The organism is Sulfitobacter sp. M39 (assembly GCF_021735935.1).
In the GTDB taxonomy this organism is placed as follows: Bacteria; Pseudomonadota; Alphaproteobacteria; order Rhodobacterales; family Rhodobacteraceae; genus Sulfitobacter.
Window position 1 is genome coordinate 1,648,603 of record NZ_WMDZ01000001.1, and the last position, 109,291, is coordinate 1,757,893.

Below are 109,291 nucleotides of genomic sequence, written 5' to 3' on the forward strand. Positions count from 1 at the left end.
GCAAGACCACGCTACTGCGCTGCATCGCGGGGCTGCAACCGCCCTTGTCGGGGCAGATCGACGGGGCAGAGGAAACCATCGCCTACGCCGGGCACGCCGACGGGCTGAAAGCGATGCTGAGCGTGCGCGAAAACCTCACATTCTGGGCACAGGTCTTCGGGCAACGCGATATCACCGAGGCATTGGCCGCCTATGACCTTAAGCCGCTGCAAGACCGGCTGGCGGGCACCTTGTCGGCGGGGCAAAAGCGGCGCTTGGGGCTGGCGCGGTTGATGGTCACGGGGCGGCCCATCTGGGTGCTGGACGAGCCGACCGTGTCGCTGGACGCCGCCGCCGTCAGGCTTTTCGCCGCGGCGGTGACGGCGCATCTGGGGGCAGGCGGCACGGCGCTGATCGCGACCCATATCGAGCTTGGCCTGAATGCGCATAGCTTTGACATCACCCCGTTTCGCGCCAAACCATCACTGCGCAGCGGTGCCAGTGACGAGGCTTTCCTGTGATCGCCCTGCTGCGCCGTGACCTGATGCTTGCCTTTCGGGCGGGCGGGGGCTTTGGTCTCGGGCTGGCGTTCTTCCTGATTGTGACCGTGCTGGTGCCCTTCTCGGTCGGACCGCAACCCGATCTGTTGGGGACCATTGCGCCCGGTGTGCTTTGGCTGGGCGCGCTGCTGGCCTGCCTGCTCTCGCTCGACCGGCTGCTTGCGCTGGATTTTGAGGATGGCACGCTGGACCTGCTGGCCACGGCACCGCTGCCGCTTGAGGCTGCGTTGAGCGTCAAGGCGCTGTCCCACTGGGTGACGACAGGGCTGCCGCTGGTGCTGGCGGCACCTGTGTTGGGGGTGATGCTGAACCTCGCGCCTTCGGGATATCTGTGGCTGGTGGCCTCGCTGGGTCTGGGCACGCCCGCGCTGTCGGTGATCGGCACCTTTGGCGCGGCGCTGACCGTGGGCATCAAACGCGGCGGGCTGCTGATGTCGCTGCTGGTGCTGCCGCTGTACGTTCCGACGCTGATCTTCGGGGCAGAGGCCGCGCGCCGCGGCGCGATGGGGCTGGATGCCACGACCCCGCTGACCCTGCTGGCTGGCATCACTTTTGGCACCATCGCGCTAATGCCCTTTGCTTCTGCCGCGGTGCTGCGGATGACCTTAAGGTGAGTGCGCGCTTTTGACCATTGAGTGCCAAGAAACGGAGCGATAGAACCCCGCCATGTCTTTATGGGAATACGCCAATCCGGTGAAATTTTTAGGCCTCTCGGCGCGCGTGCAACCCTATGTCTGGGGGGGGGCGGCGCTGTGTCTGATCGTCGGTCTGGGCTGGGGCTTTTTCGGCACGCCGGATGATTACCGTCAGGGATCGACGGTCAAGATTATCTACCTACATGTGCCCGCGGCGCTGATGGCGATCAACGCATGGTTCATGATGCTGGTGGCCTCGCTGGTCTGGCTGATCCGCCGGCATCACGTCAGCGCCCTTGCGGCCAAGGCGGCGGCCCCTGTGGGCGTCACCATGACAGTGATCGCGCTGATCACCGGTGCGATCTGGGGGCAGCCTATGTGGGGCACCTGGTGGGCATGGGATCCGCGGCTGACGTCCTTTCTGATCCTGTTCCTTTTCTACCTTGGCTATATCGCCCTGTGGGAAGCGGTCGAGGACCCCGATACCGCAGCAGACCTGACCTCGGTCCTGTGTCTGGTGGGCTCGGTCTTTGCGGTACTGTCGCGCTATGCGGTCAAGTTCTGGAATCAGGGTCTGCATCAAGGTACCTCTGTCCCGCTGGCCACCGGTGGGCGTACCGTGTCGGATGTGTTTTTCTACCCGCTGCTGATCAGTATGGTCGGCTTTGGCCTGCTGTTTCTGGCGCTGGTCCTGTACCGCACAGGGACCGAAATCCGCCTGCGCCGCGCCCGCGCGCTGCTGGCGCGCAGCGAAAGGGGCACATGATGCCGGAGCTTGGGAAATACGCCGCCGAGGTGCTGGCCGCCTATGGGGTGTCGCTGCTGCTGCTGGCGGGGCTGGTGGGGCTGAGCCTGAACAAAGGGCGCAAGGCCCGCGCCACACTTGCTGATATAGAGGCCCGTAAAGATGGCTAAAATCTCTCCGCTCATGATCGCGCCACCGCTGGTCTTCGCCGGTTTCGTGGCACTTGCCGCCTTTGGCATGTTCCGCCCCGATCCCGAAGGGCTGCCCTCGACGCTGGTGGGGCAGATGGCCCCCGCGCTGCCGGAAAAACCGCTGGAAGGGTTTCCCGCCGCGGCACCGGATGTGCTGACCAATGGCGAGGTGACGCTGGTCAACTTTTGGGCCAGCTGGTGCCCGCCCTGCCGCGCCGAACATCCGCAACTGCTTGATATGCAGGCGCAGGGGCTGTCGATCATCGGGGTCAACTTTAAAGACACGATCGGCCCCGCAACCAGCTACCTGACCAATGATGGCAACCCCTTCGAAGGCGTCGCCTTTGACCCTCAGGGACGCACGGCCATCAACTGGGGCGTCACCGCCCCGCCAGAGACATTCATCATCGCGGGCGACGGCACGGTGCTGTTCCGCTACGCCGGTCCACTGGTCGGCAGTGACTACGAACAACGCTTTCTGCCGGCGCTGCAAGACGCTCTGAAGAACTGACACCCGCTTCCAAATGGCCCTAAATCCTCGCCGAAGGCATGGCCCGTAGCAGGCTGCGCCCCGACAGCGGGCCTATGCGCCGCGCCGCCGGTTTCGCCTCCGGCTGGCCCTCATCCGCTCATCTGAAAGGAAAGCCCATGCCCGTGATATTGCAAACCAGACTACCGGACGCGCAAACCGGCACGCCCGGATTGCCGGGCACGGGGCCTTGCGGGGCGGATGACTGGTTGCTGATGGACGAAGCCTACGCGCCGCAGATGGTCTACCGCGAAGCGCTGCTGGCGGAACGACCCAAGGCTGTTTTCTACCAAAGCGAGGCCGCCAGACCCGCCGCGGCAGAGCTGCTGTCAGAGGCGCTGACCCTTCTGCCGCGTTTCGGTTTCACCCTCGGGGCTGATGCGGTGGTTTGTCCTGACGGGCGCAAGGTCACGCTGGACCGGTCGCAACCGCTGTGGACGTTGGCGCATCTGGTGCAAGAAGACCTCTGCATCCTGCAAAAGCGTGGCGATGAACATGTGCTGACCGCTGCGGCACTGTGCTTTCCGGCGAACTGGCGGCTGGCGGATAAGATAGAGCAACCCCTGACGGGCATTCACACTCCGGTCGAGGAATATGACGCCGACATCGCGCGGCGTGTGCAACGTCTGTTTGACGGCGTGCGGGCAGGGCGGCCCCTGTGGCGGTTCAACAAGCTGCGCTATGCGGATGCGGATCTGCACCAGCCGCGACGGCGCGAAACAGGCAGCGACATGCCCTTTATCCGGTCAGAGCGGCAATGCATCCTGCGTCTGCCCGAAAGCGATGCGGTGGTCTTTACGATCCACACCTATGTGGTGCGCGACGGAGATGCGCCTGCCTGAGCGGACACAGGCAGGCGCGATAGTTAGAGTTTAATGGCGCTAGGTCAGAACCAGATGCGGATGCCCGTCGGAGGTCTTGCGCGGGGAGATCCCTTGCGCATCGACCACCGCGTTGATCTGCCGCCGCATATTGCTGAACAGGGGCGATGTCACGACGTCAATCGCCGTGTCAAAGCGCAGGGTCAGCGACCACATGCCACTGCCCGATAGCCGCGCCGCCTTGACCACGCCGGTAAAGGGATGCCCCAGATAGCGGCCTTGCACGCGGTCGCCGGGCGTCCAGCCCTGCGCAGGGGCCGCGGCCTGTGCGTTCAGCGTATTCCAGTCGCGCGCGCCCCATTGGTGGGCCACCATTTCCAGCGTCGCCGCATGGGACACCGCTGTGCCTTGGGCCGCAAGATCCGCGCGCAGCCGTTTAGCCTGGGATTTCAGCACATCAGCCGAAGGTACGGCGGTGGGATGGTTTTGGGTTGTCATCATAACACTCCTGCTCTCGCAAAAGTCGAAGGGGGTCCGCGTTGCCCGTCAATCCGCGAGATTGAAGGTGTGTTCTTGATCAAGGACTTCACCGATATGCGGACGGCAGGGGCCTTTCCCTATGGGTGCTATATGACGCTTGGGGGCTTCAATTGCAATGGGGCGGTGCGGGTGGCACGGGGCAGATGCCTTCGGCGAGGATTTTCAGCCATTTGGAAGCAAAACACGCGCGCCGCAGGACCGGCGCGCGCGTGGCGGTTGCTTTTACTATTGAGGGGATTAGCCGTCGATGCGGGCGGCCATGATGGCGATGGCTTTCTGGTACACGCCGGCAGCGTTCCACTGTTTGATCACGTTGAAGTTGGTTTGCCCTTCCTGATAGCCGGCACCGGGTTGCCAGCCTTTCTGACGTAGGAAGTTCGCGGTCGAGGCCAGCGCGTCGGTCTGGTTGTAGAAATCAACGCGACCGTCGCCGTTCCCGTCCACCCCATAGCGCAGGGCGTTGCCGGGCAGGAATTGGGTGTGGCCAAGCTCGCCATGTTTTGCGCCTTTGGTGCCACCGTTGATCGCGCCGGTATCAACTAGTTTCAGCGCGCCGATGGCGTGAGGGGCAAAGAAATCGGAGCGGCGGCAGTCATAGGTCAGCGTTGTGATTGCAGAGACCACCGAGGTATCGCCCATGAAGCCACCAAAGGCGGTTTCCATCCCGTGGATCGCGATGATCACCCCCGCTGGCACGCCGTAGCGCGCTTCGAGTGACTGGTAGAAGCTTGCATTGCGGGCTTTGCGCTTGCGGCCTTGGGCGACGATCGTATCGGCACCGCGCACCTGCATGAATTTATCAAGCGAATAGTTGAAGGATTTCTGGTTGCGGTCGGCGGCGATGGTGCTGCTGGCATAACGTGCGTTGGCCAGTGCATCGAGCCCCCGTTGACCGACACCCGCGGCGGCGGCCTCTTTCGCGAAGGCGGGTTTCCAGGCGTCGAAGCCTCCCGCGTTGTTGCCACATTGGGCCGCTGCGACCGGGGCGGCGAAGCCCAAAGAAAGCATAAGTGCCGTGGCAAGACGTTTGGTGGGGCGCATGAAATAACCTCTGACTATATGAAACTTCGGCTGACTTTAGCTCAGCTGTTTCGAACTTCAAATAGCAAGACGCATTCCAAGCGAAAGGGCGCCCCGATAGGGACGCCCTTTGCTGTTGGTCTGGCCACCCGTGAGGGTGGAGGCCGCCGTTTAGCAGCTGTAGTACATGCCGAATTCAACAGGGTGGGGTGTGTGCTCGTATTTGTGCACTTCTTCCATCTTGAGTTCGATGTAGCCTTCGATCTGGTCTTTGGTGAAGACGTCACCGGCCAGCAGATAATCCATATCCGACTGCAGCTCTTCCAGCGCTTCGCGCAGGGAACCGGAAACGGTTGGGATATCGGCCAGTTCTTCAGCGGGCAGATCATAGAGGTTCTTGTCCATGGCTTCGCCCGGATCGATCTTGTTCTTGATCCCGTCAAGGCCGGCCATCAGCAGTGCTGCAAAGCACAGGTAGGGGTTTGCCGCCGGATCGGGGAAGCGGGCCTCTACGCGTTTTGCCTTCGGGGATTCGGTCCATGGGATACGGACACAGCCCGAGCGGTTGCGTGCGGAATAGGCGCGCAGAACGGGGGCTTCAAAACCAGGGATCAGACGCTTGTAGCTGTTGGTCGCCGGGTTGGTGAAGGCGTTCAGCGATTTCGCGTGGGACAGGATGCCGCCGATGAAATACAGCGCTTCCTGGCTCAGGTCGGCGTATTTGTCGCCTGCGAACAGGGGCTTGCCGTCTTTCCAGATCGACATGTTCACGTGCATGCCGGAGCCGTTGTCGCCATAGATCGGCTTGGGCATGAAGGTTGCGGATTTACCGTAAGCGTGGGCCACGTTGTGGATCACGTATTTGTATTTCTGCAGCTCGTCCGCCTGTTCGGTCAGCGACCCAAAGATCAGGCCCAGTTCGTGCTGGCAGGACGCCACTTCGTGGTGGTGTTTGTCGACCTTCATGCCCAGACGTTTCATCGTCGACAGCATTTCGGCGCGCAGGTCCTGTGCTTCATCCGTGGGGTTCACGGGGAAGTAGCCGCCCTTGAGGCCCGGGCGGTGGCCCATGTTGCCCATTTCATAGTCGGTGTCGGTGTTCCAGGATGCGTCAGACGCATCAACTTCGTAGGATACCTTGTTGATCGAGTTCGAGAATTTGACGTTGTCGAACAGGAAGAATTCGGCTTCCGGACCCATATAGGCCACATCACCGATGCCGGAGGATTTCAGATAGGCTTCGGCTTTTTGCGCGGTGCCGCGGGGGTCACGCTCATAGGCTTCGCCTGTGTCGGGCTCTACCACAGAGCAGTGCACGCAGATGGTTTTTTCAGCATAGAACGGATCAACATAGGCGGTGTCCGTGTCGAGCATCAGCTTCATGTCGGAAGCTTCGATGCTTTTCCAACCCGCGATGGAGGAGCCGTCAAACATGAACCCTTCTTCGACAAAATCTTCGTCAACAAGATCGGAGACGATTGTCACGTGCTGCAGTTTACCGCGTGTATCGGTGAAACGTACATCAACGTATTCGATGTCCTCGTCCTTGATCTTCTTCAGGAAGTCCTTGGTGCTCATTGGATGATATCCTTTTCTTGAATCTCGTAAATTCGATTAAAGCGCGTCTGACCCGGTCTCGCCGGTACGGATGCGGATTGTTTGTTCGATGGGGCTGACGAAGATTTTGCCGTCGCCGATCTTCTCGGTCTTAGCGGCCGATACGATGGCCTCGATGGCGGCGTCTACCTGATCGTCGTCCAACACGATTTCGATTTTTACCTTGGGCAGAAAATCCACGACATATTCAGCGCCACGGTACAATTCTGTATGGCCCTTTTGACGCCCGAAGCCTTTGACTTCGATAACGCTAAGGCCCTGAACGCCAACCTCTTGGAGCGCCTCCTTGACTTCATCAAGCTTGAACGGCTTGATTACAGCTTCGATCTTTTTCATCTGAGGCCTCCCTGCCAGACGGGTGATTTTCGGTCTACATCGGTGTCATCTCACCGTGCGGGCCGACGGTCTACCAGACGCGCGATGGAGTCCACCGAAAGAGGCGAAAATTTGTGCGCATCGGCTGTTTTATGTGCGTTGCGATTAAAATCTGTGCAGTTTGAAAATCCATGTGCTGGCAGGCTTGGCTATCGCTTGGGCAGGTGGTTTATCTTTGGGCAAAAGACGGACCGGAAAGGGGCTGCCATGCAACCGACTGCCATCACCGCAGACACGCTGGACTTTGATCAATTGACCAAGGGGCAGGGGCATAAGTTCGATCACGGGCATGCGATTGTCGTAACCGGTGGGGCCGGGCGCACGGGGGCGGCGCGACTGTCTGGGCGTGCGGCGTTGCGGATGGGGGCGGGGCTGGTCACGCTGGCCGTACCGCCCGCCGCGCAGATGGAGGTGGCGATGCAGATCATCGCTCTGATGCTGTCGCGCGTTACAGGCCCCGAGGATCTGGCAGAGCTTGCCGGTGACAAACGCGTGCGGGCGCTGTGCATCGGGCCGGGCTTGGGGCTGAAACCGTCCCATGTGGCGCTGGTGCGTGCAGTGCTTGAATGCGGCAAGCCCTGCGTGTTGGACGCCGACGCGCTGACCCTGATCGCACAGGAGCCCACCCTGTGGGAGCGCCTTGGCCCGCACTGCGTGCTGACCCCGCATGGCGGAGAGTTCGCACGTCTTTTCAAGGAGATATCAGAGAGTGATGCCGATAAGGCGCAGGCCTGTCTGATGGCGGCGCAAAAGGCGGGGGCGGTTGTTCTGTACAAGGGGGAGACCACCCTGATCGCGCATCCCGACGGCCGCGTTGCCGCGCATCACGGCACAGGCGATCGCGCGGCCCCGTGGCTTGCCACCGCAGGCGCGGGGGATGTGCTGTCGGGCATGATCACCGGTCTGCTGGCCCGCGGCATCGCGCCCTTCGAGGCGGCGCAATATGCCACGTGGCTGCATGTAGAGGCCGCGCGTCAGTTCGGACCGGGGTTGATCGCCGAAGATCTGGTCGAAGAAATCCCACGCGTCTTCAAGGCGCTGGACCTCTAGCGGCCGTCGGGCGCAGGCACGCGTGGCAGGTGATAAAAACTATACGTCATGCGCGTTTTTCCCCCTCGCCACTGGGAAATTTCTTTGATAGTGAACGCGCAATGCGGGTGTGGCGGAATTGGTAGACGCACCAGATTTAGGTTCTGGCGCCTATGGCGTGGGGGTTCGAGTCCCTTCACCCGCACCACTTCAACTTATTGATAACTAACAATACCCTTGCAAATAAGGCCGGAAGTCCGTTCAACGGTTACAGTTTTGGTTACAAACGGGTTTACCATGGCTGGCAAGATCAGGCATCTCATCAACCGGTCCGGGCGGTATCACGCACGCCTTGTTGTCCCTAAAGACCTTCGCGGTATCGTCGGTAAGACCGAGCTTCGCAGCCCGCTAGGGGCGGACTACAGGCAAGCCCTCAAGCTGCTGCCCGGGGCCGTGGCGCAGCTACAGCACCAGATCGCGCTGGCTGAGCGCGAAGGATCGCAAGGGAGGCAGAAGCCGGTCCAAGCTCGGTATCCTCTGGCACCGGACCAAATTGCTCTGAGCCACTACAATCAGCGTTTGGCGTTCGACGACCTTCTGCGGAATGATTCACGATACGCTAACACCGGCATTGATGATCTCTACGTTTATCAACTGCGCCAAGCAGTAGCAGGCCGCTGCAGTGATGATGAGCTGCAGTCGGTCATCGGTGATCAGCTCGAAAGATTCAGGGCAGCTGGGAATATCGATGCGGTGCAGGGCAGCGATGAATGGCGGGTGATCGCTCGTGCCTTGTGCAGCGCAGAGCTAGAAGCGCTGGCGCGCGTCGCTGAGCGTGATGAAGGTGATTACACCGGCACGCCCGCGGCACCGATAATTAAGGACGCCGCGCAGGCTGAAAAAGCGCCTGCGCCAGTCAGCTTGTCCGGCCTTTGGACAGATTATTTGAACAGTCGCATGCAGGCCGGTTTCATGCGCGACAAGGGGCAGCGCCAGCGCCCGGTGATCGACAACCTGCGCAAGTTTCTCAAGCACAACGACGCTGGTCGCGTGACGAAGAAAGACGTGCTGGCTTGGCGAGACTACCTTATGAAAACGCTATCGCCAAAGACAGTGAACGATATCTACCTCTCAGCTCTGAAATCAGTGCTGGCATGGGCTGTGGAAAATGACCGTCTGCCCGAGAATGTAGCAGCAACGGTGCGACAGCCTAAACCGCGCAAAGTGTATGGGCGTGAACGTGGATACACCGACGACGAAGCCAAGAAGGTATTGAAGGCCTCTCGCACTTATCAATCGACACCGGACGAGTTCGGGCGGGTGCGTGAATCCATGCAGATGGCAAACGTGAAGCGGTGGGTGCCGATCATCTGTGCGTTTACCGGTGCGCGGGTTTCAGAGATCATTCAGTTGCGGAAAGAGGACGTGACCAAGGTGGGCGAACATTGGGTCGCTCGGATCACACCAGATGCTGGCACTGTCAAATCTGGTGGCTACCGAGACGTGCCGTTACATTCGCAAATACTAGACCAAGGTTTTTTGAAATTCGTCGATGATGCCGTCGAAGGCCCACTGTTCCACAATGCGACCAAGCCCGAGAGGTTCAGAAAGGCGGCTGTGATCGTATCGAACAAGTTGTCAGACTGGCTGCGCAAGGATGGGCTGGTCCCAGATGGTATTCAGCCGAACCATGGGTGGCGTCACAGGTTCAAAACGCAGTGCCGAGAACTAGGTATCTCTGATCGTGTTGCTGATGCCATTCAAGGCCATGCGGGGAGGACCGCTGCCGACCACTATGGTGATGTGACGATCAAGACTAAGGCTGATGCTCTCCGGCAGCTGCCTTTCTACAGTATGTAGAGCAAGTTAGGTTCATTATTTCACTACTCTGATATATGGTGGAAGACGATTGCCATTATATATTTGCGCGGGTGGCTGATTTAGAAAATGTTCTCTCGCGCCATCCACGATCTCAGATAGCCCCGCAAGGTAACGCTCGCAGAGCTCCAGAGCAGTTTTGTCGCATTTGCCAAGATATTTTTCCGCTAGGTCGCCTGCAAATGTCTGCTCAACAACTGCAACATCGCTCGGCATATCTACGTAGAATTTTATCGTCTCGCCATTTGGCAGCGGAACTTCCCATCCTGACCCGCCTAGTTGGTCGCCGATGAAGAAACCTGTAGCTCCCGGTGGTTTTTCTGCCGAGAGAGCGTTCATTTCAGCGTCACCAAATCGTTTAATCTGCGCAGAAGTTGAGACCTCCAAGCGACCCTGCTTTTCCAGATTGTTCCGCGCGTCTCTGAAGAAACTAAACACCGGATCGGACTTCAGCTTATCTTGGTGAGGTTTATACCATTCTTCGAATACTTCACTTTTGCTGCTTAAATTTTGAACTACAAATGTGACACTCCGTCCAAATGTTAGAACATTGCGCAGCCCTAGGTCTTTCTTTGCACCACTGGATAGCCTCATCATTTCTAACCCAGCGTAAGCGGCTCTCAAGACTAGCTCTGCGCGGTCTATTATTTCTGATATCTCCTTTACCATGATGCCTTCTCGCTCGTTGTCATTTCACCTTCGTTTACAGTGATGGGTGAAGGAAGGCGTCTAAGCAAGCTGCCACCAGACGAAACCGCAAAAACGATAAAAATGTAATAGTATAACATTTTGTGGATTCACAGCGATTCACCGGTGTGGTATACAGATACCACACTGTATGGAATGCTGAATGCCACTCATCGACCGTTTCTTTCGCAAGCGCGAAACCAAAGCTCTGAGTCTGACTGAGCCAGAGGCGTTTGGGCTGTTTGGTGCAACTCCAACGGCTACCGGCATATATGTCTCCGGCAACTCAGCCTTGCGCGTTCCAGCCGTTGCCTGTGCTGTGGCGCTCATCTCTGAGACCATCGGTGCGATGCCTGCAAAGGTCCATCTGACCGACACCAAAGAAGCGGCAAAGGGGCAGGGCGCTTACCGGCTTGTGCATGACGAGGCGAACGAGTGGACCAGCGCAGGTCAACTGCGCGAACACCTGACCATCGACGCGCTGCTGACAGGTAACGGCTATGCCCACGTTGTCAGGCTGACCGGTGGCGAACCCTTTGAACTGCATCGGATCGACCCTGCCAGTGTTCGCGCAGATCACGAGCCGGACGGTGAACCTTTCTATATTGTCCAGACCGATCAAGGGCCGCGCCGCTTCGGCTATCGCGACATCTTGCACGTGCAGCCCTTTGGTGGGGTTTCCCCGATCACGCTCGGTCGCGAGGCTATCGCCCTTGCGCTCGCCTTTGAACAGCACGTGGCTAGCCTGTTTGCCAATGGCGCGCGCCCGTCCGGCATCATCAAGAGCGACAAGGTGCTGGATGTAGAGGCTAAGAAAAAGATCGCGGCTTCATGGTTCAACACCCACGCGGGGCGCAACGCAGGCGGCACTGCCATTCTTGATGAGGGTATGAGCTATGACCAGCTTTCGATGACACTTGCCGATGCGCAGTTCGCAGAGAACCGGCTTGAGCAAATCCGTGAGATCGCCCGTGTCTTTCGGGTTCCCCCTACGATGCTTTTCGAGCTGACACGCGGCACATGGTCCAACACTGAGGAAATGGCTCGCCAGTTCTACGCCATCACGCTCAAGCCGTGGCTGACAAGCTGGGCATGGGCATATGCGCGCGTCCTGTTCACGCCAGAGGAACGCGCTGCGTTCTATGTAGAGTTTGTTACCGATGATCTGCTGACCACCAACGCCTCAGACCGCGCCGGAGCCTACGGGCAATACCGCAGCATGGGTGCGATGACGGCAAATGAAGTGCGCAGCGGCCTGAATCTTGCGCCGCTTGCCGATGGCAACAGCCTTGCCAACCCCTACACCACATCCGGTGCGGCTGAACCCGTGGCACAGGAGCAAGCAGCATGATCACGCACACCGGATTTTTCGGCACGGCTGAGCACAAATTCACCCTGACCGACGACATGATCACGGAGCTGGAGCGCATCACAGAAAGCGGGATCGGTGCGTTTTACCAGCGAGCCGTCGCGATGCTGTTCAAAGCAGCCGACCTTGCCGAAGTCATCCGGCTTGGACTGATCGGCGCGGGCATGCACCCGCAAGAGGCGATGCAGCTTGTGGACACATATGCCCGCAACCGCCCGATGGCGGAAACCTATCCACTTGCCCTCGATATCCTTGACGCCCGCTGGAACGGCACCGCCGCCCCGGCAACCGGAGACACCGCAGCATGACCACCCGTTTAGAGTTTAAGGCTGATCTGACCGTCACACCCGAAGGGCTGATCGAAGGCATCGCGTGGCCATTTTGCAGCGCTGATCGCGTCGGTGATGTGATTGAAAAGGGTGCCATCGCCGCGCCGGTTACTTTGCCGATGCTGTTTGCCCACGATCAGGGGCAGGTCATCGGTGTCTGGGATCAGATCGAAGAAACCGAAGCGGGTCTGATCGTGAAGGGCCGTTTACTGATCAACGATGTAGCACGGGCGCGTGAAGTGCAGGCGATGATCAGCGCTAAGGCTGTATCCGGCCTGTCCATCGGTTTTGTCACCACCAACTCAACACCCCGCGCCAAGGGCCGCACCATCACCGCGCTGTCCCTGCATGAAATCTCTGTTGTCGCTGTGCCGTGTCATCCGGGCGCACAGATCACTTCCCTGAAATCGGACGGCACCGCAAAGCCTACTAAGGAACAACACATGAATACCGAAACTATCGAAGATCCGATCAATCCATCTGCACCGGCCAACGCGCCCCAGATGGACACCAAAGCTTTCGACGAAATCAAATCCCGGCTGGATAAGATCGAAGCGAAAGCAAACCGCCCGCAAGGCGTTCACATCACTGGCCCGGTCACAGACCCCGAAACCAAGGCGTTTGGTAACTTCCTGCGCCGTGGTGTCGAACGGATCGCGCCAGAGGAAGTCAAAGCCCTGACCGTCGCAAATGACGCCAGCGCGGGCTATCTGGCACCGCAAGAGTTTGGCAGTGAACTGATTAAGCTGCTGACAGAGTTCAGCCCGATCCGGTCCTACGCGAAAGTCATTTCGATCAGCGCACCCTCTATCGTGTATCCGCGCCGTGTCACCGGCACCTCAGCAACGTGGGTTGCCGAGATCGCCAGCCGCACCGCATCCGGCATGACGTTTGAACAGGTGACAATGACACCGCACGAACTGGCCACGTTCACGGACGTGTCGAACGCGCTGCTTGAAGACAACGCCTATAATCTTGAAGGTGAGCTGCTGTCTGACTTCGCCGAGTCTTTCGCGAGGACAGAAGGGCTGGCATTTGTCAAAGGCACTGGCGCTGGCCAGCCGTTCGGCATCATGGCCGCGTCTGGCATCGCCGAGCTGAAAACCGGCGTCGCGGCAAACTTCCCCGTGTCAAACCCTGCTGACGTGCTAATCGCGATGTATCACAAGATCGCCACGACTTACGCGCAGTCCGGTGTCTGGATGATGAACCGCAACACGCTGGCCGTCGTCCGGCAGTGGAAGGATGGCAATGGCCGCTATCTCGTGCTTGATCCGATCATCGCTGGCGCACCTTCGACGCTGCTTGGCCGTCCGGTGGTTGAAATGCCGGATATGGACGATATCGGCGCGGGCACTTACCCGATCCTGTTTGGCGACATGCAGGGCTACCGGATTATTGACCGCGTGGGCCTGACCACACTGCGCGACCCCTACAGCCTTGCTGTAAATGGTCAGGTGCGTTTCCATGCCCGCAAGCGTGTCGGTGCTGACGTGACGCACCCTGATCGTTTCATCAAGTTGAAGTGCGCGGCATAAGATGATGCAGCGGCACGCCTCTGATATCGCTCTGGCCTACGGTGGCAACACTGTCTGGCTCAAGCCGTCGCTGCGTGCCGCGACGCACTTAGAAGCATTGCATGGCGGGTTTCCCGCCCTGCTTTCCAAACTGCATGAATTTGACACCGCGACGATCCGCGAGATCATCCGGTATGCAGCATTTGACCGTGCGGCGGCACAGACGATGCTTACCGCCCTATCTGGCGCTTCAATGCGCACGGTCCAGCAAGTCACGCTTGCACCTGCCTTCGCACTTCTCACAGCGCTGACGACCCCGGTATCTGAAAAGATCACGGGCGAGGCCGCGAAGGCACCTGCTGCTAAGGCAGTCGCATGGGCTGACCTGTATGCAGACCTCTACAAACTGGCGACAGGTTGGCTTGGCTGGACGCCGGACACAGCTTGGAACGCCACGCTGCCGGAAATCCTGAACGCCTTTGACGGTCACGTCGATCAGCTAAAGGCCATTCACGGCGGTGGAGATGACCAAGATGCCAGCGCACCCACCATGAACAACGATCAGCGACAGGCGAACATTGACGCTGGCCTTGATCCTGATTTTGATCGCGCCGGACTGCATGCCTTGAAGGCGAAGATGACATGAGCCGCCCGCCGCACCTTTGCACCTGTGGTGCCATCGTGGCGTATGGCGAGCGCTGTGCCTGCAGGGTTGCGGCCACTCGTGCGCGGAATAAGCGCCATGACGCGACCCGGCCCAGCGCCCGTGAGCGTGGCTATACGCGCCAATGGGAAGTTGCCCGCCAGGAATGGCTGCAGTTCAATCCTGTCTGCACACATCCGGGCTGCAATGCCTTGGCAACTGTGGTGGATCACATCACGCCGCATAAAGGCGACATGATGCTGTTCTGGGATAAATACAATTGGCAGAGCCTCTGCGCCCCTTGTCACAACCGGCACAAACAACGGTTGGAGCGCTCTCTGTGAACTCAGATCAAGCCCTCTGGTGTGAAGTGTTGTCCTTGGCGATCAGTGATGCCCTTACTGGCACATCGTCTGCCAGCAAGAGCCGCGAGACGCGCATTCACGAGATCGAGCGCAATCGCAAATACCTGACCATCCAGAACAACGACTTTGACATGGTTTGCTCACTCGCCGGTGTAGATCCGGTCGCAACCCGTGAGCACTTGATCAGGCGCATTGCAGATGCACCAGCACCAGAACAGCTGATCAGCGTCAAACGCCGCGCACAGCGCCGCACAACCCGTTTCCGGGAGCGCACAAGCACCATGCGGGGGGTAGGCAAAAACATTGCGCAAGATCAGGGGACCGGCGGGGGGACAGCCGCACAAGAGACCCCGAATATAATTTTTCAGGATAAATCCGCATGACGACTACACCACTGCCATTGCTCAAAGCGCAGTTGAACCTTGAGCACGATCTGGACGACGCACTGCTGACGCACAAGTTGGCCGTAGCGGAAGAATGGATTATGAACCACACTGGCGCGCCTTTTGCTGAGCCGGTGCCTCCATCCCTGACCGAAGCCGCATTGCAGCTTGCCGCCTATTGGTATGTCAGCAGGGAAGCGGCGACAGATATGCGCCTGACCGCCGTGCCATTTGGCGTGCTGGAGTTGATTACCCCCTATCGCGAGAGTGTGACCGGCCATGTCGCGGCTTAAAGGATCAACGGATCTCGAGCGCCGTCTTCTCGCCATCCCTCTTGAGGTGCTGGCAGAGCTGCGCCCAGCGCTGGTGAAAGGCGCTCAGGACATCGCAGACGCTATGGAGCAGCTTGCACCAGAGGACACTGGCGACCTTGTGAATACCATCTCGGTCACCGGCCCCGGTGGCACAACTCCCGCCTATGCGTCCGGTGGTGGCAGCGTGACCCTTGCCAATAATCAGGCTGCCGTGACCGTGGGTAGTCCGGATATGCGCCACGGCCACCTTCAGGAATTTGGCACCGTGAACCATGAGGCGCAGCCGTTCATGCGGCCCGCATTCCGGTTGAAGAAAGCCAAGGTGATGGCTCGGATCAGCCGCGCCGTTGCTAAGGCCATTAAGAACGCAGGTGACGGCAAATGATCGAACCATCCGTCGCACTGCAGACCGCATTGCGTGCCACCCTTATCGCTGACCCCGCTGTAAGCGCTCTGGTGCAGCCAGATCGTATTCGGGCTGGTTCTACGCGCCCTGATCGCTTCCCGTGCGTGATCATGGGCCACGCTCAAACGCACTACCTAGGCCGCGCATCCGGAGAGCAGCACTTGGCTAGGGTCAATCTCGACGTGCATATCTGGGCAATTGAAGACGGTGCCGATACCGCCAAGGCCATCGGGTTTGCCATGTCAAAGACGCTGATTGGTATGGCTGATCATCAGGACGGCTTTGCCATCGACCAACTCGACCTACCGCGTGTCATTTGGATGCGCGACCCGCAACCTGAACTGGCTTACACCCACGGCGTGATCGAAGTTGAAGCGGTGATCAGGTGGCGGGCATGATCCGGGCCGGCGCAATGCGTGAGCAGATCACCTTTGAGTGCAAGCTGGAGACGGTGCAGCCGTCTGGTGCGGTGCTAGTGCAATGGGTTCCTGAGCAGACCCTACGCGCAGAGCTGGTGCAGGAGAGTGCTGACGCCTTCCTGAGCAACGTAGAGCGCACCGAGGACCGTAAGGTGTTCAAGCTTTGGGCAACTAACTGGATCACCACAGATATGCGCGTGACACACGCAGGCTACACCTACCGGATTGTCCGGATCTTGCCATTGGATCGGCTGGCGCTGGAGTTGCACTGCGTGAACGCGGTGGATGAAACATGAGCGCGCACCTGCGCGGGGTGAAACCGCAAGCCAAAGTCACGAAAGATGCGCTGACCAAAGCACCGCCGGTGCCTGAGTATTTCAGCACCTACGCGGCGGGCGAGTGGAAACGGATCATGCCGCGGTTGATCAAGGACCGGGTGTTGACCAAAGCTGATCTGGCAGGCGTCGAACACTACTGCATGATGATTGGCGTGGTGCGCGAGATCGAAAACAACCGTAGCCTGAACGCTGGTGAGATCGACCCTAAGATGTTCGGTGTTCAGAACCGTGCCGCCCAAACAGCGCGCCAGCTCGCCGCGGAGTATGGGCTGTCACCGGTGAGCCGTGCGCGTATCGGCACCAACGCTGATGACGGCGCGGACGATGACAACCCTTTGAACGTCCGGTGACGCATGACCAGCGCAAGCGCGTTCCCCGCGTGGATATACGACGCCAGCCCGATAGCCGATCCGTTCGGCTATGGCGAAAGGGCCGTGCAGTTTCTGCGCCGCTTGCGCCATCCAAACAGCGACGCACCGGGCGGTGCTTTCCAGCTTGCGCCGTGGCAAGAGCGGATCGTGCGGCGGATCTATGGCCCCAGGCACCCGGACGGGCGCAGGATCGTGCAAAACGTGTTCTTTCTAGTCCCGCGCGGCAACCGTAAAACCAGTCTGGCTGCTGCACTGGCGCTACTGCACACCATTGGCCCCGAACGGGTGAGTGCCGGACAGGTGTTGTTTGCCGCTGCAGATCGTGATCAGGCTGGCATCGGCTTTCGTGAAGCCGCAAATATCGTGCGCATGGACAAGCGCTTGATCGCGGCAACTCGCATCTACGACGCGTTCAACAGCGCCAAGCAGATCGTCTACAATGCTGAGAACGTCACGCTGCGCGCCCTTTCTTCTGACGGCGGTGCCGCGCACGGCCTGACACCTACATTCACGCTGATTGACGAAATCCACATCTGGAAAGGCCGCGACCTTTGGGAAGCGCTGCGTAGTGGTGCAGCCAAGGTGCGCGACAGCCTGACCGTGATCGCCACGACTGCCGGACGCGGTGCCGAGACCTTGGCATCGGAGCAGTATAATTATGCCCGCCGCGTCGCGCTGGGCGAAATCGACAACCCGGCCTATCTGCCTATCCTGTTCCAAGCTGAACCTGACGATGACTGGCAGGATGAAACGGTATGGCATCGCGCCAACCCCGGTCTTGCACATGGTTTCCCCTCCATCGACGGCATGCGCGGCTTAGCGAAAGAGGCAGAGAACAAGCCTGCAGACCGGGCAGCGTTCCTGCAGTTCAATTTGAACGTTTGGCAGGCCAACAGCCGTGACCCGCTCTTCGATATGGCGACCTATGATGCCCGAGTGTTTGAACCGGACTTTGACGCGCTGGCAGAGCTTCCCTGTTATCTTGGCGTTGATATGTCTCTCTCTGGTGACTTGACCGCGGTGGTCGCGGCTTGGCGTCATGATGATGACCAGATCACGGTTCACCCTTGGCTGTTTGTGCCCAGTGATGACCTCAAGGGCCGCGCTGATCGCGACGGGCTGCCCTATGAGGAATGGCGCGACGCTGGACTGATCTTTGTCACACCCGGCCCGATCATCGACGCTGGGCTGATCGAAGACCAGATCAGGGAGATATGCGCGACCAATGACGTGCAGGAGATCGCCGTAGACCCGCACCTTGCGCGCCGCTTGATGCAAAGCCTGCATGATGACGGTCTGCCAGTGATTGAATATCGCCAGACGCCGCTGAATATGGGTGTGGCCGCCGGTGATCTTGAACGCACGGTGAACGGCGACCTGATCCGGCACGCTGATCATGCAGCGCTGCGCCAGCACTTCGACAGTGTTGTCGCATCACGCAATCCGACATCTGGCCTGATCCGCATGCACAAGGGCAAGAAGACAGACCGGATCGACGGGGCAATCGCCGCCGCGATGGCGGTGTCACGCGCCTGCGCCGCTGAAACCAACCTGAGCAAATACAACGCACCCGAAGCCGAAGGGCTTTTCATCTTTTAGGAGCCTGCACCATGTCTGACCTTCCCGGCCTTGTCGTCGATATAGAAGCCCGCATCGACAAACTCGAAAAAGGGTTGAAGCGCGCCAATGCTGCGCAGAACAGTGCCAGCGGCCAAATGGAGCGCCGTGCGCGCCAGAGTGCCGACAAGCTGCGCGACACCTACGGCAAGGCCGGTGACAGCATCCTTGCCACGTTCAAGCGCCTTAGCCCCGGCTTGGCCGGTGGTCTGGTGGGTGGCCTGACCGTGGGTGCTCTGTCTGGTTTGTCACAGAACCTTGGCCGGATCGTAAATGAGACAGCGCAGATCGGGGATGAGGCCAAACGGGCAGGGGTCAGCGTTCAGGCCTTGCAGGAATGGAAGTTTGTAGGTGCGCAGAACCGGATCGGCATTGATCAGATCGTTGACGGGTTGAAAGAGCTGAACCTGCGGGCTGACGAATTTGTCGTGACCGGGCAGGGCGCGGGTGCCGAAGCGTTTGCGCGCTTGGGGTATGGCGCTACCGAACTCAAGGCAAAGCTCGCAGACCCTTCGAAGTTACTGCTTGAGATCATCGGGCGCATGGAAAGCATGGATGAAGCCGCGCGGATCAGGATCAGTGATGAGTTGTTTGGGGGTTCAGCCGGTGAGCGTTTTGCTGAGCTAGTCAGTCGTGGCGAAGGTAAACTGCGCGACACCATTCGCGCGGCCAATGATACCGGCGCAGTGCTGGACAGCGAACTGATCGAAAAGGCGGCTGAACTTGACCGGCGGTTCGCGGCACTCAAGACGCGCGCCGATGTGTTCATGAAGTCGCTTGTAATCGGCATTGCAGAGGCGGTGCCTAAACTTGGGGAAGTGCGCAGTCACATCGACAACCTCTTTGACAACCCACGGCAGGGCAACGCGCTTTTAGGCGCGGGTATCTATGATGAGCTAAACCGTGATGCCCGTGCGGTGGAGACGCACCGCACAGCGATTGAGGCGCTGGCAGGTGCATATGATGAAACAGGCTATATTGCTGAGCGTAACGCGACGCGGCTTGGCAAGGTCGCGGCAGAGCTGCGCGCATTGGGTCAGACCGATGCAGCGAGCGCATTGGACCGGGTGGCGACTGAAATGCGCACGTTGGTCGCCGATCTTGAAAGCGGTGCCATTGGTGCGGATGAGTTTGAACAGCGGCTAGCGGAAACGACCACAACGGCTCAGGCGACTTTTGCCGAGGTGAACGCCATCGACAGTGTTGATTTTGGCTATGTCATCGGTGGTCTGGGTCGCTTGGTCAAAGCACTCGCCACAGCGTCGGTGAACGCCCGTGCCCTGCGCGCAACTCTGCCCGGTGCATTAGCGGGTGGTGAGACAGTTGCACCTACATACATGGACCCCGGCCCGAGGTCGCGCAATGGCTACCGCGCCGCGACACCCGGCTTGGCGGTTGGAACATCTCTGCGCCCAGCGCTGCCCAGCGTTGATGCCAGCTTTGACACACCAGAGCCGGTCTCAGGTGGTGGTGGCGGTAAGGGCGGCGTGGGTGCGCCGCGGCAGAACGATCTTGAACGCGAGATCGAAAGTATCGCGCAGGAAACAAATGCCTTGCGTCTTGAGGCTCAAGCCTTGGCTGAAGTATCCGGTGCTAAGCTTCGCTATGGTGATGCTGTGGAATTTGCCCGCACTAAAGCTGAGCTTCTGTCAGCGGCGCAACGTGCTGGTGTGGAAGTGACGCCACAGCTTGCCGCCCAGATCGACACACTAGCCAAGGAATACACCGACGCGGGCAGTGCAGCTGAATTGGCGGCGGACAAGATCGAAGAGGTCCAGAACGCCAGCCGCGCCGGTGCAGACCGGATTGCCAGCGTATTTGAGGGGATGGCGTCTGGCGCTTTGACGGCGAAACAGGCCGTGGGTCAGCTAATCCTTGAGCTGATCAAGCTGGCGCTCAAGAAGCGGCTGCTTGAAGCTGCCAGCGGGGCAGGTGGATCAGTGTTCGGTAAAGCCCTGCAGCTTATCGGCGGCGGCTTTGCAGCTGGTGGATACACCGGCCCGGGCGACAAATTCGAACCGGCTGGCATCGTCCACAAGGGGGAGTATGTCCTGAGCGCAGCGGCAACCAAGGCTATTGGAGTGCCTGCCCTTGAGGCGCTGCACCAGAGCGCCAAGAAGGGCTATGCTGGCGGCGGCCTTGTAGGTGCCGCTCGCGAAGCATCATCGAATCCTATGGGCCGTGCCAGCGCATCTGCGCCCACAATTTCGATCAGTGCCCCGGTTACGGTGAACGGCTCAGCGGGCACGCCGGATCAGAACAGCGATCTTGCGCGCAAGATGGCACGTGAACTGGAAGGCACGGTGCGCAGCGCAGTCGTGACAGAGATACAGCGGCAGCTTAGGCCGGGAAATATCTTGAACCGGAGGGGATAGTTTTTGGGCGGTTATTGATGGCTTTGAAAAGATGACAGCTCATTTTTTTTTGAGCGCAATAAGCGCTTGCTTCTTCGCTTTAAGTTTAGCGGTTTTTTGGTCGTATATTTCCGATAGAGCGTCTTCATAAATATCCAACAAATCGAAATAGTCGCCCTCTTTAACTTTGTCGCCGTGTGTGCCGAGATTCCCAATGATCCTCATCGCGGTCATCGACTCCGCTAGATCAGCATCGTTTGACTGTTTTTCAAAAAGATCAATGCGGTCAAACAGGTCTAGTCTTCGGAGCTTTCCCTTCTTGTCAACCGCGGTTGTTGCTATACCTTGTTCGTCTAGGACACGCTCGAGACTCGTTCGAATCCTTGAAGTTGAAGCGGATAGGTCCATCCAGTAGAGTTGGAAGGCTAGCTTTAGCTCGTCCTTCACAGGTTCCGGCAAATTTTTGGCGATTGGAAAAAGAGGTGGCGCGGGTGCCATACTGGCTGGCTTCAACCAATTATAGTAAAATTGATGGGGCTGACCTACTTCATCGTAGTCATGAAGTGAGTCCACACCTGCCCGTCCGCTTACTGCGACGACTTCGCCGCAGATTGGATTGTCGCATGTCAGCATGGTGGTGAATGCCATGCGCATCCACTCAGGTTCCCACTCGTCCATTTTGTGCTCCCGTTCCGAATGAGCTGGCTCAACCAAAACAACGGGGCTATCGCCGCGTCTGACACTTCCCTTAGTGCAGCGCGGACATGGAAATGAAACAGTGAACGATTCCGCAATATATTTTCGCCATCTGGAACGATCTATCGTCATTTTCTTCGTCCCTTGGATGCGTATCAGACTAACTAGCTAGTCTTTCTCTGGTGCATTAATATTTGCCAACTTTTTTGCGCAGACAATGTCAAAAATGCGCCAGATATCGGTGCAGTTGAACTATTTACTATTTCGCGATGCGGTGCAATCGACCACCATAAGATAGTGGACTTGCTGGAAATATCGCTAGGCAGATGGTTCCCAATGTGATATTTTGGAGAAAATCATACGCATATCTATCAGTAGCACCTGCCAGCTAGAGTCGATCGTCTACTTTCAATGACGATCAGACCAGCACCAAGCTAAGCCTACCTAGTCAGCTTGTCACGCTGAACAGGAACATGTTATGGCCCTGCTAAAGAACCTCCAGAACACCGAATACGAGACGGCGCGGAGAGCCGACCAGCCATAGGTCGCAGGTTGTATCCCCGGATGCTCCCCGTCTTAGATGACGGACGCAAGCCGGTAAGGTTGCTCCCCGGCATTGCCGAATAGCACGAGCAAAGACAGCGGCTCTGAGGTAATCGTCTCACCCGCTGGACATGGGGCAGGTTGAAGGTAAGCCGCCCATGTCGCGCAATCTTCGGATTGCGACCGCGTTGACCGAAAGGTCAGGAATCGCCGAATATCGCTGGGACAATGGACGCCGCCCAGTTTGGTCACGACAGGCCAAGGTTCGGTTCACCACTTCGACGTAAGCTACATCGTTTCCCCCTGATCTGGTCATACACACCAAGGCATGTCCTTGGTCCTCTACACGTATGGTCAGATCAGGGGGAAAGTCATCTCTGTAAGCATATAAACACATATCTATGAAATGCAGAGCATACGCACGAACACCCTTCGGTCAGACCAGATAAAACGTCCGGCGAGCGAAGCGAGACGGGCAAGGCCGAAGGCCGCGCAGGGAGGCCCGCAGGGCCGAGTAGGTGGGTTTTATTATCAAAGCACAATTGTGCGCATCCCACTTGGCCGCTGTCTATAAATGAGTTGCGAACTTTTTCGCAGAGTGAAACACAATTCAGAAGGATTAATATGACCGATAACGACTGTGCGCACATGGCCTATGGGATTGAGCGTCAAGGGTTCAAACACCTCACCGACGGCATCCATCGTGCGAAATTTTACGGGCTGATCCAGGCCGGTGAACTCATCACAAGGCACCTGCAGAACTGCCCGTCCGGCACCACCATCGGTGATCTGTTGAAAAAGACCGACGACACAGGTGTGCTGCCCACCAAATAACCTTGACCAAGTAGAGTAAGCGGCCTGTTTGCGTTCGGGCAGGCCGCTTAACCCCCGCGGTTGTGACCATGTTTGCGCGTATTTTGAAAAGTAAGTAAGTATTTAAGTATCTGAAAAATAATACTTTAATCGATTTTGTATCTTGCGCGGACGTTCCAGATCAGGGAGTCTGGTGGTGTTGTAACACCTTGGAGTGCCTGAGATGGCCACATCTGACATCTACCTACCGGATACCGACTATTACGAGCTGCTGAACGCACTTACTGAGCTGGACCGTGATCCGGCACACCCACACCCATTGCGTGATCGAATAGCTGAGGTCATCGGCGAAATTGGGGGGCTTTGGCCCAAATCTTTAGTGAGCGAGTAAATACTTCTTTGCAAAGTAACGGTAACTGTGTTAGCGTTACTTATGTTAGGAGGAAATGATGGCACTTACACCTGCAGAAAAGCAAAAGGCTTATCGCGAGCGGAAAAAGGCGGAGGCCGAGGTCGCTCAAACAAAAGGGAAGGATATCGCGGTAAGCCTCTACCGGAAGCCGTTCTCTCAGTGGGCAGAAAATGACCCGAACATAGGTGAGTGCGATATGTATATGGCGCTCGCGGGAATGGAGTTCCCGGGATTTGACGACGAGCGCGACGCGCAAGACTATGTCATTGATCTCGAAGCGTTCGGTGACATTGATATAGTTGGAGCTGATCACGTTGATCACGTTGAAGACGCTAAGGGCGCAATCGGACGCGCCGAGCTGGTAATTAGTTGTATGCTAGATACGATTGTGACGCTGGCGAATTCGGTCAATGAATACAAGCGCAGTGAGATTCAAGCGCGCATAAAAGAGCTTGAGCAGTCGACTGATATCGATCGAGCAGCCGCTATGAAACAGGCCGTAAAGCTGAATAAGATTCTGAACCAGTTAGATAAACCGGTCAGGAGACCTTTCCCACAGTGGAAGGTTACGGGCATCTAAGCCCAAAGTCGCGAAGTGGTCCGGTCGCCAAACTAGAACCACTTCGCATTTTTTGAATGTTCAGAAAAAGGAATGAACACATGAATGTTTATACCATTCAACCAGCCTCTAAAGCAACACTGACACAAAATCAGTTGTTTAATCTGTATCTTGACGCTCCATGCCGCGATGGAGGGAAGTCCGCACTCTCAGCTGTCAAATTTAGTGAAGACAGCATTTTTGAGCGCTACTTTCCCACTTACTGTTCTGATACTGAATGTTTGCCCGACGAACTTGGAGACGATATCGCAGAAGCACTACGCACCTGCGAAGAACCCCTGGTCGAACTGGAAGCGGTGTTTAATGCACTTGAAGTAATGGCTGTTATGCTCCGGGTCATTAAGAACGACTTTGAGCGGCTTGCTGAGGAAACGCGGACGCCAGAGCCAGGTCCAGACGCCACTGACCACGAATATAGTCAGTGGGAAGATAACCCCCGGTATATTATCGCTGGGGTGGGGAGGACTGCAGTATGAAAACTAGGGTTCAGGAAGAGTTTGAAGAAGCTCTCGAATTTTATGTCGATGATGTCGATAAAGATACGAGTCGTTTGAAGCGGGCATCACAACTTCTTCTCGGCGATGAGACTGCGATAGAAAATCCATTTTGCGGACAATGGATTGCTAAACTTGAAGGTCAGACCTTACCTATTGTCGATCTTACCTACTCCGGCGCTGCGGAATCAGTGTTGTCTCATCTGAGAAAATCACAAGCTTAGCATCCAATTGCCCGCCGGATCACACCGGCGGGCATTGCAACCACCTAATCGGATACTAATGAAGTCCGCAATTCTTCGACGGACCACCATGGGCGCGCAGCATGAACCATCCTATGGCAGTTTGCGCAAAGCAAAGCTAAGTCAGCTAGTTTGGTTTTCTCACCTGGGATTAATTCAGAAACCGGCTTTGTGTGATGACATTCGATGAAATTCGCGCCTCGTTCTCCATACTTAGAAGAGAAGTCAAAGTTACATACTTCACAAAATAGCGTGCCATGCCTTTTGCGAAAGCTATCCTTCTTTCTCTTTACGATCGCTCGGTCACGTTCCCGATAAGTATGCAATCGGGTCAAAACACGACCTTCCTGCGCGTCGACCTCATCTGCCGCCATGCTCACCATCGGCATTTCGCCTAACTTAACGACCGCGCGAATTGCGTCCGCGACGCTTGCCAGTCTAGCGGGATCAGTAATGAATTCGTCCATAAGAACCTGTTCCAGACGGTTGCCGCGCGAAAGCCCCTTAGCGTCAACATCTGGATCTCGGGAGCGAAAATTCTGTAGCTTCATTGACGCTCCTACTGCGTTCCGGAAGGTATCTGTTCCCGTCAATCCGAGCGCTCTGCCAACAGCGTTCACCTCTCGCGCTAAGCGCTGAACTTCCTCGCTGGTGTCTTCAAATGACTTGCCCCTATTTTTTACATAGAAATCGAGCGCCAAGATAAGCTCGTCTCTCGACCAATTTGGGTTACGCTTCGACTTTTCTGCCATTCAATGCATTCACTCTGGTTTGTTCTGATTAAAGCCATTTTGCTTATTCTGTTGCTATAAAAGCCCCTCTACCCTAGATTGTAAGCACTGGATCAAGTATCGAACAAGGACTTTTTCGTAACTACTCATTAAGGATGACAGCTTTGAAAAAATTGTTACTCGCAGCACCCTTTATTTTCTTTTTGGGGGCAGGTCCCATTGCAGCCGAGGACGGCGTCGACTCCATTCTTGGACCTATGCAGACAGCCATCCAGCATGGCGGAGGCTGTCGTAAAGATTCGCCTTCTGGTCAATGTTGCCATGCAGGAAGTAAGCCGTATCACTGCCATTAGAAAAGCGTGTGCCCTACCACGCTGGTAGGGCATTTTAATTACCTGTGATCTCCACCAGAACTTGCCGGTGTGAGCTGACCTGATTTCTTGTGCCTACGAATAACGGGCATGCTCTCACACAGTTAATCGTCGATGCGCCAGTGTGCACCTCTTTACCAACCACAGCGCTTGCGCTTCATATCTGCCTGCACAATTATTATTGACGTTAGGTAATGATGCCCATTCTGACGGTGGTTACATGGTTACAAAATGCCGCGTAAGTCATTGATTTATAACGCCTCGGGTAGGGTTCGAGTCCCTTCACCCGCACCACTTCAACTTATTGATAATCATACATAATTCGCGCGCTTCAGCGCCTGCGTTTTGATGTCTGTCTTGGCTGTGAACCATGCGCCGCGCCCGAAGGGTGTTCGGGCGCGGCGGGGCTGCGTGGGTTACGCGGCGGCTTTCAGCGCTTTGTCGGCCTTGTCGGCGACGGGCTCAGCGGCGGATGTTGCCGTTGATGCGGCCTCTGTTGGCGCGTTCGATTTCAGCAGGGCCGACAGGTAGGATTTGCTGGCCTGCTGGGGCGAGCTGCTGACCGGCGCGATCGAGTCGATCAGGCTGCGGGCCTGTGCGGCTTCGATCCGGGCTTCGGCTGCGGCGCGGGCTTGCGCCTCGCTCATGCCGCTGTCTTCGGCGTCCGAGGTGGCAACCGGGGTTGGGGCGACGGGGGCCGGAGCCTCCGCAGCGGGGGCTTGCGCTTTCTGCGCAGGGGCGGCGGCCTGAGACGACTGCGCAGGGGCAGTTTCAGCGGAGGGCTGCGTCTCTTGCGCGGCCGGCTGGTCGTCTTTGGCTTTGGCGTTGTTCTTTTCGGTGTTACCGGTCTCGGACTTATCTTTCTGTTTCTCGGCCCCTTTGGGCTGAGACTGCTGGCTGCCGCCAGAGAAAAGTGAACTTATTAACATAGATGTGCCTTTTCAGTTGGTTACCTACATGACTGAAGCAACTGCCTGACCGGTGTGGCGAAAAAATGGTCCAATTAAGGTTAATGCAAAGCTGAAATACCTGCGCAGATAGTATGCTGCGCAGGTCGGTGTGGTTTGATCACTCCTCCGGCGGGCGTAGAGCGATAACATGGATGCCGTCGCCGCCTTTGAACTCCTCATTCTTGCGCATGAACTTGATCTCGCCGCTGGTGGTGATCTGGGCGAGCAGCCGCGCGTCGGGGCTTTCGGCGCGCCAGTCTTCCAGCGTGAATTCTTCGGTCAGGTGGGTACTGCGGAAGCGCCAGCCATCGGCCACCAGTTGGCGTAGTTCTGTATGGGTCGCTTCAAGGCCCAAGGGGCGTCCGCCCAAGGTACGGGGCAACTGGTGGCGGCTGCTTTCGGATTTCTCGCGCATCACCTGAAACACATTCTCGCGGCCGAATTCCGGTGCAAGGTCAGTGGTGACCAAAGTGTTATAGGCATCGTTTTCCGTGGCAGCGATCAGCGTGGCATAGCTGACGAGTTCCACGCGCTGCTCTGCCGCCTCTGACAGAATATCGCCCGAGAATGTGTCGATCCCCGCTGCACGCGCCTTGCGCAGGCGGATGAAGTTGGGGTCGGTCATCAGTACCGGAATCTTCGCTTTCTTAAGCACTTCGGCCAGCTGCGTTGTCCAATCCGAGCCGCCGATGATCACCACGCCGGGCGTGTCCGCACCGGTCAGCCCCAAAAGCCGCGCAAAGGGGGCGAGGGTGAAGCCGTTGACCACCACGGTCACCGCCACAAGCGCAAAGGCAAGCGGTGCGATCAGGGCGGCGTCCTCGAACCCGAGGCTGAGCAAGCGTTCGCCAAACAGACCCGCGACCGCGACCAGCACGACGCCGCGCGGTCCGGTCAGGGCCACCAGTAGCTTTTCGCGGAACGGGATGCCCGACCCGATGAGCGAGATAAACACCGTCACAGGCCGTGCGACCAGCACCACCACAGCCACAAAGGCCGCCGCGCGCCAGTCAAGATTGCCAAGCGCGTCAACATCCAGCCCTGCGGCCAGCAAGATGAACACGCCCGACACCAGCAGCACGGTGGCATGTTCCTTGAAGCGGCGCATCTCCTCGTAGCTGGGCAGTTTGGAGTTCGCGATCACGATCCCCATGATGGTCACCGCCAGCAGCCCGCTTTCATGCAGCACGGCATCGGAGGCGGCAAAGACCCCCAGCAGCAGGGCAAAGAGCACGGGCACCTTCATATATTCGGGCACCCAGCCGCGTTTGAAGGCGCGCGACAGGCCGATCCCCGCAGCGACACCGGCGGCAGTGGCGACGGCGGTACCGATAAACAGCTCCAGCATCGCCTCGGACGCGGTGGTGGCGGTGTTCAGCGCGATGACGACCTCGAACGCCAGCACAGCGGCCAGCGCGCCGATGGGGTCGTTCAGGATCGCCTCCCATTGCAGCAGGGTGGCAGGGCGGCGTGACAGCCGCGCGGTGCGCAACAGCGGCGCGATCACCGTGGGGCCGGTCACGATCATGATCCCGCCAAAGACGGCAGAGCTGGACCAGCTGAGCCCCGCCACATAATGCAGCGACAGCGCCGACATCAGCCAGCCGAGGGGCGCGCCGATATAGACCAGCCGCCGGACACCGCCGACCGCATCTTGCAGCGTGTGAAAGTTCAGCGACAGACCGCCCTCGAACAGGATAATCGCCACGGCGATAGAGATCATCGGCCCCATCAGTGGCCCGATATCCCGTGCGGGGTCGAAGATGCCCAGAACCGGCCCGATCAGGATGCCGGCCACCAGCATCAGCACGATTGCGGGCATGCGCAGCCGCCATGCGATCCATTGTGACCCCACCCCGATCGCGCCGACCAATGCGATCGCAGTTACAGGATTTAGCGCGCCGAGTGTTTCTGTTGCCACAATGTGAACCCTTTATAATCAAAGCGATGACGTAACGCGGGCCATCCCGCTGACAATGGCCGGTGTGAAATTTTAGGGGGTTTCCGTGGCGCAAGCCAGCGATCTGTCGTGTTGAATGACAAAAGGCCCCTACGTCAGGGGCCTTTTGCGCGGGCGTGTGGGGCAGGGCGCGTGGCCCCGTGGGGTCAATCGTCGACGCGGCTGTCGGCCAGCGTGCTAAAGGCGAGGTTCTTGAAGATCAGCCGCAGCGGCCCCCGATTGGCGGGCGACTGGATCATCAGCAGCGCGATCATATCTTCGGCAGGGTCCGCGTGATAGCCGGTTCCCGCGGCACCTCCCCAATTGTATTCCCCGGCGGAGCCCAGTGACGGGGCATTGCCGGTGTCAAGCCGCACGGCATACCCCAGCCCAAAGCCATATCCCGGACCGGGCAGGTAGTATTTGCCGGGTTTGATGCCTTCAAGGTGGTTCGAGGTCATCAGCTGCACCGACTTGGGGGACAGCAGCCGCGTGCCGTTCAACTCTCCGCCATTCAGCATCATCTGCGCGAATTTGGCGTAGTCATGCACCGTGGACATCAGTCCGCCACCGCCCGACTGGTTCGGCTTGCGCACGCGCGGGTCAAAGACATCGCGGCTGCCCAGTTTGGCCTGATCGACGAAGGGTTCGGCGATGCGCGGGAAATCCGCTTCGTCGTCGACATAGAACGCGGTGTCCTCCATCCCTAGGGGGTCGAAAATACGCGCCTTCATGAAGTCTTCGAGCGTCTGGCCAGAGGCGACCTCTACCACCGCGCCCAGAACATCCGTCGCGCGGGAGTATTCCCATGTCGTGCCGGGGTCATGCTCCAGCGGCAGGGACGCCAGCAGATTGGCCTGTTCGATCGCCGTGTTCTCGGGCGAGGCGATCCCGGCCGCGTTATAGGCCTCGCGCGCGGGTCCGGCCCCGAAGAAGCCATAGGTCAGCCCCGAGGTATGGCGCATCAGGTCGCGGACGGTCATCACGCCCTTGGCGGGGCGAGTCACGGGCTTGCCCTCGGCGTCTTTCTCACCGGTGACCACGGTCAGGGTCTTATAGGCGGGCAGATAGGTTGAAACGGGCGCGTTCAGCAGCAGCTTACCTTCTTCGACCAGCATCATCGCGGCGACGGATGTGATGGGTTTGGTCATGGAGTAGATGCGGAACAGCGTGTCTTCGGTCATCGGCTCCCCGTCGGGGGTGCGTTTGCCCATCGTGGACAGATGCGCGATCTGACCGTCGCGGATCAGCATCAGCACGGCCCCCGGCGTCATCCCCTTATCCACCAGCGCGCCAAAGGTGGCATCCATCCGCGCCAGCCGGTCAGGGTCGAACCCCAAGGCGGTCGCATCGCCGCGCGGCAGCTCTTGGGCCCATGCGGGGGTTAGGGTGGCAAAGGCGGTGCCAAGGGCCAGCGCCCCGGCGACCAGACCTGATCTGAAATGTTTCATTATATCTCCTCCCGGTTGTCGTGATCCGGTGGGATCACGACCCAAGGTTAGGAGCGTGCACGCCGCTGTGGCAACCTGCCTGACGGCTGTCAGGGCAGCGGCGCGGCTTTATGACGTAGGGTAACTTGTGCCGCGATGCAGCGGGTGCGGGGGCGAGGCGAGGGGGCTGTCGGCCTAGGCAGGAAAGACCGTGGGCGCGTCGCCCTCTGCCCATTGCGGGTATTTATCCATCACGGCGGCAAAGGCCTGCGCGGTCAGGAACCGGTCCAGCCACGCCTGCAACTGCGGCCAGGGCTGCGCGTCGAACCAGGGTTTGTCGATGAAGGCGAACTGCCGCACGAAGGGGGCAATCGCCATGTCGGCAAGGCTGGGGGTGTCGAAAATATGGGAGCCTATTTGCGCGTCCAGTGCCGCTAGATGGGCGGCGGCTTTGGCCCGCTCTGTCTCCGGATCGGCGTCGGGATAGCGGGTGGCGTATTTCGTGCGGTCCAGTGCCTGTTTGAACGGCCCGTCGCAGCGGTTGATCCAGTCCCATCCGGCGTCAGGCATTTTCAGCAGCCCTTCGGGATCGTGTCGGCGCAGGGCCCAGATCATGATGTCGAGGCTTTCGTCAATGACCTCGCCCGTATCTAGCGCCAGACAGGGCACTGTCCCACTGGGCGAGGTCGCAAGAAAGGCGGCGGGCTTGTCGCGCAGCACGACCTCGCGCAGCTGCACCTGCTGGTGGGCGGACCGCAGCGCCAGCCGCGCGCGCATGGCATAGGGGCAGCGCCGGAAGGAATAGAGCACCGGCATCATGGCAGCACGCTGAGCCAGAGCCACGCTGTGAGCACCGACCCCACCGTCGCCACCAGCACCGAGCTTGCCGCGACCCGCCGCGCGCGGCCGTACATATTGGCGAAGATATAGGCGTTGAACCCCGGTGCCATCGCTGCCGTCAGCACGCCCGAGCGGAACAGATCCTGCGGCAGGCCAAAGCCGCTGCCCATGAACCAGACAATTGCGGGATGCACGATCAGCGACAAAAGGCAGACCATGGCGATGGTCTTGCAGTCACCCTCGGGGCGGTACTGGATCAACACGCCCCCCAAGGCGAACAAGGCCGCGGGCAGGGCGGCGCGCACGATCAGCGACAGCGCGTCGTCGATCACACCGGGGATCGCCAGCCCGCTAAAGTTCACGGCAAAGCCCGCGAGGATGCCCAGAACCAGCGGATTGTGGAACATCGCCCGCGCCACATTGCGCGCAAAGGCCGGACCGGATTGGCCCCGGTTGCGCACGAACTCCATCACCGTGATCCCCAGCCCGTAGCAAAAGGGCGAGTGGATGGCGATGATCGCAAAGTTCCCGATCAGCGCGTCTGGCCCATAGGCGCGTTCGGTAATCGGCAGTCCCAGCAGGACCGAGTTGGAAAAGAGGCTGCAGAACCCGATGGCCACGCAGTCTTCCCAGTCGCGCTTGAACAGGATGCGCGCGCCGAACAGTCCCAGCGTGAAACAGACCGCCGCGCCGGTGTAGAAGCTGAACAGCAGTCGCGGATCAAAAGAGGCCGATAGATCCAGATGCGCGATCGATTGGAACAGCAGGCAGGGGATCGCGAAGCTTTGCGCGAACCGCATGACCCCGTCGATGCCCGAGACCGGAAAATACCCTCGCCAGACAGAGACATAGCCAAAGCCGATGACAAGGAAGACGGGCAGGATGACTTCGAGAAGCGTTTGCACGAGAGATATGGCCTTGGGTGCGGGTGGCGCTGTCAGAGTGGGGGTTTCACACCCCCACGCCCCCGTGGAGTTTATAGGGCAAAATGAAGTCCGGACCCCGCGGGCGGGGGCTAGACCGGAAAGCTCAGGGTCATGCCATCAAAGGCGGGTTCGATATGGTCGGGGGTTTCCGCGGCCAGCGTGTCATAGTCGAGGTCGTTGTGCATGTTGGTCAGCACAGCGGTTTGCGGTGCCATCTGTTCGATCCAGTCAAGGGTCTGGGCCAGATGGCTGTGGGTCGGATGCGGGTCACGGCGCAGGGCGTCGACGATCCAGCAGCGCAGGCCCTTGAGGTGGGGCCAGATGTCATCGGGGATCTGCGCCACATCGGGCAGATAGGCCACATCATTGACGCGGAAGCCAAGCGCATCCATCCCGCCATGGTTCACGAGGAAGGGCGTAAAGGTCAGCGGCCCGCCGGGGCCGTCAATCGTCACGTCGCCGTCGATGTGGTTCATTTCGAGAATAGGCGGGTAGGACGATCCGGGGGGCTGGATAAAGACATAGCCGAAGCGGTCCAGCAGTGCGTCGCGCGTGGGTGTGTCGGCCCAGACCGGCAGGCGCTGGCGCATGTTGATCACGATCATCCGCAGATCGTCCAGCCCGTGGACGTGGTCGGCATGGGAATGGGTGTAAAGCACCGCATCCAGCCGCCCGACGCCTGCATCCAGCAATTGGCTGCGCATATCGGGGGAGGTGTCGATCAGCACCGATGTCGTGCCTGCGTCCGTGATGCGTTCTACCAGGATAGAACAGCGTCGCCGTGCGTTCTTGGGGTTGGCCGGATCGCAGGCTCCCCAGTGCCCGCCAAGGCGCGGCACCCCGCCCGAAGAGCCGCAGCCCAGAATGGTGATCTTCATCTGCGCCATCAGGCGGCGTCCTGATACTGTGCAACCTTGGTGAACAGCCGGTCGAAATTCGCCTGTGTTTGCGCGGCAAAGCTGGCATAATCGATGCCAAAGGTTTCGGCACCGCGCCGTGCCGTGTGCGCCGTAAAGGCTGGTTCATTCCGTCTACCGCGATGCGGGGGCGGGGCCAGATAAGGGCTGTCGGTTTCGACCAATATCCGGTCCAGGGGCGCGTCGGCAAAGATGTCGCGCAGGTCTTGGGATTTGGGGAAAGCGGTAATGCCCGACATCGACAGGTAGAACCCCAGATCCAGCGCCGCACGGCCAAGCGCTTGTGTCGAAGAGAAGCAGTGCATCACGCAGGGGTAGGCACCGTTGGCGTGCTCCTCTCTGAGGATGCGGGCCATATCGTCGTCGGCGTCGCGGGCGTGGATAATCAGGGGCAGGCCGCTGTCGCGGGACGCGGCGATATGGGTGCGCAGGCTGGTTTGCTGCGCCTCGGCGCTGTCGGCGGTGTAGTGGTAATCCAGCCCCGTTTCGCCGATGCCCACCATCTTGGGGTGTTTGGTCAGCGCCATCAGATCGTCATAGCTGGCCATAGGCTCTGTCGCGACGCTCATCGGGTGGGTGCCGGCGGCGTAGAAAACCGGGGCGTGCGCCTCGGCAATGGCGCGCACAGCGGGTTCGTTCTTGAGCTTGGTGCAGATGGTGACCATGCGCGTCACCCCTGCGGCTTGGGCGCGGGCGATCACGTCGGGCAGTTCACCGTCGAAATCGGGAAAGTCCAGGTGGCAGTGACTGTCGGTGATCGGGTGAATGTCGAGGGTGCTGTCTGTCATGCCTGGGGTCCTGCCTGTTCGTCTTGCGTGGGCTAGCGGGGTGCGGCGTCGCCCATCTTGAACAGGGTATCTAGGACCAGTGCGGCAGGGTCAAGGTTGACCGCCATCCCGTGGCGCGCGCGGGTGCCGATGTCTTGCGCTGTCTCGGCCCAGACCCGTCCTTGGGCGGGGGTGGGCGATAGGCGGGTCAGCACTGCGGCCTCGTTCGGAGCGGCGGCGGTTTCGGGCGGGCGGCCAAGGGCACCGGTGCGGGCCAATCGCAGCATCAGCAGATCCACCAGCGTGAACAGCAGCGACAGTTTTTCTTCGGCTCCGCGGGCGGCGGCGGCCTCTGCTAGTTTGAGCGCACGGGCGCGGTCCAGCCGCGGCATCGTTTCAAGCAGCGCGACTAGTTCGCCATACATCGCCAGCCCGCCCATCAGCGACAGGGACAGCGCGCCGCCCACTGACCCGCCGGAAAGCGCCGCGAGCGCTGCGGGATCGCCCTGAATATCCACCTCGGATTGACCAAGCGCCTGCGCCATATCGTCCGGCGTCAGCGTGCCAAGCCGCAGGGTCCGGCAGCGCGAGCGGATGGTGGGCAGCAGGCCAGAGGGGCGGTGGCTGATCAGCAGCATGACCGCGCGGGCGGGCGGCTCTTCGAGCATCTTGAGCAGAGCGTTGGCGGCGTTGGGGTTCATCAGGTCGGCGTCATCAACGATCACCACCCGCCGCCCACCATCGGCGGCGGACATCTGGAAGAACCCGTTCAGCTTGCGGATGTCATCCACAACGATCTGTTTGCGCAGCCGTTTGGTTTTCTCGTCAACAGAACGCGTGATCGCCTTCAGCGCGCCTTCGCCCCCTGCGGCCACACGACGCGCTACAGGGTGATCGGGATCGATATCAAGGCTGATGGGGGCGGGGGTGTCGAACATGCCACCGTCATCCGCATCGGGGGTGGCCAGCAAGAACCGCGCAATACGCCACGCCAGCGTTGCCTTGCCCACACCACGCGGGCCGGTCAGCAGCCAGCCGTGGTGCAGCTTGCCCGAGTTGAAAGCATCGAGAAACGCGGCCTCTGCCGCCGACTGGCCGAAAAGCTGCGGCGTGTCGCGCGGGTGGCGCGCGCCGTCGATGCGGTCGGGCTGGGGGGCGTCATCACTCATGTCATGTGGTCTAGCAGATTGCGACGGCAGGAAAAGGGGTCAGCGCGCATCAAGACGCGGGCGCACCTGCGCGAAGACATCCGCCGCCACCGCATCGATGGATTGTGCGCCGTTGATGGTGACGAAACGGTCGGGGAATTCAGCGGCAAGCGACAGGAAGCCGGCGCGCATGGCGACCTGCAGGCTTTCGCCGAAATCCTCGAACCGTTCCTCGACCGTGTTGCGCGACAAGGCGCGGCTGAGCCCTTCGCCGGGGTCCATATCGATCAGTACGGTGACATCGGGTTCGACGCCGATCATCAGGCTGTGCAGCTGGTCCACGGCACCGCGCAGGTCACCACGGCTAAGCCCCTGATACATGCGGGTGGAATCGGCGAAGCGGTCGCAGATCACGATCTTGCCCGCCTCAAGCGCAGGCAGGATCGTACGTTCAAGGTGATCCCGACGGGCGGCGGTGAATAGCAGGATCTCGGTTCGGGCGGACCAGCGGTCGGGGTCGCCCTGCAAGACCAATGCGCGAATTTCCTCGGCCCCGGGGGAGCCGCCGGGTTCGCGGGTCAGCACGACCTGATGCCCGTCGGCCTCAAGCCGGTCTTTCAGTAATTTGGTCTGGGTCGATTTGCCGGAGCCGTCGATGCCTTCGAAGCTGATGAACAGGCCCTTGGCCGTGGTGCTCACGAAGCGGCCTCTGGCCCTTCGTTCAACCGGGTCAGCAGATGGCGGGCGGCGGCTTCAAGTTTGACCATGAACCCCCCTGCGGCAACGCTGTCCTTGGCAACCAGCGGGGCACGTACCTCTGGCAGGTCACCACGGGTCAGCACCAGTTCGCCGATGTTCTGGCCCTTGGTGATGGGCGCACGCAGCGGGCCGGTATAAACCACCTCGGCCGAGACATCGCTGCCGCCGGACACAGGCACCAGCACCGACAGATCGCTTTCCAGTTCAAGGCCGACGGCACCCTGCGCCCCAAGTGCGACAGGGGCTTCGGCAATCATTGTGCCGGCTTTGCCCATAGAGCGCTGCGAGAATTGGCGGAAGGCCCAGTTCACGATCGATTCCGATTCCTGCGCGCGTGCCGCGGCGCTTTCGAGACCGGACAGAACAAACACAACGCGGCGGTCGCCCTGTTTGGCAGAGCCGACAAGCCCGTAGCCTGCTTCTTCGGTGTGGCCGGTTTTCAGCCCGTCCGCGCCGATGCCGAGCCCCAGCAGCGGGTTGCGGTTGGTTTTGTTTTGCGGCGCACGCCCGTCAAACAGGAATTCGCGCTGCGAGAACATCGGGTAGTACTGCGGGTAATCCTCGATCAAGCGGGTGGCCAGCAGCCCCAGATCGCGCAGCGACATGCGGTGACCGGCGGCAGGCCAGCCGTTGGAGTTCGCGAACGTCGAGTTGGTCATGCCCATCTGCTGCGCCCGCTGGGTCATCAGGCGGGCAAAACCGGCCTCTGACCCATCGGGGCTCAGCGCTTCGGCGATCACGGCGCAGGCGTCATTGCCAGACAGCACGATGATGCCGCGCAGCAGGTCTTCGACCTTTACGCGGTCGGTGGTGTCCAGAAACATGGTCGACCCGCCGTAGGACATGGCGTGCTGGGACACGGGCAATTCCTCCGTCAGGTCCAGCCCGCCATTGCTTTTGCCCCGCTCGATCGCCTCGAACGCCATATACAGCGTCATCAGTTTCGACATGGAGGCCGGCGGCAGGGGCTCATCCGCGTTCTTGGTCAGCAGTACGGTGCCGGTGGTCTGGTCGACCACATAGGCCGCGCGGGCCTGTGTCTCGAACGCCTGCGCGGGCAGGGCCAACAGAAGGGTCGCAATCGTGGCTGCAAAAATACGGATCATGGCAGTTTCCTTTGGCGGTGGGTCAGTTCGACACGGCGTAGGCGTCAGAGAACCCTTCGGTCTTGATGGATTTCAGCAAATTGGTCAGTTCGGATTTCGTTGCCGCAGGGCCGACGACCACGCGCCAGAACGGCTTGTCGTTGATCTCGCTGCGTTTGACGGTGGGCAACATGCCCGCGCTGCGCATCTGGTTGGCGGCGCGTTCGGCATTGGCTTCTACGCTGAAGATGCCGATCTGGACAAAGGGCTTGGCCAGCGAAGACGCAGGTTTGGGTGCCGCGGGTTTCGGGGCCGCAGGGGCAGCGGGTTTGGCCGCAGCAGGTGCGGCATCAATCGCGGCACCTGCCGTGACAGCGACCGGATCAAGCGTGGTTTCCGTCACTTCCGACGGGGTTTCAATCGTGCCTTCGGGGGCTGCGTCGGGGGCAGGGGTGTCGTCGACTTCCTGCCGGCGCAGGGCAGTGACGTTCAATGGCGCAGGGGCACCGGCCAGAATACCAAGGGCCGCCGCCGCATCCGAAGACATCTGCAGTTTGGGCCCGGGCAGATCGCGTTCACGGCGGAACAACGCGCCGATGACGAATTTGCCATTGGCCTCGTTGCGGATGATCACCCGTTCGGGATCTGTGACATCGGGATGCGCGACCCAGACACCGCCAAGGCTGGGGCGTCCGTCCCAGAGGCCCTGATCACTGACCGAGAAGACCTCGGGCGCTTCGACGTCACGCTCCACCAGCTTGGTCGAGCTGGAGGGTGCCGCAGCAGAGCCTTTCTGACCGCCGGTCAGATTGCCGACCGCATCGCAGCCCGCCAAAGTCGTCATCATCAGCAAAACCCCTACCGTGCACCGCAGCGGCCGGTTGCCAGAAAAAGGGTGTAGCCTGAGGCTGTTCATGTCCGTCGTCCTTGCCTGCTGGCGCGGCGTTGTCCGCCGCCGCCTGATCGCGCCGTCAATACGGCATGTTTGATGCCCCATTGCCGGGGTCTTTGCGCTACACTAACGCGGGTACAGGGGTTTTGGAAAGGCTGACAGGGCAGCATCGGCAAATTTCCCCACCCGGCCGGAACCCGCCCAACACGGGCTGCCGGTGTCTTGCGTAACGGTGCCACTGCGCACGTCATTTCCAGGTTTGCAGAATCGCTGACACCCCTCTATGCGGTGCTTGCTGCGGAGGAGTGGCAGAGTGGTCGAATGCACTGGTCTTGAAAACCAGCGTGCGTGAGAGCGTACCGTGGGTTCGAATCCCACCTCCTCCGCCATTATCCCACCTTTCCATCACGCCTCTCCCCAATTCCGCGCCTGTCGTGGAACCGTCACCTTTGCGTTACGCGGCTGTTACCAGAATCGCGCATCAGGGGCCGTCTTTAACGGAGAGCCCTTATGAAACACCCTATTCTTCCCCTTGCCCTGTCCCTTCTAGCCGTCCCCGCTGCCGCGCAAGAGACGTTTGATGCCACGCTTGCGGGCCATGCCTACCTGCCTGCGCTGAGCCTTGTCGCGCCGCCTGCGGATGCGCCGAAGGATGCGTGGATCAGTGGTAAGTTCACTGGTGGCGCGCGTAATGGCGTGCCGATGTCGGTGCCGGGCAATACGGGCGGGCTGCATGGTAAACGGTTGACGGGGCTGAACCTGCCCTTCATTGGCCAGCCGTTGCAGGGGTTTTCCGGTTTCGCGATGAACCGTGCCGAGGATGGGTCGGTCTATGTGCTGACGGACAACGGCTTTGGCTCAAAGGCGAACAGCCCCGATACGCTGTTGTTCTTCAGCCGGATGGACGCTGATTTCGACACAGGTGAGGTCGAGATCAAGGAAACCGTTTTTCTGCATGACCCAGATTTCAAAGTGCCCTTCCGCATCTCGTATGGCGGGACCGACGGCCGCTATCTGACCGGCGCGGATTTCGATCTGGAGAGCATCCAGCGCGTCGGCGACAGCATCTGGATCGGCGAGGAGTTCGGCCCCTATCTGATCGAGGCCACGTTGGACGGGCGGATCAAGGGCGTCTATCCGACGATGGTGGATGGTGTTCAACTGAAAGGGCCGGACACGCCCGGTATCTCGGCTACATCGGTGAAGGGGACGGATTGGACCGTCCCACGCTCGGGCGGGTACGAGGGCATGGCGTTGCAGCCTGAAACGGGTCTGCTGTGGGCCATGCTCGAGAAACCTCTGTTGGCCGCGAGCGGCGAGAACGAAGGTGATTTCCTGCGCGTCATGGCCTTTGACCCAGAGGCACGGGATTGGACGGGCGAGGGCTTCAAGTTCAAGCTGGCCGAAGGGGCCACGGCGATCGGTGACTTCAACTTTATCGACGCGACCCGCGCGCTGGTGATCGAACGTGACAATGGCGAGGGCGAGCCTTCGTTGAAATGCGCCGGTGAGCCGCAGGCAGATTGTTTCCCGAACCCCGCGATGGTCAAGCATGTGGTGCTGATTGATACCGCCGATGTGGATGGCGAGGGCTATGTGCGTCGCATCGGTCAGATCGACCTGATGAACATCGCCGACCCCGAGGGTAAGGCCCGCATCGAAACCGATGGCGGCGAGGCAGGGCGGTTCAGCCTGCCGTTCTTCACCATCGAGGACGTGATGCGGGTGGACGAGACGCATATCATGGTCGCCGTGGACAACAACCTGCCGTTCTCATCCGGGCGCAAGCTGGATGCCGCTGCAGATAACGAAGTGGTGCTGCTGAGCGTGCCCGAACTGCTGGCCGCGCAGTAACCTGACGCGCCCCTGTCGCAAAGGATGCCGAGGGGGCGTTTCACACCCTAGACACACCCTAGGCCCCGCCATTGCCCGCGCGCCACCACCTTTGGGAGGATGCCGGTTGATGTGCGGGGCTTTGCCGTGTCAGAAACAGCGAACGCCCGCCTGATGGCATCAATGGGCCCTGACCCCCGCGCCATGGGACAGGGCATAGGGGTGGTACGGTGGGCCTTGGTAAAAGGATCTCCCCCATGACGTTTCAGATCGGCATTGGCCCGAATAATCGCAAATCCGCCTATTTCGACGCGACTGTCGCAGATGGTGTGGCTTGTTTCTCGGTCTATAATCACATGTTCATACCAGCGCATTACGGCGACCCCGAGGGCGAATATGACGCGCTGATGAACGGTGTGGCAATGTGGGATGTCGCGGCGCAACGGCAGGTCGAACTGTCCGGGCCGGATGCGGCGCGGCTGATCCAGTATCTGACCACGCGCGATATGTCGAAAACCCGGATCGGGCAGGGGCGCTATGTGCCCATGTGCGACCATCAGGGGCGGCTTGTCAACGACCCCGTGCTGCTCATGCTGGCGCAGGATCAATATTGGCTGTCGATTGCGGACAGTGACATCGCCCTATGGGCCAGCGCCATCGCGGCAGAGCGCGGGTGGGACGTGACCGTGGCTGAGCCCGACGTATCCCCGCTGGCGGTGCAGGGCCCCAAGGCCGAGGCGGTGATCACCGCGTTGTTCGGCGACTGGGTGCGCGATCTCAAGTATTTTGGCTTCAAGCAAACGCAGTTGGGGGATATCCCGCTGGTGCTGGCGCGGTCGGGCTGGTCGAAACAGGGCGGCTTCGAACTGTATCTCCAAGACAGCAGCCGCGGGGCGGAGCTATGGGCAAAGGTAAAGGCCGCAGGCGCGTCCTTTGGCATCCGCCCCGGTGCGCCCAATGACGTTGAACGGATCGAAAGCGGGCTGGTGTCCTATGGTGCGGATGGTCGTCTTCAGACCAACCCCTGCACCCCGTATGACATCGGCCTGGGCAAGCTGGTCGATCTTGAGACCCCCGACGATTTTATCGGCAAAGAGGCGCTGCGCCGCATCGCCGATGAAGGCGCGCAACGGGAAAGGTCAGGCTTTGTCATCGCGGGCGCGCCACTGGCGGGGGCGGCACATTCGATTGCCCTGATTGACGATCAAGGCCAGCCGCGCGGGGTGCTTAGCGATTTCGTCCATTCCAAACGTTTCGAGGCCAATATCGGCGTCGGGATGATCGCATCGGATGCAAAGCAAGCGTCGCTCCACGTGGTCATCGGTGACGAGGCCCGCAAGGTGATTCTGCGCAGCCTGCCATTTGAAAGCTGACCTTAGGCGGTGATCCCGCCGTTATGGCAGGATCACCCGTACGCCGGGAATTTCCTGAATGCGCGCAACGTCTTCGTCGTATACCTCGGTCATCTCTTCGACCAGCTCTTCGGTCCAGCTGGGCATGTCCAGCTCTTCCTCGAGCGCGTCGTCGATCACGTATTTGTCCAGAAACGCCGCGATCACGCGCGGGTGCTCTGCCGTCGTCATCTCGGGGTGGGAGGCCAGATAGGATTTAAACCGTTTCATGCCTTCGGGGCGCATGATCGTTTCCAGCAGGTCGAATTCCCCGTCCAACGGGGCCATCATGGGCAGCCCGGCCATCTCGCGCATGATCTGCCCCCAGATCAGGGGGGCGTCTTCGTTGCACCATACGGTCACGGGAATCTCTGGCGCAGAATCGCGGAGCAGCGCCAGCGTGTCGGACCAGCGCACATCCAGAGGATCCTTGTCGCCCCAGAACTGCGGCGGAGATTTATCGGCCGACACATCATACAGCACCGGCAGCAGGGTCGCAGGATTGCGGATGCCCATGAAAATCTGCAGTTCATCCTCGGGAAAGAGCTGCGCCATGCGCATCATCCGCACAGGCGCGGCGGGATAAAGCATCCCTTCAACCACCGCCGTCGCCGGGGTGCGAAAGAAGTTCGCGTCGGAAAAGATCACCCGATCCGCGTCAGACTCCCCCATGACCGCGTCCAGCAAAACATCCCGCGCCCCATCCGAGGCAGATGTTTTATACATCGCATTCAACGTATCGCGAAACAGACCACGATAGGTCGTGGGGCTCGGCACATGCGTGCCCGCCTGCGCCAAAAGATCGTGGTTCGACTGGAGGCTTTTCAGCAGCCCGTCTTCTTCGGTGTAATGGGCACCTGTGTGCAAAATCAACTGCATGAACGTCTTCTCACCCTTACTGATACCGGCTTTCCAATAGCCTGTCCTGCGACTTGTGTAAAACTGCAAAAAATTGACATTTCCCCTCTTGCACGGCCCGCAGCAATCTCTTAAACGCTCCCTCAGTGCCCCTATAGCTCAGCTGGTAGAGCAACTGATTTGTAATCAGTAGGTCCGCGGTTCGAGTCCGTGTGGGGGCACCACTTAATCATTACATTACAGTACGATACCTGAACTTGGTGTGACACCGCATGCGTCCGTTTGTGGGGTGCTATAGTGCGTGGGGCGTCGGTCTAATGCTTGCTGCGCGGCAGGGGGATGATGTTGGATTTGCGTTTCATCCGGACGAATTCCAATTGTGCCGCTTCTTTGCAGGTAGGACAGATTGAATAGCTTTTTGCGAAGTTATCTGCATCTGGCGGGGTGCGCAGATCGATCCATTTGTCGCCGATCTGGAAGGCGCAGCAGACCGAACATCGCGTGGTATCGTAGTATTCCTCGAAGGCGCTGATCGTAGGGTGAGGGGGGTTGGTGATCGCATGGACAAGCATACTGCCGATGGTCAGGCTATCGTCGGGGGAGGGCCAAATCGTCAGCCGGTACAACCGCCGCACATCCGGCCCGTCACAGCGGTAAAGGATACTGAACAGTTGCTGTTCGATCCGGCAGGCCTGAAACACGCCGAACAGATAGGTACGGGTGTTGGCCCCTTCGACGAAATCCCAAATCTCCCGCCCCAGCACATGGGTGGAGGTCGCCCCCGGCGCGTCATTCTCTATCGCGAAGGCATCCCATTCGGACCCGACGGAGATGATCCGATCTTTGCTGTCAACGACATAGCTGTTTGTCTTGAGGTCCAATGAAAATGCCCTTGGAAAAATTTCAGGTCATAAACAGGATCATCGTTACGCTAGGTCATTATATGCGCGAAACCGGCGCTTGCCCAAATATTTATCTTTAGAATTTAAAGTAACACGCCCCTCTGCGCTTCAAGCCGTCGTCTGGATATCGGTCGCGCCGGTGCAGGGCAGCGTCAGACTGAAGGTGCTGCCAACGCCCAGTTTGCTTTCCAGTGACAGCGATCCGCCGTGCAACTCTGCCAGCTGCTCAGAGATGGCCAGCCCCAGCCCTAAACCGCCGTTTTGCCGTGTCATTGATCCGTCAACCTGCTGGAAACGCTGAAAAACGCGGCTTGCGTCTTCTTCTGCGATGCCGTTTCCGGTGTCGCTGACACTGAATACGATCTTGTCGGTGGAATGCAGCATAGACAGGTTGATCTTGCCCTCACTGGTGAATTTGATGGCATTGGTGATCAGATTGTACAGGATTTGTTTGACGCGGACTTTGTCAGCCACAGCTGCGGCGGGGCCGTCGCCGACGTAGGTGAGGGTCAGTCCCTTGGCCTCTGCAACCGGTAGCAATTCTTGGGTCACCGTGCGGGCGATATCATCTAGCTGGGTCGGGGCCATGTCCAGTTCAAGCTGACCGCGGGATACTTTGGTCCAGTCCAGCAAATCTTCGACCAAACGGATCATATGCTGCGCGGATTCCGCAATGCCCGCCCCCTGTTCCGACATGAAGCGCTGGTACTCTACGGCGGCGGCGGCCGATTGAGGACAGCCTGTGCCATCCGCGGTCAATGCTGTCATCAGACGCTGCGCTTGGGGCATCTTTTCGCTGTGGCGCATGAAAGAGGCGCGGCCAAAGATCACCGTCAGCGGCGTGCGCAGTTCGTGCGATACGTTGTTCAAGAACTCGGTCTTCTCGCGGTCGGCAGCCTCTGCGGCTTCTTGTGCGCGTTTTTCGGCGGTCACATCCGTCCAGATGCCGACGGTATATCCGTGGGGGGTCTTTGCCTCTGTCACCTTGAGCCAATTGTCGTTGCCGATGTCTTGCAAGAACGCCTGACCCGGATTGCGGAAACGTTGCAGCCGCTCGCGTACCCAGGCCTGTTTGCTTTTCGATCCGCTAAGACTTTCGGTGCGGTTGGCCCAGTTGACCACCAGCTCTCCCATTGTGGCACCGGGGACAATCAGATCGGCGATCTGGGGGTGGTAGTCGCGGTACTTTTGGTTCACCACCATCACGCGTTCCCGATCGTCGAAGGCGATGAAGCCCTCGTCGATCGCGTCCACCGCCTCTGCCAGCAGGGCGTGGGCGTTGCTTTGGTTCACCGCCATCTTGCGGAATGCGAGCAGCACGCCAAGCAACAATAAGGCGGAAATGAGGGCGATAGCGACGAGGTTCTGGCTTTGCGGCGAATAGGCGGGCCACCCTGCGGCGGGGCGCACTGCTGCCTCCCATTTGGTGCCGAGAACGCTAAAGGTGGTGACAATCGGCTTGTCTTTCAGCGCGCTTAAACGGTGATCGGGTAGGGCCTCTACCAACCCTGACGCTTTCAGAGGGTGCAGTTCAAAATTGTATTGTTCGGGGTCGGCAAAGTCGTGTTGTGGCGCTTGCAGCAGCCCTTGTTGGTCCATCACAACAGAGATCACGCCCCAGAACTGATCGGTGTTCAATTCGGCGTTTGGCAGGAACACAGGGTAATGCATGATATAGCCGGTCCCGCCTTGCACAAGGTTTACACGGTCGTCCACCACGGGCGAGCGGGTGCGGTAGGCTTGGGCGACGCTGGCCATCTGGGCGGGCAGTTGCCAGTATTTGACGCCGATTGTCTCGCGGTTATCTGTTTGCGGAAAACTGTGTGTAATCGATAAGTTAGGAGCCAAAGCGACGGCGATCACGTCGGGGTTGTGACGTTGCAGGTCGCTGACGGTCCGCGCGATCTGGCGTTCGTTGATCTCGCCCGATACGGCAAGCGTACTTTCGATATTCTTTGCGACCAGCACGGCCTCGAAGAAGCGCAGCTGGATTTGGTCGGCCACCGAATGAAGCGCTTGCTCGACCTCCAGACGCAGGGCCGCGAGGTGATTGTCGCGGTCAAGCTTGACGATAGAATAGGCGATCCCGCCGACGCTTGCGAGCAAGACGATCGTCAGAACGACGAATACCTTTGAGGCAAAATACCCCGTAAACTTGTTGAGCAAAATACCACCCTCTTCCGTCCAGGTAGGACACCGCACGACGTTCTGTCGTTGCTGGTTTGCCTGCCTTTGTCCCCTTTATTGACTGCATCATTGTTTATCGAACGGACAAAATACGGGCGCAATCGAGGCATTTTGTAGACTTTTGCGCAAAGCGGTCATGCCGGTTACTGTCAGGCGTTTTCGGGGCTGATCACGGGGGTGCGATGCTGTCGAAGCGCTAAGGCAAGCCCGTCCTTGGGTGCTGCATCGGTGATCAGATGGCCCAAATGCTCAAGCGGGGTAACCTGCGTCAGGTGACGTTTGCCGAACTTGCTGGCGTCGATCAGGAAATGCGCGGCGCGGCTTTGGTCCAGCATGGCGCGTTTCACCTCGGCAAAGCCTGCGATGGCCTCGCTCACGCCGGTTTCATCCAGCGCGGATGCCCCAAGGAAACACGCGTCGACATTAAAGCCGCGCAGAAAGTCGCAGGTGGCAGTACCGGTCAGCGCGGCCTCTGCATTCATATAGTCGCCGGGGGTCATGATGACCCGCACCCTGTCGGAGGCCCCCAGAATCATCGCGACCTGCAGGCTGTTGGTTAATACCGTCGCCGCCACGCCGGAAAGAGTCAGCGCCCGCGCGAATTCCATCATCGTGGCGCCTGCGTCGATCATCAGCGTTTGCCCGTCTGTCACCCGTTTCGCGGCAAGCTGCGCCATCTGGCGGCGTTCATCCACATGTTCGCGCTGCCGTTCATCCAGCACGCTTTGCGCCCCCGGCGCGCGGGGGGAGGCCCCGCCGTAGGACTTCTGCAACAGCCCCTGCGCGCTGAGCTCGGCAATATCGCGGCGGACGGTTTCGGTGGTCACATCAAAGCTGGCCGCTAGGTCCGACACACGCACATGCGGGGCAAGGCGCAGTTCCAGTAAAATCTGCGCGTGGCGCTCTGCTTTGCGCAAGTTTCGGCGTTCCGTTCCGGTATCCATGCTGCGGTTCCTTTCGGCGGAGGGGCGATGCGTCCGACCGTCAATATTTGGCACTTGCCAAATTATTAGGCGGAAAATGTTGCGAATCGAAAGCTTCAATGCTCGTATCGCGTAATTAATCGTGCAGTACACTCTGCGCGGGTATTCTCGGGGAGGAGAAACAAGATGATCAAACGCAGCTTTATCACGGCGGGCCTGATGGCCGCTTTTGCCATGACTGGCACCACCGCACTGGCCCAAGAATGCGCCGACCGCGGCGCGCTGGACGCGATGTTCTGTGACGCCAACGGCGATCTGGTGGCCGACGCGCCCACGGACGAAAGCATGCTCAAAGACCCGTCGACGCTGGTCTTTGCCTATACACCGGTCGAAGATCCCGCGATCTACGAAGACATCTGGACGCCCTTCATCGACCACCTGTCCGAGGTGACCGGCAAGAAGGTGCAGTTCTTTGCCGTCCAATCCAACTCTGCCGAAGTCGAAGCCATGCGCTCGGGCCGTTTGCATATCGCGGGCTTCTCGACCGGACCCACACCTTTTGCTGTGAACCTTGCAGGCGTTGAACCCTTCGCGATCATGGGCTCCGAAGACGGGCAGTTCGGCTACAAGCTGCAGGTCTACACCCAAGCCGACAGCGATATCAAAGAGATGGCCGACCTTGCTGGCAAACGCGTCGCGCATACATCGCCCACGTCGAACTCCGGCAATCAGGCACCGCGCGCGCTGTTCCCTGATCTGGGCGTCGTGCCGGATCAGGACTACGAAGTGACATACTCGGGCAGCCACGACCAATCCATGCTGGGTGTGGTCGCGGGTGACTATGATGCGGCACCGGTTGCGTCCGAAGTGGTGGACCGCATGGCGGAACGCGGGCTTTATGACCCTGCCGAGGTGCGCATTGTCTGGGAAAGCGATCCGTTCCCCACGACATCTTACGGCGTAGCCCACGACCTGACGCCCGAACTGAAGGACAAGATCAAAGAAGCGTTCTTTAGCTACGATTTCACCGGCACCGCATTGGGCGAAGAGTTTTCGGGCGTGAGCAAATTCGTCCCGATCACCTATAAAGACCAATGGGCCGTCATTCGCCAGATCCAGTCTGCCAATGGTGTTGAATACACGCCACAAGGCCTTGCTGCTGAATGATTTTTCCGTCGAGGCCGATCCCAATGGGTCGGCCTCGCGCATAAGGTATCTTACATGTTGAAAATTACTGACCTCGTCAAACGCTACGGCTCTGGCGATCCGGTCCTCAAGAATCTTGACCTCACCATTGAGGGCGAAAGCGTCGTGTCCATCATCGGGTCTTCTGGTGCGGGCAAAAGCACGTTGCTGCGTTGCATCAACCGTTTGGTTGAACCTACGTCGGGCACAATCGAGCTTAACGGCACCGACCTGACCCGCCTGCGGGGCAAGAACCTGCGTGCCGCACGGCGCAAGATCGGGATGGTGTTCCAAGGGTTCAACCTCGTCGATCGTCTCACCGTGATGGAGAACGTCCAGTCGGGCCGCCTGGGGTATATTTCAACATGGTCCGCCATCACGCGGCGCTATCCCAAGCAAGACATCCGCCGCGCTTACGAGCTGATGGAACGTGTCGGCATCGCCCATTACGCCGACACCCGCGCCGACCAGCTGTCGGGCGGTGAACGTCAGCGTGTCGGCGTGGTCCGCGCCCTGATGCAGGAGCCCGATATCCTGCTGGCGGACGAGCCTACCGCATCGCTTGACCCCAAGACATCGGAACAGATCATGGGCCTGCTGCGCGACCTGTCGCGCGAGCTCAAGCTGCCGGTGCTGATCAACATCCATAATGTGAACGAGGCCAAGGAATACACCGACCGCATCGTCGGCATGCGCTATGGCCGGATCATCTTTGACGACAAACCCGACATGCTGGACCCCGCCGCGATGGAGGCGATCTATGCGGGCAGCCCCCATGCCGACCGCAGCGGCGGGCCGGATGACAAGGCAGCCGCATCATGACCGCGCCGCGCGACACTTGGGTCAAGCCGCCCTTCATCGCCAACCCCGTGCTACGTTGGGCCGTATATTTGGGCGTTATCGCCTATTTCGGCTGGGTCGGGCTGACCATGCCCATCGACTGGGGCCGCGTCGCCGAAGGTATCGGCCGCGCAGGCAAGATCTTTGGCGGGGCCTTTCCCCCGAGCTTTGAACGCAGCGGTCTGCTGATCGACGGGTTTCTCGAAAGCCTCAAGATCGCGGTGCTGGCCACGGCGCTTGGCGTGCTGCTGTCGATCCCCATCGCCTTTATGTCCGCACGCAATGTGGCCCCCAAGCCCGTGTTCTATCTGGGCCGGGCCATCATCATCATCGCGCGCAGCTTCCATCCGGTCATTGTCGCGATCCTCTTCGTCAAGGCCGTTGGCTTCGGGCCGTTCGCCGGTGTGCTGACCCTGACCGTCTATTCCATCGGCTTTGTCGCCAAAATGCTGGCCGAGCGGATCGAGGAGATCGACTTTGGGCAGGTCGAGGCCATGCGCGCCGCCGGTGCGCCGTATTTCTCGACGCTATCTTACGCGATCTTCCCGCAGATCATGCCGCGCCAGATCGGTCTGACCATCTACCAGCTTGATTCCAACCTGCGGGCCTCTGCCGTGGTGGGGATCGTGGGGGCAGGGGGCATCGGTGCGACGCTCGCCAATGCCTTTGGGCGCTATGACTATGACTTTGCCCTTGCCATCACCATGGTCATCGTCGGGGTGATCCTCTTTTCCGAGGCCGTCAGCGGCGTTATCCGAAAGCGTATCCAATGACCTCACTTTCTATGCAATTCGGACGCGACGACTGGTCCCGCTTTACGCTCAAACAACGCATGATGCGCTATGCCATCTTTCTGGGTTGCGGGTTGGCGATCGCCTGGGCGCTCACGTCGATAGAGGTGATCTGGCCTTGGGTCTGGGGCGCACCTGAACAGATCGGCGATCTGTTCAGCCGGATGTATCCGCCGGACCCCAGTAATCTGGAAACCATCCTCAAGGTGCTGTGGGATACGGTGAACATCGCGACATTCGCCACCACTTTTGCGGTCCTGCTGTCGCTGCCCGTCGCTTATATCTCGGCGCAGAATACCACGCCGAACCGCGCGACCTTGTGGCTGGGGCGGTTGATCCTTGTGACATCTCGGTCGGTGAACACGATCATCTGGGCGCTGCTGTTTGTGGCGATCTTCGGGCCGGGGGTGGTGGCCGGTATCGTGGCGATCATGTTCCGCTCTATCGGGTTTATCGGCAAACTGCTGGGCGAGGCGATAGAGGAGATCGACACACGCCCTGTCGAAGCGCTTGAGGCCACGGGCGCGTCGCGCTTTAAGGTCATCGTCTATGCGATCGTGCCGCAGGTCATGCCGACTTTCTGGGCCGTTGCCATTCTGCGGTGGGATATCAACCTGCGCGAATCCACCGTGCTGGGGCTGGTGGGCGCTGGCGGCATCGGGATCATCCTGCAAGGTGCCATCGACACGTTCAACTGGCCCGAGGTCGCGACCATCCTGCTGGCGATCATCGCGCTGGTGGTGGTGGGGGAAGTCATCTCTGCCTATCTGCGCCGCCGTATCCTGTGACCCAGAACATCGGCGTCGACCCGCAAAGCGCCTTTGCGCGGTATCTACAAATTGCCGACCGTCTGCCGCGCACTGCTGCGGGCGGTCTGGCGGAAACCGGCGTGTTCACCGACATCGCTTTGCGCTTCGATCTGATCCTGTTTGACGCCTACGGCGTGCTGAACGTCGGCGAAACCGCGATCCCCGGTGCGACCGATACCATCGCGGCGCTGCGGGCGGCGGGCAAGGCGGTTGGCGTGGTGTCAAACTCCGCCGCCTATCCCAAGGCGCATATGATGGCCCGCTATGCCCGTCTGGGGTTTGATTTCACCGCATGCGAGGTTACCACCAGCCGCGAGGCACTGACCGCGCATATAGCGGGGCTGCCGCCGTGCCGATGGGGCGTGATGATCAACCCCGCCGTCGATCTGGGGGAGCTGGCGACGCTGAACACGACTGTGCTGGGGGATGACGTCGAAAGCTACGGTGCGCAGGACGGGTTCCTGCTGGTGGGCGCAGACGGCTGGACCGACCGTCGGCAGACATTGCTGGAGGCGTCGCTGAAACGCGCGCCCCGACCGGTGCTGGTGGGTAACCCCGATCTGGTGGCACCGCGCGAAACGGGCCTCTCGCGGGAACCGGGCTGGTTTGCGCACCGGCTGGCCGATCGCACCGGTGTGATGCCTGTGTTTCTGGGCAAGCCGTTCGGGCAGGTCTTTGACATCGCCCTCGGCCGGTTCAATCGCGCCCTGCGTCCCGAACGGGTGCTGATGGTCGGCGATACGCTGCATACCGATATTCTGGGCGGCGCGCAGGCGGGTTTTGCCACGGCGCTGGTCACGGGCTATGGCGCGCTCACGGGGTTGGATGTACCGGATGCCATCGCGCAGGCTGGTCTGTCGCCCGATTTCATCGTCCCCAACATCTGACGCCCGCGCCCCTGCGCATCGGCGGATCATGACCCTTTGCGCGATATCACGGTTTATTTTGTGGCCCCCACAGGCTACCACCGGACCCGAGGCTATCAGAACAAGGGCAAGAAAAATGCGCAAAGCAGTGACCGCCGCCATATCGGCATTCGTGATCGCGACCACCTTGGGGGCCACCCCCGCAACCGCAGGATCGCTCGGCCGTTTCGAGGTAACGGGCGTGGGTGAGGATGACATGCTCAAGATGCGGGCAGGGCCGGGGACGGGGTTCATCGTGCTGCTTGGCCTGCCCAACGGCACCATTTTGCAGGTGCATGACTGTCAGCAAACCGGCGGCACGCGCTGGTGCGACGTCTCGCTTGATCAGGCCCGCCGCGTGCGCGGTCACGTGTCCTGGGCCTATCTGCGCAAGCTTCGGTAATACGGGCGGCGCAGGGGCTACCGTTGCGGTTTGTCGCCGGCGCGTGCATTCCTGAATAGTTGATGTTTAAAGTCAGGATTGCGCCTTGCCGTGATCTTTGCTAGGCACGGCGCAATCGCGCTGTGCCAAAAGGGCTGTTTGCCCGCTGCGCCGCGCCAGAGCCATAGGTGCCCACAGCGCCTTAGCCAAAAATCTCATCGTTTCATCCCACGGTCAGGAGGTCCCATGTCCCGTTTCCGTACCGCTATTCTGTCGCTGCCCCTTGTGATCGCAGCCCCGCTGGTCGCCGCGCAAGAGACCGATATCAAGGATCAAATCTCGGTCGAGCTGAACGCGGCAGAGACCACCGAAGATGCGTGCAAGCTGACCTTCATGATCACCAACGGGCTAGAGACGTCTGTCGACAAGATCATCTACGAGGCGGTGCTGTTTGACACCGAAGGGCAGGTGGACCGGCTGACGCTGTTTGATTTCGGCACCCTGCCACCGGCCCGCCCGCGCGTGCGCCAGTTCGTCGTGCCGCAAACCACTTGCGAAGGCCTGGGCCGCATCCTGTTCAACGGGGCCAACGCCTGCGAGACCGGCGGCAACGCCAGCGGCGTCTGTGACACCGGCCTGCTGCCCTCATCGCGCACGTCGATCGAGGTTCTGGGCTGATGGATATGTTCTCTGCACTGATCGCGTCGTTTCGCCAGATCGCTGAAACCGGCGGACCGGTTGTTGTTGTCCTGATGGGCGTCGCCGTGCTGACGCTGGCGGTGGCGATTTATAAGGTCTGGCAGTTTTGGCGCTCTGCCGTGGGGCGGCACAAGGCGCTGAGCGAAGCGGTGGAGGCATGGGACCGTGGCGACAAACCCGCCGCCCGCGAGGCTTTGGGCCGGTCGAAAAGCTACCTCGCCCCCGTGATCAAGATGGCGATGGTGTCGAACGGCAGGGGCAGCGGCGCAGGCGTAGAGCGTTTGCAAGCCGAGGCAGAGACGCGTTTTGCCAAGCTCGAAACCGGTTTCCGCCTTCTCGATTCCGTGGCGCAGCTCGCCCCTTTGTTGGGCTTGTTCGGTACGGTTCTGGGCATGATCGAGGCTTTCCGGTCGCTGCAAGCCGCCGGATCGCAGGTCGATCCGTCGATCCTTGCGGGGGGTATCTGGGTGGCGCTGCTGACCACGGCTGTTGGTCTGGTCGTGGCGATGCCCACGGCACTGATCCTCAGCTGGCTCGAACAGCGGATGGAGGCGGAGCGGGTGATCGCGGATAAGGCGATCCTCACGGTGCTGAATCCGTCCAACGACGTGCCAGCCCCTGCCGCAGCCACGCCAGCGCCGACGCCCGAAATGGTCGCCGCACATGGCTAGGCCGCGCACGCGCAGACGGCGGCTGTCGATGACCTCTCTGATTGATGTCATCTTTCTGCTGCTGCTGTTCTTTATGCTGACCTCGACCTTCTCGAAGTTCTCCGAGGTGCCGCTGGCCGCTGCCGGTTCGGGCGCGGTCGCGCAGGCCAGCGATGCCAAGCCGGTGTTCTTGCAGCTTGGCCCCGATACCCTGCGTCTGAATGGCGACGAAATCGCATTGGACGCGCTGGCCGGATCATCCTTGGCCGAGGCCGAGAAGGGCACCGTGCTGCTCGTCTCGCTCGGGGCGGATGTGGACGCGCAGCGGTTGACGGATGTGCTGGTCAAACTGCGCGAGATGCCTGCCTTGCAGGTGTCGGTATTGGGGGGCTGACAGATGCGCCGATTTGCCAAATCCAAACCGCAGCGTGAGCCGACCATCGCGTTGATCAATATCGTCTTTCTGATGCTCGTCTTTTTCATGGTCGCGGGCACCCTGGCGCAGCCGCTGGACCCCGATCTGAAACTGGTCGAGACCCGCGCGCTTGAGGGGCAGGCCCCGCCGGACGCTTTGGTGATCTACCCTGACGGGCGGTTGACCTATCAAGGCGCGGAGCACGTGGATGCCGCGTCCTATGTCGCCAGCCTGTCTGACGAAGGCCGCGAGATCATACGCCTTGTGCCTGATCGTGCTTTGCCCGCCGAGACGCTGGTCACGCTGACCCGCGACTTGCGCGCGGCGGGGGCGCAAAAGGTGATGCTCGTCACGCAAAGGGCACTGCAATGATATCGCATTCTCCTACAGCGAAAGTGGTCTCTTTAGCCTTGGCGGTCGGGATCGTCGCGGGGGCGGTCACCATCGGGCTGCCGCAAGATGAGATCGCGATCGAAGGGGGCGGTGCGCCGGTCGAGGCGATGATGGGCAGCAGTTTCGAGGATATGGCCGTGGGCACGCTCACGCCGGAACCGGCAGAACCGGCAGAGACGCCCGTGGCCGAGGCCCCCACCGCCGCAGAACCCCTGCGCCCCACCACAGCAGAACAAACCCCGCCCGAGCAGGCCGAGCCGGTCACCCCGCCGGAGCAGGCGCAGCCCGTGACCCCGCCCGATGTGGCAGCGGTGACGCCTGCAGCCCCCGCAGCACCCGCCGCTTTGGTGCCCGCGCCGCTGGCCGTGCCCCCATCCGAGAGCGCGCAAGTCGCACCGCCGCCTGAAACCCTGCAGGCGCAAGACCCCGACAGCGACGCCCCCGTCCTGTCGCGCCGCCCCATGCGCAAGAACCCTGAAACCGCTACCAAGATCGCCCAGGCCCGCGCCAAGCAAGAGCAGGCGGAGCGTGAACGCCGTCAGGCAGAGCAGCAAGCCGCCAAGAAGAAAGCAACGCAGCAAGCCGCCGCACGTGGCAATGCGCAGCGCAATGCGACCAAAGGGTCTTCGTCGGGTCAAAGCGCATCGGCCAAATCCACGAGCACCGGCAAACGCCAAGCCGCGGCATCGGCGCAAGGCAATGCCGCCGCCAGCAACTACCCCGGTCAGGTCATGCGTCGCATCTCGCGGGCGGGCAAGCCGCGGGTCCGGACCACCGGCACCGCGACGATCGCTTTTTCCATCGCCAGCAATGGCGGCTTGGCTTCTGTATCCGTGGCGCGTGGGTCCGGCTCTGCCGCGCTGGACCGGGCGGCGGTATCGGTGATCCGCAAGGCCGCCCCTTTCCCGCGTCCCCCTGCTGGCGCGCGGCGACAGTATTCCATCAAGATCAAAGGGCAATAGGCGGGGCGTTCAGCCCCGTACGCCTTGCTTGAAGTGCAGCCGCCGCGGCGGCATCAGCCCTTATATACTGGCCATTTAAGCCGGATTGACGCCCTGCAAGCTGTTGTTTCCCATGGTAAAAAAGACCGGTAATTTTTCTTGGTTACCACTAGTATAACGTAAACACGCCTCAAATCTGCCGTTTTCTCCGCCGATTAACTGTCCGGTAATCAACAGGTAGAGTACGCCGACATGTTCAAAGTTGCCCATACAATCCATCATGATCACGACATTGGATTAGTTCTTCTGGCAGGGCTGCTTTGCGCCTTTGGTGCTTGGGTGGTATCACGTTTATACCAGCACGCCTTGGGGCGGCCACGCAGCCAGGCGCTGATCTGGTATTTGCTGGCCGCGATCACTGCTGGTGTTGCAGTCTGGTGTACGCATTTCATCGCAATCCTCGCGTATCAGCCTTCGGCTCCGGTGACGTTCAACCTGCAACTGACCTTTGTATCGCTGTTGATTGCGATTGCAGGGTCAACCATCGGCATCATGGTGGCGGGCATGTTCCGGTCGCTCGCGAGCACGATCATCGGCGGTACGATCTTTGGCGTGGCGGTCACGGCGATGCACTACATCGGCATGATCGCTTACCGCGTTGAAGGCGTGGTCTCCTGGGACCGTGGGTATGTCATCGGCTCTTTTGTTCTCGCGGTGATATTGTCAACAATCGCGCTTTATCTCGGCGGGCGCACCTCGCGGTGGAGCGGGCTGCAAATGACCGGCGCGCTGACGCTGGCCGTTGTCGGGTTGCACTTTATCGGCATGGCCGCATTCAGCGTGGACTGCATTGGGTTGAAACCCGGCTATACCAACCCCGAAGAATACAAGCTGCTGGCACTGGTGATCGCAGGCACGGCGACGACAATCACCCTTGGCGGTCTGTTCACCTATTTCATCGAAAACCGGACCCGTATGGAAAGCATCGAAGAGCTGCGCAAAGCCCGCGACGCTGCCGAAGGGGCGAGCCGCGCGAAATCCGAATTCATGAGCGTTCTCAGCCACGAACTGCGCACGCCGCTGACCATCGTGATCGGCTATGCGGGCTTCCTGACTAAGCTCAAGACCACGACGACGGCCAAACTGTCGCCGGGTGAGCCGATCACCGAAAAACACTATAACATCATCGGCGATCAGGCAGAGCTTTACGGCCAGCGCGTCAAATTCGCGGGCAACCACCTGCTGACGATCATCAACGATATTCTCGACTATACCAGCATCGAGCTGAACGACATTAAACTGGCCAAGACCACATTTCCCACACGGGCGCTGCTGGCGCAGGTCGAGGACCAGTTTCAGGGCATGGCGCAGGGCAAGGACGTGACCCTGCATATCCCCGCCGGCAGCCTTGATGTGACCGCCGACCGTGGGCGCTGCTTGCAGATCCTGATCAATCTGGTGGGCAATGCGCTCAAGTTTTCCAAGGGCAAGGATATCTTCCTGCGGGCCGAAGTGGACGGCGGCGGCTTCCGCTTCGAGGTCGAAGACAATGGTGTCGGGATGGAACAGAAAGATCTGGAATCGATCTTCCAGGCCTTCACCCAGATCGAAAGCGCCGACAACCGCTCTGAAGGCGGGACGGGGCTCGGGCTGGCGATCTGCAAGAAGCTGGCGTTGGCGCATGGGGGCGATATCTCGGTCTCCAGCACGGTGGGCAAGGGCACTAAGTTCTCGGTCTTCTTCCCGCATAGTCTGGTGAGCACCGGGCGCCCGTCGCAGTCCCTTGCGGCAGCCGCCTGATCGAAGCAGGGACACACCCCGAAACACCAAGGGCCGCAGCGTGATGCTGCGGCCCTTGGTGTGTGTGTGCAGATCACCGCCTAGCGTTTTAGCAACGGGGCGACGCCAGAGGACAGCATGAACAGCACCGCCGCGACGCTGACGATGCTGGGCCCAGTGGGCGTATCAAGTGCAAAAGACGCGGCCAGCCCGCCCAAGGCGGCGATCACCCCGATGATACATGCGGTCATCGCCATGACTTCGGGCGTGCGGGCGAAGGGGCGGGCGGCGGCGGCGGGGATGATCAGCATCGCCGCGATCAGCAGCGCGCCGACCACCTTGATCGCGACCGCAACCGTCACCGCCAGCGCCAGCGTCAATATCAGCTGTTCACGGCGCGGATTGACCCCGCTGGCCGTCGCCAGATCGGGGTTCAACGTGGACGACAGCAATGCCTGCCAGCGCCAGACCAGCAGCGCGATCGACAGGACGGCCCCGCTCCAGATGATCGCAAGGTCGGTCTTGGTCACGGCCAGGATCTCTCCGAACAGATAGGCGCTGAGGTCGACGCGCTGGTTCGGCAGCAGCGACACCGCCACAAGGCCGATGGCCAATGCCCCGTGGGCCAGCACCCCCAGCAGCGTATCCGTGCCCAGGCTGCGCCCGTTCAGGGCCGTCACGATCAGCGCCATCGACAGCGCGATCAGCAGCACCCCCGCGAAAATCGGCAACTCAAACGCCAAGGCCAGCGCGACCCCCAGCAACGCCGCGTGCGAGGTCGCATCGCCAAAATAGGCCATGCGCCGCCAGACGACGAAACAGCCCAAAGGCGCGGCTGCAAAGGCCACACCGATACCGGCAAGCCCGGCACGTATCAAAAAGTCATCAAGCATCTTGGTCCCCATGGGCGTGGTTGCAGCCGGCACCATGGGTATGGCCCTGCGCATGGTCGTGGGTGTGGCTATGATCATGCGAATGCGAATGTTCGTGCCGGTAAAGCGCCAGTGCCCCTTGGGTGCCAGTGCCGAACAACGCGCGGTATTCCGGCGCATCGGCGACGATCTCGGGGGTGCCTTCGCAGCAGACATGACCGTTCAGGCACAGCACACGATCCGAAGCCGCCATCACCACATGCAGATCGTGGCTGACCATCAAGACGGCACAGCCCATGTCGCGGCGTACCTCTTCGATCTGGCGGTAAAACGCGGCAGAGCCGGGCTGATCCAGCCCCTGCGTCGCCTCGTCGAGGATGAGGATATGGGGTTTGTTCAGCAGGGCCCGCGCCAGCAACACGCGCTGGAACTGGCCGCCCGACAGGTCGGTCATCTGCTTTTTCGCCAGATCCGTGACCCCCGCCTGCAGCAACGCCTGCGCGATGGTATCGCGGGGCTGGCGGCGGGGCAGGTTCAAAAAGCCATGCACCGTCAACGGCAGCGTCGCGTCGATTTGCAGCTTCTGCGGGACATAGCCGATGCGCAGATCCGCGGCACGGGTGATCGTGCCCGACGCGGGTTTCAGCGCGCCGATCAACGCCCGCAGCAAGCTCGACTTGCCCGACCCGTTGGGGCCGACGATGGTCACGATCTCGCCCGGCTCAACAGCGATATCGACATCGCGCAGCACCGTTTGCCCGCCAATGCGCAGGGTCAGGTTCTGGGTGGCGATCAGGCTCATGCGGTGGCTCCGTCCTGACAGGCGGGGCAAAGGCCCTGCGCCTCGATCACCGTGCGTTCAATCTGGAACCCCGCCGCGCGGGCCGCATCGCCCAAGCGCCCTTGGGTCAGCGTCGTGTCGCTTTCGGCGACCGACTGGCAGCTGCGGCAGATCAGGAATGCGGGTGTGTGGTCCGCGCCAACATGGCTGCAGGCGGTATAGGCGTTCAACGCCTCGATCCGGTGAGCAAGCCCCGCTTTCACCAGAAAGTCCAGCGCGCGATAGGCGACGGGCGGCTGCGCCCCGAGCCCTTCGGCAGAGAGATGCCCCAGAATATCATAGGCCCCCATGGCGCGGTGTTCGGCCAGCAGCAGTTCCAGCACGCGGCGGCGGATGGGGGTGAGCCTTAAGTCAGAGGCCGCGCACCGCGCCTCTGCTGCGGCCAATGCGTCTTCGACACAGGCACCGTGATCATGCGTTTCAAATCCAAGGGTCGACATATTTCGCCTCCGTAGCAGGGTTCGGTGTTGATATGTTATAACGTGTAATCTATCAAGGTTATAGTATAACAATTCATAGGACCCCGCCCATGCGCCGCTTGCTTTGCACCACCCTTCTTTTCTCTGCCGGTCTGGCCCATGCAGAGGTGCCCCGTGTCGCCACCGATATTGCGCCGGTACATTCGTTGGTGTCTATGGTCATGCAGGGGGCAGGAAGCCCCGATCTAATCATCCCGTCAGGCGCGTCGCCCCACAGCTATGCCATGCGCCCCAGCGAGGCGCGCGCGGTGTCCAAGGCCGATCTGGTGGTCTGGGTCGGCCCGTCGCTGGCCCCGTGGCTTGAAGAACCCCTGAACGGTTTGGCGCAAGGGGCTGAACGTCTGACCTTGCAAGACGTAGAGGGTATCCGCCTGCTGACCAACCGCAGCGGCGTCGCGTTCGAAGCCCATGACCACGGCGATCATGAGGGCCATGATGATCATGCGGGCCACGACGATCATGCGGGCCACGACGATCATGCGGGCCACGACGATCATGCGGGCCACGACGATCATGCGGGCCACGACGATCATGCGGGCCACGACGATCATGCGGGCCACGACGATCATGCGGGCCACGACGATCATGCGGGCCACGACGATCATGCGGGCCACGACGATCATGCGGGCCACGACGATCATGCGGGCCACGACGATCATGCGGGCCACGACGATCATGCGGGCCACGACGATCATGCGGGCCACGACGATCATGCGGGCCACGATGATCATGCGGGCCACGACGCTCATGCGGGCCAAGATGATCATGCGGGGCACGACGATCATGAGGGCCACGACGACCACGCGGGTCATGACGACCATGAAGGCCACGGCGATCACGAAGATCACGAGGGGCATGATCACGGCGACCACGAAGGCCATGACGACCACGAAGGTCACGATGACCACGCAGAACACGACGACCACGACCATGACGCACATGAAGAGGCAGACGCTCACGAAGGGCACAATCATGCACCCGGCGCTTTGGACCCGCATATCTGGCTTGATCCGCAGAACGCGATTGTCTGGCTGGACGTCATCGCCGCTCGCTTGTCCGAGCAAGACCCTGAAAACGCAGCGCTTTACGCAGGCAATGCCGCGCAGGCCCAAGCGCAGCTGGTGGATCTTCAAGCCGACATTCAGGCCGAGCTGACGCCGCTTCGGGGGCAGAAGTTTATCGTCTTCCACGACGCCTATCACTATTTCGAAGCCCGCTTTGATGTCGAGGCAAGTGCGTCGATCTCGCTGAGCGATGGGGCCGCTCCCAGTGCCGCGCGTCTGGCCGAGGTGCGTGATGTGGTGAAGGATACTCAGGCCGCCTGCGTCTTTACCGAACCGCAGTTCAACTCCGGGCTGGTCGACGCGCTGCAAGATGGCTCGGTGCTGAAATCCGCTTCGCTTGATCCTTTGGGTGCTGAGCTGGCACCGGGTGCCGACATGTACCCCGCCTTGCTGCGCGATCTCGCCGCAGCCTTTACCAGCTGTCTGGCAAAGTAAGCTCCGCTTTGGGCGTCACAGTGACGCCCAAAGTTGAAACAGCAGCCCCGAGGCAAACGACCCTGTCAGCGCGATCCCGATATACAGCGCGAAGACAGGGCGTTTGACCAAGGCCCAGACGGCGATGGCCGCGGGCAGGGAGGTCACCCCGCCCGCGACCAGAAACGACAGACCCGCACCGGGGGCCATGCCCTGTCCGATCAGCCCGCCCACCAGCGGAAGTGCGGCATAGCCGTTCAGATAGGCCGGCACCCCCACCAAGGTCGCGATCCCGATCGGGGCCAACCCGCTGCCGCCAAGGGCGCGGGTCACCAGCTCTGCGGGAATCCACGCCAGCATGAGGGCTTCCAGCAGGAACGCCAGCGTCAGCCATTTGGTCAGGAATATTGTGGTCTTGGCGGCCTCGCGCAGGAATTTGGCGGTCCGTGTCTTGTCGTGCCAAAAGGCCCAAACCACGGGTTGCGATGTGCGCACCTTCGACGCGCCACAGCCACCATTGCCCACGCCGTCGCGCAGCGGGTCGGTTAATGCACCCGCGCGGGACAGCAGATGCACGATGATCCCGCCAAACACCCCGAGCCCGACGGCCGCGATGGTCTTGGCCACCGCGAACTCCACCCCCAGAACGCCGGTGGTCAACACGAACATAGACGGGTCCATGACGGGCGAGGCCAGCCAGAAGGCCATGACGGCAGATAGGGGCACCCCCATCGCCAGCAGCGCCGCGATCAAGGGGATCACCCCGCATGAACAGAAGGGCGACACCCCGCCGGCCAGTGCTGCAATGGCGATCATCATGGCGGGTGATCCGGTAAAGGCCCGCGCGATCAGCCCGTCGGCTCCCGTGGCTCCCGCGTAGGCTGCGGCTGCGATGGACAGGATCAGGAAGGGCGCGACATCCAGCAGATTGATCGCGGTGAACTGCACGCTGGTCACGGCAAGCGGCGCGTCGACAGCTGCGACAGCGGCCAGCACCGCGATACAGACCAGCCACACGCGTTCTTGCGTCCAGATGTGATGGGCCAGCGATCTAAGCGGGCTGCGTTCGGTGTGGGGCAGGTCGGTCATGCGGCGGTCTCCTTTTTAAGCGAAACACCGGTGCAGCATTCCGAGGTGAGAAACGAAAGCGTCGCCCGCATCACGTCGAAATCGACGCGGTTGACGATGTTGCGCCCGTCGCGGCGCTGGATGATCAACCCCGCATCGACCAATGCCCCAAGGTGATGGGCAAGGGTGGAGGGGGCCGCATTCAGATGGGCACCGATCTCTCCCACGGTCAGCGCGTCTTCACCGGCGCGGACAAGCAGGCGAAAGATCGCGAGGCGGGTATCATGGCCAAGGGCGGCGAGGGCGCGGGCAGTTGTTTGATGTTCTGTCATAGCGCTAAACAAAACTATAAAACTAGTTTTGTAAAGATGATTCGCGCATGCTGTCGCGACTAACGAATTACGCCCAAGGGGGGGAACCCTTGGGCGCAGCAGCTATGAAATGACTTGGGTGGTAATGAATGAATGATCAGACGGCGATCTTGCCGCCGCCCTGTTTCGTGACCACAACCACCGCAGGGCGCGGGGGCATCTTGGGGTCAAAGTCGGGCCAGCGCGTGGCGGGATCCTCGAAGGTGCTTTCACGCTCGAACCCGGGGATGTTCTTGGTCCCGTCCGTGCCGGGGTGTTGCACGGCGACAAACAGCGTCTCGCCGTCATCGGTAAAGTAGGGGCCGCACATCTCTCCGCCGACGGGGCAGCGGAAGAACAGCTTGGACGTGCCGCGCGCTTCGCCTTCGGTTTCGACCGCATAGAGCCCGTCCGACTTTCCGGTCTTGGCCCAGTTGCTGCCCTGATCCGTGCTGACCCACAGGCGGCCATCGGCGTCGATGGCGCAGTTGTCGGGGCTGCCGAACCAGCCGTTTTCCGAGGTTTCGGGGTTCCATTGTGCGCCCACGTCCGACACCGACGGATCGCCGCATTTCACCAGGATCGACCAGCGCCCCTGCGTCGCCGCGTGGTTGCCGCCGTCTTCCTTGATCTCGATGATGTGGCCAAAGCTGCTGTCGGCACGGGGGTTGGCGGCGTTCACCGCATCCTCTGTGCGTTTTGTGTTGTTTGTCAGCATGATATAGGCCGTGCCGTCGCCACGGGGCTGCGCGTCTTCGGGGCGATCCATCGGGGTCGCGCCCAGCAGATCGGCCGCGATCCGCGTGTCGATCATCACGTCACCTTGGTCGTTGAAGCCGTTTTCAGCCGTCAGCGGGCCGGTGCCGTGGGTCAGCGGCAGCCAGGTCACCGTGCCATCTTCGTCAAAGCGCGCGACATAAAGCGTGCCATCGCTCAGCAGTTTGGCGTTGGCCGCCCGGTCGTCCGAGACCTTGCCCCCCGAGACGTATTTATACTGATAATCAAAGCGGTTGTCGTCGCCCATATAGACCACCAGACGCCCATCACTGCTGACCGTGGTTTCCGCACCTTCGTGGCGGAAGCGGCCCAAGGCGGTGTGTTTGACGGGGGTAGAGGTCGGGTCCATCGGGTCCACCTCGACCACCCAGCCGAATTTATTGGGGGCGAGAGGCTCTTTATCAATGTTGAAACGGTCGTATTGCGCGCCCCAGGCGTACCACATGCCCGGCACGCCATAGCGTTTGTAGGACGTGGCTTCGGGATGGTCATCGGCGATCACGGGTTTGCCGTCCGCGTCCAGCTGGTCGCTCCAGAAATAGCCGTGGAAGTTCTCCTCGGCCATGAGCCACGTTCCCCAAGGGGTCAGCCCGCCCGCGCAGTTGTTCAGCGTGCCGATCACATTCACCCCGTCGGGGTCGTCGTTGGTCTTCATCCGCGCATGGCCCGCGGCAGGGCCGTCGATGGTCATCGCGGTGTCCAGCGGGGTGATGCGGCGGTTCATCTTGCCGTCGCGCACCACCTGCCAGACCCCGGCGTCGTCCTTGGCGATCTCGACCACCGAACCACCGTGGGCGGCCATTTCAATGTCGATCAGCGCGGGCGTCATGCCGGAAAACTGCGCGCGGTCCTGACGGCCAAGGCCGGGGAACATCACCTCTTCGTTGGTGTATTCGTGGTTCACACAAAGCAACCCGCGGCTGCCCTCATCATTCAGCGGGACAAAGCCCACGTAGTCATTGTTATAGCCGAACTGCTTGAGCTGCGCCGCCGCGGTCTGGTTCATCACGTCAAATTCGGGCGCGTCGGCGGTGATCGGATCGCCCCACCGCAGCAGCACATTGGCGTCATAGCCCTTGGCCACATGGTGGGTTTCGTCATTGCCCCATGCCAGTTCGTCAAAGACATAGCGGCTGTCGGCGGTGGCGGCACTTGCCTGACGCGGCGCGACCATTGCCGAGGTGCCGAACAATGCGGTTGTCGCCGTAACCCCCAGCATGCCGCGCAAGATGTCGCGGCGGCCGTAGCGCGCGTTGATCACATCGCCGATGGTGCGCTGCAGATTGGGGTTGGTGGGGATGTCATCGAAGGCTTCAAAGGCTTCGGCCTTGTTGCCGATTTCGGGATCATCGAGGATTTGGCGACGTGTCATGGCTATTCCTTCATTGTGTCGGGCATTGCGTTTGGCGAGGTGACTCGCGGTTGCGCCTTATGTCGTCGCGATGTGCTACAAATCTGTTCCGCTTTCATGACAGTTCTGTGACAACACGCGCGGCAAAGGGCTGTGTTGCGCGCCACCTTGGCGCAGGATCGGGCGAGATGTGGGAGAAAATCGGCTGCCGGTATCCGCGGCACGGATCAGCGGGGCAGGGTGGTGGCACAGGGCCAAATTGAAAGCCAAAGGGATGATCGGTCCTGCCCCCCTTGAACCCCCTAGATGGCGCGATTAATCTTATGCCAAGGTTTCGCGGGTATGGTCCGGCGAATGGCAATATCAGGCAGGCTTTATGAACGATCCACATGATACATATATGAACACGCTGGTCCCTATGGTGGTTGAACAAACCAGCCGGGGCGAACGTGCGTACGACATCTTCTCGCGTCTGCTGAAAGAGCGGATCATTTTCCTTAACGGGCCTGTGCATGACGGCATGTCTTCGCTGATCGTGGCGCAGCTTCTGCACCTCGAGGCAGAGAACCCCTCCAAGGAAATTTCCATGTATATCAACAGCCCCGGCGGCGTTGTGACCTCTGGCCTGTCGATCTATGACACCATGCAGTACATCAAACCGAAGGTGTCCACGCTGGTCATCGGGCAGGCGGCATCCATGGGGTCGCTGTTGCTGCAAGCGGGCGAAAAAGGCATGCGATTCTCGCTGCCCAACAGCCGCGTTATGGTCCACCAGCCGTCCGGCGGGTATCAGGGTCAGGCGACGGACATCATGATTCACGCGCAGGAAACGCAAAAGCTGAAAACGCGCCTGAACGAGATCTATGTCAAACACACCGGCCAGCCGCTGGAAAAAGTTGAAGCAGCGCTTGAGCGTGACAACTTCATGTCGCCCGAAGAAGCCAAAGACTGGGGCCTGATCGACGAAATCGTCGAGAACCGCGGCAAGATGGATGATCCTGATGCGCCAAAAGATGGCGACAAAAAAGGCAAGTAAATAAGGCGTGCGTGGCCCGTTATTTTGCGATTGTGGACCACGCACCGCTGGCCTAAGCTGGCACCGAGCAAAAAAATATATAGATGGCTGCCCTATGGCGGACACGATCAAACGACAGACCTGAAAGGGTTGAAATGGCTAATACTTCGAGCGGCGACAGCAAGAACACACTTTATTGCAGCTTTTGTGGCAAAAGTCAGCATGAGGTGCGCAAGCTGATTGCAGGTCCGACTGTCTTCATTTGTGACGAATGTGTCGAACTTTGCATGGATATCATCCGCGAGGAAACCAAAGCCTCGGGGCTGAAAGCCACCGATGGTGTGCCGACCCCGAAAGACATCTGTGATGTGCTGGACGATTACGTGATCGGGCAGGCGATGGCCAAACGGGTGCTGTCGGTTGCCGTGCACAACCACTATAAACGTCTGAACCACGCCCAGAAGGGTGGGGACATCGAACTGGCGAAATCCAACATCCTGCTGATCGGGCCCACGGGTTGCGGTAAGACGCTGCTGGCGCAAACGCTGGCGCGTATTCTGGATGTGCCCTTTACCATGGCCGATGCAACGACACTGACCGAAGCGGGCTATGTCGGGGAAGATGTTGAAAACATTATCCTCAAGCTGCTGCAGGCGTCTGAATACAATGTCGAGCGCGCACAGCGCGGCATCGTCTATATCGACGAAGTTGATAAAATCACGCGCAAATCCGAAAACCCCAGCATCACCCGTGATGTGAGCGGCGAAGGCGTGCAGCAAGCCTTGCTGAAACTGATGGAAGGCACCGTGGCCTCTGTCCCGCCGCAGGGCGGGCGCAAGCATCCGCAGCAGGAATTCCTGCAGGTGGATACGACGAACATCTTGTTCATCTGCGGCGGCGCTTTCGCCGGTCTGGACCGGATCATTGCCGCGCGCGGTAAAGGGTCCGCTATGGGCTTTGGTGCCGATGTGCGTGATCAGGATGCCCGCGGCATTGGCGAGATTTTCACCGACCTTGAACCGGAAGATCTGCTGAAGTTCGGCCTCATCCCTGAATTCGTGGGCCGTCTGCCGGTTCTGGCGACGCTTGAGGATCTGGACGAGGACGCGCTGGTCACCATCCTGACCGAACCGAAAAACGCGTTGGTCAAACAGTACCAGCGCTTGTTCGAGATCGAGGATACGCAGCTGACCTTTACCGATGACGCGCTGTTGGCGATCGCGAAACGCGCCATCGAACGCAAAACCGGTGCCCGTGGTCTGCGCTCTATCCTCGAAGACATCTTGCTGAACACGATGTTCGATCTGCCCGGCATGGACAGCGTCACCGAGGTGGTCGTGAACGAAGAGGCGGTGACCTCTGACGCAGCACCGCTGATGATCCACGCCGACGCCGAGAAAGAGCCTGCAACCGCCGGCTAAGCATCGCATGCATGTTATCTGATCAAGGCGCGCCAGCGATGGTGCGCCTTTTTCGTATCTGGCAGGGGGCCGCCGCTTTGTCGCTTGACCTTAGCAAGGGCAGGCGCTTTGACAGGGGCAGGCATGACAGACAAGAGGCGCATCATGACAAGACGTATTTTTTCCGGCGGTGAGTTCGAAGCCAAGATCGGCTACTGCCGCGCCGTTGTGGCGGGGGGCTTTGTCCATGTGGCGGGCACCGTGGGGCAGGGCGATACCGTGACCGACCAGTGCCGCGCCGCCCTTGCTACCATCGAAGGGGCCCTGCGCGAGGCAGGCTGCACCATGGCGGATGTGGTGCGTGTGAACTATTATCTGCCCGACCGCGCAGAGTTCGAACCCTGCTGGCCGATCCTGTCAGAGGTATTTGGCGACGCGCCGCCCGCCGCGACAATGATCGAATGCGGGCTGATCGACGACAAATACCGCATCGAAATTGAAGTCACCGCCTGCCTACCCGGCTGAAAACCGCGGCTATGTGCGCCGAAGCCCGCTAGACCTTTGCGCGGCCTTGGTGCATATATCCATCAAAGCTTCAGGAGACCTCTATGGGCATTCTCAACTCTCTTTTGCGCGGCGTGACCTGGTGGAACGGCCAGACGCTGAACACGCAACTGTTCACGTGGCGCAAGGGCATCAAGGTCGGCGAAGACGCCGAGGGCAATGTGTACTACCGCAACGCGGACAGCAGCAAACGCTGGGTGATCTTCAACGGCGAGATCGAGGCGACGCGCGTCAACGCGGATTGGCACGGCTGGCTGCACCATTCGTGGGATGAAACCCCCGAGGCGCGTCCGCTGGCGCATAAAACCTGGGAAAAGCCCCACCAAGAGAACCTGACCGGCACCGCCTTGGCCTATGCGCCAGCAGGGTCGATCCGCCGCGAAAAACCTGCGGACCGCGGTGACTACGAGGCGTGGCAGCCCGAATAAACGCCACGCGCGCCCGTGATAGGGCGCGTGGTGCCGCGGCGGCCCGGCTGTGCTGACGCCGCCCTTTGACGTTCAAGGAACCCATGTGATGCGCAAGATATTGATGATGCTCGCCGTGATGGCCGCACCGGTGCAGGCACAGCAGGTCGCCAGCGCTGAAGGCGGTATTTTGCGCGCGCTCGACAAGGTATCGGGTGTGTCGCGTGACGTTGAAATGCGCCGTGGCGAAACCTCGCGCGTGGGTAATCTGAACGTTACAATGAACGAATGTCGCTATCCGTCGGGCAACCCTGCGGGCGACGCCTATGCTGAGCTCGAGATCGTCGAGACGGGCGACGAGAACCGGCTTTTTGCAGGCTGGATGATCGCCTCTGCCCCCGCGCTGTCGGCGCTGGAGCATCCGCGCTATGACATCTGGGTCATCCGCTGCACCACCTCTTGAGGGCTGGCCGCAGCGGGCGCTGTGAAGTCTGCGGTTTTCATCGACGCCAGTTCTAGCCGTGCGTGATAGGCCGCGCGGGTGATCTCTTGCGCGCCAAGGGACGCCAGATGCGGGGTCAGGAACTGTGTGTCGAACAGGGTAAACCCGCCGCGGTTCAGCCGGTCCACCAGACAGGCCAGCGCGATCTTGGACGCATTGTCGCGCCTTGAGAACATGCTTTCGCCAAAGAACGCTCGCCCCAGCGTGACGCCATAGACCCCGCCCACCAGCATGTCATCCTCCCAGACCTCAAGGGCGTGGGCATGACCAAGCGTATGTAGCTGGGCATAAAGGCTGAAAATCTCGGCGTTGATCCAGGTGTCGGCGCGATCGGCGCAGCCGGTGACAACGTCGTTGAATGCGGTGTTGGTGGTGATGGTAAAGCGCGTGCGCCGCATCGCGCGCGCCAGGGACCGCGAGATATGGAACCCGTCGAGGGGAAAGACACCCCGACGCCGCGGATCGACCCAGAAAATCTCTGGGTCGTCGCGGTGTTCGGCCATGGGGAAAATCCCGATGGAATAGCCGTGTAGTAATAGCTCGGGCGTGAGGTCAGGCATTGCCCAGGTTGGTTTCAAGCCAATGCTCTAGCCAGTGGATGTTATAGTCCCCTGTCAGCACGTCCTGTTCGTCCAGCAGCGCGTGGAACAGCGGCACCGTAGTGTCGACACCATCCACAATCAGCTCGCCCAAGGCGCGACGCAGACGCGCCAGCGCTTCGGGGCGATCGCGCCCGTGGACGATGAGCTTGCCGATCAGGCTGTCATAATAGGGCGGGATTTTATAGCCGTCATACAGCGCGCTATCCATCCGCACACCAAGCCCACCTGGGGCGTGATACTGCGTGATCTTGCCCGGGCACGGCGAGAAGTTCGGCAGTTTCTCGGCGTTGATCCGGACCTCGATCGCGTGACCGTTGATCTGCAGGTCTTCTTGGGTAAAGGACATGTCCATACCGGCAGCAACACGGATCTGTTCACGCACCAGATCGACCCCGAAGATGCCTTCGGTCACAGGGTGTTCCACCTGCAAACGTGTGTTCATCTCGATGAAGTAGAATTCGCCATTTTCATAGAGGAATTCGATCGTGCCGGCACCGATGTAGTTGATGTTGGCCATCGCATCGGCACAGACTTTACCGATCCGCGCGCGTTCTTCGGCGGTGATCGACGGGCCGGGGGCCTCTTCGAAAACCTTCTGGTGACGGCGTTGCAGCGAACAGTCCCGCTCGCCCAGATGGACAGCACGGCCCTTGCCGTCGCCAAAGACCTGAATCTCGATGTGGCGGGGCGTGGTCAGGTATTTCTCGATATAGACTTCGTCGTTGCCGAAGTTCGATTTACCCTCGGCGCGGGCGGTCATGAAGGCACGTTCCATTTCAGCGGCGGATTGCGCCACTTTCATGCCCTTGCCACCCCCACCGGCGGTCGCCTTGATGATCACCGGATAGCCGATTTCCTCGCCGATACGCTTGGCGTCGGCCAATGTGGGCACGCCGCCGTCAGAACCGGGAACGCAGGGCACGCCAAGCTCTTTCATGGTGTCCTTGGCGGTGATCTTGTCGCCCATGACGCGGATGTGTTCCGCTGTGGGGCCGATAAAGGTCAGGTCGTGGTCTTCGACGATCTGCACAAAGCCCGCGTTTTCCGACAAGAAACCGTATCCGGGGTGGATCGCTTCGGCGCCGGTGATCTCGCAGGCGGCGATGATCGACGGGATCGACAGATAGGATTGCTGCGAAGAGGGCGGGCCGATGCAGACAGATTCGTCTGCCATGCGCACATGCATCGCATCGCTGTCAGCCGTCGAATGGACGGCGACAGACCCGATGCCCATCTCGCGGGCCGCACGGATCACGCGCAACGCGATCTCGCCACGGTTTGCGACTAGGATTTTTTTGAACATGGGTTTCGCCTTATTCCAGGATCACCAAAGGCGCGCCGAATTCAACGGCGGCGCCGTCTTCAACCAGGATCCGCTTGACCGTGCCGGAGCGTGGCGCAGGAATGTGGTTCATGGTTTTCATCGCTTCGACGATCAACAGCGTGTCGCCTTCGGAAACGCTTGTCCCGACAGAGATAAACGCGGGCGCGCCGGGTTCGGCTTGCATGTAGACGGTGCCCACCATCGGAGAGACGACTGCGCCCGGGTGATCCGCCGGGTCGCTCATGTCTGCCGCAGGGGCGGCTGCCGCTGCTGGGGCCGCGGGGGCGGGGGCTGCATATTGTGCAGGGGCCGACTGCGCCTGTTGCGGCGCGACGATTTGTTGTGGGGGTTTACGGCTGACGCGCACATTCAGGCTGTCATCCTCGGCGTAATCCCGCTTGACCTGCAATTCGGTCAGATCGTTTTCATTCAGCAACTCGGCGAGCGCCTGGATAAAAGCCACATCGGCGTCATGGGTGTTTTTTGTCATATTTTCCTCAGCCAGTCTAAGTCGATCGGGCGCTGCCTGTGCCCTTGAATTGCTGCCTTATAGGGCATGGGCGCAGCCATGAAAAGCAAGCAGTTGCCTAACGTAAGCTTGGCCGCGCAAAGCGCGGGATCGGGCAGCGGATCGGGGCGAGGGATATGGGGGATGTGACAGGGGGACGCGGGCGCGGGAAAATGCCGGTGTGAAACATGTGTTTCGTCTGGTTTTCCCGCGCGCGTAGAGGCTTGGCTGTCAGATTGCCAGATATTCGGCACGCAGTTCGGCGTTGTTCAGCACCTCTTCGGCGGTGCCGTCAAACACCACGCCGCCGGTATCAAGGATCACAGCACGATCCGCGAGCTTGAGCGCACGCACCGCGTTTTGTTCGACCAGAATGGTGGTGATGCCTTGGGATTTGATCAGCGACAGGGTTTTTTCGATCTCGTCCACGATGACGGGGGCAAGCCCCTCATAGGGTTCATCCAGCAGCAGCACCTTGATGTCACGGGCCAGCGCACGGGCAATCGCCAGCATCTGTTGTTCGCCGCCCGACAGGGTCACGCCCTCTTGTTTGCGGCGTTCCTTGAGGCGGGGGAACAATTCGTAGATGCGGTCAAGCGACCAGCCGATGGGCGGGGCGATCTGCGCCAGTTGCAGGTTTTCCTCGACCGTGAGCCCTGCGATGATGCGGCGGTCTTCGGGGACCAGCGCCAGACCGTTTGCGGCGGCCTCGTGGCTGGCCATCTTGTGCAGCGGCTGGTGGTCCAGCCAGACTTCGCCCTTGCGCAATTCGGGGTCGCCGATCTGCGCGATGGCCCGCAGGGTCGACGTTTTCCCCGCCCCGTTGCGGCCTAGAAGCGCCAGGATCTCGCCTTCGTGCACGTTAAAGCTGACGCCCTGTACGATATAGCTTTCGCCGTAATAGGCGTGGATGTCCCAGACCGAAAGATAGGCGGGGGCGGTAGCGGCGTGGTTGGCGCTGTTCGAGAAATCGGGTTTCGTGTTCATAGTCTTGTCCTTGCAAAGCCTCTGGTGCGGGGTGACGCGCGAAGGGGGGAGCCCCCGCGCGTCAGGCGGCGTCCTGGGATTCGCCCAAGTAAGCCTCGCGCACCTTGGGGTGGCCTTTGATGTTGTCGGGGGTGTCTTCGACCAGCGGGGTGCCTTGCGCCAACACGGTGATCCGTTCCGCCAGCGAGAACACCACATGCATGTCGTGTTCGATGATGGCGATGGTGATGTCGCGTTCGTCCTTGATCTGTTTCAGCAGGTCGATGGTATTGTTGGTATCGGCCCGCGCCATGCCTGCTGTGGGTTCATCCAGCAGCAGCAGGCGCGGATCTTGCGACAGGCACATCGCGATTTCCAACCGACGTTTATCACCGCGCGACATAGAGGCCGCGTTCATGTGGCGCTTGTCGGCGAGCTTCATCTCGACCAGCATTTCCTCGGCTTTTTCGATCACGTCTCGCTGGCTCGACATGGCGGTAAGCGCGTTCATCTGGAACGCCCCGTCACGTTTGGCAAAGCAGGGGATCATCATGTTTTCCTGCACGCTGAGATCACCAAAGATCTCGGGCGTCTGGAAAACGCGGGAAATTCCCATCTGGTTGATCTCGTAGGGTTTGCGCCCCAGCACCGACTGCCCATCGAACATGACCGATCCGGTATCGGGGATCAGCTTGCCCACCAGACAGTTCAGCAGCGTGGATTTGCCCGCCCCGTTCGGCCCGATGATCGCATGAACCGAGTTTTCCGCGACGCTGAGGTTCACGTCGCTCAACGCTTGCAACCCGCCGAAACGTTTGCCGACATTTTTGACTTCGAGAATGGCCATCTGTTCAGCTCCTTCTTATTCGGCTGGGGGTGTGTTGCGTTGTGCGGCGGCGTCTGCCTCTACCGATCCGGCGTTCCGGTCCTTGCGGCGGAACACGCGACCGATGCGTTGACCGCCTTCGACCAGACCGCCGGGCAGGAAGATCACGACCAGCATGAACAGCAGGCCCAGAGTCAGGTGCCAGCCCTTGCCCACAAAGGGGTGGATCAGCGTGATCAGCGTGTCTTCCAGCCCGTCGGGCATAAAGGCGAACCAACCGTGCAGGACGTTATCGTTGATCTTGGAAAAGATGTTTTCAAAGTACTTGATAAAGCCCGCGCCCAGAACCGGCCCCAGAAGCGTGCCCGCACCCCCAAGGATGGTCATCAGCACGACCTCGCCCGAGGCGGTCCACTGCATCCGTTCGGCACCGGCAAGCGGGTCCATTGCGGCCAGCAAGCCACCGGCCAGACCGGCATACATGCCAGAGATGACAAAGGCCGCCAGCGTGTAGGGTTTGGTGTTCAGGCCTGTATAGTTCATCCGTTGCTGGTTCGATTTCACCGCCCGCAGCATCATGCCGAAGGGCGACCGGAAGACGCGGATCGAGATATAGAACGCCAGCAGCATGATCACGGCACAAAGGTAGTAGCCGACCGAGAAGGTGAAGGACCACGCGCCGAAATCCAGCGTCGTCGCCGCATTCATCTGCGCCCCGAAAAGGTTGGGGTAGCTGGGCGCATTCGCCCCATCAAGGATACGCGGATCGCTCAGCGCGATTTGCAGGCCGGTTTCCCCGTTGGTGATCGGCGTCAGCACCGAATAGGCAAGGTTGAACGACATCTGTGCGAAGGCCAGCGTCAGGATCGAAAAGTAGATCCCCGACCGGCGCAGCGAGACAAAGCCGATCACGACAGAGAACAGCCCCGCCACGATCACCGACAAAAGGATCGCGGGGATCACGTTCATCGACAAGAGCTTCATCATCCACACGGCAGAGTAGGAACCGACCCCCAGAAAGGCCGCGTGACCAAAGGAGAGGTATCCGGTCAACCCGAACAAAATGTTGAACCCGATGGCAAAGATGCCAAAGATCACAAAGCGTTGCATCAGGTCGGGGTAGCCCGCGTTGAACTGCGCCAGCCCTGATCCGGCGGGGAAGGGGTTCAGGATGATAGGGGCTGCCATGGTCAGGAATGCCACCACCAACAGCAGGAGAAAGTCTTTTTTCGTGAGTGAGTGCATGGGTTATTCCTCCATCACGCCTTTGCGGCCCATCAGGCCACGGGGGCGTGTCAGCAAGATGAGTATCGCGACAACGTAAATGATGATCTGGTCAATGCCGGGCAGGATGTTCTTGACCTCGTTCATAGAGGCAAAGCTTTCCAGAATACCCAGCAAGAACCCCGCCAGCACGGCACCGGGCAGCGACCCCATGCCGCCGACCACGACGACCACAAAGCTCAGCACCAGAAAATCCATACCCATGTGGTAGTTGGGCGAATTGATCGGCGCGTACATGACACCGGCCAGACCGGCGACAGCGGCGGCGATGCCGAACATGATGGTGAAACGTTTGTCGATGTTGATGCCCAGCAGACCGACGGTCTCGCGGTCGGCCATACCGGCACGGACAACCATCCCGAAAGTAGTGAACTGCAAGAAGGCAAAGACGCCACCGATGATCACGGCCGAGAAAGCGAAATAGATCAGGCGCCAGTAGGGGTAGATGATCGCATTAGGATCAAAGCCCAGCATCACGCCAAAGTCGAACGACCCGCGAAACGCCTCCGGGGCGGAGGTGGGGATCGGGTTCGCGCCGTAGAAATACTTGATCACCTCTTGCAGCACGATCGCCAGACCGAAGGTTACCAAAATCTGGTCGGCATGGGGGCGTTTGTAGAAGTGTTTGATCAACCCGCGCTCCATCACAAAGCCGACGGCCAGCATGATCGGCACGGCAAAGAGGATCGACAGGGGAACGGACCAATCAAGCATCCAGGCACCGGCGGTCTCTCCGAACCAGTCCTTGATATAGAGAATGTCCTCGTATTTCGGTTTGCCCAGAAAATCGACGCCGGAGGGTTCCGATGCCTTGTGGCTGAGCGTGAAAATCTTGCTTAGCGTGACGGCGCAGAAGGCACCGATCATGAACAGCGCCCCATGGGCAAAGTTCACGACACCCAGCGTGCCGAAAATCAACGTCAGACCAAGCGCGATGAGCGCATAGGCTGAACCTTTGTCCAACCCGTTAAGAAGTTGCAAAAGAATGGCGTCCATCGCGGTGCCCTCGAATTTTTAAGAAGTGAAAGGCGGAAAAGCCCGCCGGCAAGGTAAGGCAGGGGTCGCCCCCTGCCTTAGACTTGGTTTACGCGCCGGGGTTGCAGTCACCCAGCTCACCGCCCGCAAACATCGGGTGGTCAGGTGCATAGGTGACCTGATCGGCTGGGGTGACTTCGACGATTTCCACGAGATCGAATTCATTCTCGGGGTTCTCTTTGCCGCGCACGACCACAACGTCCTTGAAGCACTGGTGGTCATCGGCGCGGTACAGCGTCGGGCCGTTGCCCAGACCGTCGAATTCGAACCCGGCAAGGGCTTCGCCGACGGCGCAGGGGTTGAACGAACCGGCACGGGCCACCGCATCCGCGTACAGCAGCGTCTGCGCATAGCAGGTTTGTGCCGCCTGGCTGGGGGGGAAGCCGTATTTTTCGCCGAAGGACTGAACGAAGGCGTTGGTCCCTTTGTAGCGGTCGCCCATCTGGTTTTCGAGCTTCCAATCCCAGTTCTGCGAACCGACGATACCGGTGATATTCTCACCCGCACCACGGGCCATCAGCTCTGAATAGAGCGGTACAACGATCTCGAAGTTCTTGCCGTTCACCTGCTTGTCACGCAGGCCGAACTGCACCGCGTTGGTCAGCGAGTTGACCATGTTTCCGCCGTAGTGGTTGAGCACCAGAACATCGGCACCGGAGTTCAGGACAGGCGCGATATAGGACGAGAAATCGGTCGCGGCGAGCGGCGTGCGCACGTCGTTGATGGTTTCCCAGCCCATGGCTTCGGTCGCGGCCTGAATGGATTCCTGCTGCGTCCAGCCCCATGTATAGTCGGCTGTCAGGCTATAGACCTTGCGATCATCGCCATAGAGGTTTTTCAGCACCGGTGCCAAAGCGGCAGCGGACATATAGGCGTTGAAGAAGTGGCGGAAGCCATTGGCTTTCTTGTCTTTACCCGTCGTGTCGTTCGAGTGGGTCAGACCCGACATAAAGATCACACCGGCCTCTTGGCACAGGCCCTGCACCGCAACCGCCACGCCCGAGCTTGAGCCGCCCGAGATCATGATCGCGCCGTCTTTCTGGATCATCGACTGCGCCGATGCGCGGGCCGCGTCCGATTTGGTCTGCGTGTCGCCGGTCACGAACTGGACTTTCTTGCCCATGATCCCGTTACCTTCCAGCGCCTTTGAGCTGAAGGTGTTCAGCATACCGCCGTCGCCCTGACCGTTCAGGTGCTCGACCGCCAGCTCGAACGCGCGCAGCTCGTCTGCGCCTTCGTCCGCGTAGGGGCCCGATTGGGGTACGTTAAAGCCAAGCGTCACCGTGTCGCCCGTTGGCGCGTTGGTAAAGCCGGAATGCGCGGCCGCGCTAAGATACGTCGGCAGCGCCAGACCGGCCCCGGCAGCAGCGCCGGTTTTGATCACGCCACGACGCGTCAAGTTAGAAAATGACATGTATTTCCTCCCAAATGTTGAAATCACGGCCCGATTATTTTTCCGGGTCCATGATGCACAGAGGTGCAAATATGATATGAGAGGAAAACTGAAAACCGATCAACAAGCCCCTTGATAAACACGATTATTCTGTAAATATATTCGCAGGGATTGTGGGGGAGTTGTAAATTTCATGATATTGCAGCGCAGAAAGCCGTTGATAACGCGATACAATTCGCGCGGGGGTGCCGCATGACCCGCGATGCGCTGACCGGCAGCCGTATCCGTGAACGTCGGGTGATGGCGGGGCAGAAACAGGCGGACCTTGCCAAGCGGATCGGCATCTCGGCCAGCTATCTGAATCTCATTGAACACAACCGTCGCAGAATCGGCGGGAAACTACTGCTCAACATCGCGGCCGCCCTTGGGGTGGAGCCGACGGCCTTGACCGAAGGGGCAGAGGCGGCGCTGATTGCCACCCTGCGCGAGGCGGCGGATGATGCGCGGCTAAGTGGGCCGGAGGCGACCCGCGCCGATGAATTTGCCGGGCGGTTCCCGGGCTGGGCCGATGTGCTGGCCACCGCGCAGCGCCGGATCGCGACGTTGGAGCGTACGGTCGAAACCCTGACCGACCGTTTGGCCCATGACCCGCATCTGGCGGCCTCTATGCACGAACTGCTGACGACCGCTGCCGCGATCCGGTCCACCGCGTCGATTTTGGCCGATACCAAAACGCTTGAACCCGAATGGCGCGACCGGTTTCACATCAACATTGATCAGGACAGCCGTCGCCTTGCCGATAGCGCGCAGGCGCTTGTGGGCTATCTTGAGGCCGACCCCGAAATCACCCCCGCGGCCGATTCCCCGCAAGAGGAGGTAGAGGCGTTTCTGGCCGCGCATCGCTATCGTTTTGCCACGCTCGAGGTCACGGAAGGGGATGCAGATGCCATCGAAAAGCTGATCCAGACCGCCCCCGAGCTGCAAAGCGTGGCCGCGCGTCACATCGCGCGCGATGTGTTGCAGCAGATCGCCATCGACGCCGAAGCCCTGCCGATCACGCGGCTGACACAGGCGCTTGACCGGCTTGGACCGGACCCTGTGGCGCTTGGTGCAGAGCTGCGCCAGCCCGTGGCCCGCGTCTTGCGGCGCTTGGCGACGGTGCCGGAACTGGGGGCAGGGCTGGTTATCTGCGACCGATCGGGCACGTTGATCTTTCGCAAATCCATCGACGGATTCGTCGTGCCACGCTTTGGGGCCTGCTGCCCGCTTTGGCCGCTGTTCGCCGTTCTGGGCAGCCCGGGCATGGTGCAGAAACAACGGGTCGCGCAATTAGGGCGGGGCCACTCCGCCTTTGACTGTTTTGCCACCTGCGAGACGCAGAATGTGCGTGATTACAACGCGGTACCCTTGCTTCATTCGGTGATGTTGATCCTGCCCGCAGGGCCGGACAGCGCGCCTGCGCTTGATGTGGGGGCCACCTGTCGCGTCTGCCCGCGCGCGGCCTGTCCGGCGCGGCGCGAACCGTCGATCCTGAATGACGGGGTATAGCGCGCGGCAACAGGCTTTTGACAGGGCAGGGTTTTGCGTGCATCTTGCCGCTCGGCCTACCCAGATCGCGGCACAAGCGACCAGGGCCACAGGGAGGGATTTTGCCAATGGGCAAGCATGTTGTGCTCGTGGAAGACGAGACGAACATCGCCGAGGCGATACGATTTTTACTCGGCCGTGAGGGCTGGCGCGTCGAAACGCTGGCCAATGGCGCGACAGCCGTGGAGGTGATCCGCAACGCCAGTCCCGATCTGGTGATGCTGGATGTGATGCTGCCGGGCAAAAGCGGTTTCGAAATCCTGAAAGAACTGCGTGCGGATGCGGCGCTGGCCGATCTGCCGATCCTGATGCTGACCGCCCGCGGCCAGACCCGCGACCGCGAAATCGCACAAGAGGCCGGGGTCAGCCGGTTTATGACCAAACCGTTTTCCAACGCCGATATGCTGGCAGCCGTGCGCGATCTGACCGCCGCAGGCACCGCAAAAGCATGAGCAAGCCCCCCGGCTCGCCGCTGTTTCTGGAACGGCGCAGCTACCGGTTTCGCCGCATGATGGATGCTGTCCGGCTGCTGCCCTTGCTGGTGCTGGCCTTCTGGATGGTGCCGCTGCTCTGGCCCGTGCAGGATGCCCCCGTCGGCGCGGCCGTGCCCATGTCGCACGCGCTGCGCTATGTCTTTGGCGTCTGGCTGGCGGGCATCGTCTTATGCTGCTTGCTCTGGCGGCGCACGGCGCGGCAGATTGCTCAGGAAGCTCAAGACTGATGGTGTCGCTGAACCAGTTGGTCGCGGTCTGTCTGCTTTATGTGGTCGGGCTCTTTGCCGTGGCCTTCGCGGCAGAGCGTGCGGCGGCGCGGGGGCGGGGCGACTGGCTGTTGCGCTCTCCGCTGGTCTATACGCTGTCGCTGTCAATCTATTGCACCGCCTGGACCTTTTACGGTGCCGTTGGCTATGCCGCGCGGTCGGGGTTGGAGTTTGTGACGATCTACCTTGGCCCGTCGCTGGTGATGATCGGCTGGTGGTGGGTGCTGCGGCGGTTGGTGCGCATCGGGCGGTCGCATCGGGTGACCTCTGTCGCGGATCTGATTTCTTCGCGCTACGGCAAATCGAACCTGCTGGCGATCTTGGTCACCATCATGGCGGTGATCGGGGTGACACCCTATATCGCGCTGCAACTTCAATCGGTTACCCTGTCCCTGTCGATCTTTGCCAGTGCCGAGCCGGGGGTGACACCGGGCAGCGATCCGCTGAATTCCGCACAGGCGGCCTTTTGGGTCGCGGTGGGGCTGGCGCTGTTCACCGTGCTGTTTGGCACCCGCAATCTCAACGTCAACGAACGCCACCACGGGGTGGTCATCGCCATCGCTGTCGAGGCGGTGGTCAAGCTGCTGGCCCTACTGGCCGTCGGCGTTTTCGTGGTCTGGGGGCTGGCGGGCGGCGTCGATCAGGCGCTGGCGCAAATTGACCGGTCGGCCCTTGGTCAATGGCAGGTCGAGGGCGGCCGTTGGGCCGCGCTGACGCTGCTGGCCGCTGCTGCTTTCATCTGCCTGCCCCGGATGTTTCAGGTACTGGTGGTCGAGAATGACGACGAACGTCACCTGCAAACCGCCAGCTGGGCCTTCCCGCTGTATCTTATGCTGATGAGCCTGTTTGTCGTGCCGATTGCCGTGGTCGGGCTGGACCTGCTGCCCGAAGGGTCGAACCCCGATCTGTTCGTGCTGAGCCTGCCGCTGAGCCAAGGGCAGAACAGCCTTGCGATGTTTGCCTTTCTGGGGGGCTTTTCCTCGGCCACGTCGATGGTGATCGTGGCGACGCTCGCGCTGTCGACGATGGTGAGCAACCACATCGTCATGCCGATCTGGCTGACCTACGGGCAGAACACGGTGCAGCAATCGGGCGATGTGCGTCATGTGGTGATCTTATCGCGGCGGCTGTCTATCCTGCTGATCATCTCGCTGGGGTATTTCTATTACCGGCTATCGGGCGGCGGCGGTGCGTTGGCGGCGATCGGGACGATCTCTTTCGGGGGGGTCGCGCAGTTCCTGCCGGTGTTGCTGGGCGGTATCTTCTGGCGCGGGGCAACGCGCACGGGGGCCGTTTGGGGGCTCAGCGTCGGCTTTGCGATCTGGGTCTATACGATGCTCTTGCCCAGCTTCGGCGCAGGCGCGGCGTTGTCGGTTGACACCTTTCAGGACGGGCTGTTCGGCATGACCTGGCTGCGCCCCGAAGCCTTGTTTGGAATCAACGGCTTAGACCCCACTGTTCACGCAGTGATCTGGAGCCTTTCGCTGAATGCGCTGGTCTTTGTCGCCGTGTCCCTGTTCAGTTTTCCCGCCCCTGTTGAGCGGCTGCAAGGCGCGCAATTTGTCAATATCTTCGACCATTCCACCGCTGCCCGCGGGTGGAGCGCGTCTGTCGCGGCCAGCGAGGATCTGATGATCATGGCGCAGCGGATTTTGGGCCCCGCCGAGGCGCAGGGATTTTTCCGAGCGCAAGCCCAGTTGCAGGAAAAACCGGAAGGTCTGCCAGAGCCCACGCCGCGTTTTGTCCAGGCGCTGGAGCGTGAATTGGCGGCCTCGGTCGGGGCGGCGACGGCCCATGCGATGGTGTCGCAGCTGGTCGGCGGTGCCTCTGTCTCGGTGCAGGATCTGCTGGCGGTGGCGGACGAATCGGCGCAGATGCTGGAGTATTCAAGCCAGCTTGAAATCAAATCGCGCGAACTGACCGATACCGCCGCGAAGCTGCGCCGCGCCAATGACAAGCTGACGCAACTGTCGCATCAGAAAGACAGTTTTCTGAGCCAGATCAGCCATGAACTGCGCACGCCCATGACCTCTATCCGGTCGTTCTCCGAGATTCTGCGCGACGCCCAAGGGCTCGGGCCCGAGGAAAAGACGCGCTATGCCTCGATCATCCACTCCGAAACCATTCGGCTGACGCGGTTGCTGGACGATCTGCTGGACCTGTCTGTGCTGGAAAACGGCGAGGTGTCGTTGAACCGTCAGCGCGGGTCGCTGCGCGATGTGCTGGATCAGGCCGTGACCACAGCGCGTGCCGCCAACACCCGCGCGATCACCATCGACCGCGATCTGGCGGGCGAGGAGGTGATGCTGGAGACGGATCTGGACCGGCTCGTACAGGTTTTCATCAACCTTATCACAAATGCGCAGAAGTATTGCGTTGCCGACGACCCGCAGCTGTCGATCCGCGCTCATCAGCGGGGGCCACGCATCATCGTGGACCTGATCGACAATGGGGCAGGGATCGACGCGGCTTCGCAGGAACTGATTTTCGAAAAGTTTAGTCGTTTGCCCGGGCAGGGCGGCGAGGGGGCCGGTCTAGGACTGGCGATATGCCGCGAGATTATCAAACGTTTACAAGGCGATATCTCGTATCTCACCGAGGTATCGGGCACCGGTTTTCGGGTTGAACTGCCGTTGGCGCAGAACGGGGCCTAGGGCGATTTTTTCTGTTCTCTAAGGGGAATCGTAACTTTTCTGCGTCATTTCATAGGGGTGAAATGGCAGTGAAGGAGGCGTACGATGGGGTAACGAGTGTAAGTTTCGTAGATTGATGCCGGTGACATCAGTCGCGGGGTGACAGCGCCGTTTTGGCGCTATCCGTTGGTATGGCTTCTGCAACGGCGCGGTTGGCCTCAGATGGTCTGACCGTGGCGCGTTGACCTTGGCGGATTGACCCGTGACGCGTTGCGGTTACGCGTAGGGGGCGCTTAGCACGCCGCGCATGTGGCTTAGGTCGTAGCCACCGGCCCGTGCGGCCTCAATCAGCGCGTCAGCCGGTTGTTCGCCTGCCTGACCCAAGGCCCAAGCGATGGTGGACCGTGTGCCCGAGGCGCAATAGGCCAGAACAACCTCGTCCTGCGCCACCCCGATCTCGCGGTTACGGGCAATGACATCAGGGGTCATGGTTTGGTGCGTCAACTCTTGCACCGCAAAGCGCAAGCCAGCCGCCTCTGCCGCGGTCTGGATGGCGGCATGTTGATGGCTGGGCGGCACCTCCGCGTCGGGACGGTTGCACAGGATCAAGGTAATGCCAGCCTCTTTGATCGCCTCCATATCGGAGGGGTCGATCTGAGGGGCAGCAAAGAAGCGGGGGGTGATTTGACGAATATCCATAGTTTGACTTATCCAGCCGCCCGCGTTGTGTCTAGTATCCGCCGCGCTTTGGGGGCGATGATCATACCCGCCAGCATGGTGATCAGAAAAATCAGGCCCCCCAAGCCGCCAAACCCAAGCGACGCCAGCGCCGGCCCCGGGCACAGCCCGACCAGCCCCCAGCCCGCGCCAAAGAGCACGGCCCCCACGATCAGCTTGCGGTCCAGCCGCGGGTCGGGGCGTTCGGGGAAATCACCGCCCACCACGGGCCGCCGCCCACGGGTCAGCGCCCAAGCGACTGCCATCGGCAAAATGGCCCCGCCCATGACAAAGGCGAGCGTCGGATCCCAATCTCCAAAGAAATCCAGAAACCCCTGGACCTTTTGGGTGTCGGTCATGCCAGACAGATACAGCCCGGTGCCAAACAAGGCCCCGGCGAGCGCGGCAAGCATATTGCGCATCTCAGACCCCTCCGACCAGGGCGCGCAGGGCGACAACCATCAACGCGCCTGCCGCGATATAAACGAGCGTGGCGACGATACCGCGCGGGCTCAGCCGCGAAATGCCGCAGACCCCGTGACCCGAGGTGCAGCCATTGCCGATGCGCGTGCCCAGCCCGACCAGCAGACCGGCCGCGCCGACCAGCCACAGGTTCTCTGTCAGGTTGGTGGTCGCAGGGACGGGGGCGAAGGATGCTATCACCGCAGGGAGGAGGATCAGTGCCGCCAGAAAGCTGCCGCGTTCGGCCCAAGCGCCGCGCGCCGATCCGTCCACCAGCCCGCCGATAATGCCGCTGGCCCCCATGATGCGGCCGTTGCCCAACAGGTAGACCGCAGCGCCGCTGCCAATCATCAGGCCGCCAATCAGGCCCCAAATCCAATCTGTTTCAATCATATGCTATATCGCCCTTTAGTACCGCCGTAAGCGGCGGGTGTCGGGAAAACATATAATGAATGCTGAATGTGTGGCAAGCCGCAAGCGCGACGGGTGACGCTGTGTCGGTCTCTGTGTGCCTGTTATATATAAAGACAGGGGCAGAAAGTGGCCGCCACCTGCCTTAGCCGAGGATGATACCGACCACGACCATCATCAGCCCGATCACCGACAACAGCAATGCGCCGAGGTTCATGGGCAGCACTTTTTGCAGGACGACCCGCATCTCTTCTTCGGGCAGGGCGGCGCGTTTGGCACGGGCCACGCGCGCGATACACCAGACAAGCCCCACCAACCCTACAAAGGAGATCGCCGCGCCCGCCCAGATCAGGACGTCAAAGATTGAAAGAGATGCATTTTCCATAGGCCGCGAGCTATCCGAATTCCGCCCAATGGGCAAGAGTGGCTTGCGGCAGCGCAGGCACGCGGGTAGTCAATGCGCTGACCCATTCAAGACATAGGACGCCCCAGATGAGCGACAGTGCCACCAATCCCGAATCCCAAGACGCCATCGGTGATGCCACATATCGCGTGACCGCGAATGAGCTGCGCCAGTTCGTAGAGCGGATCGAACGGCTGGATGCCGAGAAGAAAGACCTCGCCGAACAGCAAAAAGAGGTCATGGCCGAAGCGAAATCCCGCGGTTACGACACCAAGGTGCTGCGCAAGATAATAGCTCTGCGCAAACGTGAAGCCGATGATATCGCCGAAGAAGAAGCCGTGCTTGAGATGTATAAAGAAGCGCTTGGCATGTCCTAAGCCGGATGCGGTGCCTCGGGGGCCGAGTATGCGCCCACTGGACGCCGCGCGAGACGTTTAATGCCATCGGTACGCGGGGGCAGGGGGCAATTCGCCCCGTCCCACGGGACCCCGCCGCCAAATCCGCTTGCGCCCAAGCGCAGGCCCCAATAGAAGAGCGGAAATTTTTCCGCCCGCGCCCCGCAATGCGCGGCCTTACCCTATGGAGCAAACATGCAGGTCAACGAGACGCTGAACGAAGGTCTGAAACGCGGCTATGCCATCACTGTGACAGCAGCTGAACTGGAGGCCAAGGTCAACGAAAAGCTGGCCGAAGCGCAGCCCGAAGTCGAGATGAAGGGTTTCCGCAAAGGTAAAGTCCCAATGGCGCTGCTGAAAAAGCAGTTCGGCCAAAAGGTTATGGGCGAAGCAATGCAGGAAAGCATTGATGGCGCCATGCAAGAGCATTTTGAAAAGTCCGGCGATCGCCCTGCGATGCAGCCCGACGTCAAAATGGCGAATGAAGACTGGAAAGAAGGCGACGACGTCGAGGTCACCATGACCTACGAAGCACTGCCCGACATTCCCGAGGTCGACCTGTCGTCCATCACGCTGGAAAAAATGGTTGTCAAAGCCGATGACGCCGCCGTTGAAGAGGCGCTGGCAAACCTGGCAGAGACCGCACAGGACTTTGAAGCACGCGAAGAGGGTGCCAAGGCCGAAGACGGCGACCAGATCACATTTGATTTCCTCGGCAAAGTGGACGGCGAAGCCTTTGAAGGCGGCGCGGCGGAAGATTACCCGCTGGTCCTGGGCTCCAACTCCTTCATCCCCGGCTTCGAAGAGCAGCTGGTCGGTGTTGTGGCTGGCGACGAGAAAGACGTAACGGTTTCCTTCCCGGAAGATTACCAAGCGCCTCACCTTGCCGGCAAAGAAGCCGTGTTCGAGTGCAAGATTAAAGAAGTGAAAAAGCCTGTTGCCGCGAAAGTGGACGACGAGCTGGCCAAGAAATTCGGTGCCGAGGATCTGGCCGCGCTGAAATCCCAGATCGCAGAGCGTCTGGAAGCGGAATATGCCGGTGCGTCGCGCGCTGTCATGAAACGCGGCCTGCTGGACGAGCTGGACAAGCTGGTCAGCTTTGACCTGCCGCCGTCGCTGGTCGAAGCCGAAGCAGGCCAGATTGCGCACCAGCTGTGGCACGAAGAAAACCCTGACGTTCAGGGCCATGACCACCCGGAAATCGAGACCACGGACGAGCACAAGACCCTGGCCGAGCGCCGCGTACGTCTTGGCCTGCTGCTGGCCGAACTGGGTCAGAAAGCCGAAGTTCAGGTAACCGATGCGGAAATGACGCAGGCGATCATGAACCAGGCGCGTCAGTACCCTGGTCAAGAGCGTCAGTTCTTTGAATTCGTTCAGCAAAACCAGCAGATGCAACAGCAGATGCGCGCACCATTGTTCGAAGACAAAGTCGTCGATCATGTGTTCGAACAAGCGACATTGAACGAAAAAGAAGTGTCGAAAGAAGACCTGCAAAAAGCCGTAGAAGAGCTGGAAGACGAATAAGTCTTCCCGCCTTCAACGGTGACATCTACGGAAAAGGCCGCCCGATTGGGCGGCCTTTTTTGATTTATGCGGCATAGTGTTTAAACGGTAGCGCGGCGCGCCTCAGGGGGCTCAGCCTTTGCGCAGGCCGGTTTCGACCAGCATACCGCGCCGTTTGGCCTCGTAGTAATAGCCGCGGGCGTACCATTTGATTGCTGTGGCGTGATCGCCATCAGACAGCAGCCAAGCGCCGCGCAGGTATTTGACGCCGTATCTCAAATTCACATCAGGATCGAGAAGATCGCCGGCATCGCCGCGAAACCCCATACCGCGTGCGGTGGCGGGCAGGATTTGCAGCAGGCCGAAGTAGGGCCCGTTGCGGGCCTCTGGACGGTGGGTGCTTTCACGGATGGCAAGACGGTGGACCAACGGGCGGGGGACTTCGTAGTGGTCGGCCCATTTGTTGATCAGCCCGCGCAGCTCGGGCGTCTCGTTGGGATAGAGCGGCAGCTTGCGGGGCGCGGGGGCGGGCTCTGGTGCGGTACTGGCGCAGGCAGAGAGGGCAGGTGTGCAAAGCAACATCTGGCAAAGGGAACGACGTGTGAGGGCGATCATGCGGGTGACTCGCATCGTTGACGGGAGCCAAATGCTTACAACGCCGGGAAAACGGCGCAACAAGAGCGGTGCCGGATGGGCAGAGGGTCGCTTAGCACAGGGCGGCATATTGCCGATCGCACAATGAAAAACGCCGCCGCTGAGAGGTCAGCGGCGGCGTTTCATTTGGAATCAGATCGGAAGGCTTAGGCTTGCGCTTCGTCTTCGTCTGTTTTCTCGACAGTTTCTGCCAGATCATCGTCGTCGGATGCGGCGGAGCCGATATCGTCGAACAGTTCAGAGATCTCGAATTCGGCTGCAGCTTCTTCTTCTGCGGCCAGTTCCTGGATCGACTTGCCTGCGGCCTGAAGCTCGGCCTCTTCAGGGGAACGTGCAACGTTCAGCTGAATTGTGGCTTCGACTTCCGGGGTGCAGGATGACGGTGACGTCATGCAGGCCCAGGTCTTTGATCGGGCTGCCCAGAACGACCTGTTTGCGGTCGATGGTGAAGCCTTCGGCTGTGGCAACGTCTGCCGCGTCACGGGTCGTAACCGAACCGTAAAGCGCACCCGAATCGGACGCGGAGCGGATGACGATGAACTGCTGACCGTTAAGTTTGTCAGACAGCGCTTCGGCTTCTTTTTTGGTTTCAAGGTTGTCAGCTTCAAGCTGTGCCTTGCGGCCCTCGAATGCTTCGATGTTGGCTTTGGAAGCCGACAGCGCTTTGCCTTGTGGCAGCAGGAAGTTGCGTGCGTAGCCGGGCTTTACGTCCACGACTTCGCCCATTTGGCCCAGTTTGGCCACACGTTCCAGAAGGATAACTTGCATGTGCTTTCTCCTTACTTAACGGCGTAGGGCAGCAGGGCGAGGAAGCGGGCGCGTTTGATGGCACGGGCCAATTCACGCTGCTTTTTCGCGGAGACTGCGGTGATGCGGGAAGGAACGATTTTGCCGCGCTCAGAGATGTAGCGCTGCAGAAGACGTGTGTCTTTGTAATCGATTGCCGGTGCGTTGTCGCCCGAGAAGGGGCAGACCTTACGACGGCGGAAAAATGGTTTAGCGGCCATGGTTTATGTCCTTTATTGCAAGCTGATGATCAACGACGTTCGCGGCGTTCGCCACGCTCGGGGCGTTCGTCACGTTTCTGCATCTGAACCGATGGCAGCTCTTTGTGCTCATCAACTTTGATGGTCAGAACGCGCATCACGTCATCATGCAAACGCATCAGGCGTTCCATTTCCTGTACGGCGGTCGCTGGTGCGTCCGAACGCAGGAAGGCATAGTGGCCCTTGCGGTTTTTGTTGATCTTGTAGGCCATCGTTTTGACGCCCCAGTATTCGCTGTCGACGAGCTTGCCGTCGTTGTCAGCCAAAACTGTGCCAAAGTGTTCGATAAGGCCTTCTGCTTGCGTGTTGGACAAGTCCTGACGCGCAATCATAACATGCTCATAAAGCGGCATGTGCACTCCTATTTATATCAAGGCGCATTTCATAGGCAGGGCATTTGCGTTTTGCGGCCCCACCACGAGAGTCTGCGCGGTTCAAAAGATGATGCAAAACGAAGGGCCGATATACACGGTTTTGCAGGCAGGGCAAGGGTGCGATGGCGCTATGGCACGGGCGTCTATCGATTTGGGGCGGGTGATCCTTTGAAAAGTACCACTTCGATCACGGTCGCGCCTCTTTTTCGTCATGAACCCATACGAGAACTGAAGGCGAGATCTCACGGTTAAGCAAGGTTTATCAGAGCAATGGGCGCAGTTACGAATTTCTCGGCGGATAGTCTTCAGTTTTCGGCACAGGCCGGGATGGTAGATGGCTCTCGGGCGGTGGTGCGCAGCGTCCAGCGGTTGCTGGGGGCGGCCTTGGTGCTGGCGGCGTCGGGGTTGTGGCTGACGCAGGGGTCGAACTTTGGTTCTGATGTGATGCTGTTCAAGGTGGGGCTGTCGGCGTTGTCTGTGATGTTGGGGGCAAGCCTGATGCTGTCGGGGCAAAAGCCCGCACTGCCCGAGATCCAGATCGACACGCTGCGGCGTGAGCTGCGTTTGGCGCGCCCGCGCACGATGGGGGCGCAACGGGTGCTGCAACGCTGCAGTTTTGGCGATCTGGGACGGGTGGAGCGTGTAGGCCGCAACTTTCATTTCTGGGACGGGCGCGGCAATTTCATCGTCGATGTCCATATCACAGAGCGCCGCGTGGTCGATAACCTGACCCTTAGCCTGCGCGACTCGGGCCAGGCGATCTGATCATTGCTTGATCGTCATGTGCGTGTTTATCGCATGTCTGACGCGCGACTGTTCGCCAATGCGCACTAACTGTTGAACGCTGCTGGGTTGCTGAAACGCTGAAATGCTTCATGTATGGTGCAGACAAACGCCAACAGGAGTATTCCAATGACCATGAAGTCTGTCCTTCTTGCCACCGCCCTGACACTGGGTGCCACCTCTGCTTTCGCCGCCGAGAAATACGTGCTGGACGCAAGCCACAGCCAGATCGTTTTCACCTATAACCACCTTGGGTTCTCGACCACCACGTCCATGTTCAGCGGTTTTGACGGTGAAATCATGCTGGACGAGGCAGAGCCCGCGAACTCCTCTGTGTCCGTATCTTTTCCGGTCAAAGACATGATCACCGGCTGGGAACCCCGCACCGAACACTTCATGACCGCTGATTTCTTTGGCGCTGAAGACGGCGACATGGTGACGTTCGAATCCACCGGTATCGAAGTCACAGGCGAAAAGACCGCGTTGATCACCGGTGATCTGACCATGAACGACGTGACCAAATCCGTTGTGCTGGACGCCAAGCTGAACCAGATGGGCGAACATCCAATGGCCAAGAAGCCTTGGGCCGGTTTTGACGCGACGACCACGGTCACACGCACCGATTTCAACCTTGGTCAGTTCGCGCCGTTCGTCAGCGACGAAGTGCAAGTGAACATCTCTATCGAAGCGATGAAGGCTGAGTAAGCTTTTCACCGTTTATAAAGAAACGAGAACGCCGGGGCAGGACCCCGGCGTTTTTGCGTTTGTGGGGGGCGGGGCCCTAGGGCCTTCGCCGATGTTGGCAGGATTACTGCCCGCGTGTGGCGGTGAGGTCGATATTCACCGTGACGCTGAACGCCAGCGTGCTTTCGTCCGTCACGGTTTCACCGATGCCAAAACTGCGGCGGTCCAGCGTGGTGGTGCCTGTCATCCGGGCAGTGTCGTCCTGCAACGTCAGGGTGAAAGGCAGGTCGACCGGCATCGTCTGATCCTTGATTGTCAGGCTGCCCGCCGCGACATAGCCGTCGGCGGTGGCGTTGATATCGGCCTGGAAGGTCGCGGTGGGGAAGGCCTCGCTGTTGAAGAAATCCGCCCCCATCGCCTGATCCGTCACCGACCCGAGGCTCAGCGACGGGATCGCGACCGTGGTCGTTACTTCGCCCGCTTTGCCGGATTGTACGGTGTCGTCAAAAGTGATCGCAGATGTCCAATCGGCAAAGCTGCCAGCCACGACGGACCCGAACTGCGTGACCTCTAGCGCGATGGTCCCATCCTGCAGCTGCCAGTCAGAGGCGACGTCCTCTAGTGCGGCGGTTTCGGTCGGGGCGGGTTGTTCGGTTTGCTGGCCCAAGCCAAGGCCAAGACCCAGCCCGACGGCAATCGCCGCGACCCAGACCACAGTGGCGGTGACCACCGGTGCGGCAGAGTGGTGCTGCGCAGGGAGCGGGCCGACGACGGCTTCGCCCGGCAACATCCGCCGCAGGGTCGAATCGCGGTCCACAACATGGTGCTTCACCGCGCCTGCGATATGTAGGATCAACGCGCCGATCAGCAGTTTGCCTGCGATGACGTGAAGCGCGCCAAAAGCGTGCTCTACTGTTGTGTTCTTGGGAATAAACGGCAGCGACTGCCCCAGCGGCCACCAGATCGGCGCAAAGCCAGAGGCGGCGGCGTGGTTGATCCAGCCGGCCAGCGGGACGATCACCAGCGAGCCATAGAGCACCCAATGCACCGTTTCCGCCAGCCAGCTTTCAAGACGGTGATCCGCGTTCAGCAGCCCCGGTTTGGGTTGGGTAAAGGCCCAGACGATGCGGGCAAGGGCGACAAAGAAGACCGTCACGCCCAGTGTTTTGTGCAACGAGAACAGCCACGCTTTGCGGGTCAGGGCGTCTTGGGTGTCGTGGGGCAGATCGCTGGCATACAGGCCAAGGGCGATCAGCGTGAGGATCAGCAGGGCGGTGAGCCAGTGAAAGAACTTGGTCACCCCGCCGTAGCGGATTGAGGTATTGGTTAAGGCCATCTGGGTGCTCCGTCGCGAAATGGGGTGGTTTCTGCTTACCGCAACGGGGCTTGGGGACCAATGCGGATCAGCGCACAGTCGCCGTGCAGGCTTGTTTGACGGCCACCCACGCGCTAAAGCGCTGGAAACGCAAATTCGGGGGACTTTATGACCATTGCATTCGTATATCCGGGCCAAGGCGCGCAAACCATCGGTATGGGCCGCGATCTGGCCGACGCCTATCCGGCGGCAAAGGCCGTGTTTGACGAGGTGGACGAAGCCTTGGGCGAAAAGCTGTCGACGCTGATCTGGGAAGGCGAGGCTGACGCGCTGACGCTGACGCAGAACGCGCAGCCTGCGCTGATGGCGACCTCGATGGCGGCGATGGCGGCGTTGAAGGCCGAAGGCGTTACCGTCGACAAGGCGGCGTATGTCGCGGGCCATTCGCTGGGTGAATACGCGGCCCTGTGCGCGGCGGGGACATTCTCGCTTGCCGATACGGCGCGGTTGCTGCGCATCCGTGGGCGCGCGATGCAGGCGGCTGTGCCCGTGGGGCAGGGCGCTATGGCAGCCCTTTTGGGGCTAAGCTTTGAGCAGGCCGAGGCCGTCGCCGCAGAGGCAGCACAAGGCGAGGTCTGTCAGGTCGCCAACCAGAACGATCCGGCGCAGAATGTCGTTTCGGGCAGCAAGGCTGCCGTGGAACGCGCGATTGATCTGGCGAAAGCGGCCGGTGCCAAGCGTGCGCTGCTCTTGCCCGTGTCTGCCCCGTTCCACTGCGCCCTGATGGCCCCCGCCGCAGAAGAGATGGCCGGTGCGCTGGCGGATGTGACAATGAACGCCCCCGCCGTGCCTGTGGTGGCGAATGTGGTGGCCGAGGCGGTCACCGATCCCGAACAGATCCGCAAGCTGCTGATCGAGCAGGTCACCGGTCAGGTGCGCTGGATGTCGTCGGTTGAATGGATGGGCGCGCAGGGCGTGACCGAGGTCTGGGAAATCGGCGCGGGCAAGGCGCTGTCGGGGATGATCCGCCGCATCAACAAGGAAATCACCTGCGTGAACATCGGCACCGCTGCCGATGCCGCTGCCGTGAAAACGGCCTAAGACAGGCCGCGAAAGGAATTACATATGTTTGATCTTACTGGAAAAAACGCGCTGGTCACCGGGGCTTCGGGTGGTATCGGCGCGGAAATCGCGCGCAGCCTGCATGCCCGTGGCGCGACCGTGGGCCTGTCCGGCACCCGCACCGAACCGCTTGAGGCGCTTGCCGCCGAGCTGGGCGAGCGCGCCCATGTGCTGCCCTGTAACCTGAGCGATATGGACGCCGTTGACGCGCTGCCCAAACAGGCGGCCGAGGCGATGGGATCGGTTGATATTCTGGTCAATAACGCCGGCATCACCCGCGACAACCTGTTCATGCGCATGTCGGATGATGAATGGAATTCGGTCCTGAACGTCAACCTGACCGCGACGTTCAAGCTGTGCAAAGGCGTGATGCGCGGGATGATGAAGGCGCGTTGGGGCCGGATCGTGAATATCTCGAGCGTGGTCGGGGCCACCGGTAACCCCGGTCAGGCGAACTATGCCGCGTCCAAGGCCGGGATGGTGGGCATGTCCAAATCGCTTGCCTATGAGGTTGCCAGCCGCGGGATCACCGTGAACGCGGTCGCCCCCGGTTTCATTACTACGGCAATGACTGACAAGCTGACCGACGACCAAAAGGCGGGAATCATGGGGCAAATCCCGGCGGGCCGTATGGGCGAAGCATCCGAAATCGCGTCGGCTGTTGTCTATCTGGCGAGTGCGGAAGCCGCCTATGTTACCGGAACCACCTTGCATGTGAACGGCGGCATGGCCATGTTGTGACCCTGCGCTGCAAAGCGTTTGCCAAATCTGCGTCTTGTGCTAAATGGGGCGCAGAATCCATCATAGGGAGGCTTGATTGCCCCCCTTACCTTGTGACAACAAGGGCCATAGCCGCCCCTCGGGGCACGATCCATACGGACCACATAAGGTTCTGACGGAAACAGAAGAGGGCAGGATTGCCCGAATGAATGAGGACTGAATATGAGCGACGTCGCAGACCGCGTAAAGAAGATCGTTGTAGAGCACCTGGGTGTTGAAGAAGACAAAGTTGTTGAGAACGCATCGTTCATCGACGATCTTGGCGCAGACAGCCTCGACACTGTTGAGCTGGTTATGGCGTTCGAAGAAGAGTTCGGCATCGAGATCCCCGATGACGCAGCTGAGAACATCCAGACCTTCGGCGACGCGGTCAAGTTCATCAAAGAAGCGTCCTAAGACGTTTTCGCCAGCCGCAGCCCCTTAGGCGTCGCGGCGGCACGAGATTTAGAGAACGGCGTTCTTCCTAGCGGAAGGGCGCCGTTTTTGCTTGGGGGGGCCGCGCGTCTCTTGTCTTGGACGGGCTGTGGCGTGACACTGGTCATGACAGAAATTCAAGCGTGAAGGTAATTCACCACATGTCGCGATCAGTACCGACCATCAATACCGCCCGTCTCACCCTGCGCGCTATGCGGGCCGAAGACTTTCCTCGGTATGCTGACATCTGGGCCACGCCCGCCGTGGTGACCCATATTACCGGCAAGCCCAAACCCAAGGCCGAAAGCTGGGATGCGTTTCTGCGCAATGCGGGCCATTGGCAGATTGTGGGGTTCGGCCAATGGGCGATCCAGTCGCGCGGCACCCGCGAGATGGAAGGTCAGGTCGGGTTTTTCTTTGGTTCCCGCGGGTTTGGCGACGATTTCGATCCCTTTCCCGAGGCCGGTTGGGTGTTGGCCCCCGAAGCGCAGGGCACGGGGCTGGGACTTGAGGCCGCGCGCGCGGCGCATGACTGGTTCGACCGCGTGGTGACGGGGCGCACGGTGTGCATGATTGCCGTGGCGAATGCATCGTCGCTGCGTCTGGCCGAGACCTTGGGATATACTACGCTGCGCGACATAGAGCTTGACGGCGACAAGATACGTCTGATGACGCGCAAAGGCCCGCCGGTCTGACCGTGACTTGGGCGCTTCGCGTCTTGAAATTTACGGTCTCGGCAAGGTATAGCCGGTCAACGCAAAGAAACACCAAGGGGCTTGGATATGCGCAGAGTAGTAGTGACAGGTTTGGGATTGGTAACTCCGTTGGCCGATGGCGTGGAGGCCAGCTGGTCCAGAATTTTGGATGGTCAGTCCGGGGCTGGCAAGATCACGGGCTTCGATCCCAGCAAGCTGGTCACTCAATACGCCTGCGAAGTGCCGCTTGGCGATGGTACGGATGGTACCTTTAACGGCGACAAGTATATGGAGCCGAAAGAACAGCGCAAGGTGGATACCTTTATCCTGTTCGGCATGGCCGCAGCACAGCAAGCGGTCGAGGATTCCGGCTGGATGCCCACGGACCGCGAAGATCTGGAACGCACCGGCGTCTTGATCGGGTCGGGCATCGGGGGGCTGAACTCTATCGCGAACACGGCCGTGATGATGCACGAGAAAGGCCCGCGCCGCGTGAGCCCGTTCTTTGTGCCCGGCGCGCTGATTAACCTGATCTCGGGTCAGGTGTCGATTCGCTATGGTTTCCGCGGCCCGAACCATTCGGTTGTGACCGCCTGTTCCACCGGTGCTCATGCGATTGGTGATGCAAGCCGTTTGATCCAGCATGGCGACGCGGATGTGATGATTGCCGGCGGGGCTGAGGCCGCGATTTGCGAAATCGGCATGGCCGGGTTCAACGCCTGTAAAGCGCTGTCCACCAAACGGGGCGATGACCCCACCAAGGCAAGCCGCCCCTATGACGCGGATCGTGACGGTTTCGTCATGGGCGAGGGCGCGGGTATTGTCGTGCTGGAAGAATACGAACACGCAAAGGCGCGTGGGGCCAAGATCTATGCCGAGGTGCTGGGCTATGGTCTGTCGGGCGATGCCTATCACATCACGGCCCCTGCCGAGGATGGCGACGGGGCCGAACGGTCCATGCGCAACGCCCTGCGTGGTGCCGGGCTGGAGCCAAAAGACATCGACTATATCAACGCGCATGGCACATCGACCATGGCTGATGTGATCGAACTTGGCGCGGTCGAGCGGATGCTGGGTGATGCGGTTGAGACGGTCACCATGTCGTCGACGAAATCCGCGACAGGTCACCTGTTGGGGGCTGCTGGCGCGATCGAAGCGATCTTCTCTATCCTCGCGCTGCGCGATCAGGTAGCCCCACCGACCATCAACCTCGACAATCCTGCGGTTGAAACCAAGATCGATCTGGCCCCGAACAAGAAGGTCGAGCGCAAGATTGATGTCGCGCTGAGCAACTCTTTCGGCTTTGGTGGCACCAACGCGAGCGTGATCTTCGGGAAAGCATCCTAATGTGGCGTCATATCGCGTCTAACGCTGTTACGTTTCTGATTTTAGGCTTGTTTTTGTTAGGCGGGATTATCCTGTGGGGGCGGGGGCAGTATGATGCCCCCGGTCCGCTGTCTCAGGCGATCTGCCTGCAGGTGGAGCGCGGGTCGAACATGCGTGCCGTGGGCGATGATCTTGCTACGCAAGAGGCCGTAAGCTCGGCTGCGATCTTCCGTCTTGGGGCGGAGTATGAGGAAAAGACCCGCGACCTGAAGGCGGGGAGCTTTCTGATCCAGCCCGAAGCCTCGATGAAAGAGATCGTGGACACCGTGACACGCGGCGGGGCAAGCACCTGCGGTACCGAAGTTGTCTACCGCATCGGTGTGAACCGCATCAGCACGCAGGTGCGCGAGCTGGACCCCGCAACAAGCCGTTTCGTCGAGCGTGCTGAATTCACCCCCGGTGAGGATGAGGTGCCAGAGGTCTATACCCAGACCAAGGCGAAGGCCGACACGCGGTTCCGCATCGCGATGGCAGAGGGCGTGACAAGCTGGCAGGTGGCCGAGGCGTTGAAAGCCATTGACCTGCTGTCTGGCGAGATCGCGGCGGTACCTGCGGAGGGATCCTTGGCCCCCGACAGCTATGAGGTGTCCGAAGGGGACGAACGCGCCGAGATCCTGACGCGTATGGCCGCGGCACAAGAACAGCGTTTGGCCGAAGCCTGGGAGGCTCGCGATCCGGGGCTGCCCGTCGAGACGCCTGAGGAACTGTTGATCCTTGCCTCTATCGTCGAGAAGGAAACCGGCGTACCGGAAGAGCGCGAACAGGTGGCGAGCGTTTTCGTCAACCGTTTGAACCAGGGCATGCGTCTGCAGACGGACCCGACCGTGATCTACGGGATCACCAACGGGCAGGGCGTCTTGGGGCGTGGTCTGCGCCGCAGCGAGCTGCGCAAGGAGACCCCGTTCAACACCTATGTCATTGATGCGCTGCCACCGACGCCGATTGCGAACCCCGGACGTGCAAGCCTGATGGCTGCGGCACAACCGGCCAGCGAGGACTATGTTTTCTTTGTTGCCGATGGCACCGGTGGTCACGCTTTTGCCGAGACATTGGAAGAGCATAACGCCAATGTCGCGCGCTGGCGCCAGATCGAGGCCGAGCGTGGCGCGGAAGCGGCGGGCAATGCGTCGACGGGCGGAAACTAAGCGTCAGAGCGGGTGTAAGTTAGGAATTTATTAACCATCGTAAGGGCTTGGAAGGTTTCGGTAACCTTGTTTTCCTTGACTTTGCGTCCGCTCTGACATAGAAATACGTCCATGCTAGAAGACATGGGCAAACGGCCCCGGATTAAGTTCCGGTGGCCGTTTTTTCGTGTCTGCTCGGGTTGGAGGTCCAAAACGAGAGGTAAGAGCAAGATGACGATGAATACCCCGGAACAGGAAATTGCTGCCAGCGAAGAGCAGCTTCAGGCGTTGCAGGTCGCGATCCGCGATTTGCGCCGCGAGATAGAGAGCCTGCGCGAACAGGCCCGATCCGGGGAGGAAGTAAACGAAACAGCAGCGTCGAAGGCATTGGGTAAGGCCAGTGGCATGGTGGCGACTTGCGTCAAGGTGGAGACCTATCTGAATGAGTGCAGAAACAGACAAGCGGGCATTGCCCGAGGCGGATACGCGCTGGACATGGAAAGGGCGCGGGCTGACATCGGGTGCAAGCTGGATCGGCTCCGCCGATGTTGCGGTGCAAGACCGGTTCCTGAATGATCTGGAGGAGGGAGAGCTTTTGGCTCTCCCTTTTTTGTTCGAGTTCTGGGCCATGCCGCATCAGTTGCCCCCCGACGGCGACTGGCGGTCCTGGGTGATCATGGGCGGGCGCGGTGCGGGCAAGACGCGTGCGGGGGCGGAATGGGTGCGCGCGCAGGTCGAAGGGTCGCGGCCCTTGGATACGGGGCGCTGTCGCCGTGTGGCGCTGGTGGGCGAGACGATCGAGCAGGTACGCGAGGTGATGATCTTTGGCGACAGCGGGATATTGGCGTGTTCGCCTGCGGATCGGCGACCGGATTGGGAGGCGACGCGCAAGCGGTTGGTCTGGCCAAACGGGGCCGTGGCGACGGTGCATACTGCGCATGACCCCGAGGGGCTGCGCGGGCCGCAGTTTGACGCGGCCTGGGTGGATGAGCTGGCCAAGTGGAAGAAGGCCGAAGAGACGTGGGACCAGTTGCAGTTTGCTTTGCGGTTGGGGGATGATCCGCGGGTCTGTGTGACCACGACTCCGCGCAATGTCGGCGTGCTGAAAAACCTGCTGGCGTCGCCGTCGACCGTGACCACCCATGCCCCGACAGAGGCGAATGCCGCGAACCTTGCGGGGTCATTTTTGGAAGAAGTGCGCGCACGCTATCGCGGGACGCGGCTGGGGCGGCAGGAGCTGGACGGTGTGCTGTTGGCTGACGCGGAAGGAGCGCTGTGGACATCCGAGCGGATCGAGACCGGGCGGATGCGGGATGTGCCCTTGCTGGACCGGATCGTCGTGGGGTTGGACCCTGCTACCACTGCAGGCGCGGGGGCGGATGAATGCGGGATCGTGGTGGTGGGCGCGCAGACCCAAGGCCCGCCGCAGGATTGGCGCGCCGTCGTGCTGGCAGATTGTACGGTGCAGGGGGCGACCCCGTCGGGCTGGGCACGCGCGGCGATCAGCGCGATGGAGCAGTTCGGGGCAGATCGCCTTGTCGCCGAGGTCAATCAGGGCGGGCAGATGGTGGCGGAGGTCTTGCGTCAGGTTGACCCATTGGTGCCGGTCAAATCGGTCCATGCCAGCCGTGGCAAGGTCGCGCGGGCGGAGCCTGTGGCGGCGCTTTATGAGCAGGGGCGCGTGGGGCATGTGGCGGGGCTGGACGCGCTGGAGGACCAGATGTGCCGGATGACAGCGCGGGGCTATGAGGGCGGCGGATCGCCGGACCGCGTCGATGCGCTGGTCTGGGCGCTGCATGAGCTGATGATCGAGCCTGCGGCGCAGTGGCGGCTGCCCGGGGTGCGTGGATTGTGAGCGCGTTGCGGAGGAGAGCGGCCCTTCGGGGAGAGTTTAACGGGCAAAATGAAGCGCTGTTGCGGGCGGGGCGTACGGTCTGGTCGGTCGGCGTTAAGGGATTGGTGAGATCTTCATGGGGCGGTCAATGAGCAGGGAGAGCAGCGGCATGGTTTTTGATTTTCTCAAACGGGGGGCGGTTGAGGTAGTTGCGGAGAAGAAAGCCTCTGCCACAGGGCCTGTCGTTGCGGTTCAGACCAGCGGGCGCGTGGCCTGGAGCCCGCGCGATGTGGTCAGCCTGACGCGCAGCGGATTCTGCGGCAACCCTGTGGGGTTTCGGTCGGTGAAGCTGATTGCGGAAGCCGCGGCGGCCCTGCCGCTGGTGTTGCAGGATGCCGCGCAACGGTTCGAGAGCCATCCGCTGCTGGATCTGGTGGCACGGCCCAATGGGGCGCAGGGGCGTGCGGAGTTGCTGGAGGCGCTTTATGCGCAACTGCTGTTGACGGGCAACGGCTATATCGAGGCGGTTGGCGCGGGGCCGGTGGAGCTGCACGTCTTGCGGTCGGATCGCATGTCGGTGGTGCCGGGGGCGGACGGCTGGCCGGTGGCCTATGAATATGCCGTTGGCGGGCGCAAGCATCGGTTTGACGTGGCCGGGGATACGACCGCGATCTGTCATATCAAGAATTTCCACCCGCAGGATGACCACTATGGTTTCAGCCCGTTGCAGGCGGCGGCGATGGCCTTGGATGTGCATGGCGCGGCCTCGCGCTGGAGCAAGGCGTTGCTGGACAATGCGGCGCGGCCATCCGGGGCGATTGTGTATCGCGGGGCCGAGGGGCAGGGCAAGCTGAGCGATGATCAGTATGACCGTTTGGTCAGTGAGATGGAGAGCCATCATCAAGGCGCGCGCAATGCGGGGCGGCCGATGCTGCTGGAAGGTGGGTTGGATTGGAAGCCGATGGGGTTTTCGCCTTCGGACATGGAGTTTCACCGCACCAAGGAGGCGGCGGCGCGGGAAGTGGCGCTGGCCTTTGGGGTGCCGCCGATGCTGCTGGGGATCGCGGGGGATGCGACTTATGCCAATTACCAGGAGGCGCATCGGGCGTTCTACCGGCTGACGGTCCTGCCCTTGGCCACGCGGGTTGCCGCGGCGCTTGGTGCGTGGCTGGCGGGGTTCACGCATGAGGCGGTGACGTTGAAGCCCGATCTGGATCAGGTGCCCGCCCTGGCGCAGGAGCGTGACGCGCAATGGGCGCGGGTGGCGGGGGCGGATTTTCTGACGCAGGCGGAAAAGCGGTCTTTGTTGGGGCTGCCAGCGGTGGCGGCGGATGGCTGAGGAGATGGGATATGACCGGTTTGAATGTGCGCCGGGCTTGCGGTTGCAGGCGCATGAGAGGGTGAGCGCGATCCACCACGAGAACCTTTTGCAGCGGCTCGACCGGCTGGAGGAGATGATGGAGCGGCTGGAGCGGCGGTTGTGGTTGACCGTCTATGGTGTGGTCGCGGTGATTTTGGCGCAGGCGGTACAGTCGTTTCTGGTGGTCGCGCCGTAGCAATTTGAACGCAAGGGAGGGTGTCATGGAAGATGGCATGCGCTTCGGCCTCGGGTCGGAGAACGGGAGAGGTTTGCCCCATATGGGCGCTGGGTTGGAGCATAAGTTCGCGCGTTTCGACGAGGGGCTTGTGGTGGAGGGCGGCACCGAGATCAGCGGCTATGCCAGCCTGTTCGGGCGGGTCGATCAGGGCGGTGATCTGGTGGCACGGGGGGCCTATGGTGCGTCGCTGGCGGCGGCGCAGGCCGCGGGGCGTCGGATCAAGATGCTGTGGCAGCATGATCCGGCACAGCCCATCGGCGTCTGGGACGAGCTGCACGAGGATGCGCGGGGGCTCTGGGTCAAGGGGCGGCTGCTGGACAGTGTGGCGCGGGGCCGCGAGGCGGCGGCCTTGATCGAGGCCGGAGCGATTGATGGCCTTAGCATCGGCTATCGCACGCAGCGGGCGGCCAAGAATGACGCGGGCCAGCGGGTGCTGCAGACCCTGGACCTGTGGGAGGTGTCGCTGGTGACCTTTCCCATGCTCCCTACGGCGCGGATCGCGGCCAAGGGGGATTTCATCGCCGTCGGAGACGTCTTGCGCGGCATGGCCGGTGTCTTTGACGACGCGCGGCGGAATTTGAACCGGAACGGAGGGTAAGCGGATGAAACGAAACGAGGATGACATGGGCACCGAGCCCCAAGGCGCGGTCGAGGAGATGCGCCGCGCTGTGGGTGGATTTGTGCAGGATTTCAAAGGGTTTCAGGACGAGATGACGACCAAGTTGCAACAAACAGAAGAGCGAATGACTATGTTGGATCGAAAGATGACTTTGCCTGCGCGCACACCATTGGCGGGGGCTGTGGACAGCGGTGCGCCGCATCAGAAGGCGCTGCATGCGTATGTCCGCAATGGCGACGACGACGGGTTGCGCGGGCTTGAGCTGGAGAGCAAGGCGCTGTCAGCGGCGGTGAATTCGGATGGTGGCTATCTGGTGGACCCGCAGACCTCGGATCGGGTGAAGTCGGTGTTGAATGCCACGGCCTCTATCCGGGCGATTGCGTCGGTGGTGCAGGTCGAGGCGACCTCTTACGACGTGCTGGTGGATCATGCGGATGTGGGTGCCGGTTGGGCGACAGAAACGGGGGCCGTGTCCGAGACCGATACGCCGCAGATCGACCGGATCACCATCCCGCTGCACGAGTTGAGCGCGTTGCCCAAAGCCTCGCAGCGGTTGCTGGATGACAGTGCCTTTGACATCGAAGCGTGGTTGGCGGGGCGGATCGCCGACAAATTCTCGCGGGCCGAGGCCGCGGCCTTTATCCACGGGGACGGGATCGACAAGCCCAAGGGGTTTCTTGCCCATGACACCGTCGACAATGTGATCTGGGAATGGGGCAATCTGGGCTATGTGCCCACCGGTGTTGCTGGCGAGATCACGGCGGATGCGGTGGTTGATCTGGTCTATGCGCTTGGGGCGCAGTACCGCGCGCAGGCGAGCTTTGTGATGAGCTCTAAGACCGCGGGCATTGTGCGCAAGCTCAAGGATCTGGACGGGCGGTTCCTGTGGTCTGACGGGATGACGCAGGGCCAGCCCGCGCGGCTGATGGGCTATCCGGTGCTGGTGGCCGAGGACATGCCCGATGTGGCGGCGGATTCATTCTCGGTCGCCTTCGGGGATTTTGCCGCCGGTTACACGGTAGCAGAGCGGCCCGACCTGCGGATCCTGCGCGATCCCTTCAGCGCCAAGCCGCATGTGTTGTTCTATGCCACCAAACGGGTGGGCGGCGACGTGAGCGACTTTGCCGCGATCAAGCTGCTGAAATTCGGCACCGCCTAAGCCGCGGGGTCGAATAGGGGGGCTGGCGGTGGCTGGCCCCATCCCCCGGGCGCGCCGTGATGCGCCGGGTGCATTGCCTAGCTGCTGCCTCCGACCGAGCGATGCAGCCGGGGTGCGCGTCCGGGGGGCTTTGGCGGGCTAGATTTGGAGCGATGAGATGTTGATCGAAGAGACAGGGGTGGCGGAGGCCGATCTGCCGCTGGAGCCGTTCAAGGCGCATTTGCGGATGGGCAGCGGTTTTGGCACCGAAACCGTACAAGAGCCCGTTTTGGCGAGCTTTTTGCGTGCCGCCATTGCCGCGATTGAGGCGCGCACAGGTAAGGCGCTGATCTCGCGGTTGTTTACCATGACCTTGCAAGAGTGGACGGACCCGCAGGCGCAGGCTTTGCCCGTGGGGCCGGTCGGGCAGATCGTGAGTGTCACCGTGGTGGCGCGGGATGCGATGGAGACGGTGATTGACCCGCAGCGCTATTGGCTGGTGCGCGATATGCAGGCTCCGCTGCTGAAACCATCAGGGGCGATGCTGCCGTTCATCCCGCCGCAAGGATCGGTGCAGGTCGTGTTCGAGGCGGGGCTTGGTGAAAGCTGGGGCGCTGTGCCCGCGGATTTGCAGCAGGCCGTGCTGATGCTGGCGGCGCATTACTATGAATACCGCCATGAGACCCGTCTTGGGGACGGCTGTATGCCCTTTGGGGTGAGCAGCCTGATCGAACGCTACCGCCCGCTGCGGATCGGCTTGGGGGCACGCGCATGAGCCGGCTGTCATTGAGCCGCCGTTTGGTGTTGGAGGCGCAGGTGCCTCAGCCTGATGGCGCGGGCGGAGAGAGCCGGAGCTGGGTGCGTGTGGGGGATCTCTGGGCGGATGTTACGGCGCGGCGCGGCCGGCGTTTGGGCCGTGGCGGTATTGCGGTGAGCCGCGGGGTCTATGTGGTGACGGTACGGGGTGCGCCAGTGGGCGATCCCGCGCGCCCCTTGCCGCAGCAGCGCTTTCGCGAGGGCACACGGGTTTATCAGATTCAGTCGGTGGCCGAGCAGGACTCACAAGGGCGGTATCTGGCCTGCCTGACCCATGAGGAGGTGGCGGTATGAGCTATGGCATGGGGTTTGCCCTGCAACAGGCGGTCTTTGGCGTGTTGAGCACGGATCAGGAGATCACGGCGCTGGTGGGGGATGCGGTTTTTGATGCGGCCCCTGCCGGGGAGGTGCCGGCGCTGTACGTGCAGTTGGGGCCCGAAGCGGTGCGCGATGCCTCTGACGGGACGGGCGGCGGGGCGGAGCATCGTTTCACGGTTCTGGTCGTGACGCATCATGCGGGGTTCGCCCCTGCGAAACAGGTGGCCGCTGCGGTGAGTGATGCGCTGGTCGGTGGGCAGTTTGGCCTGAGCCGCGGGCGGCTGGTGAGCCTGCGGTTCGAGCGGGCCGTCGCACGACAGGTCGGGGCGGATGCGCGCCGCCAGATAGAGATGCGGTTCAGGGCGCGGGTTCAGGACGGCTGAGCCGAGGTTTCAGGAAATTAACAGGAGAGTGGATATGGCTGTTCAAGCGGGCAAAGATCTTTTGGTCAAGGTGGACATGACGAGCGATGGTCAGTTCGAAACGATCGCGGGGCTGCGTGCCACGCGGGTGAGCTTTAACGCGGAGCCGGTTGAGGTGACCTCGCTTGACAGTGAGGGGGGCTGGCGGGAGCTGCTGGCGGGCGCGGGCGTCCGATCTGCCGCGATCAGCGGGTCGGGTGTGTTTCGCGATGCGGGCACGGATGAACGCGCACGGCAGCTGTTTTTTGACGGGCTGACGCCGGATTTTCAGATCGTGATCCCCAGCTTTGGTATCATTGAGGGGCCGTTCCAGGTGGCGGCGATTGAATATGGCGGGTCGCTGAATGGGGAGGCGACCTATGAGTTGAGCCTGCAGTCCGCGGGGCAGCTGAGCTTTACCGCGGATACGGCAGACGCACCCGGGGGCGGGGTCTGATCATGGTGAACCGGTGGCGAGGGGATGTGGCCCTGGTGGTGAACGGGCAACGGCGCGTGGCACGGCTTACTCTGGGGGCTTTGGCCGAGCTGGAGGACGCGCTGGAGGAGCCGTCGCTGGTGGCTTTGGTCGAGCGGTTCGAGGGTCATCGGTTCAGCAGTCGGGATGTGCTGTTGCTGCTGGCTGCGGGGCTGCGTGCAGGGGGAACCGAGGTGAGCGCCGAGACGCTGGCGCAGGCCGAGATCGAGGGCGGGCCGGTGGCCGCCTCTCAGGCCGCCGCAGAGCTTTTGGCGCGTGCCTTTGTCGTGCCGGTATGAGCGTGCCGCCCAAGAGGAGTGGGACAAAGACAGCGCAGGGGATGGATTGGGCGGCGCTACTGCGGGCGGGGCTGAGGGGATTGACGCTGACGCCCGACGCATTCTGGGCGCTCACGCCGGCAGAGCTGCAACTGATGCTGGGGAGCGAGGCGGGGCGGGCACCGCTGTTGGGGGATGGATTGGCGGCCTTGATGGCGGCTTATCCCGATAGGCAGAGAGAGGAAGACTGATGGCACAGGATGATACATTCGACGGGCTAGAGGACGGTGCAGAGCGGTTGAATGATACGCTTGGCGCGACGGCCACGCTTGTGGCTGGTTTCGATACCGAACTGCGCCGTATGCGCAGCGCATTGGCCGCGACAGGCAAGGATGTCGCGACGCTGGAGAAAGGGCTGAGCCGTGGATTGCGCAAGGCCTTTGATGGTGTCGCGTTTGACGGGATGAAACTGTCGGATGCCCTGTCCACCGTGGCGCGGTCGATGGTGAACACGACTTATAACGCGGCGATGAAGCCGGTCACCGATCACGTCGGCGGGCTGATCAGTCAGGGGGTGGGGTCACTGGTGCAGGGGATACTCCCCTTTGCCGATGGGGCACCGTTTTCTCAAGGACGTGTGATGCCTTTTGCCCAAGGGGGGATTGTCAGCACCGCCACAGGCTTTGGCATGCGTGGGGGGATGGGGCTGATGGGCGAGGCCGGGCCGGAAGCGATCATGCCCTTGGCACGGGGGCCGGACGGTAAGCTGGGTGTCAAAGGGGGCGCGAGCGGCGGGACGAGTGTGGTCATGAACATCACCACCCCTGATGTGCAGGGGTTCCAACGCAGTCAAAGCCAGATCGCCGCACAGCTGAGCCGCGCGCTGAATGCTGGCAACCGTAACCGCTAGGGGAGCAAGCCAATGAATTTTCACGATGTCAGATTTCCACCTAGCCTGAGCTTTGGGTCCCTCGGGGGGCCGCAACGCCGTACCGATGTGGTGACGCTCGCCAACGGGTATGAGGAGCGCAATACGCCCTGGGCCCATTCACGCCGTGTCTACGATGCGGGGCTGGGGATGCGCTCTATCGACGATGTCCAAGCGCTCACGGGGTTCTTTGAGGCGCGTATGGGACAGATGTATGGGTTTCGCTGGAAGGACTGGGCGGACTTTAAATCCTGTGCGTCCTCTGTCGGTGTTGCGTTCGAGGATCAGAGCCTCGGGTACGGGGATGGTGTGCGGACGGAATATCAACTGGTGAAGAGCTATGCCTCCGGTGGACACAGCTATCTGCGACCAATCACCAAGCCGGTTGCCGGAACCGTGTGCGTGGGGATAGAGCAGGACGCCCTGCAAGAGGGGAGCGATTATGAGGTTGATCTGAGCACCGGCATCATTCGTTTCGCCCATGCGCCGGACCCCGAGATGCAGGTGTCGGCGGGGTTCGAATTCGACGTGCCTGTCCGCTTTGACACAGATCGGATTCTGGTCAGTGTTGCCAGTTTTCAGGCGGGGCAGGTGCCGAATGTGCCTGTGATCGAGGTGCGGGTATGAGCGGGGCAGGCAAGGACGCATTGTTTACGCATGCGCGCACGGGTCTGACGACGCTGTGTACCGCCTGGGCGATCCAGCGGCGGGACGGGGTGACGCACGCGTTTACCGACCATGATCAGCCGCTTAGCTTTGACGGGTTGGTGTTTCGCGCGGATAGCGGGCTGAGTGCGCGGGCCTTGGCGCAGAGCACGGGGTTGTCGGTGGATAACACAGAGGCGCTGGGCGCGCTGAGCGATGACGCGATCCGCGAGGACGAGATCGAGCAGGGGCGCTTTGACGGGGCGGAGGTACGCTGCTGGCGGGTGAACTGGGCCGATGTGACCGCCCGCTGCATGATCTTTCGCGGCACGATTGGCGAGATGCAGCGCGCGGGCGGTGCCTTTCGCGCAGAGCTGCGCGGGCTGACCGAGGCGTTGAACCGGCCCTTGGGGCGGGTGTTTCAGAAGCCCTGCACCGCGGTGCTGGGGGATACGACTTGCGGGTTTGATCTGGCGACGGCGGGCTATGCCGTGACACTCGCCGTGCAGAAGCACGTAGACGGGCGGGTGTTCCGTTGGGAGGGGATCAACGGGTTTGATGACGCATGGTTCGCGCGGGGGCGGCTTGAGGTGTTGGACGGCCCTGCGGCGGGGCTTTGGGGTATCATCAAACACGACCGTGTGCTGGAGGGGCGGCGCGAGGTCGAGCTGTGGGAGCCGATCCGTGGTGCGGTCACCGCGGGGCAACAGCTGCGACTGGTGGCAGGCTGCGATAAACGCCACACCACCTGTCGGTTGAAGTTCAACAACCTGCTGAACTTTCAGGGCTTTCCTGATGTGCCGAGCGCGGATTGGATGATGGCGGTGCCGAAATCATCGGGCAGCAATACCGGCGGGTCGCTGAGATGAGGGCGCGGGGGACCGCCGTGGTAGCCGCAGCGCGGGGATGGATCGGTACGCCCTACGTGCATCAGGCGGCGCGCAAGGGGGCGGGCTGTGACTGCCTTGGCCTGTTGCGCGGTATCTGGCGCGAGGTGGTGGGGGAGGAGCCCGAGACGATCCCTTCCTATTCGATGGACTGGTCAGAACCACAGGGGGACGAGCATCTTTGGCGCGCGGCGCTACGGCACCTGTCGCCCAAGGCCCTGACCAATGAGGCCCCCGGTGACGTGCTGTTGTTCCGGATGCGCAGCGGGGCGGTGGCGAAACATCTGGGCGTGGCGGCAGAGGTCGGCGCGCAGGCGAGCTTTATCCACGGCTACAGCGGGCATGGGGTGACGGAAAGCCCGCTGAGCCTGCCGTGGCGCAGGCGCATTGTGGCGCGTTTTGAATTTCCGGCGGAGGCGATCTGATGGCGACGATACTTCTTTCAACCGCAGGTGCGGCGATTGGCGGCTCTGTCGGGGGCACATTGGCGGGGTTGTCTTCGGTCGCCATTGGGCGTGCCGTGGGGGCGACCCTTGGCCGTGTGATCGACCAGCGGCTGCTGGGGCAAGGGGCGCAGGCGGTCGAGACCGGCAAGGTCGACCGCTTTCGTCTGACCCAGGCGGGCGAGGGCGCGGCGATTGCGCAGGTCTATGGCCGGATGCGTGTCGGGGGACAGGTGATCTGGGCCTCGGATTTTGCGGAGACCACGACGGTGACGGGCGGCGGCGGTGGCAAGGGCGCGCCCTCGACCCCGCAGACGACGGAGTACAGCTATAGCGTCAGCCTCGCCATCGCGCTGTGCGAAGGGGAGATCACCAGCATTGGCCGGATCTGGGCGGATGGGGAGGAAATCTCGGCCCACGCGCTGAATCTGGCGGTCTATCGCGGGACGCGCGATCAACTGCCCGACCCGACGATTGCCGCGATCGAGGGGGCGGACGCGGTGCCGGCCTATCGCGGCACCGCCTATGTTGTGATGGAGAACCTCGGGCTGGGACAATTCGGCAACCGCGTGCCGCAGTTTTCCTTCGAGGTGCTGCGGGCAGAGGAACCGGACGCGCCTGCCGCCGACATCAGTGTGACCCATGGGGTTAAAGGTGTCGCGCTGATTCCCGGCACAGGGGAATACGCGTTAGCGACGACCCCGGTGCATTATACTGACGGGAAGGGCGGCCGGTGGAGCGCCAATGTCTCTACCCCCGATGGGCGCAGTGATTTCGCCGCCGCGCTGGAGGATGCCACGCAAGACCTTCCGCAGCTGGCTGCCGCGTCGCTGGTCGTCTCGTGGTTCGGCGATGATCTGCGTTGCGGAAAATGCCGCCTGCGCCCCAAGGTGGAAAGCGCAGAGGTCGAGGGCGAAAACATGCCGTGGCAGGTGGCAGGTCTGACCCGCGGCACCGCCGAGGTTATCGCCCGCGAGGACGACCGTCCGGTCTATGGTGGCACCCCCGCAGATGCCGCGGTGATCGAGGCGATCCATGCCATTCAAGCGGCGGGCAAGGCGGTGATGTTCTACCCGTTCATCCTGATGGACCAGCTTGATGGGAATACTTTGCCCGATCCCTATAGCGATGCGGGCACCCAGCCAAAGCTACCTTGGCGGGGGCGGATCACGCTGGCGAAAGCTCCGGGTCGGGCGGGCAGCTCTGACGGGACGCTGAGCGCGCATAACGAGGTGGCGGCGTTCTTTGGCACGGTCACGGCGGCGGATTTTACCATTGCGGGCGGGCAGGTGGTCTATACCGGTCCGCAGGAATGGTCGATGTCGCGGTTCATCCTGCATTATGCTGCCCTGTGCAAAGCCGCAGGCGGGGTAGAGGCCTTTTGCATCGGCACCGAGATGCGCGGGCTGACGCAGATCCGCGGGGCGGGGAACATCTTTGTCGCGGTGCAGGCGTTTCGCGCGCTGGCCGCAGAGGCGCGGCTGCTTTTGGGCGCGGGCACCAAGATCAGCTATGCCGCGGATTGGTCCGAATATTTCGGCTATCACCCGCAGGATGGCAGCGGTGATGTGTTCTTTCACCTCGATTCGTTGTGGGCCGACGACAACATCGATTACATCGGCATCGACAATTATATGCCGCTGTCCGATTGGCGCGACGGGGTGGATCATCTGGACGCGCGGCAAAGCGACAGCATCTACGCGCTCGACTATCTGGCGGGTAATGTCGCGGGGGGCGAAGGGTTTGACTGGTATTACCATTCGCCCGAGGCGCGCGCGGCGCAACTCCGTACGCCGATCACCGATGGGGCCCATGGGGAGCCTTGGGTCTACCGTTACAAGGATCTGCGCGGCTGGTGGGAGAACCTGCACCACAATCGTATCGGCGGTGCGCGCGCAGCAGAGCCGACGGGCTGGCAGCCCGGGTCCAAACCCTTCTGGTTCACAGAATACGGCTGCGCGGCGGTGGACAAGGGGACCAACCAGCCGAACAAGTTTCTTGACCTCAAAAGCTCTGAAAGCAGTGTGCCGCGCTATTCGTCGGGCGCACGGGATGAGTTGATGCAGATGCAATATCTGCGTGCCGTGGCGGATCATTGGCGGGATCCGGCGCATAATCCGGTCTCGGCGGCCTATGGCGGGCCGATGGTGGATATGACCCGCGCATTTGTTTGGGCCTGGGACACGCGGCCCTATCCTTTCTTTCCCAATAACCGCGCACTCTGGAGCGATGGTCGCAATTATGCCCGTGGGCATTGGCTGAACGGCCGCAGTGCGGCGCTGCCTTTGTCAGAGCTCGTGGCGGCGATCTGCCGTCGTGCTGGCGTTAACAATTTCGATACCTCTGGGCTGTATGGCTATGTACGCGGCTATGTGGTGGACGAGGTGGCCGATGCGCGCGCGGCGTTGCAGCCGTTGATGCTGCGCTATGGCTTTGATGCGGTGGAGCGCGACGGGGTGTTGCGTTTCATCATGCGGGACGGATTGGATGCCGTGCCGCTGAACAGAGAGACGTTGGCTGTTTCGGGTGATCTGGAGGCACCGGTGGAACAGTCCCGTGAGGCAGAGGCAGAACTTTCGGGGCGTCTGCGATTACGGTTTGTGCAGGCGGATGGCGACTACGAGGTGATCGCGGAAGAGGCGATCTTGCCTGACGACGCGACCCATGCGGTGGCGATGTCAGAGTTCAATATGGCGCTCACCCGGGCGGAGGGGCACCAGACAGCTGAACGCTGGCTGACAGAGGCGCGCGTGGCACGCGAAGGGGTGCGTCTGGCCTTGCCGCCGTCGATGATGGATGTCGGCGCGGGCGATGTGATTGCCTTGCCGCCAGACGATGGCGAGGGGGAGGCGCTGTACCGCGTGGATCGGGTCGAGATGGGGGAGATGTCTTTGATCGAGGCTGTGCGGATTGAGGCCGAGGTCTATGACCCCGCGCCCTTTGATGACGAATTGGTCGCGTTGAAACCCTTTGTTGCGCCCGTACCGGTGAAAGCGCTGTTTTTGGACCTGCCGCTACTGCGCGGGGACGAGGTGCCCCATGCGCCGCATATTGCGGCCACCGCACGGCAATGGCCGGGTAACGTCGCGGTCTATGCCTCTGGCGGGGAAACGAATTTCAGGCTTAACACCCTGATACCCCTGCGCGCGACGATGGGGGTCACGCAAAACGACTTGGCACATGCGCGCCCCGGTGTGGTGGATCGCGGGCAGGCGCTGCAGGTCACGCTGACCAGCGGCGTGTTAGAAAGTGTTGACGAAGCCGATCTGCTGGGCGGGGCCAATCTGGCGGCGATCGGCTACGGCTCTGCGGACAGGTGGGAGGTGTTTCAGTTCGCGCGGGCCGAGCTGATCGCCCCGCAAACCTATCTTCTGCGCGATCGGCTGCGCGGGCAGGCGGGGTCGGATGGGGTGATGCCGGATGTCTGGCCCGCGGGATCGCAGTTTGTGCTGCTCAACACTGTCCCGCGCCAGATCGAGCTGAGCCCAAACCTGTTGCGGATCGCGCAGACCTATCGCATCGGGCCCGCAGGCCGCCCGCTGAACGACCCAAGCTACGTACAAAAAACCGAGAGCTTTGACGGCAACGGGCTGCGCCCCTATCGGCCCTGCCACCTGCAAATAGAAGAAGAGGCGGGGGCGTTGCGGTTTGGCTGGATACGCCGGACGCGGATCAATGGCGACGGGTGGACGGGTTTCGATGTGCCACTGGCCGAGGAAAGCGAGCAATATCAGCTGCGTATCCTGCAAAACGGTGTTGTCCTGCGCGAAGAGATCGTGGACCGCGCAAGCTGGACCTATACCGCCCAAATGCGCGCAAGGGACGGGGCGGCGGGGCCTGCGTTGACCAGTGTTGCGCAGGTTTCTGCGCTGTACGGGGCGGGGCCCGCGCTGTTTGGCGAGATCAATTTGTGATAAACTGCCTGTGTAAACCCTCGGCTTTGCGTTTGGCACTGGGGCGGAACCTGCTATATCGTGGGGAGAAAGAAGGATGGTCTTATGGCAAATGCACGCACGAATATCGCCACGGTGGATCCGGTTTGGGATCAGATCCAGACGGAAGCACACAACGCTGTCCGCGATGAGCCGCTGATTGGCGGCTTTGTCCACGCTACGATTCTGCACCATAAATCCATCGAGAAAGCGCTGTCCTACCGTATCGCGGCGAAGCTGGCCTCGAACGAAATGTCGATGATGGTGGTCCATGAGATGGTGGAGGAGGCCTTTGCCAGTGATCCCGACCTGATCAAGGCGGCACGTGCCGATCTGGTGGCGATTTACGAGCGTGACCCCGCCTGCCACCGGCTGTTGCAACCGATCCTGTATTTCAAGGGCTATCAGGCCGTGCAGGCCTACCGTGTCGGCCATCACCTGTGGAAACAAGGTAAACGGGATCTGGCCTATTTCGTGCAGATGCGCGTGAGCGAGATTTTTGGCGTCGATATCCACCCCGCCGCGACCATCGGCAAAGGAATCATGATCGACCACGCCCATTCCGTCGTGATTGGCGAAACCGCGGTCGTGGGCGACAACGTGTCGATGCTGCACTCGGTCACTTTGGGCGGGACGGGCAAGGAAGAGCAGGACCGTCACCCGAAGATTGGCAACGGCGTGCTGATCGGCGCGGGTGCGAAGGTGTTGGGCAATATCTCTATCGGGCATTGCTCGCGCATTGCGGCGGGGTCTGTCGTGCTGGAATCCGTGCCGCCCTGCAAGACCGTCGCGGGCATCCCGGCGCGGGTCGTGGGGGAGGCGGGCTGCGATCAGCCGTCGGTCCTGATGGATCACATGCTGGGGCCGCAGGGCGAAATTAATATGTAATTTTGGGCCTTGGGGCCGGGCGCCTTAGTCGCGAGGCAAAAAGGCCGGACCCGTAAAACGGTCCGGCCTTTTTTGTGGATAGGCGGGGGGGCTGTCTGCCCCCCGACCCCCGAGGATTTAAACCCATTTGGAAGCGGGGTTACGCCAGCATCATCATGGGGTTTTCGAGGTTGTCCTTGATGGCGCTGAGCAGCTGCGCGCCCAAGGCACCGTCGATGACGCGGTGATCGACCGAAAGGGTGACCGACATGACCGTGGCGACGGCGAGTTCACCGTCCTTCCCGACGACGGGTTTCTTAACGCCCGCGCC

The 109,291-nt window shown here is 60.9% G+C and carries 123 protein-coding genes, 3 tRNA genes and 1 pseudogene (2 of these 127 running past the window's edge); 79 read left to right on the forward strand and 48 right to left on the reverse strand.

Features of this window, described 5'->3' with window-relative positions; translation table 11 throughout:
- The 6 genes from ccmA to GLP43_RS07945 all read left to right on the forward strand — a co-directional run.
- Window positions 1–500, forward strand: the 3' portion of a protein-coding gene (ccmA, locus tag GLP43_RS07920; RefSeq protein WP_237278879.1) for a heme ABC exporter ATP-binding protein CcmA. 118 nt of this gene lie to the left of the window's left edge; the window shows 500 of its 618 coding nt (coding positions 119–618); its start codon lies off the left edge, out of view; it ends in the stop codon at window positions 498–500.
- The gene (gene ccmB / locus GLP43_RS07925) at window positions 497–1,153 is read left to right on the forward strand and encodes a heme exporter protein CcmB (RefSeq protein ID WP_237278880.1); all 657 of its coding nucleotides are present in this window, start codon (window positions 497–499) and stop codon (window positions 1,151–1,153) included. The genes ccmA and ccmB overlap by 4 nt, the downstream gene beginning before the upstream one ends.
- Before the next feature lie 52 nt (window positions 1,154–1,205).
- Window positions 1,206–1,940 (forward strand): heme ABC transporter permease, encoded by a 735-nt coding sequence (locus tag GLP43_RS07930; protein ID WP_237278881.1) that lies wholly within the window; start codon window positions 1,206–1,208, stop codon window positions 1,938–1,940.
- Entirely contained in the window at window positions 1,940–2,089 is a 150-nt protein-coding gene (gene ccmD, locus GLP43_RS07935; protein ID WP_107277682.1) for a heme exporter protein CcmD, read from the forward strand. The genes GLP43_RS07930 and ccmD overlap by 1 nt, the downstream gene beginning before the upstream one ends.
- A complete protein-coding gene (locus GLP43_RS07940; RefSeq protein ID WP_005852653.1) occupies window positions 2,082–2,621 on the forward strand; it encodes a DsbE family thiol:disulfide interchange protein in 540 nt (179 codons plus the stop codon). The genes ccmD and GLP43_RS07940 overlap by 8 nt, the downstream gene beginning before the upstream one ends.
- Before the next feature lie 137 nt (window positions 2,622–2,758).
- Window positions 2,759–3,481: a heme-dependent oxidative N-demethylase family protein gene (locus GLP43_RS07945; protein ID WP_237278882.1), complete on the forward strand. Its 723-nt coding sequence runs from the start codon at window positions 2,759–2,761 to the stop codon at window positions 3,479–3,481.
- A 39-nt stretch (window positions 3,482–3,520) separates the two neighbouring features.
- Here the strand turns inward: GLP43_RS07945 and GLP43_RS07950 are convergent, their stop codons facing one another.
- The 4 genes from GLP43_RS07950 to GLP43_RS07965 all read right to left on the reverse strand — a co-directional run bounded on the left by GLP43_RS07950 (window position 3,521) and on the right by GLP43_RS07965 (window position 6,973).
- Window positions 3,521–3,958, reverse strand: a complete 438-nt coding sequence (locus tag GLP43_RS07950; RefSeq protein WP_237278883.1) for a glyoxalase superfamily protein — start codon at window positions 3,956–3,958, stop codon at window positions 3,521–3,523.
- A gap of 279 nt (window positions 3,959–4,237) precedes the next feature.
- A complete protein-coding gene (locus tag GLP43_RS07955) occupies window positions 4,238–5,041 on the reverse strand; it encodes a lytic murein transglycosylase (protein WP_005852656.1) in 804 nt (267 codons plus the stop codon).
- Window positions 5,042–5,191: 150 nt separating this feature from the next.
- Window positions 5,192–6,598, reverse strand: coding sequence for a type I glutamate--ammonia ligase (gene glnA / locus GLP43_RS07960; RefSeq protein WP_237278884.1), 1,407 nt, complete (start codon window positions 6,596–6,598; stop codon window positions 5,192–5,194).
- Between the two features lie 36 nt (window positions 6,599–6,634).
- Entirely contained in the window at window positions 6,635–6,973 is a 339-nt protein-coding gene (locus GLP43_RS07965; RefSeq protein ID WP_005852659.1) for a P-II family nitrogen regulator, read from the reverse strand.
- Window positions 6,974–7,219: 246 nt separating this feature from the next.
- Between GLP43_RS07965 and GLP43_RS07970 the strand changes: the two genes are divergently transcribed.
- The 3 genes from GLP43_RS07970 to GLP43_RS07980 all read left to right on the forward strand — a co-directional run bounded on the left by GLP43_RS07970 (window position 7,220) and on the right by GLP43_RS07980 (window position 9,901).
- Window positions 7,220–8,062 carry an NAD(P)H-hydrate dehydratase gene (locus GLP43_RS07970; RefSeq protein ID WP_237278885.1) on the forward strand — a complete coding sequence of 281 codons (843 nt, stop codon included), beginning with the start codon at window positions 7,220–7,222 and terminating at the stop codon, window positions 8,060–8,062.
- A gap of 103 nt (window positions 8,063–8,165) precedes the next feature.
- A tRNA-Leu gene (locus GLP43_RS07975) sits at window positions 8,166–8,249 on the forward strand.
- 89 nt (window positions 8,250–8,338) lie between these two features.
- Window positions 8,339–9,901 (forward strand): site-specific integrase, encoded by a 1,563-nt coding sequence (locus GLP43_RS07980; RefSeq protein ID WP_237278886.1) that lies wholly within the window; start codon window positions 8,339–8,341, stop codon window positions 9,899–9,901.
- A 15-nt stretch (window positions 9,902–9,916) separates the two neighbouring features.
- On the opposite strand, the gene GLP43_RS07985 is transcribed toward GLP43_RS07980, so the two are convergent.
- Entirely contained in the window at window positions 9,917–10,588 is a 672-nt protein-coding gene (locus GLP43_RS07985) for a hypothetical protein (RefSeq protein ID WP_237278887.1), read from the reverse strand.
- A 181-nt stretch (window positions 10,589–10,769) separates the two neighbouring features.
- On the opposite strand from GLP43_RS07985, the gene GLP43_RS07990 reads away from it, so the two are divergent.
- From GLP43_RS07990 to GLP43_RS08050, 13 genes are read left to right on the forward strand one after another with little or no spacing between them, the layout of a single operon-like run.
- Window positions 10,770–11,957, forward strand: a complete 1,188-nt coding sequence (locus tag GLP43_RS07990) for a phage portal protein (RefSeq protein WP_237278888.1) — start codon at window positions 10,770–10,772, stop codon at window positions 11,955–11,957.
- Window positions 11,954–12,283 carry a gene transfer agent family protein gene (locus GLP43_RS07995; protein ID WP_237278889.1) on the forward strand — a complete coding sequence of 110 codons (330 nt, stop codon included), beginning with the start codon at window positions 11,954–11,956 and terminating at the stop codon, window positions 12,281–12,283. The genes GLP43_RS07990 and GLP43_RS07995 overlap by 4 nt, the downstream gene beginning before the upstream one ends.
- Window positions 12,280–13,842 carry a phage major capsid protein gene (locus tag GLP43_RS08000; RefSeq protein WP_237278890.1) on the forward strand — a complete coding sequence of 521 codons (1,563 nt, stop codon included), beginning with the start codon at window positions 12,280–12,282 and terminating at the stop codon, window positions 13,840–13,842. The genes GLP43_RS07995 and GLP43_RS08000 overlap by 4 nt, the downstream gene beginning before the upstream one ends.
- A 1-nt stretch (window position 13,843) precedes the next feature.
- The gene (locus GLP43_RS08005) at window positions 13,844–14,467 is read left to right on the forward strand and encodes a hypothetical protein (protein ID WP_237278891.1); all 624 of its coding nucleotides are present in this window, start codon (window positions 13,844–13,846) and stop codon (window positions 14,465–14,467) included.
- The gene (locus GLP43_RS08010) at window positions 14,464–14,808 is read left to right on the forward strand and encodes an HNH endonuclease signature motif containing protein (protein WP_237278892.1); all 345 of its coding nucleotides are present in this window, start codon (window positions 14,464–14,466) and stop codon (window positions 14,806–14,808) included. Before GLP43_RS08005 ends, GLP43_RS08010 begins: the two co-directional genes overlap by 4 nt.
- Window positions 14,805–15,212: a hypothetical protein gene (locus GLP43_RS08015; RefSeq protein ID WP_237278893.1), complete on the forward strand. Its 408-nt coding sequence runs from the start codon at window positions 14,805–14,807 to the stop codon at window positions 15,210–15,212. Before GLP43_RS08010 ends, GLP43_RS08015 begins: the two co-directional genes overlap by 4 nt.
- Window positions 15,209–15,505: a head-tail connector protein gene (locus GLP43_RS08020; protein ID WP_237278894.1), complete on the forward strand. Its 297-nt coding sequence runs from the start codon at window positions 15,209–15,211 to the stop codon at window positions 15,503–15,505. Before GLP43_RS08015 ends, GLP43_RS08020 begins: the two co-directional genes overlap by 4 nt.
- The gene (locus GLP43_RS08025; RefSeq protein ID WP_237278895.1) at window positions 15,492–15,911 is read left to right on the forward strand and encodes an HK97-gp10 family putative phage morphogenesis protein; all 420 of its coding nucleotides are present in this window, start codon (window positions 15,492–15,494) and stop codon (window positions 15,909–15,911) included. The genes GLP43_RS08020 and GLP43_RS08025 overlap by 14 nt, the downstream gene beginning before the upstream one ends.
- The gene (locus GLP43_RS08030; protein WP_237278896.1) at window positions 15,908–16,330 is read left to right on the forward strand and encodes a DUF3168 domain-containing protein; all 423 of its coding nucleotides are present in this window, start codon (window positions 15,908–15,910) and stop codon (window positions 16,328–16,330) included. Before GLP43_RS08025 ends, GLP43_RS08030 begins: the two co-directional genes overlap by 4 nt.
- Window positions 16,327–16,647: a phage head closure protein gene (locus tag GLP43_RS08035; protein WP_237278897.1), complete on the forward strand. Its 321-nt coding sequence runs from the start codon at window positions 16,327–16,329 to the stop codon at window positions 16,645–16,647. The genes GLP43_RS08030 and GLP43_RS08035 overlap by 4 nt, the downstream gene beginning before the upstream one ends.
- On the forward strand, window positions 16,644–17,039 hold the full coding sequence (locus GLP43_RS08040) for a P27 family phage terminase small subunit (protein ID WP_237278898.1): 396 nt from the start codon (window positions 16,644–16,646) through the stop codon (window positions 17,037–17,039). The genes GLP43_RS08035 and GLP43_RS08040 overlap by 4 nt, the downstream gene beginning before the upstream one ends.
- Window positions 17,040–17,042: 3 nt before the next feature.
- Window positions 17,043–18,659, forward strand: a complete 1,617-nt coding sequence (locus tag GLP43_RS08045) for a terminase large subunit (RefSeq protein WP_237278899.1) — start codon at window positions 17,043–17,045, stop codon at window positions 18,657–18,659.
- Between the two features lie 11 nt (window positions 18,660–18,670).
- Window positions 18,671–21,052 carry a hypothetical protein gene (locus tag GLP43_RS08050; RefSeq protein ID WP_237278900.1) on the forward strand — a complete coding sequence of 794 codons (2,382 nt, stop codon included), beginning with the start codon at window positions 18,671–18,673 and terminating at the stop codon, window positions 21,050–21,052.
- Between the two features lie 39 nt (window positions 21,053–21,091).
- Here the strand turns inward: GLP43_RS08050 and GLP43_RS08055 are convergent, their stop codons facing one another.
- Entirely contained in the window at window positions 21,092–21,709 is a 618-nt protein-coding gene (locus GLP43_RS08055) for a DUF4145 domain-containing protein (protein WP_237278901.1), read from the reverse strand.
- A 1,185-nt stretch (window positions 21,710–22,894) separates the two neighbouring features.
- Here GLP43_RS08055 and GLP43_RS08060 point away from each other — a divergent pair.
- The 4 genes from GLP43_RS08060 (at window position 22,895) to GLP43_RS08075 (ending at window position 24,832) form a co-directional block, all read left to right on the forward strand.
- Window positions 22,895–23,104, forward strand: coding sequence for a hypothetical protein (locus GLP43_RS08060; RefSeq protein WP_237278902.1), 210 nt, complete (start codon window positions 22,895–22,897; stop codon window positions 23,102–23,104).
- Between the two features lie 428 nt (window positions 23,105–23,532).
- Window positions 23,533–24,075 carry a BREX-1 system adenine-specific DNA-methyltransferase PglX gene (locus GLP43_RS08065; RefSeq protein WP_237278903.1) on the forward strand — a complete coding sequence of 181 codons (543 nt, stop codon included), beginning with the start codon at window positions 23,533–23,535 and terminating at the stop codon, window positions 24,073–24,075.
- 80 nt (window positions 24,076–24,155) lie between these two features.
- Window positions 24,156–24,590, forward strand: coding sequence for a hypothetical protein (locus GLP43_RS08070; RefSeq protein ID WP_237278904.1), 435 nt, complete (start codon window positions 24,156–24,158; stop codon window positions 24,588–24,590).
- On the forward strand, window positions 24,587–24,832 hold the full coding sequence (locus GLP43_RS08075) for a hypothetical protein (protein ID WP_237278905.1): 246 nt from the start codon (window positions 24,587–24,589) through the stop codon (window positions 24,830–24,832). The genes GLP43_RS08070 and GLP43_RS08075 overlap by 4 nt, the downstream gene beginning before the upstream one ends.
- A 44-nt stretch (window positions 24,833–24,876) precedes the next feature.
- On the opposite strand, the gene GLP43_RS08080 is transcribed toward GLP43_RS08075, so the two are convergent.
- From GLP43_RS08080 to GLP43_RS08135, 12 genes are all read right to left on the reverse strand, one after another.
- Window positions 24,877–25,602 (reverse strand): HNH endonuclease, encoded by a 726-nt coding sequence (locus GLP43_RS08080; RefSeq protein WP_237278906.1) that lies wholly within the window; start codon window positions 25,600–25,602, stop codon window positions 24,877–24,879.
- A gap of 766 nt (window positions 25,603–26,368) precedes the next feature.
- The gene (locus GLP43_RS08085; protein WP_237278907.1) at window positions 26,369–26,881 is read right to left on the reverse strand and encodes a hypothetical protein; all 513 of its coding nucleotides are present in this window, start codon (window positions 26,879–26,881) and stop codon (window positions 26,369–26,371) included.
- A 139-nt stretch (window positions 26,882–27,020) separates the two neighbouring features.
- Complete coding sequence (locus GLP43_RS08090) at window positions 27,021–28,823, reverse strand: cation:proton antiporter (RefSeq protein WP_237278908.1); 1,803 nt, start codon at window positions 28,821–28,823, stop codon at window positions 27,021–27,023.
- 185 nt (window positions 28,824–29,008) lie between these two features.
- Window positions 29,009–30,292, reverse strand: a complete 1,284-nt coding sequence (locus GLP43_RS08095) for a serine hydrolase domain-containing protein (RefSeq protein ID WP_237278909.1) — start codon at window positions 30,290–30,292, stop codon at window positions 29,009–29,011.
- 174 nt (window positions 30,293–30,466) lie between these two features.
- Window positions 30,467–31,090: a glutathione S-transferase gene (locus tag GLP43_RS08100; protein ID WP_237279943.1), complete on the reverse strand. Its 624-nt coding sequence runs from the start codon at window positions 31,088–31,090 to the stop codon at window positions 30,467–30,469.
- Window positions 31,087–32,016, reverse strand: coding sequence for an AEC family transporter (locus tag GLP43_RS08105; RefSeq protein WP_237278910.1), 930 nt, complete (start codon window positions 32,014–32,016; stop codon window positions 31,087–31,089). The genes GLP43_RS08100 and GLP43_RS08105 overlap by 4 nt, the downstream gene beginning before the upstream one ends.
- Window positions 32,017–32,126: 110 nt before the next feature.
- Window positions 32,127–32,924 (reverse strand): MBL fold metallo-hydrolase, encoded by a 798-nt coding sequence (locus GLP43_RS08110; RefSeq protein WP_237278911.1) that lies wholly within the window; start codon window positions 32,922–32,924, stop codon window positions 32,127–32,129.
- Window positions 32,924–33,742: a TatD family hydrolase gene (locus GLP43_RS08115; RefSeq protein ID WP_093733753.1), complete on the reverse strand. Its 819-nt coding sequence runs from the start codon at window positions 33,740–33,742 to the stop codon at window positions 32,924–32,926. Before GLP43_RS08115 ends, GLP43_RS08110 begins: the two co-directional genes overlap by 1 nt.
- Window positions 33,743–33,774: 32 nt before the next feature.
- Entirely contained in the window at window positions 33,775–34,890 is a 1,116-nt protein-coding gene (locus tag GLP43_RS08120) for a DNA polymerase III subunit delta' (protein ID WP_237278912.1), read from the reverse strand.
- A gap of 39 nt (window positions 34,891–34,929) precedes the next feature.
- Window positions 34,930–35,568 carry a dTMP kinase gene (tmk, locus tag GLP43_RS08125; RefSeq protein WP_237278913.1) on the reverse strand — a complete coding sequence of 213 codons (639 nt, stop codon included), beginning with the start codon at window positions 35,566–35,568 and terminating at the stop codon, window positions 34,930–34,932.
- The gene (locus tag GLP43_RS08130) at window positions 35,565–36,734 is read right to left on the reverse strand and encodes a D-alanyl-D-alanine carboxypeptidase family protein (protein WP_237278914.1); all 1,170 of its coding nucleotides are present in this window, start codon (window positions 36,732–36,734) and stop codon (window positions 35,565–35,567) included. Before GLP43_RS08130 ends, tmk begins: the two co-directional genes overlap by 4 nt.
- A gap of 22 nt (window positions 36,735–36,756) precedes the next feature.
- Window positions 36,757–37,560, reverse strand: coding sequence for an SPOR domain-containing protein (locus GLP43_RS08135; RefSeq protein ID WP_237278915.1), 804 nt, complete (start codon window positions 37,558–37,560; stop codon window positions 36,757–36,759).
- A 344-nt stretch (window positions 37,561–37,904) separates the two neighbouring features.
- Here GLP43_RS08135 and GLP43_RS08140 point away from each other — a divergent pair.
- From GLP43_RS08140 to GLP43_RS08150, 3 genes are all read left to right on the forward strand, one after another.
- Window positions 37,905–37,994 (forward strand) — tRNA-Ser (locus GLP43_RS08140).
- A 121-nt stretch (window positions 37,995–38,115) separates the two neighbouring features.
- Entirely contained in the window at window positions 38,116–39,459 is a 1,344-nt protein-coding gene (locus GLP43_RS08145; RefSeq protein WP_237278916.1) for an esterase-like activity of phytase family protein, read from the forward strand.
- Window positions 39,460–39,695: 236 nt separating this feature from the next.
- Window positions 39,696–40,811: a glycine cleavage system protein T gene (locus GLP43_RS08150; protein ID WP_237278917.1), complete on the forward strand. Its 1,116-nt coding sequence runs from the start codon at window positions 39,696–39,698 to the stop codon at window positions 40,809–40,811.
- A 21-nt stretch (window positions 40,812–40,832) separates the two neighbouring features.
- Here the strand turns inward: GLP43_RS08150 and GLP43_RS08155 are convergent, their stop codons facing one another.
- Window positions 40,833–41,708: a hypothetical protein gene (locus GLP43_RS08155; RefSeq protein ID WP_237278918.1), complete on the reverse strand. Its 876-nt coding sequence runs from the start codon at window positions 41,706–41,708 to the stop codon at window positions 40,833–40,835.
- 127 nt (window positions 41,709–41,835) lie between these two features.
- Here GLP43_RS08155 and GLP43_RS08160 point away from each other — a divergent pair.
- Window positions 41,836–41,911, forward strand: a tRNA-Thr gene (locus GLP43_RS08160).
- A 90-nt stretch (window positions 41,912–42,001) separates the two neighbouring features.
- Here GLP43_RS08160 and GLP43_RS08165 read toward each other — a convergent pair.
- From GLP43_RS08165 to GLP43_RS08175, 3 genes are all read right to left on the reverse strand, one after another.
- On the reverse strand, window positions 42,002–42,568 hold the full coding sequence (locus GLP43_RS08165; protein WP_237278919.1) for a hypothetical protein: 567 nt from the start codon (window positions 42,566–42,568) through the stop codon (window positions 42,002–42,004).
- Window positions 42,569–42,697: 129 nt separating this feature from the next.
- The gene (locus GLP43_RS08170; RefSeq protein ID WP_237278920.1) at window positions 42,698–44,755 is read right to left on the reverse strand and encodes an ATP-binding protein; all 2,058 of its coding nucleotides are present in this window, start codon (window positions 44,753–44,755) and stop codon (window positions 42,698–42,700) included.
- A gap of 170 nt (window positions 44,756–44,925) precedes the next feature.
- Window positions 44,926–45,720, reverse strand: coding sequence for a DeoR/GlpR family DNA-binding transcription regulator (locus GLP43_RS08175; protein WP_237278921.1), 795 nt, complete (start codon window positions 45,718–45,720; stop codon window positions 44,926–44,928).
- Window positions 45,721–45,885: 165 nt separating this feature from the next.
- On the opposite strand from GLP43_RS08175, the gene phnD reads away from it, so the two are divergent.
- The 6 genes from phnD (at window position 45,886) to GLP43_RS08205 (ending at window position 50,632) form a co-directional block, all read left to right on the forward strand.
- Window positions 45,886–46,866 (forward strand): phosphate/phosphite/phosphonate ABC transporter substrate-binding protein, encoded by a 981-nt coding sequence (phnD, locus tag GLP43_RS08180; protein ID WP_237278922.1) that lies wholly within the window; start codon window positions 45,886–45,888, stop codon window positions 46,864–46,866.
- Window positions 46,867–46,920: 54 nt separating this feature from the next.
- On the forward strand, window positions 46,921–47,706 hold the full coding sequence (gene phnC / locus GLP43_RS08185; protein WP_005852760.1) for a phosphonate ABC transporter ATP-binding protein: 786 nt from the start codon (window positions 46,921–46,923) through the stop codon (window positions 47,704–47,706).
- Window positions 47,703–48,497 carry a phosphonate ABC transporter, permease protein PhnE gene (gene phnE / locus GLP43_RS08190; RefSeq protein WP_237278923.1) on the forward strand — a complete coding sequence of 265 codons (795 nt, stop codon included), beginning with the start codon at window positions 47,703–47,705 and terminating at the stop codon, window positions 48,495–48,497. Before phnC ends, phnE (GLP43_RS08190) begins: the two co-directional genes overlap by 4 nt.
- Entirely contained in the window at window positions 48,494–49,303 is an 810-nt protein-coding gene (phnE, locus tag GLP43_RS08195; RefSeq protein ID WP_237278924.1) for a phosphonate ABC transporter, permease protein PhnE, read from the forward strand. The genes phnE (GLP43_RS08190) and phnE (GLP43_RS08195) overlap by 4 nt, the downstream gene beginning before the upstream one ends.
- On the forward strand, window positions 49,300–50,211 hold the full coding sequence (locus tag GLP43_RS08200) for an HAD-IIA family hydrolase (RefSeq protein ID WP_237278925.1): 912 nt from the start codon (window positions 49,300–49,302) through the stop codon (window positions 50,209–50,211). Before phnE (GLP43_RS08195) ends, GLP43_RS08200 begins: the two co-directional genes overlap by 4 nt.
- A 115-nt stretch (window positions 50,212–50,326) precedes the next feature.
- A complete protein-coding gene (locus tag GLP43_RS08205) occupies window positions 50,327–50,632 on the forward strand; it encodes an SH3 domain-containing protein (RefSeq protein WP_237278926.1) in 306 nt (101 codons plus the stop codon).
- A gap of 72 nt (window positions 50,633–50,704) precedes the next feature.
- Here the strand turns inward: GLP43_RS08205 and GLP43_RS16325 are convergent, their stop codons facing one another.
- Window positions 50,705–50,830, reverse strand: coding sequence for a hypothetical protein (locus GLP43_RS16325; RefSeq protein ID WP_272903184.1), 126 nt, complete (start codon window positions 50,828–50,830; stop codon window positions 50,705–50,707).
- A gap of 27 nt (window positions 50,831–50,857) precedes the next feature.
- On the opposite strand from GLP43_RS16325, the gene GLP43_RS08210 reads away from it, so the two are divergent.
- The 5 genes from GLP43_RS08210 to GLP43_RS08230 are packed head-to-tail and all read left to right on the forward strand — an operon-like array spanning window position 50,858 to window position 53,730.
- Window positions 50,858–51,289 carry a hypothetical protein gene (locus GLP43_RS08210; RefSeq protein WP_237278927.1) on the forward strand — a complete coding sequence of 144 codons (432 nt, stop codon included), beginning with the start codon at window positions 50,858–50,860 and terminating at the stop codon, window positions 51,287–51,289.
- The gene (locus tag GLP43_RS08215; RefSeq protein WP_237278928.1) at window positions 51,289–51,981 is read left to right on the forward strand and encodes a MotA/TolQ/ExbB proton channel family protein; all 693 of its coding nucleotides are present in this window, start codon (window positions 51,289–51,291) and stop codon (window positions 51,979–51,981) included. The genes GLP43_RS08210 and GLP43_RS08215 overlap by 1 nt, the downstream gene beginning before the upstream one ends.
- 28 nt (window positions 51,982–52,009) lie before the next feature.
- Complete coding sequence (locus GLP43_RS08220) at window positions 52,010–52,354, forward strand: ExbD/TolR family protein (RefSeq protein WP_009826705.1); 345 nt, start codon at window positions 52,010–52,012, stop codon at window positions 52,352–52,354.
- Between the two features lie 3 nt (window positions 52,355–52,357).
- A complete protein-coding gene (locus tag GLP43_RS08225) occupies window positions 52,358–52,747 on the forward strand; it encodes an ExbD/TolR family protein (RefSeq protein ID WP_237278929.1) in 390 nt (129 codons plus the stop codon).
- Entirely contained in the window at window positions 52,744–53,730 is a 987-nt protein-coding gene (locus GLP43_RS08230) for an energy transducer TonB (RefSeq protein ID WP_237278930.1), read from the forward strand. The genes GLP43_RS08225 and GLP43_RS08230 overlap by 4 nt, the downstream gene beginning before the upstream one ends.
- A gap of 75 nt (window positions 53,731–53,805) precedes the next feature.
- Here GLP43_RS08230 and GLP43_RS08235 read toward each other — a convergent pair whose 3' ends face one another.
- The gene (locus tag GLP43_RS08235; protein WP_237278931.1) at window positions 53,806–53,979 is read right to left on the reverse strand and encodes a hypothetical protein; all 174 of its coding nucleotides are present in this window, start codon (window positions 53,977–53,979) and stop codon (window positions 53,806–53,808) included.
- 69 nt (window positions 53,980–54,048) lie between these two features.
- Here GLP43_RS08235 and GLP43_RS08240 point away from each other — a divergent pair, with 69 nt between their 5' ends.
- Window positions 54,049–55,509 (forward strand): MHYT domain-containing protein, encoded by a 1,461-nt coding sequence (locus GLP43_RS08240; RefSeq protein ID WP_237278932.1) that lies wholly within the window; start codon window positions 54,049–54,051, stop codon window positions 55,507–55,509.
- 80 nt (window positions 55,510–55,589) lie between these two features.
- Here GLP43_RS08240 and GLP43_RS08245 read toward each other — a convergent pair whose 3' ends face one another.
- From GLP43_RS08245 to GLP43_RS08255, 3 genes are read right to left on the reverse strand one after another with little or no spacing between them, the layout of a single operon-like run.
- Complete coding sequence (locus GLP43_RS08245; RefSeq protein WP_237278933.1) at window positions 55,590–56,381, reverse strand: iron chelate uptake ABC transporter family permease subunit; 792 nt, start codon at window positions 56,379–56,381, stop codon at window positions 55,590–55,592.
- On the reverse strand, window positions 56,374–57,162 hold the full coding sequence (locus GLP43_RS08250; RefSeq protein ID WP_237278934.1) for a metal ABC transporter ATP-binding protein: 789 nt from the start codon (window positions 57,160–57,162) through the stop codon (window positions 56,374–56,376). The genes GLP43_RS08245 and GLP43_RS08250 overlap by 8 nt, the downstream gene beginning before the upstream one ends.
- Entirely contained in the window at window positions 57,159–57,641 is a 483-nt protein-coding gene (locus tag GLP43_RS08255; RefSeq protein WP_237278935.1) for a Fur family transcriptional regulator, read from the reverse strand. The genes GLP43_RS08250 and GLP43_RS08255 overlap by 4 nt, the downstream gene beginning before the upstream one ends.
- Window positions 57,642–57,841: 200 nt before the next feature.
- On the opposite strand from GLP43_RS08255, the gene GLP43_RS08260 reads away from it, so the two are divergent.
- Entirely contained in the window at window positions 57,842–59,179 is a 1,338-nt protein-coding gene (locus tag GLP43_RS08260) for a zinc ABC transporter substrate-binding protein (protein WP_336885972.1), read from the forward strand.
- Window positions 59,180–59,194: 15 nt separating this feature from the next.
- Here the strand turns inward: GLP43_RS08260 and GLP43_RS08265 are convergent, their stop codons facing one another.
- The 3 genes from GLP43_RS08265 to GLP43_RS08275 all read right to left on the reverse strand — a co-directional run bounded on the left by GLP43_RS08265 (window position 59,195) and on the right by GLP43_RS08275 (window position 62,725).
- A complete protein-coding gene (locus GLP43_RS08265; RefSeq protein ID WP_237278937.1) occupies window positions 59,195–60,247 on the reverse strand; it encodes a permease in 1,053 nt (350 codons plus the stop codon).
- On the reverse strand, window positions 60,244–60,558 hold the full coding sequence (locus tag GLP43_RS08270) for an ArsR/SmtB family transcription factor (protein WP_237278938.1): 315 nt from the start codon (window positions 60,556–60,558) through the stop codon (window positions 60,244–60,246). Before GLP43_RS08270 ends, GLP43_RS08265 begins: the two co-directional genes overlap by 4 nt.
- Window positions 60,559–60,694: 136 nt before the next feature.
- A complete protein-coding gene (locus GLP43_RS08275) occupies window positions 60,695–62,725 on the reverse strand; it encodes a PhoX family protein (RefSeq protein ID WP_237278939.1) in 2,031 nt (676 codons plus the stop codon).
- A 355-nt stretch (window positions 62,726–63,080) separates the two neighbouring features.
- Here GLP43_RS08275 and GLP43_RS08280 point away from each other — a divergent pair, with 355 nt between their 5' ends.
- The 5 genes from GLP43_RS08280 to GLP43_RS08300 all read left to right on the forward strand — a co-directional run bounded on the left by GLP43_RS08280 (window position 63,081) and on the right by GLP43_RS08300 (window position 66,553).
- The gene (locus tag GLP43_RS08280; protein ID WP_009826714.1) at window positions 63,081–63,740 is read left to right on the forward strand and encodes an ATP-dependent Clp protease proteolytic subunit; all 660 of its coding nucleotides are present in this window, start codon (window positions 63,081–63,083) and stop codon (window positions 63,738–63,740) included.
- Window positions 63,741–63,874: 134 nt separating this feature from the next.
- Window positions 63,875–65,140 carry an ATP-dependent Clp protease ATP-binding subunit ClpX gene (gene clpX / locus GLP43_RS08285; RefSeq protein WP_005852783.1) on the forward strand — a complete coding sequence of 422 codons (1,266 nt, stop codon included), beginning with the start codon at window positions 63,875–63,877 and terminating at the stop codon, window positions 65,138–65,140.
- 144 nt (window positions 65,141–65,284) lie between these two features.
- On the forward strand, window positions 65,285–65,644 hold the full coding sequence (locus tag GLP43_RS08290) for a RidA family protein (protein WP_005852785.1): 360 nt from the start codon (window positions 65,285–65,287) through the stop codon (window positions 65,642–65,644).
- Between the two features lie 83 nt (window positions 65,645–65,727).
- Window positions 65,728–66,111, forward strand: coding sequence for an NADH:ubiquinone oxidoreductase subunit NDUFA12 (locus GLP43_RS08295; RefSeq protein ID WP_005852787.1), 384 nt, complete (start codon window positions 65,728–65,730; stop codon window positions 66,109–66,111).
- An 88-nt stretch (window positions 66,112–66,199) separates the two neighbouring features.
- Window positions 66,200–66,553: a DUF2155 domain-containing protein gene (locus GLP43_RS08300; protein ID WP_237278940.1), complete on the forward strand. Its 354-nt coding sequence runs from the start codon at window positions 66,200–66,202 to the stop codon at window positions 66,551–66,553.
- On the opposite strand, the gene aat is transcribed toward GLP43_RS08300, so the two are convergent.
- From aat to GLP43_RS08340, 8 genes are all read right to left on the reverse strand, one after another.
- The gene (gene aat, locus GLP43_RS08305) at window positions 66,517–67,152 is read right to left on the reverse strand and encodes a leucyl/phenylalanyl-tRNA--protein transferase (protein WP_237278941.1); all 636 of its coding nucleotides are present in this window, start codon (window positions 67,150–67,152) and stop codon (window positions 66,517–66,519) included. The two genes, GLP43_RS08300 and aat, sit on opposite strands and share 37 nt — an antisense overlap.
- The gene (accC, locus tag GLP43_RS08310) at window positions 67,145–68,497 is read right to left on the reverse strand and encodes an acetyl-CoA carboxylase biotin carboxylase subunit (protein WP_237278942.1); all 1,353 of its coding nucleotides are present in this window, start codon (window positions 68,495–68,497) and stop codon (window positions 67,145–67,147) included. The genes aat and accC overlap by 8 nt, the downstream gene beginning before the upstream one ends.
- Window positions 68,498–68,507: 10 nt before the next feature.
- Window positions 68,508–69,008 (reverse strand): acetyl-CoA carboxylase biotin carboxyl carrier protein, encoded by a 501-nt coding sequence (gene accB, locus GLP43_RS08315; RefSeq protein ID WP_237278943.1) that lies wholly within the window; start codon window positions 69,006–69,008, stop codon window positions 68,508–68,510.
- 249 nt (window positions 69,009–69,257) lie between these two features.
- Window positions 69,258–70,013: an ABC transporter ATP-binding protein gene (locus tag GLP43_RS08320; RefSeq protein ID WP_005852792.1), complete on the reverse strand. Its 756-nt coding sequence runs from the start codon at window positions 70,011–70,013 to the stop codon at window positions 69,258–69,260.
- 61 nt (window positions 70,014–70,074) lie between these two features.
- Window positions 70,075–70,839 (reverse strand): ABC transporter ATP-binding protein, encoded by a 765-nt coding sequence (locus tag GLP43_RS08325; protein ID WP_237278944.1) that lies wholly within the window; start codon window positions 70,837–70,839, stop codon window positions 70,075–70,077.
- 15 nt (window positions 70,840–70,854) lie between these two features.
- Window positions 70,855–72,063, reverse strand: coding sequence for a branched-chain amino acid ABC transporter permease (locus GLP43_RS08330; protein WP_005852794.1), 1,209 nt, complete (start codon window positions 72,061–72,063; stop codon window positions 70,855–70,857).
- 3 nt (window positions 72,064–72,066) lie between these two features.
- Window positions 72,067–73,098, reverse strand: a complete 1,032-nt coding sequence (locus GLP43_RS08335) for a branched-chain amino acid ABC transporter permease (protein ID WP_237278945.1) — start codon at window positions 73,096–73,098, stop codon at window positions 72,067–72,069.
- A gap of 88 nt (window positions 73,099–73,186) precedes the next feature.
- A complete protein-coding gene (locus GLP43_RS08340) occupies window positions 73,187–74,551 on the reverse strand; it encodes a substrate-binding protein (RefSeq protein ID WP_237278946.1) in 1,365 nt (454 codons plus the stop codon).
- Between the two features lie 231 nt (window positions 74,552–74,782).
- On the opposite strand from GLP43_RS08340, the gene GLP43_RS08345 reads away from it, so the two are divergent.
- The 4 genes from GLP43_RS08345 to GLP43_RS08360 all read left to right on the forward strand — a co-directional run bounded on the left by GLP43_RS08345 (window position 74,783) and on the right by GLP43_RS08360 (window position 79,531).
- The gene (locus GLP43_RS08345) at window positions 74,783–76,078 is read left to right on the forward strand and encodes a helix-turn-helix transcriptional regulator (protein WP_237278947.1); all 1,296 of its coding nucleotides are present in this window, start codon (window positions 74,783–74,785) and stop codon (window positions 76,076–76,078) included.
- Between the two features lie 107 nt (window positions 76,079–76,185).
- On the forward strand, window positions 76,186–76,569 hold the full coding sequence (locus GLP43_RS08350; protein WP_237278948.1) for a response regulator transcription factor: 384 nt from the start codon (window positions 76,186–76,188) through the stop codon (window positions 76,567–76,569).
- On the forward strand, window positions 76,566–76,838 hold the full coding sequence (locus GLP43_RS08355; RefSeq protein WP_237278949.1) for a hypothetical protein: 273 nt from the start codon (window positions 76,566–76,568) through the stop codon (window positions 76,836–76,838). Before GLP43_RS08350 ends, GLP43_RS08355 begins: the two co-directional genes overlap by 4 nt.
- Window positions 76,838–79,531 (forward strand): sensor histidine kinase, encoded by a 2,694-nt coding sequence (locus tag GLP43_RS08360; RefSeq protein WP_237278950.1) that lies wholly within the window; start codon window positions 76,838–76,840, stop codon window positions 79,529–79,531. The genes GLP43_RS08355 and GLP43_RS08360 overlap by 1 nt, the downstream gene beginning before the upstream one ends.
- Window positions 79,532–79,786: 255 nt before the next feature.
- Here GLP43_RS08360 and GLP43_RS08365 read toward each other — a convergent pair whose 3' ends face one another.
- From GLP43_RS08365 to GLP43_RS08380, 4 genes are all read right to left on the reverse strand, one after another.
- Window positions 79,787–80,209: a TIGR01244 family sulfur transferase gene (locus tag GLP43_RS08365; RefSeq protein WP_237278951.1), complete on the reverse strand. Its 423-nt coding sequence runs from the start codon at window positions 80,207–80,209 to the stop codon at window positions 79,787–79,789.
- A gap of 8 nt (window positions 80,210–80,217) precedes the next feature.
- On the reverse strand, window positions 80,218–80,649 hold the full coding sequence (locus GLP43_RS08370; RefSeq protein ID WP_237278952.1) for a DUF6691 family protein: 432 nt from the start codon (window positions 80,647–80,649) through the stop codon (window positions 80,218–80,220).
- Between the two features lies 1 nt (window position 80,650).
- The gene (locus GLP43_RS08375) at window positions 80,651–81,082 is read right to left on the reverse strand and encodes a YeeE/YedE family protein (RefSeq protein WP_237278953.1); all 432 of its coding nucleotides are present in this window, start codon (window positions 81,080–81,082) and stop codon (window positions 80,651–80,653) included.
- Between the two features lie 163 nt (window positions 81,083–81,245).
- Window positions 81,246–81,485, reverse strand: coding sequence for a hypothetical protein (locus tag GLP43_RS08380; protein WP_237278954.1), 240 nt, complete (start codon window positions 81,483–81,485; stop codon window positions 81,246–81,248).
- Window positions 81,486–81,592: 107 nt separating this feature from the next.
- Between GLP43_RS08380 and GLP43_RS08385 the strand changes: the two genes are divergently transcribed.
- Together GLP43_RS08385 and tig are read left to right on the forward strand one after the other, a co-directional pair.
- Window positions 81,593–81,880: a DUF2312 domain-containing protein gene (locus GLP43_RS08385; RefSeq protein WP_009826729.1), complete on the forward strand. Its 288-nt coding sequence runs from the start codon at window positions 81,593–81,595 to the stop codon at window positions 81,878–81,880.
- A 213-nt stretch (window positions 81,881–82,093) separates the two neighbouring features.
- Window positions 82,094–83,425: a trigger factor gene (gene tig, locus GLP43_RS08390; protein WP_237278955.1), complete on the forward strand. Its 1,332-nt coding sequence runs from the start codon at window positions 82,094–82,096 to the stop codon at window positions 83,423–83,425.
- A 111-nt stretch (window positions 83,426–83,536) separates the two neighbouring features.
- On the opposite strand, the gene GLP43_RS08395 is transcribed toward tig, so the two are convergent.
- From GLP43_RS08395 to rpsF, 4 genes and pseudogenes are all read right to left on the reverse strand, one after another.
- Entirely contained in the window at window positions 83,537–83,986 is a 450-nt protein-coding gene (locus tag GLP43_RS08395; protein ID WP_443069478.1) for a transglycosylase SLT domain-containing protein, read from the reverse strand.
- 218 nt (window positions 83,987–84,204) lie between these two features.
- Window positions 84,205–84,826, reverse strand: a pseudogene (gene rplI, locus GLP43_RS08400) (50S ribosomal protein L9).
- Between the two features lie 11 nt (window positions 84,827–84,837).
- On the reverse strand, window positions 84,838–85,065 hold the full coding sequence (gene rpsR / locus GLP43_RS08405; RefSeq protein WP_005852865.1) for a 30S ribosomal protein S18: 228 nt from the start codon (window positions 85,063–85,065) through the stop codon (window positions 84,838–84,840).
- Between the two features lie 29 nt (window positions 85,066–85,094).
- Entirely contained in the window at window positions 85,095–85,457 is a 363-nt protein-coding gene (gene rpsF, locus GLP43_RS08410) for a 30S ribosomal protein S6 (RefSeq protein WP_005852867.1), read from the reverse strand.
- Between the two features lie 291 nt (window positions 85,458–85,748).
- Here rpsF and GLP43_RS08415 point away from each other — a divergent pair, with 291 nt between their 5' ends.
- Together GLP43_RS08415 and GLP43_RS08420 are read left to right on the forward strand one after the other, a co-directional pair.
- Window positions 85,749–86,243, forward strand: a complete 495-nt coding sequence (locus tag GLP43_RS08415; RefSeq protein ID WP_237278957.1) for a hypothetical protein — start codon at window positions 85,749–85,751, stop codon at window positions 86,241–86,243.
- Between the two features lie 153 nt (window positions 86,244–86,396).
- Window positions 86,397–86,966, forward strand: coding sequence for a YceI family protein (locus tag GLP43_RS08420; protein WP_174226624.1), 570 nt, complete (start codon window positions 86,397–86,399; stop codon window positions 86,964–86,966).
- 103 nt (window positions 86,967–87,069) lie between these two features.
- Here the strand turns inward: GLP43_RS08420 and GLP43_RS08425 are convergent, their stop codons facing one another.
- Entirely contained in the window at window positions 87,070–88,281 is a 1,212-nt protein-coding gene (locus GLP43_RS08425; RefSeq protein WP_237278958.1) for a cytochrome b/b6 domain-containing protein, read from the reverse strand.
- A gap of 147 nt (window positions 88,282–88,428) precedes the next feature.
- On the opposite strand from GLP43_RS08425, the gene fabD reads away from it, so the two are divergent.
- From fabD to cysE, 23 genes are all read left to right on the forward strand, one after another.
- Window positions 88,429–89,361 (forward strand): ACP S-malonyltransferase, encoded by a 933-nt coding sequence (fabD, locus tag GLP43_RS08430; protein WP_237278959.1) that lies wholly within the window; start codon window positions 88,429–88,431, stop codon window positions 89,359–89,361.
- 24 nt (window positions 89,362–89,385) lie between these two features.
- Complete coding sequence (fabG, locus tag GLP43_RS08435) at window positions 89,386–90,123, forward strand: 3-oxoacyl-[acyl-carrier-protein] reductase (protein ID WP_005852879.1); 738 nt, start codon at window positions 89,386–89,388, stop codon at window positions 90,121–90,123.
- A gap of 201 nt (window positions 90,124–90,324) precedes the next feature.
- A complete protein-coding gene (locus GLP43_RS08440) occupies window positions 90,325–90,558 on the forward strand; it encodes an acyl carrier protein (protein WP_005852881.1) in 234 nt (77 codons plus the stop codon).
- 179 nt (window positions 90,559–90,737) lie between these two features.
- Window positions 90,738–91,271: a GNAT family N-acetyltransferase gene (locus GLP43_RS08445; RefSeq protein WP_237278960.1), complete on the forward strand. Its 534-nt coding sequence runs from the start codon at window positions 90,738–90,740 to the stop codon at window positions 91,269–91,271.
- An 87-nt stretch (window positions 91,272–91,358) separates the two neighbouring features.
- The gene (gene fabF, locus GLP43_RS08450; RefSeq protein ID WP_237278961.1) at window positions 91,359–92,618 is read left to right on the forward strand and encodes a beta-ketoacyl-ACP synthase II; all 1,260 of its coding nucleotides are present in this window, start codon (window positions 91,359–91,361) and stop codon (window positions 92,616–92,618) included.
- Window positions 92,618–93,802, forward strand: coding sequence for an endolytic transglycosylase MltG (gene mltG / locus GLP43_RS08455; RefSeq protein ID WP_237278962.1), 1,185 nt, complete (start codon window positions 92,618–92,620; stop codon window positions 93,800–93,802). Before fabF ends, mltG begins: the two co-directional genes overlap by 1 nt.
- A gap of 490 nt (window positions 93,803–94,292) precedes the next feature.
- Window positions 94,293–95,636, forward strand: a complete 1,344-nt coding sequence (locus GLP43_RS08460; protein WP_443069479.1) for a DNA-packaging protein — start codon at window positions 94,293–94,295, stop codon at window positions 95,634–95,636.
- A 148-nt stretch (window positions 95,637–95,784) separates the two neighbouring features.
- Window positions 95,785–96,954, forward strand: coding sequence for a phage portal protein (locus tag GLP43_RS08465; protein WP_237278963.1), 1,170 nt, complete (start codon window positions 95,785–95,787; stop codon window positions 96,952–96,954).
- The gene (locus GLP43_RS08470; RefSeq protein WP_237278964.1) at window positions 96,947–97,171 is read left to right on the forward strand and encodes a GTA head formation protein, RCAP_rcc01685 family; all 225 of its coding nucleotides are present in this window, start codon (window positions 96,947–96,949) and stop codon (window positions 97,169–97,171) included. Before GLP43_RS08465 ends, GLP43_RS08470 begins: the two co-directional genes overlap by 8 nt.
- A gap of 25 nt (window positions 97,172–97,196) precedes the next feature.
- Window positions 97,197–97,811: an HK97 family phage prohead protease gene (locus tag GLP43_RS08475; RefSeq protein ID WP_237278965.1), complete on the forward strand. Its 615-nt coding sequence runs from the start codon at window positions 97,197–97,199 to the stop codon at window positions 97,809–97,811.
- A gap of 4 nt (window positions 97,812–97,815) precedes the next feature.
- Window positions 97,816–98,991 carry a phage major capsid protein gene (locus GLP43_RS08480; RefSeq protein ID WP_237278966.1) on the forward strand — a complete coding sequence of 392 codons (1,176 nt, stop codon included), beginning with the start codon at window positions 97,816–97,818 and terminating at the stop codon, window positions 98,989–98,991.
- A 157-nt stretch (window positions 98,992–99,148) separates the two neighbouring features.
- Entirely contained in the window at window positions 99,149–99,745 is a 597-nt protein-coding gene (locus GLP43_RS08485; RefSeq protein WP_237278967.1) for a head-tail connector protein, read from the forward strand.
- The gene (locus GLP43_RS08490) at window positions 99,742–100,080 is read left to right on the forward strand and encodes a head-tail adaptor protein (RefSeq protein WP_237278968.1); all 339 of its coding nucleotides are present in this window, start codon (window positions 99,742–99,744) and stop codon (window positions 100,078–100,080) included. The genes GLP43_RS08485 and GLP43_RS08490 overlap by 4 nt, the downstream gene beginning before the upstream one ends.
- Window positions 100,077–100,487, forward strand: coding sequence for a DUF3168 domain-containing protein (locus GLP43_RS08495; RefSeq protein ID WP_064216817.1), 411 nt, complete (start codon window positions 100,077–100,079; stop codon window positions 100,485–100,487). The genes GLP43_RS08490 and GLP43_RS08495 overlap by 4 nt, the downstream gene beginning before the upstream one ends.
- Before the next feature lie 34 nt (window positions 100,488–100,521).
- A complete protein-coding gene (locus GLP43_RS08500; protein ID WP_005852906.1) occupies window positions 100,522–100,962 on the forward strand; it encodes a phage major tail protein, TP901-1 family in 441 nt (146 codons plus the stop codon).
- 2 nt (window positions 100,963–100,964) lie between these two features.
- Window positions 100,965–101,279 (forward strand): gene transfer agent family protein, encoded by a 315-nt coding sequence (locus GLP43_RS08505; RefSeq protein ID WP_009826749.1) that lies wholly within the window; start codon window positions 100,965–100,967, stop codon window positions 101,277–101,279.
- Window positions 101,280–101,320: 41 nt separating this feature from the next.
- Window positions 101,321–101,509, forward strand: a complete 189-nt coding sequence (locus GLP43_RS08510; RefSeq protein WP_005852909.1) for a rcc01693 family protein — start codon at window positions 101,321–101,323, stop codon at window positions 101,507–101,509.
- Window positions 101,509–102,168 (forward strand): phage tail tape measure protein, encoded by a 660-nt coding sequence (locus GLP43_RS08515; protein WP_237278970.1) that lies wholly within the window; start codon window positions 101,509–101,511, stop codon window positions 102,166–102,168. Before GLP43_RS08510 ends, GLP43_RS08515 begins: the two co-directional genes overlap by 1 nt.
- A 12-nt stretch (window positions 102,169–102,180) precedes the next feature.
- Window positions 102,181–102,813: a DUF2460 domain-containing protein gene (locus GLP43_RS08520; RefSeq protein WP_237278971.1), complete on the forward strand. Its 633-nt coding sequence runs from the start codon at window positions 102,181–102,183 to the stop codon at window positions 102,811–102,813.
- Window positions 102,810–103,700 carry a DUF2163 domain-containing protein gene (locus tag GLP43_RS08525; protein ID WP_237278972.1) on the forward strand — a complete coding sequence of 297 codons (891 nt, stop codon included), beginning with the start codon at window positions 102,810–102,812 and terminating at the stop codon, window positions 103,698–103,700. The genes GLP43_RS08520 and GLP43_RS08525 overlap by 4 nt, the downstream gene beginning before the upstream one ends.
- Window positions 103,697–104,143, forward strand: a complete 447-nt coding sequence (locus tag GLP43_RS08530) for a peptidase (protein ID WP_237278973.1) — start codon at window positions 103,697–103,699, stop codon at window positions 104,141–104,143. The genes GLP43_RS08525 and GLP43_RS08530 overlap by 4 nt, the downstream gene beginning before the upstream one ends.
- A complete protein-coding gene (locus tag GLP43_RS08535) occupies window positions 104,143–108,075 on the forward strand; it encodes a baseplate multidomain protein megatron (RefSeq protein WP_237278974.1) in 3,933 nt (1,310 codons plus the stop codon). The genes GLP43_RS08530 and GLP43_RS08535 overlap by 1 nt, the downstream gene beginning before the upstream one ends.
- An 84-nt stretch (window positions 108,076–108,159) precedes the next feature.
- Entirely contained in the window at window positions 108,160–108,981 is an 822-nt protein-coding gene (gene cysE, locus GLP43_RS08540; RefSeq protein WP_237278975.1) for a serine O-acetyltransferase, read from the forward strand.
- Window positions 108,982–109,120: 139 nt separating this feature from the next.
- Here the strand turns inward: cysE and GLP43_RS08545 are convergent, their stop codons facing one another.
- Window positions 109,121–109,291, reverse strand: the end of a protein-coding gene (locus GLP43_RS08545) for a pyruvate dehydrogenase complex dihydrolipoamide acetyltransferase (protein WP_237278976.1). Its footprint extends 1,176 nt past the window's final position; 171 of the gene's 1,347 nt are visible here — the last part of the coding sequence; its start codon lies off the right edge, out of view; the stop codon is at window positions 109,121–109,123.

Coding starts and splice junctions, on each gene's coding strand:
- phnD (WP_237278922.1), top strand. CDS start 45,886: ATGATCAAACGCAGCTTTATCACGGCGGGCCTGATGGCCGCTTTTGCC.
- ccmD (WP_107277682.1), top strand. CDS start 1,940: ATGCCGGAGCTTGGGAAATACGCCGCCGAGGTGCTGGCCGCCTATGGG.
- GLP43_RS16325 (WP_272903184.1), bottom strand. CDS start 50,830: ATGAGATTTTTGGCTAAGGCGCTGTGGGCACCTATGGCTCTGGCGCGG.
- GLP43_RS08250 (WP_237278934.1), bottom strand. CDS start 57,162: ATGAGCCTGATCGCCACCCAGAACCTGACCCTGCGCATTGGCGGGCAA.
- GLP43_RS08175 (WP_237278921.1), bottom strand. CDS start 45,720: ATGGATACCGGAACGGAACGCCGAAACTTGCGCAAAGCAGAGCGCCAC.
- GLP43_RS08045 (WP_237278899.1), top strand. CDS start 17,043: ATGACCAGCGCAAGCGCGTTCCCCGCGTGGATATACGACGCCAGCCCG.
- GLP43_RS08480 (WP_237278966.1), top strand. CDS start 97,816: ATGAAACGAAACGAGGATGACATGGGCACCGAGCCCCAAGGCGCGGTC.
- GLP43_RS08355 (WP_237278949.1), top strand. CDS start 76,566: ATGAGCAAGCCCCCCGGCTCGCCGCTGTTTCTGGAACGGCGCAGCTAC.
- phnE (WP_237278924.1), top strand. CDS start 48,494: ATGACCTCACTTTCTATGCAATTCGGACGCGACGACTGGTCCCGCTTT.
- GLP43_RS08245 (WP_237278933.1), bottom strand. CDS start 56,381: ATGCTTGATGACTTTTTGATACGTGCCGGGCTTGCCGGTATCGGTGTG.
- GLP43_RS08060 (WP_237278902.1), top strand. CDS start 22,895: ATGACCGATAACGACTGTGCGCACATGGCCTATGGGATTGAGCGTCAA.
- GLP43_RS07940 (WP_005852653.1), top strand. CDS start 2,082: ATGGCTAAAATCTCTCCGCTCATGATCGCGCCACCGCTGGTCTTCGCC.
- GLP43_RS08145 (WP_237278916.1), top strand. CDS start 38,116: ATGAAACACCCTATTCTTCCCCTTGCCCTGTCCCTTCTAGCCGTCCCC.
- GLP43_RS08005 (WP_237278891.1), top strand. CDS start 13,844: ATGATGCAGCGGCACGCCTCTGATATCGCTCTGGCCTACGGTGGCAAC.
- GLP43_RS08095 (WP_237278909.1), bottom strand. CDS start 30,292: ATGAAACATTTCAGATCAGGTCTGGTCGCCGGGGCGCTGGCCCTTGGC.
- GLP43_RS08340 (WP_237278946.1), bottom strand. CDS start 74,551: ATGTCATTTTCTAACTTGACGCGTCGTGGCGTGATCAAAACCGGCGCT.
- rpsF (WP_005852867.1), bottom strand. CDS start 85,457: ATGCCGCTTTATGAGCATGTTATGATTGCGCGTCAGGACTTGTCCAAC.
- GLP43_RS08300 (WP_237278940.1), top strand. CDS start 66,200: ATGCGCAAGATATTGATGATGCTCGCCGTGATGGCCGCACCGGTGCAG.
- GLP43_RS08025 (WP_237278895.1), top strand. CDS start 15,492: ATGTCGCGGCTTAAAGGATCAACGGATCTCGAGCGCCGTCTTCTCGCC.
- GLP43_RS08115 (WP_093733753.1), bottom strand. CDS start 33,742: ATGACAGACAGCACCCTCGACATTCACCCGATCACCGACAGTCACTGC.
- GLP43_RS08075 (WP_237278905.1), top strand. CDS start 24,587: ATGAAAACTAGGGTTCAGGAAGAGTTTGAAGAAGCTCTCGAATTTTAT.
- GLP43_RS08295 (WP_005852787.1), top strand. CDS start 65,728: ATGGGCATTCTCAACTCTCTTTTGCGCGGCGTGACCTGGTGGAACGGC.
- GLP43_RS08515 (WP_237278970.1), top strand. CDS start 101,509: ATGGCACAGGATGATACATTCGACGGGCTAGAGGACGGTGCAGAGCGG.
- GLP43_RS08360 (WP_237278950.1), top strand. CDS start 76,838: ATGGTGTCGCTGAACCAGTTGGTCGCGGTCTGTCTGCTTTATGTGGTC.
- rpsR (WP_005852865.1), bottom strand. CDS start 85,065: ATGGCCGCTAAACCATTTTTCCGCCGTCGTAAGGTCTGCCCCTTCTCG.
- GLP43_RS08345 (WP_237278947.1), top strand. CDS start 74,783: ATGACCCGCGATGCGCTGACCGGCAGCCGTATCCGTGAACGTCGGGTG.
- GLP43_RS08210 (WP_237278927.1), top strand. CDS start 50,858: ATGTCCCGTTTCCGTACCGCTATTCTGTCGCTGCCCCTTGTGATCGCA.
- GLP43_RS08010 (WP_237278892.1), top strand. CDS start 14,464: ATGAGCCGCCCGCCGCACCTTTGCACCTGTGGTGCCATCGTGGCGTAT.
- GLP43_RS08130 (WP_237278914.1), bottom strand. CDS start 36,734: ATGATCCGTATTTTTGCAGCCACGATTGCGACCCTTCTGTTGGCCCTG.
- GLP43_RS08335 (WP_237278945.1), bottom strand. CDS start 73,098: ATGGACGCCATTCTTTTGCAACTTCTTAACGGGTTGGACAAAGGTTCA.
- GLP43_RS08520 (WP_237278971.1), top strand. CDS start 102,181: ATGAATTTTCACGATGTCAGATTTCCACCTAGCCTGAGCTTTGGGTCC.
- GLP43_RS08415 (WP_237278957.1), top strand. CDS start 85,749: ATGGGCGCAGTTACGAATTTCTCGGCGGATAGTCTTCAGTTTTCGGCA.
- phnC (WP_005852760.1), top strand. CDS start 46,921: ATGTTGAAAATTACTGACCTCGTCAAACGCTACGGCTCTGGCGATCCG.
- GLP43_RS08000 (WP_237278890.1), top strand. CDS start 12,280: ATGACCACCCGTTTAGAGTTTAAGGCTGATCTGACCGTCACACCCGAA.
- GLP43_RS08035 (WP_237278897.1), top strand. CDS start 16,327: ATGATCCGGGCCGGCGCAATGCGTGAGCAGATCACCTTTGAGTGCAAG.
- GLP43_RS08485 (WP_237278967.1), top strand. CDS start 99,149: ATGTTGATCGAAGAGACAGGGGTGGCGGAGGCCGATCTGCCGCTGGAG.
- GLP43_RS08280 (WP_009826714.1), top strand. CDS start 63,081: ATGAACGATCCACATGATACATATATGAACACGCTGGTCCCTATGGTG.
- GLP43_RS08030 (WP_237278896.1), top strand. CDS start 15,908: ATGATCGAACCATCCGTCGCACTGCAGACCGCATTGCGTGCCACCCTT.
- GLP43_RS08350 (WP_237278948.1), top strand. CDS start 76,186: ATGGGCAAGCATGTTGTGCTCGTGGAAGACGAGACGAACATCGCCGAG.
- GLP43_RS08325 (WP_237278944.1), bottom strand. CDS start 70,839: ATGGCCATTCTCGAAGTCAAAAATGTCGGCAAACGTTTCGGCGGGTTG.
- GLP43_RS07965 (WP_005852659.1), bottom strand. CDS start 6,973: ATGAAAAAGATCGAAGCTGTAATCAAGCCGTTCAAGCTTGATGAAGTC.
- GLP43_RS08205 (WP_237278926.1), top strand. CDS start 50,327: ATGCGCAAAGCAGTGACCGCCGCCATATCGGCATTCGTGATCGCGACC.
- GLP43_RS07945 (WP_237278882.1), top strand. CDS start 2,759: ATGCCCGTGATATTGCAAACCAGACTACCGGACGCGCAAACCGGCACG.
- GLP43_RS08220 (WP_009826705.1), top strand. CDS start 52,010: ATGACCTCTCTGATTGATGTCATCTTTCTGCTGCTGCTGTTCTTTATG.
- GLP43_RS08255 (WP_237278935.1), bottom strand. CDS start 57,641: ATGTCGACCCTTGGATTTGAAACGCATGATCACGGTGCCTGTGTCGAA.
- GLP43_RS08330 (WP_005852794.1), bottom strand. CDS start 72,063: ATGCACTCACTCACGAAAAAAGACTTTCTCCTGCTGTTGGTGGTGGCA.
- fabD (WP_237278959.1), top strand. CDS start 88,429: ATGACCATTGCATTCGTATATCCGGGCCAAGGCGCGCAAACCATCGGT.
- fabF (WP_237278961.1), top strand. CDS start 91,359: ATGCGCAGAGTAGTAGTGACAGGTTTGGGATTGGTAACTCCGTTGGCC.
- GLP43_RS07930 (WP_237278881.1), top strand. CDS start 1,206: ATGTCTTTATGGGAATACGCCAATCCGGTGAAATTTTTAGGCCTCTCG.
- phnE (WP_237278923.1), top strand. CDS start 47,703: ATGACCGCGCCGCGCGACACTTGGGTCAAGCCGCCCTTCATCGCCAAC.
- GLP43_RS08085 (WP_237278907.1), bottom strand. CDS start 26,881: ATGTTAATAAGTTCACTTTTCTCTGGCGGCAGCCAGCAGTCTCAGCCC.
- GLP43_RS08370 (WP_237278952.1), bottom strand. CDS start 80,649: ATGCGCAATATGCTTGCCGCGCTCGCCGGGGCCTTGTTTGGCACCGGG.
- GLP43_RS08445 (WP_237278960.1), top strand. CDS start 90,738: ATGTCGCGATCAGTACCGACCATCAATACCGCCCGTCTCACCCTGCGC.
- GLP43_RS08495 (WP_064216817.1), top strand. CDS start 100,077: ATGAGCTATGGCATGGGGTTTGCCCTGCAACAGGCGGTCTTTGGCGTG.
- glnA (WP_237278884.1), bottom strand. CDS start 6,598: ATGAGCACCAAGGACTTCCTGAAGAAGATCAAGGACGAGGACATCGAA.
- GLP43_RS07950 (WP_237278883.1), bottom strand. CDS start 3,958: ATGACAACCCAAAACCATCCCACCGCCGTACCTTCGGCTGATGTGCTG.
- GLP43_RS08525 (WP_237278972.1), top strand. CDS start 102,810: ATGAGCGGGGCAGGCAAGGACGCATTGTTTACGCATGCGCGCACGGGT.
- GLP43_RS08050 (WP_237278900.1), top strand. CDS start 18,671: ATGTCTGACCTTCCCGGCCTTGTCGTCGATATAGAAGCCCGCATCGAC.
- GLP43_RS08425 (WP_237278958.1), bottom strand. CDS start 88,281: ATGGCCTTAACCAATACCTCAATCCGCTACGGCGGGGTGACCAAGTTC.
- GLP43_RS08500 (WP_005852906.1), top strand. CDS start 100,522: ATGGCTGTTCAAGCGGGCAAAGATCTTTTGGTCAAGGTGGACATGACG.
- clpX (WP_005852783.1), top strand. CDS start 63,875: ATGGCTAATACTTCGAGCGGCGACAGCAAGAACACACTTTATTGCAGC.
- GLP43_RS08440 (WP_005852881.1), top strand. CDS start 90,325: ATGAGCGACGTCGCAGACCGCGTAAAGAAGATCGTTGTAGAGCACCTG.
- mltG (WP_237278962.1), top strand. CDS start 92,618: ATGTGGCGTCATATCGCGTCTAACGCTGTTACGTTTCTGATTTTAGGC.
- GLP43_RS08225 (WP_237278929.1), top strand. CDS start 52,358: ATGCGCCGATTTGCCAAATCCAAACCGCAGCGTGAGCCGACCATCGCG.
- GLP43_RS08320 (WP_005852792.1), bottom strand. CDS start 70,013: ATGAACACGAAACCCGATTTCTCGAACAGCGCCAACCACGCCGCTACC.
- GLP43_RS08040 (WP_237278898.1), top strand. CDS start 16,644: ATGAGCGCGCACCTGCGCGGGGTGAAACCGCAAGCCAAAGTCACGAAA.
- GLP43_RS08215 (WP_237278928.1), top strand. CDS start 51,289: ATGGATATGTTCTCTGCACTGATCGCGTCGTTTCGCCAGATCGCTGAA.
- GLP43_RS08100 (WP_237279943.1), bottom strand. CDS start 31,090: ATGATGCCGGTGCTCTATTCCTTCCGGCGCTGCCCCTATGCCATGCGC.
- GLP43_RS08235 (WP_237278931.1), bottom strand. CDS start 53,979: ATGGGCAACTTTGAACATGTCGGCGTACTCTACCTGTTGATTACCGGA.
- GLP43_RS08120 (WP_237278912.1), bottom strand. CDS start 34,890: ATGAGTGATGACGCCCCCCAGCCCGACCGCATCGACGGCGCGCGCCAC.
- GLP43_RS08275 (WP_237278939.1), bottom strand. CDS start 62,725: ATGACACGTCGCCAAATCCTCGATGATCCCGAAATCGGCAACAAGGCC.
- GLP43_RS07970 (WP_237278885.1), top strand. CDS start 7,220: ATGCAACCGACTGCCATCACCGCAGACACGCTGGACTTTGATCAATTG.
- GLP43_RS08110 (WP_237278911.1), bottom strand. CDS start 32,924: ATGGCGCAGATGAAGATCACCATTCTGGGCTGCGGCTCTTCGGGCGGG.
- GLP43_RS08080 (WP_237278906.1), bottom strand. CDS start 25,602: ATGGCAGAAAAGTCGAAGCGTAACCCAAATTGGTCGAGAGACGAGCTT.
- GLP43_RS08470 (WP_237278964.1), top strand. CDS start 96,947: ATGGCTGAGGAGATGGGATATGACCGGTTTGAATGTGCGCCGGGCTTG.
- GLP43_RS08475 (WP_237278965.1), top strand. CDS start 97,197: ATGGAAGATGGCATGCGCTTCGGCCTCGGGTCGGAGAACGGGAGAGGT.
- GLP43_RS08385 (WP_009826729.1), top strand. CDS start 81,593: ATGAGCGACAGTGCCACCAATCCCGAATCCCAAGACGCCATCGGTGAT.
- GLP43_RS08380 (WP_237278954.1), bottom strand. CDS start 81,485: ATGGAAAATGCATCTCTTTCAATCTTTGACGTCCTGATCTGGGCGGGC.
- GLP43_RS08065 (WP_237278903.1), top strand. CDS start 23,533: ATGGCACTTACACCTGCAGAAAAGCAAAAGGCTTATCGCGAGCGGAAA.
- GLP43_RS08375 (WP_237278953.1), bottom strand. CDS start 81,082: ATGATTGAAACAGATTGGATTTGGGGCCTGATTGGCGGCCTGATGATT.
- GLP43_RS08510 (WP_005852909.1), top strand. CDS start 101,321: ATGGATTGGGCGGCGCTACTGCGGGCGGGGCTGAGGGGATTGACGCTG.
- GLP43_RS07980 (WP_237278886.1), top strand. CDS start 8,339: ATGGCTGGCAAGATCAGGCATCTCATCAACCGGTCCGGGCGGTATCAC.
- GLP43_RS08055 (WP_237278901.1), bottom strand. CDS start 21,709: ATGGACGAGTGGGAACCTGAGTGGATGCGCATGGCATTCACCACCATG.
- GLP43_RS08420 (WP_174226624.1), top strand. CDS start 86,397: ATGAAGTCTGTCCTTCTTGCCACCGCCCTGACACTGGGTGCCACCTCT.
- GLP43_RS08270 (WP_237278938.1), bottom strand. CDS start 60,558: ATGACAGAACATCAAACAACTGCCCGCGCCCTCGCCGCCCTTGGCCAT.
- GLP43_RS08135 (WP_237278915.1), bottom strand. CDS start 37,560: ATGATGACGACTTTGGCGGGCTGCGATGCGGTCGGCAATCTGACCGGC.
- GLP43_RS08535 (WP_237278974.1), top strand. CDS start 104,143: ATGGCGACGATACTTCTTTCAACCGCAGGTGCGGCGATTGGCGGCTCT.
- GLP43_RS08530 (WP_237278973.1), top strand. CDS start 103,697: ATGAGGGCGCGGGGGACCGCCGTGGTAGCCGCAGCGCGGGGATGGATC.
- GLP43_RS08070 (WP_237278904.1), top strand. CDS start 24,156: ATGAATGTTTATACCATTCAACCAGCCTCTAAAGCAACACTGACACAA.
- accC (WP_237278942.1), bottom strand. CDS start 68,497: ATGTTCAAAAAAATCCTAGTCGCAAACCGTGGCGAGATCGCGTTGCGC.
- accB (WP_237278943.1), bottom strand. CDS start 69,008: ATGACAAAAAACACCCATGACGCCGATGTGGCTTTTATCCAGGCGCTC.
- GLP43_RS08150 (WP_237278917.1), top strand. CDS start 39,696: ATGACGTTTCAGATCGGCATTGGCCCGAATAATCGCAAATCCGCCTAT.
- GLP43_RS08260 (WP_336885972.1), top strand. CDS start 57,842: ATGCAGGGGGCAGGAAGCCCCGATCTAATCATCCCGTCAGGCGCGTCG.
- GLP43_RS08505 (WP_009826749.1), top strand. CDS start 100,965: ATGGTGAACCGGTGGCGAGGGGATGTGGCCCTGGTGGTGAACGGGCAA.
- GLP43_RS08290 (WP_005852785.1), top strand. CDS start 65,285: ATGACAAGACGTATTTTTTCCGGCGGTGAGTTCGAAGCCAAGATCGGC.
- GLP43_RS08020 (WP_237278894.1), top strand. CDS start 15,209: ATGACGACTACACCACTGCCATTGCTCAAAGCGCAGTTGAACCTTGAG.
- fabG (WP_005852879.1), top strand. CDS start 89,386: ATGTTTGATCTTACTGGAAAAAACGCGCTGGTCACCGGGGCTTCGGGT.
- GLP43_RS08395 (WP_443069478.1), bottom strand. CDS start 83,986: ATGTTGCTTTGCACACCTGCCCTCTCTGCCTGCGCCAGTACCGCACCA.
- GLP43_RS08490 (WP_237278968.1), top strand. CDS start 99,742: ATGAGCCGGCTGTCATTGAGCCGCCGTTTGGTGTTGGAGGCGCAGGTG.
- tig (WP_237278955.1), top strand. CDS start 82,094: ATGCAGGTCAACGAGACGCTGAACGAAGGTCTGAAACGCGGCTATGCC.
- cysE (WP_237278975.1), top strand. CDS start 108,160: ATGGCAAATGCACGCACGAATATCGCCACGGTGGATCCGGTTTGGGAT.
- GLP43_RS08265 (WP_237278937.1), bottom strand. CDS start 60,247: ATGACCGACCTGCCCCACACCGAACGCAGCCCGCTTAGATCGCTGGCC.
- GLP43_RS07985 (WP_237278887.1), bottom strand. CDS start 10,588: ATGGTAAAGGAGATATCAGAAATAATAGACCGCGCAGAGCTAGTCTTG.
- GLP43_RS07955 (WP_005852656.1), bottom strand. CDS start 5,041: ATGCGCCCCACCAAACGTCTTGCCACGGCACTTATGCTTTCTTTGGGC.
- GLP43_RS08365 (WP_237278951.1), bottom strand. CDS start 80,209: ATGGATATTCGTCAAATCACCCCCCGCTTCTTTGCTGCCCCTCAGATC.
- GLP43_RS08465 (WP_237278963.1), top strand. CDS start 95,785: ATGGTTTTTGATTTTCTCAAACGGGGGGCGGTTGAGGTAGTTGCGGAG.
- GLP43_RS07990 (WP_237278888.1), top strand. CDS start 10,770: ATGCCACTCATCGACCGTTTCTTTCGCAAGCGCGAAACCAAAGCTCTG.
- GLP43_RS08155 (WP_237278918.1), bottom strand. CDS start 41,708: ATGCAGTTGATTTTGCACACAGGTGCCCATTACACCGAAGAAGACGGG.
- GLP43_RS08230 (WP_237278930.1), top strand. CDS start 52,744: ATGATATCGCATTCTCCTACAGCGAAAGTGGTCTCTTTAGCCTTGGCG.
- GLP43_RS07995 (WP_237278889.1), top strand. CDS start 11,954: ATGATCACGCACACCGGATTTTTCGGCACGGCTGAGCACAAATTCACC.
- aat (WP_237278941.1), bottom strand. CDS start 67,152: ATGCCTGACCTCACGCCCGAGCTATTACTACACGGCTATTCCATCGGG.